81 protein-coding genes (1 of these 81 only partly in view) are annotated in these 87,661 nt (G+C 44.1%); 27 read left to right on the top strand and 54 right to left on the bottom strand.

Annotation, left to right across the window (positions count from 1 at the left end):
- Positions 1–161: 161 nt before the first annotated feature.
- The 18 genes from ACHUFZ_RS01375 to ACHUFZ_RS01290 form a co-directional block, all read right to left on the bottom strand.
- Entirely contained in the window at positions 162–800 is a 639-nt protein-coding gene (locus ACHUFZ_RS01375; RefSeq protein ID WP_394125539.1) for a sugar transferase, read from the bottom strand.
- A gap of 10 nt (positions 801–810) precedes the next feature.
- Positions 811–1,998, bottom strand: a complete 1,188-nt coding sequence (locus ACHUFZ_RS01370; protein WP_394125538.1) for a glycosyltransferase family 2 protein — start codon at positions 1,996–1,998, stop codon at positions 811–813.
- Entirely contained in the window at positions 1,995–3,083 is a 1,089-nt protein-coding gene (locus tag ACHUFZ_RS01365; RefSeq protein WP_394125537.1) for a glycosyltransferase, read from the bottom strand. The genes ACHUFZ_RS01370 and ACHUFZ_RS01365 overlap by 4 nt, the downstream gene beginning before the upstream one ends.
- A 183-nt stretch (positions 3,084–3,266) precedes the next feature.
- A complete protein-coding gene (locus ACHUFZ_RS01360; RefSeq protein WP_394125536.1) occupies positions 3,267–4,703 on the bottom strand; it encodes a GumC family protein in 1,437 nt (478 codons plus the stop codon).
- Complete coding sequence (locus ACHUFZ_RS01355) at positions 4,700–5,815, bottom strand: glycosyltransferase family protein (RefSeq protein WP_394125535.1); 1,116 nt, start codon at positions 5,813–5,815, stop codon at positions 4,700–4,702. The genes ACHUFZ_RS01360 and ACHUFZ_RS01355 overlap by 4 nt, the downstream gene beginning before the upstream one ends.
- Positions 5,808–6,539: an acyltransferase gene (locus ACHUFZ_RS01350; protein WP_394125534.1), complete on the bottom strand. Its 732-nt coding sequence runs from the start codon at positions 6,537–6,539 to the stop codon at positions 5,808–5,810. Before ACHUFZ_RS01350 ends, ACHUFZ_RS01355 begins: the two co-directional genes overlap by 8 nt.
- Before the next feature lie 102 nt (positions 6,540–6,641).
- Positions 6,642–8,012, bottom strand: a complete 1,371-nt coding sequence (locus ACHUFZ_RS01345) for an O-antigen ligase family protein (RefSeq protein ID WP_394125533.1) — start codon at positions 8,010–8,012, stop codon at positions 6,642–6,644.
- Positions 8,009–9,436: a lipopolysaccharide biosynthesis protein gene (locus ACHUFZ_RS01340; protein ID WP_394125532.1), complete on the bottom strand. Its 1,428-nt coding sequence runs from the start codon at positions 9,434–9,436 to the stop codon at positions 8,009–8,011. Before ACHUFZ_RS01340 ends, ACHUFZ_RS01345 begins: the two co-directional genes overlap by 4 nt.
- A gap of 20 nt (positions 9,437–9,456) precedes the next feature.
- Positions 9,457–10,635 (bottom strand): glycosyltransferase family 4 protein, encoded by a 1,179-nt coding sequence (locus ACHUFZ_RS01335; protein WP_394125531.1) that lies wholly within the window; start codon positions 10,633–10,635, stop codon positions 9,457–9,459.
- Entirely contained in the window at positions 10,628–11,833 is a 1,206-nt protein-coding gene (locus tag ACHUFZ_RS01330) for a glycosyltransferase (protein WP_394125530.1), read from the bottom strand. Before ACHUFZ_RS01330 ends, ACHUFZ_RS01335 begins: the two co-directional genes overlap by 8 nt.
- Positions 11,834–11,970: 137 nt before the next feature.
- The gene (locus ACHUFZ_RS01325) at positions 11,971–13,023 is read right to left on the bottom strand and encodes a glycosyltransferase family 4 protein (RefSeq protein WP_394125529.1); all 1,053 of its coding nucleotides are present in this window, start codon (positions 13,021–13,023) and stop codon (positions 11,971–11,973) included.
- On the bottom strand, positions 13,004–14,461 hold the full coding sequence (locus tag ACHUFZ_RS01320; protein ID WP_394125528.1) for a sigma-54-dependent transcriptional regulator: 1,458 nt from the start codon (positions 14,459–14,461) through the stop codon (positions 13,004–13,006). Before ACHUFZ_RS01320 ends, ACHUFZ_RS01325 begins: the two co-directional genes overlap by 20 nt.
- Before the next feature lie 24 nt (positions 14,462–14,485).
- The gene (locus ACHUFZ_RS01315) at positions 14,486–16,795 is read right to left on the bottom strand and encodes a response regulator (protein WP_394125527.1); all 2,310 of its coding nucleotides are present in this window, start codon (positions 16,793–16,795) and stop codon (positions 14,486–14,488) included.
- Between the two features lie 12 nt (positions 16,796–16,807).
- The gene (locus tag ACHUFZ_RS01310) at positions 16,808–17,608 is read right to left on the bottom strand and encodes a phosphate/phosphite/phosphonate ABC transporter substrate-binding protein (protein WP_394125526.1); all 801 of its coding nucleotides are present in this window, start codon (positions 17,606–17,608) and stop codon (positions 16,808–16,810) included.
- A 9-nt stretch (positions 17,609–17,617) separates the two neighbouring features.
- Positions 17,618–18,316: a P-loop NTPase family protein gene (locus ACHUFZ_RS01305; protein ID WP_394125525.1), complete on the bottom strand. Its 699-nt coding sequence runs from the start codon at positions 18,314–18,316 to the stop codon at positions 17,618–17,620.
- Positions 18,316–20,409 carry an SLBB domain-containing protein gene (locus ACHUFZ_RS01300; protein WP_134834796.1) on the bottom strand — a complete coding sequence of 698 codons (2,094 nt, stop codon included), beginning with the start codon at positions 20,407–20,409 and terminating at the stop codon, positions 18,316–18,318. Before ACHUFZ_RS01300 ends, ACHUFZ_RS01305 begins: the two co-directional genes overlap by 1 nt.
- Positions 20,396–21,235, bottom strand: a complete 840-nt coding sequence (locus ACHUFZ_RS01295) for an OmpA family protein (RefSeq protein ID WP_134834795.1) — start codon at positions 21,233–21,235, stop codon at positions 20,396–20,398. Before ACHUFZ_RS01295 ends, ACHUFZ_RS01300 begins: the two co-directional genes overlap by 14 nt.
- A gap of 46 nt (positions 21,236–21,281) precedes the next feature.
- Positions 21,282–21,602 (bottom strand): STAS domain-containing protein, encoded by a 321-nt coding sequence (locus ACHUFZ_RS01290; RefSeq protein WP_134834794.1) that lies wholly within the window; start codon positions 21,600–21,602, stop codon positions 21,282–21,284.
- A gap of 295 nt (positions 21,603–21,897) precedes the next feature.
- On the opposite strand from ACHUFZ_RS01290, the gene ACHUFZ_RS01285 reads away from it, so the two are divergent.
- The gene (locus tag ACHUFZ_RS01285; protein WP_394125524.1) at positions 21,898–22,752 is read left to right on the top strand and encodes a DNA ligase; all 855 of its coding nucleotides are present in this window, start codon (positions 21,898–21,900) and stop codon (positions 22,750–22,752) included.
- Between the two features lie 38 nt (positions 22,753–22,790).
- Here ACHUFZ_RS01285 and ACHUFZ_RS01280 read toward each other — a convergent pair whose 3' ends face one another.
- Positions 22,791–24,161: an MATE family efflux transporter gene (locus ACHUFZ_RS01280; RefSeq protein ID WP_394125523.1), complete on the bottom strand. Its 1,371-nt coding sequence runs from the start codon at positions 24,159–24,161 to the stop codon at positions 22,791–22,793.
- A gap of 143 nt (positions 24,162–24,304) precedes the next feature.
- On the opposite strand from ACHUFZ_RS01280, the gene ACHUFZ_RS01275 reads away from it, so the two are divergent.
- The gene (locus tag ACHUFZ_RS01275; RefSeq protein ID WP_394125522.1) at positions 24,305–24,919 is read left to right on the top strand and encodes a riboflavin synthase subunit alpha; all 615 of its coding nucleotides are present in this window, start codon (positions 24,305–24,307) and stop codon (positions 24,917–24,919) included.
- A 102-nt stretch (positions 24,920–25,021) separates the two neighbouring features.
- Here the strand turns inward: ACHUFZ_RS01275 and ACHUFZ_RS01270 are convergent, their stop codons facing one another.
- Positions 25,022–25,225 (bottom strand): CPXCG motif-containing cysteine-rich protein, encoded by a 204-nt coding sequence (locus ACHUFZ_RS01270; RefSeq protein WP_394125521.1) that lies wholly within the window; start codon positions 25,223–25,225, stop codon positions 25,022–25,024.
- 238 nt (positions 25,226–25,463) lie between these two features.
- Positions 25,464–26,330 (bottom strand): fructosamine kinase family protein, encoded by an 867-nt coding sequence (locus tag ACHUFZ_RS01265; protein ID WP_394125520.1) that lies wholly within the window; start codon positions 26,328–26,330, stop codon positions 25,464–25,466.
- A 339-nt stretch (positions 26,331–26,669) separates the two neighbouring features.
- Between ACHUFZ_RS01265 and ACHUFZ_RS01260 the strand changes: the two genes are divergently transcribed.
- Complete coding sequence (locus tag ACHUFZ_RS01260; protein ID WP_004414118.1) at positions 26,670–27,014, top strand: DUF3802 family protein; 345 nt, start codon at positions 26,670–26,672, stop codon at positions 27,012–27,014.
- Between the two features lie 13 nt (positions 27,015–27,027).
- Here the strand turns inward: ACHUFZ_RS01260 and ACHUFZ_RS01255 are convergent, their stop codons facing one another.
- On the bottom strand, positions 27,028–27,582 hold the full coding sequence (locus tag ACHUFZ_RS01255) for an NlpC/P60 family protein (RefSeq protein ID WP_394125519.1): 555 nt from the start codon (positions 27,580–27,582) through the stop codon (positions 27,028–27,030).
- Between the two features lie 43 nt (positions 27,583–27,625).
- On the opposite strand from ACHUFZ_RS01255, the gene ACHUFZ_RS01250 reads away from it, so the two are divergent.
- Positions 27,626–29,650 (top strand): methyl-accepting chemotaxis protein, encoded by a 2,025-nt coding sequence (locus ACHUFZ_RS01250; protein ID WP_394125518.1) that lies wholly within the window; start codon positions 27,626–27,628, stop codon positions 29,648–29,650.
- On the opposite strand, the gene ACHUFZ_RS01245 is transcribed toward ACHUFZ_RS01250, so the two are convergent.
- Positions 29,647–30,438 carry a sterol desaturase family protein gene (locus tag ACHUFZ_RS01245; RefSeq protein WP_394125517.1) on the bottom strand — a complete coding sequence of 264 codons (792 nt, stop codon included), beginning with the start codon at positions 30,436–30,438 and terminating at the stop codon, positions 29,647–29,649. The two genes, ACHUFZ_RS01250 and ACHUFZ_RS01245, sit on opposite strands and share 4 nt — an antisense overlap.
- A 71-nt stretch (positions 30,439–30,509) precedes the next feature.
- On the opposite strand from ACHUFZ_RS01245, the gene ACHUFZ_RS01240 reads away from it, so the two are divergent.
- Positions 30,510–31,250, top strand: a complete 741-nt coding sequence (locus tag ACHUFZ_RS01240; RefSeq protein WP_394125516.1) for a tRNA-uridine aminocarboxypropyltransferase — start codon at positions 30,510–30,512, stop codon at positions 31,248–31,250.
- A gap of 141 nt (positions 31,251–31,391) precedes the next feature.
- Positions 31,392–32,300 (top strand): N-acetylglucosamine kinase, encoded by a 909-nt coding sequence (gene nagK / locus ACHUFZ_RS01235; RefSeq protein WP_134834785.1) that lies wholly within the window; start codon positions 31,392–31,394, stop codon positions 32,298–32,300.
- Between the two features lie 58 nt (positions 32,301–32,358).
- Here the strand turns inward: nagK and ACHUFZ_RS01230 are convergent, their stop codons facing one another.
- From ACHUFZ_RS01230 to ACHUFZ_RS01200, 7 genes are all read right to left on the bottom strand, one after another.
- Complete coding sequence (locus tag ACHUFZ_RS01230; protein ID WP_394125515.1) at positions 32,359–34,854, bottom strand: sensor domain-containing phosphodiesterase; 2,496 nt, start codon at positions 34,852–34,854, stop codon at positions 32,359–32,361.
- A 185-nt stretch (positions 34,855–35,039) separates the two neighbouring features.
- Positions 35,040–35,306 (bottom strand): DUF2960 domain-containing protein, encoded by a 267-nt coding sequence (locus ACHUFZ_RS01225; protein WP_053441289.1) that lies wholly within the window; start codon positions 35,304–35,306, stop codon positions 35,040–35,042.
- Positions 35,307–35,363: 57 nt separating this feature from the next.
- Positions 35,364–37,139, bottom strand: coding sequence for a bifunctional molybdopterin-guanine dinucleotide biosynthesis adaptor protein MobB/molybdopterin molybdotransferase MoeA (locus tag ACHUFZ_RS01220; RefSeq protein WP_394125514.1), 1,776 nt, complete (start codon positions 37,137–37,139; stop codon positions 35,364–35,366).
- Complete coding sequence (gene mobA / locus ACHUFZ_RS01215) at positions 37,139–37,723, bottom strand: molybdenum cofactor guanylyltransferase MobA (protein ID WP_134834781.1); 585 nt, start codon at positions 37,721–37,723, stop codon at positions 37,139–37,141. Before mobA ends, ACHUFZ_RS01220 begins: the two co-directional genes overlap by 1 nt.
- Positions 37,701–38,417, bottom strand: coding sequence for an energy-coupling factor ABC transporter ATP-binding protein (locus ACHUFZ_RS01210; protein WP_394125513.1), 717 nt, complete (start codon positions 38,415–38,417; stop codon positions 37,701–37,703). The genes mobA and ACHUFZ_RS01210 overlap by 23 nt, the downstream gene beginning before the upstream one ends.
- 7 nt (positions 38,418–38,424) lie before the next feature.
- Positions 38,425–39,123, bottom strand: a complete 699-nt coding sequence (locus ACHUFZ_RS01205; protein WP_004414099.1) for an ABC transporter permease — start codon at positions 39,121–39,123, stop codon at positions 38,425–38,427.
- A 6-nt stretch (positions 39,124–39,129) separates the two neighbouring features.
- A complete protein-coding gene (locus ACHUFZ_RS01200) occupies positions 39,130–39,948 on the bottom strand; it encodes an ABC transporter substrate-binding protein (protein ID WP_394125512.1) in 819 nt (272 codons plus the stop codon).
- A gap of 259 nt (positions 39,949–40,207) precedes the next feature.
- Between ACHUFZ_RS01200 and ACHUFZ_RS01195 the strand changes: the two genes are divergently transcribed.
- On the top strand, positions 40,208–41,653 hold the full coding sequence (locus ACHUFZ_RS01195) for a sigma-54-dependent transcriptional regulator (protein ID WP_394125511.1): 1,446 nt from the start codon (positions 40,208–40,210) through the stop codon (positions 41,651–41,653).
- Positions 41,643–43,673 carry a sensor histidine kinase gene (locus ACHUFZ_RS01190; protein WP_394125510.1) on the top strand — a complete coding sequence of 677 codons (2,031 nt, stop codon included), beginning with the start codon at positions 41,643–41,645 and terminating at the stop codon, positions 43,671–43,673. The genes ACHUFZ_RS01195 and ACHUFZ_RS01190 overlap by 11 nt, the downstream gene beginning before the upstream one ends.
- A 72-nt stretch (positions 43,674–43,745) precedes the next feature.
- On the opposite strand, the gene ACHUFZ_RS01185 is transcribed toward ACHUFZ_RS01190, so the two are convergent.
- Both ACHUFZ_RS01185 and ACHUFZ_RS01180 read right to left on the bottom strand, forming a co-directional pair.
- A complete protein-coding gene (locus ACHUFZ_RS01185; RefSeq protein ID WP_134834774.1) occupies positions 43,746–44,624 on the bottom strand; it encodes a mechanosensitive ion channel family protein in 879 nt (292 codons plus the stop codon).
- 1 nt (position 44,625) lies between these two features.
- Positions 44,626–46,971 carry an ATP-binding protein gene (locus ACHUFZ_RS01180; protein ID WP_394125509.1) on the bottom strand — a complete coding sequence of 782 codons (2,346 nt, stop codon included), beginning with the start codon at positions 46,969–46,971 and terminating at the stop codon, positions 44,626–44,628.
- A gap of 213 nt (positions 46,972–47,184) precedes the next feature.
- Between ACHUFZ_RS01180 and ACHUFZ_RS01175 the strand changes: the two genes are divergently transcribed.
- Positions 47,185–48,777: an ABC-F family ATPase gene (locus ACHUFZ_RS01175; RefSeq protein WP_394125508.1), complete on the top strand. Its 1,593-nt coding sequence runs from the start codon at positions 47,185–47,187 to the stop codon at positions 48,775–48,777.
- A gap of 67 nt (positions 48,778–48,844) precedes the next feature.
- Here ACHUFZ_RS01175 and ACHUFZ_RS01170 read toward each other — a convergent pair whose 3' ends face one another.
- Both ACHUFZ_RS01170 and fdhD read right to left on the bottom strand, forming a co-directional pair.
- Positions 48,845–50,731, bottom strand: coding sequence for a methyl-accepting chemotaxis protein (locus ACHUFZ_RS01170; RefSeq protein ID WP_394125507.1), 1,887 nt, complete (start codon positions 50,729–50,731; stop codon positions 48,845–48,847).
- A gap of 170 nt (positions 50,732–50,901) precedes the next feature.
- Positions 50,902–51,726, bottom strand: a complete 825-nt coding sequence (gene fdhD, locus ACHUFZ_RS01165) for a formate dehydrogenase accessory sulfurtransferase FdhD (protein ID WP_394125506.1) — start codon at positions 51,724–51,726, stop codon at positions 50,902–50,904.
- Between the two features lie 239 nt (positions 51,727–51,965).
- Between fdhD and ACHUFZ_RS01160 the strand changes: the two genes are divergently transcribed.
- The 11 genes from ACHUFZ_RS01160 (at position 51,966) to cobB (ending at position 63,091) form a co-directional block, all read left to right on the top strand.
- On the top strand, positions 51,966–52,430 hold the full coding sequence (locus ACHUFZ_RS01160) for a DUF3305 domain-containing protein (protein ID WP_134834769.1): 465 nt from the start codon (positions 51,966–51,968) through the stop codon (positions 52,428–52,430).
- The gene (locus ACHUFZ_RS01155) at positions 52,420–52,950 is read left to right on the top strand and encodes a DUF3306 domain-containing protein (protein WP_394125505.1); all 531 of its coding nucleotides are present in this window, start codon (positions 52,420–52,422) and stop codon (positions 52,948–52,950) included. Before ACHUFZ_RS01160 ends, ACHUFZ_RS01155 begins: the two co-directional genes overlap by 11 nt.
- Positions 52,951–53,129: 179 nt before the next feature.
- Positions 53,130–54,791: a 4Fe-4S dicluster domain-containing protein gene (locus ACHUFZ_RS01150; protein ID WP_394125504.1), complete on the top strand. Its 1,662-nt coding sequence runs from the start codon at positions 53,130–53,132 to the stop codon at positions 54,789–54,791.
- Positions 54,792–54,805: 14 nt separating this feature from the next.
- The gene (locus tag ACHUFZ_RS01145) at positions 54,806–55,441 is read left to right on the top strand and encodes a TorD/DmsD family molecular chaperone (RefSeq protein WP_394125503.1); all 636 of its coding nucleotides are present in this window, start codon (positions 54,806–54,808) and stop codon (positions 55,439–55,441) included.
- Positions 55,442–55,488: 47 nt separating this feature from the next.
- Positions 55,489–55,686, top strand: a complete 198-nt coding sequence (locus ACHUFZ_RS01140; RefSeq protein WP_004414078.1) for a twin-arginine translocation signal domain-containing protein — start codon at positions 55,489–55,491, stop codon at positions 55,684–55,686.
- A 10-nt stretch (positions 55,687–55,696) separates the two neighbouring features.
- On the top strand, positions 55,697–58,552 hold the full coding sequence (locus ACHUFZ_RS01135; RefSeq protein WP_394125502.1) for a formate dehydrogenase subunit alpha: 2,856 nt from the start codon (positions 55,697–55,699) through the stop codon (positions 58,550–58,552).
- A gap of 11 nt (positions 58,553–58,563) precedes the next feature.
- Entirely contained in the window at positions 58,564–59,172 is a 609-nt protein-coding gene (fdh3B, locus tag ACHUFZ_RS01130) for a formate dehydrogenase FDH3 subunit beta (RefSeq protein ID WP_004414075.1), read from the top strand.
- A gap of 14 nt (positions 59,173–59,186) precedes the next feature.
- The gene (locus tag ACHUFZ_RS01125) at positions 59,187–60,236 is read left to right on the top strand and encodes a formate dehydrogenase subunit gamma (RefSeq protein WP_394125501.1); all 1,050 of its coding nucleotides are present in this window, start codon (positions 59,187–59,189) and stop codon (positions 60,234–60,236) included.
- On the top strand, positions 60,223–60,639 hold the full coding sequence (locus ACHUFZ_RS01120; protein ID WP_394125500.1) for a hypothetical protein: 417 nt from the start codon (positions 60,223–60,225) through the stop codon (positions 60,637–60,639). The genes ACHUFZ_RS01125 and ACHUFZ_RS01120 overlap by 14 nt, the downstream gene beginning before the upstream one ends.
- Before the next feature lie 326 nt (positions 60,640–60,965).
- Entirely contained in the window at positions 60,966–62,186 is a 1,221-nt protein-coding gene (locus ACHUFZ_RS01115; protein ID WP_394125499.1) for an ammonium transporter, read from the top strand.
- A gap of 167 nt (positions 62,187–62,353) precedes the next feature.
- The gene (gene cobB / locus ACHUFZ_RS01110) at positions 62,354–63,091 is read left to right on the top strand and encodes a Sir2 family NAD+-dependent deacetylase (RefSeq protein ID WP_394125498.1); all 738 of its coding nucleotides are present in this window, start codon (positions 62,354–62,356) and stop codon (positions 63,089–63,091) included.
- A gap of 20 nt (positions 63,092–63,111) precedes the next feature.
- Here cobB and ACHUFZ_RS01105 read toward each other — a convergent pair whose 3' ends face one another.
- The 6 genes from ACHUFZ_RS01105 to potA all read right to left on the bottom strand — a co-directional run bounded on the left by ACHUFZ_RS01105 (position 63,112) and on the right by potA (position 69,080).
- Positions 63,112–63,894, bottom strand: coding sequence for a GGDEF domain-containing protein (locus ACHUFZ_RS01105; protein ID WP_394125497.1), 783 nt, complete (start codon positions 63,892–63,894; stop codon positions 63,112–63,114).
- Between the two features lie 82 nt (positions 63,895–63,976).
- Positions 63,977–65,014, bottom strand: coding sequence for an extracellular solute-binding protein (locus ACHUFZ_RS01100; protein WP_394125496.1), 1,038 nt, complete (start codon positions 65,012–65,014; stop codon positions 63,977–63,979).
- A gap of 173 nt (positions 65,015–65,187) precedes the next feature.
- Positions 65,188–66,222 carry an extracellular solute-binding protein gene (locus ACHUFZ_RS01095; protein ID WP_394125495.1) on the bottom strand — a complete coding sequence of 345 codons (1,035 nt, stop codon included), beginning with the start codon at positions 66,220–66,222 and terminating at the stop codon, positions 65,188–65,190.
- 113 nt (positions 66,223–66,335) lie between these two features.
- Entirely contained in the window at positions 66,336–67,106 is a 771-nt protein-coding gene (gene potC, locus ACHUFZ_RS01090) for a spermidine/putrescine ABC transporter permease PotC (protein ID WP_053441264.1), read from the bottom strand.
- A complete protein-coding gene (gene potB / locus ACHUFZ_RS01085; RefSeq protein ID WP_004416913.1) occupies positions 67,106–67,966 on the bottom strand; it encodes a spermidine/putrescine ABC transporter permease PotB in 861 nt (286 codons plus the stop codon). Before potB ends, potC begins: the two co-directional genes overlap by 1 nt.
- Positions 67,947–69,080 (bottom strand): spermidine/putrescine ABC transporter ATP-binding protein PotA, encoded by a 1,134-nt coding sequence (potA, locus tag ACHUFZ_RS01080; protein ID WP_394125838.1) that lies wholly within the window; start codon positions 69,078–69,080, stop codon positions 67,947–67,949. Before potA ends, potB begins: the two co-directional genes overlap by 20 nt.
- A gap of 380 nt (positions 69,081–69,460) precedes the next feature.
- Between potA and ACHUFZ_RS01075 the strand changes: the two genes are divergently transcribed.
- The 4 genes from ACHUFZ_RS01075 to ttcA all read left to right on the top strand — a co-directional run bounded on the left by ACHUFZ_RS01075 (position 69,461) and on the right by ttcA (position 72,888).
- Complete coding sequence (locus ACHUFZ_RS01075; RefSeq protein WP_394125494.1) at positions 69,461–70,267, top strand: DUF2189 domain-containing protein; 807 nt, start codon at positions 69,461–69,463, stop codon at positions 70,265–70,267.
- Positions 70,260–71,108 carry a glucosaminidase domain-containing protein gene (locus tag ACHUFZ_RS01070; RefSeq protein WP_394125837.1) on the top strand — a complete coding sequence of 283 codons (849 nt, stop codon included), beginning with the start codon at positions 70,260–70,262 and terminating at the stop codon, positions 71,106–71,108. Before ACHUFZ_RS01075 ends, ACHUFZ_RS01070 begins: the two co-directional genes overlap by 8 nt.
- Before the next feature lie 27 nt (positions 71,109–71,135).
- On the top strand, positions 71,136–71,795 hold the full coding sequence (locus ACHUFZ_RS01065) for a DUF2987 domain-containing protein (protein ID WP_394125493.1): 660 nt from the start codon (positions 71,136–71,138) through the stop codon (positions 71,793–71,795).
- 199 nt (positions 71,796–71,994) lie between these two features.
- A complete protein-coding gene (gene ttcA, locus ACHUFZ_RS01060) occupies positions 71,995–72,888 on the top strand; it encodes a tRNA 2-thiocytidine(32) synthetase TtcA (protein WP_004414053.1) in 894 nt (297 codons plus the stop codon).
- 67 nt (positions 72,889–72,955) lie between these two features.
- Here the strand turns inward: ttcA and uspE are convergent, their stop codons facing one another.
- The 10 genes from uspE to ccoN all read right to left on the bottom strand — a co-directional run bounded on the left by uspE (position 72,956) and on the right by ccoN (position 81,912).
- A complete protein-coding gene (gene uspE, locus ACHUFZ_RS01055; RefSeq protein WP_394125492.1) occupies positions 72,956–73,903 on the bottom strand; it encodes a universal stress protein UspE in 948 nt (315 codons plus the stop codon).
- Positions 73,904–74,047: 144 nt separating this feature from the next.
- Positions 74,048–74,797: an FNR family transcription factor gene (locus tag ACHUFZ_RS01050; RefSeq protein ID WP_004414051.1), complete on the bottom strand. Its 750-nt coding sequence runs from the start codon at positions 74,795–74,797 to the stop codon at positions 74,048–74,050.
- Between the two features lie 91 nt (positions 74,798–74,888).
- Positions 74,889–75,560, bottom strand: coding sequence for a sulfite exporter TauE/SafE family protein (locus ACHUFZ_RS01045; protein WP_394125491.1), 672 nt, complete (start codon positions 75,558–75,560; stop codon positions 74,889–74,891).
- Complete coding sequence (gene ccoS / locus ACHUFZ_RS01040; protein WP_394125490.1) at positions 75,557–75,721, bottom strand: cbb3-type cytochrome oxidase assembly protein CcoS; 165 nt, start codon at positions 75,719–75,721, stop codon at positions 75,557–75,559. Before ccoS ends, ACHUFZ_RS01045 begins: the two co-directional genes overlap by 4 nt.
- Positions 75,722–78,094 (bottom strand): heavy metal translocating P-type ATPase, encoded by a 2,373-nt coding sequence (locus ACHUFZ_RS01035; protein WP_394125489.1) that lies wholly within the window; start codon positions 78,092–78,094, stop codon positions 75,722–75,724.
- 9 nt (positions 78,095–78,103) lie between these two features.
- Positions 78,104–78,583, bottom strand: a complete 480-nt coding sequence (locus ACHUFZ_RS01030; protein ID WP_394125488.1) for a FixH family protein — start codon at positions 78,581–78,583, stop codon at positions 78,104–78,106.
- A gap of 105 nt (positions 78,584–78,688) precedes the next feature.
- Positions 78,689–79,666: a cytochrome-c oxidase, cbb3-type subunit III gene (gene ccoP / locus ACHUFZ_RS01025; protein ID WP_134836710.1), complete on the bottom strand. Its 978-nt coding sequence runs from the start codon at positions 79,664–79,666 to the stop codon at positions 78,689–78,691.
- Positions 79,663–79,839: a CcoQ/FixQ family Cbb3-type cytochrome c oxidase assembly chaperone gene (locus ACHUFZ_RS01020; protein WP_004414045.1), complete on the bottom strand. Its 177-nt coding sequence runs from the start codon at positions 79,837–79,839 to the stop codon at positions 79,663–79,665. Before ACHUFZ_RS01020 ends, ccoP begins: the two co-directional genes overlap by 4 nt.
- Before the next feature lie 12 nt (positions 79,840–79,851).
- Positions 79,852–80,472 (bottom strand): cytochrome-c oxidase, cbb3-type subunit II, encoded by a 621-nt coding sequence (ccoO, locus tag ACHUFZ_RS01015; RefSeq protein WP_006878897.1) that lies wholly within the window; start codon positions 80,470–80,472, stop codon positions 79,852–79,854.
- Positions 80,473–80,484: 12 nt separating this feature from the next.
- Entirely contained in the window at positions 80,485–81,912 is a 1,428-nt protein-coding gene (ccoN, locus tag ACHUFZ_RS01010) for a cytochrome-c oxidase, cbb3-type subunit I (protein WP_004414043.1), read from the bottom strand.
- Positions 81,913–82,169: 257 nt separating this feature from the next.
- Between ccoN and ACHUFZ_RS01005 the strand changes: the two genes are divergently transcribed.
- Together ACHUFZ_RS01005 and ACHUFZ_RS01000 are read left to right on the top strand one after the other, a co-directional pair.
- Positions 82,170–82,532: a hypothetical protein gene (locus ACHUFZ_RS01005; protein WP_394125487.1), complete on the top strand. Its 363-nt coding sequence runs from the start codon at positions 82,170–82,172 to the stop codon at positions 82,530–82,532.
- 304 nt (positions 82,533–82,836) lie between these two features.
- Positions 82,837–83,985 carry a hypothetical protein gene (locus ACHUFZ_RS01000; RefSeq protein WP_394125486.1) on the top strand — a complete coding sequence of 383 codons (1,149 nt, stop codon included), beginning with the start codon at positions 82,837–82,839 and terminating at the stop codon, positions 83,983–83,985.
- A 610-nt stretch (positions 83,986–84,595) separates the two neighbouring features.
- Here ACHUFZ_RS01000 and ACHUFZ_RS00995 read toward each other — a convergent pair.
- The 4 genes from ACHUFZ_RS00995 to matP form a co-directional block, all read right to left on the bottom strand.
- Positions 84,596–85,828: an HDOD domain-containing protein gene (locus tag ACHUFZ_RS00995; protein ID WP_394125836.1), complete on the bottom strand. Its 1,233-nt coding sequence runs from the start codon at positions 85,826–85,828 to the stop codon at positions 84,596–84,598.
- A 42-nt stretch (positions 85,829–85,870) separates the two neighbouring features.
- Complete coding sequence (locus ACHUFZ_RS00990) at positions 85,871–86,182, bottom strand: hypothetical protein (RefSeq protein WP_394125485.1); 312 nt, start codon at positions 86,180–86,182, stop codon at positions 85,871–85,873.
- 100 nt (positions 86,183–86,282) lie between these two features.
- Positions 86,283–86,594, bottom strand: a complete 312-nt coding sequence (locus tag ACHUFZ_RS00985) for a DUF3634 family protein (RefSeq protein WP_394125484.1) — start codon at positions 86,592–86,594, stop codon at positions 86,283–86,285.
- Between the two features lie 17 nt (positions 86,595–86,611).
- Positions 86,612–87,058 carry a macrodomain Ter protein MatP gene (matP, locus tag ACHUFZ_RS00980; protein WP_394125483.1) on the bottom strand — a complete coding sequence of 149 codons (447 nt, stop codon included), beginning with the start codon at positions 87,056–87,058 and terminating at the stop codon, positions 86,612–86,614.
- Between the two features lie 169 nt (positions 87,059–87,227).
- Here matP and ACHUFZ_RS00975 point away from each other — a divergent pair, with 169 nt between their 5' ends.
- Positions 87,228–87,661, top strand: the beginning of a protein-coding gene (locus ACHUFZ_RS00975; RefSeq protein ID WP_394125482.1) for an AAA family ATPase. The gene runs 1,213 nt beyond the window's last position; 434 of the gene's 1,647 nt are visible here — the first part of the coding sequence; the start codon lies at positions 87,228–87,230; the stop codon falls past the right edge of the window.

Genomic DNA, 87,661 nt, shown 5'->3' with positions numbered 1-87,661 from the left:
ATTCCTTAAGAACGAGATGGATGTTACCGAGAGTTATTCAATCCTGCAAGGGCATTTTTAATGATTTGAAGCCGTTTGCTTTATAACTAATCGAATTGTTGCTGTTTTATCCGTCTCGATTAAGAAAATGTGCGTTAAATCACGCACATAGTAGGGACTATTTATTGTCCACGTCCGTCAAACATCACAACGATAGTACGAGTAATAATCGACAAGTCCATGCTTAGCCAAGATTTCATAGAACAGAGCGATAGAGCATAACTATGGTCATAACCCACTTTACGGCGTACATCATCGATACATGTATCGTAACCTTGGTTGACTTGAGCAAGTCCGGTAATACCTGGCATCACACCATAAGTACGATCGGCAAAGTAAGGAATCGCATTTTCCAGCTTTTGATAAAAACTTGGGCGCTCAGGACGAGGACCGATTAACGACATATCACCGAGAACGACATTAAACAGTTGGGGGATTTCGTCAAGACGGGTTTTACGTAAGAAGCGCCCAACAGGAGTAATACGCGGATCATTCTCTGTCGCCCAAACCGCGCCGGTTCGTTGCTCTGCATCTTGATACATGGTGCGAAACTTAATTATTTCAAAGAACACCATTTTTTGAGGGGTCGATTTACCCACTCTTAGCTGCTTGTAAAACACAGGACCTGGTGAACTTATCTTGATGGCTAAAGCAATAAAAGGAATGAAAGGTGACAACAGCAATAACCCAAACAGAGCACCGAATAGGTCAAACAGTCGTTTTGCTAGCCAGATAGATATGTGATTTGAAACGTTGCTCATAATTAGCTCCTTATTGATCTACACGAGACCACTTTCCTGATTCAAGTCCGAATAAATAACGTAAGCCACCAATGAAGTTGGCATAGTGACCAGCGACGACGTAAAGGATCACTTTGCAGGTTTTGTGGCAGAAAATGTAAGGTAGGTAGTAGCTCAACAGCGCGACTGAATAGAGCGCAACTTGGGCTACAACCGCTAGAGAAAACAATGGGTGTTCAATTAACCAAACCGACGAGACAAAACAGAGAATCAACAAGTAAGGCGTCAGCAATCGTAGACCTTTACCAGACATAAAGGCGAAGGCAATACCACGATACTTGGGCAAAAACATATCGGCTAATCGAATTGCTTGTTGCATATTGCCTGCGGAGATTCGTAGTCGACGGCGAAAGTCATTTTCTTGGTTGGTGGGTTCTAACTCTAAAGCCACCATGTTTGGTTCATAGATAGCCGAATAGCCTTTTCTGACAATCGTCATGGGGATCATGAAGTCGTCGTTAATTGTATTGGCTTCCATCTCTTCAAACAGATGAGTTCTAAATAAGTAGAAAGCCCCGTGAGCACCCAAAGTTGAGCCCAACGTCGCCTCGTTCATTTTGACTTTACTTTGGTACTGCCAATAACGGTTTTCACCTTCGTTATGGCTATTAAACAGTTGGTAATGGCCGTTGACGACACCCACATGTGGGTTTTGGAAGTGTTTATTCGCAATCCAAAGCGCATCGATAGAAATCAATGCCGAAACGTCACTCAAGGCGATAATGTCACTTGAGATGGTTTTGAGTTGCTGATTGACCAGTGCCACCTTGCCTTGATTTTGGGTAAACGCGCGTATTTCAAAGTGTGTGTCTGCGCAAATCGCTTCTTGAATGGTTTGTTCGGCAATCGTAACGGTATTATCACTACATCCATCGCAAGCAATGATGACTTTGAGTTTATTTCGCGGGTAATCAAGCGAAGCAATATTACGGATCTTGTCTGCGATCCATTGTTCCTCATTGTAAGCCGGAATCAATATCGTAACCGCAAGACAACGGCGGTCGCTGTTCATTGCGCGATAGCCGCGAACTTTGTGTTTTATGGACTTTAACGGGTGATGACGGGAATACCACTTTAAGAAAATAGGGTAGCCGACATGGTGATAGACCACTAAAAGGCTGCATAGCACAAATATGATTGAAAGCGTCAAGTCCATCATGCGGTCTTCTCCTCTGCCAGTGAATGGTATGCCTGTATCATCATCTTGATATCGTTATGCTTTAGGACAAAATTTCTTGGCGATACATCAAATTGCTCATTGATGTTGCATAGAATGCTAGTGGCAAGTGCTAGTGGGTTTTCACTCGGTACAGATGCGCTAGTGATTGGGCATAGGGTTTCTTCTGTTGCGCCAACCTTTGTTGCTACGGTGGGAATGCCACAAGATTGCGCTTCAAGTGTCGACAGTGGGAACCCTTCGCTGCGAGAAGGAAGACAAAATAGATCTAAGCTCTGATAAAAGCGTGGCATGTCATTAACTAGCCCCATGAAGGTGACTCTATCTGATAGCCCAAGTTCACTAACCAAAGCTTCGAGGTTTGCGCGCTCATTCCCATCGCCTGCGATCGCTAAGTGGATATTCTTCGGCAAAGAGCATATTGCGTGGATAAGTACGTCGTGGCCTTTAACTTGCTCCAAACGTCCAGCAGTCCCGACTAATAACGTATCAACAGGAAGAGAAAGTGCTTGTCTCGCTAAGAGTTTAGAGCCGGGTTTGAACGTCGCACAGTCGATACCATTTTTTATTACAGTAACGCTATCAAGGTTAAGCTGCTTTTGTACTTGATCACGCACCAAGGCGGCATCTGCGACTAGTTTTGGCTTGGCGATTCTAATCGCGAGACTTTGTAAAGAACGATGTTTGAGGCTAGAAAGGTGCCATGCATCGTGTTCAGTGTGAATTCTAACTTTAATATTAGCTAAGCGAGCTGCGATGGAACCATACAGAACAGGGCCAATATGATGGGTATGTACAACACTCGGTTTGAATGTCCGAAATAGCTTATACAGTTGATAGAGTGTTTTAACGCTATAGCCATTGGGCTTGTTCAAGAACAGTAATTGATCTTGAAATTGGGCTAAGCGTGGCCAATTATCGATCGATTCTTCCCTTGTTCCATCCAAACTGACGATTAAAACGTTATCTCGATTAGGGGAGTAGCTGAGCATATTTAGCGCCAAAGCCTCAAGTCCACCTGGGGCAAGGTGCTGAACGACGTGGATGGTTGTCGAACCTCTGTTCATAATAACTCCTCGTTACTGTCTTTTAGAGAAATGCTTTTGATGGTGGAAGTAAATCAATCATCATCAAATGTAGGCGTTAATAAGAGAAGAAGCATTATCTGTGCCAATAGTATTGACCTTGTTTATCAATTGGTTATGTCACTTTATCCTGATTTGATATTGGGCGTTTCAATTTGAATTGCGTTATGAATGATAAGGTTTAATTTTTGGAATCTGAGTAAGCAAAGGCGCATTGGTAATCTGTTCTATTTCTTCTTTACGGCGTACAGATGAATCGAATAACTCGATCAAAACGGCAATACCGCAGCCTAAACCGATACCCGCAACAATCCCTGCGATGATAAAGACGACGATTGGCAGGTTGGCTGGGCGACTAGGCGTATAAGGCAAATCGATAATCTTAACGCGTTTGTTTTGCTCGAAGATACCCAATGAACCTGTTAGCTGAGCCATCTCATATCTTTGAATCAGTTCATCGTATAGCTGGCGCTTGACCTCAACGTTACGCGCAAAACGATGCATCACTTTGGCATTATCACCGAAACGATTGGCTTCTTGCTCTAGCTCTTTGATCATGGTTTCTAAGCTTTTGGTCTCTTCAGTGAGAGACTCGTATCGGCCTCTTACTAGCTGCAAACTGTGCAGTTGGGTAACAAGAAGGGGTTGTACATCACCCAGCTCGCGTACTTTTGCGCTGCTGGCGATATCCCATAGCTGTTCACTACTAATAGATGGCTGCTCGGTGTTGATTAAGAGTTTGCGTTCGTTTTCAAGACGGCGTAACTCTCGCTCTTTGCCCTGAACTGCGCTGTGACTGTCAGTATACTTGGCTTTTAGCAGCGTCAATTGGCTTCTTATATCAATGATTTGGTCTTCAATTTTACCGACAACAGGGTTGGTCTTGGAAAGTTGTTGGTCTAGTGAACCTAGACTTCTTTCGACCCCTGCAAGCTCGGCTTTTTTCTCTGCGTAACTTTGTTTAAGCGCTGCGAGTCGGCCTAGGGCTTGGCTTTGCATCTCTGGTGTAACTGACGCATAGCGGTTTTTGAAATCAGCAAGTTCGTTTTCTGCTTGCTCCAAGGCAACGCGTCTTTTCTCTATATGAATAGCCAAGAACTCTGAGGAGTCTTTGATTGACGAACGCTCAGGAGCAAGGAGTTGTTCGATAAAGTGATCACTGACCGACTCTAACATCTCTTTCATCCCAGTAGGTGAGGGAGCGGTGAACGAGATCTTTAAGAAGTCTTTACCCGGTTGGGTGACCGATAAGCTATTGGATAGCACGCTGATGACATAATCTTTCTCGGCCGGTTTCATTTGGTCATTGATTAATTCATGTTCCATGGCGACGGCTGTCAGTACATGTCGACTTTTTAGTAGAGTACTCAAGGCATTAAGACGTTCCTTCAGCATGGTCGAAACGGCAATGTCTTCGAGAAACGGATTCATTTTTGCAGTCTCTTGGATCAACATTGAAGTATGAGAAACATAATTGTTTGGCGCCATTTTACCAATAAAATAGCCAACAAAAGGCAAGATAAGTATCGGTACAACGATAATGTAGCGCTGGCGCCACGCTCCGTTGAGGATGATGACTAATCGTGTTTTAAGCTCATTCATAGTGACTCCAACATTTCATGAACTAGTTGACTTCGTGCATTCCAACTGTTCTTGTCGATATTATTTAAGGTGACAGCGGGGCGGGTTTGTTCTAGCGACTGAAGAGCGCTAGAAAATGCATCGGCGTCAGGAGCGACATCAACATAATCAACATAGGGCGTCAGTGCTGGAAATGGCGTACTTATCACACGGCTTCGCGCTGCCAAGTACTCAAGGAGCTTAAGTGGACTGCATGAAGCAATTTGATCATTGGCAACAAACGGTAGCAGGCTGACATCCCAGTGTTGGCTGTAGCTAGGTAATTCGTGATGCGCTTTTGGACCTAGGTAATGCACATTACTCAATTGAGGAAGTGGATTGTAGTTGAGCTCGATCGGGCCGATAAAAACGAACTCCCAGCTAGGGTTATCAAGGCAAACTTTATGAATCAGTTTATAGTCTAACCAGTTTGATAAACTGCCATAAAACCCGGCGATCTTTTTCGTTGCGCAAGGCAGGTCCTTTGCTCGTGGCACGCGTTGACGAAACAACTCAGTGTCAACGCCATGGGGTACATAACGTGTTTTGTTTTGAGGGAACTTAGCAAGTAATTTAGCGCTGGCGGCGAAAATAAGATCGGCGTTATTGATCAGCTTAAATTCGTGTTTAGCAACGACATGGTGATCAACGCCAGCCAGCGACGAAAAATCATCACCACAATAATAGACGACAGAAGATTCGCCCAGGCTTCCACACAGGTCAGCAGCCGTGGGCAAAGAGCTCCATAGTACGGGCTTATTCAAACCTAACCGCTGTACGATAGGGCGTAACTGAGCGCAGATAAGGGCTTTCGCCACATAGCGAGCAAACGCTGAGTGTGGAGCCGGTATGGTACGCAGATTAACCACGGTTATGTTGCTAGGAGTTTCAAGGCTAGTTCTATAGCCGCTTTTCCCTTTGCCCATTAACTTGAAGAAAACGCGCTTAATGTCGTGCGAAGTGAGTTTGGGCTGGCGTAAGCCGATAGAGTTCACCCAAAGGACTTTTCGCTGTTTCGCTAAGCGCGTCACTAAGTGTTGTGTGCTAGAAGGGAGCCCACCAAAGTCTTCACCGAATACAATCAAATCACGCATGATGACCTCCGGTCTGTTTAAGGTGTTTAACGATTTTTGCAGGGTTTCCTACTGCGACAACGAAAGGAGGGAGACTTTTGGTGACGACACTACCGGTACCAATAACGGTTCCTTGTCCAATCGTTACATTTGGACAAATCGTTACATTGGTCCCTAACCAGACATCATTCTCTAGGGTGATATCACCGACATCACAATCAAGGTCACCTTGCCCTTGAGCACGCAATTCTGAGTCCATTGAGTGGCCAGAGTAGCCGAATAGGAACGCTCTCCCAGCGATTCGAACATTGTCTCCGATGATGACTTTATTCCCGACAGCAATGGTGCTTTGCCAGCCAATGTCAACGTTGCTACCAACAATCAGTTGAGGTTGCTTACTTAGAGGGCGTGCACTAAACGTTGTTTGTCCGGAGATACGGCAATCATCACCTAAGGAGATGTTGAGTGGGCCGGAGACGAGTGGAACACCACCGAATAAGTAGAGTCCACGTCCATAGTGATCAAGCTTGCCTTTAAACGCGGGAGTGTTGATAAAGATACGTGTAGCACCATGGAGGATACTTCTCATGCCGCCATACAATAGGGCAATAAGACGGTTGAGCAATTTGGGCGTAGGTAAATCACATGCTCGAATTGCTTTTAAAGCATGAAAGACGCGACGAAAAGAGGGATTGTCGTGATTTTTGAGCCAGTCTTTAAGGCCGTGAGCTTGCTGTACCAACATAACGTGCTTCCTTTTTATCTATTTGAATAGAAGCTGTATCATGTTGCATGCCAAAATAATAATGCTTAAGGAACAATGGGTTATGATATGGCCGTTTCAGTGTTATTGAGATTTCTCAATTTGAGAATACTTTTGAGTAATACGCGATAGGGAGATACAAAGCGCTGCTAGGATATAGATTGGCCAAGTAAACCCTTGAGTCAGGAAGGTACCAGAAACAATGGTGCCAATAACACCAGCGTAAACTGCAAGTGCAGTAGCGGTCAGGTAAGGAGAGACGGATGGCCCTTGTTTATCTAATACTGCCAGCGTCTCTTTACTGGTTTTGATCAGCGAGACAATAATAGCAATAAATATGATCAAACCAAGAAATCCGGTTTCGGCTAAAACACCAAACCAAGTACTGTGTACCGCGTGATTTAAACCATCCCAATGCGGGCTATAGAAAAAGTAATTCGCATAGAAATTGTTCAAGCCAACTCCTGTTAGTGGGTTATCTAATGCCATCTTAAAGGCGGCTTCCCACGCGTATAGTCGACCCATCGCGGATGCGTCAATCCCTTCTTCCGCAGATCCTCCGGATTGTCGATCAGAGATGCCAGCCATCGCGAAAAGTGCAAACAGTCCAATGGTTGCGATCATGATGAGCAGTGCTTTGGATTTGATTAATCGTAGGCCGAATATGCCAAAAACAGCGATGGAACCGAGCAGGCCACCGCGACTTTGGGTGGCTATAACCGCAGCCATGGCGAGTATAAGGCATATAACGCCGATAAAACGAGAGAAACCAATCCCTTTCGTCACCGCAAAGCTCATCGCAAAGGCGAGTGGAAACATAAGAACCAGCGATAAGTCGTTAGGATCGCCGAGCACCGAACCCAATTGACGTCCGATTGTGACACGGGAGCCTTCAACAATTCCAATCCCATTGATTGAGTTAAATAACGCTACGCAAGCGGTGAGTAGGCCGGCGAGAATGATTAAAGTTGAGATCTTTTTTACCGACTCTTCACTATTAACCAACCAAGCAATCGCCAGCGTCATGATGATTATTTTCCAATAAATATTTTTGAAATAGGTAATCGCAAGACCGGGATTGGAGGATAAAACAGCCCCAATAACCACCAGAAGCCAGAATATGGCTAGCCATGTAAAGCTAGGGTGCCAATAGGTCTCAAGTTTACGACTGATCAAGCTATGCCATAACAATGCTGCTAGCGCCCCCATAGACAGTAGTAGCGGAATTTTAAGTGAATAGAGAGCGGGTAGAGATTCATGAATGCGGAAAAATGAAAAGAGTACAAATAGACTGACGAACCAAAAGGTCTGATTGAGTACAAACAAAGCCCCCAATGGCGCAAAGCATATTGCAATGATTAACAACGGGTTAGGTGCAATCGCCCATACCGCCGCGAGCAGCATGCATACGGCAGTCATTACAATAGTGGCTTTGGTTCTTTCTAGGTCGGTCATTGCGCTTTACCTAAATAGGTTTGCAGCGCACTGTATGCAGACTTAAACGACGCAATATCGATGAGTTTGGCTCTAAGCGCATAAGCAAGCAAAGCTAGAGGTTGCAAGAACAGCATCAGTAATGAAAGCTCAACATGTTGTTGATAGCGACTGGTCACCAAAAATAGTGTCGTGAGAACAATTAAGCCGGCGAGTGCTGGAGCTTGGTATTGAATTGGAGCGAGTGTCTGACTGCGCCAATAAGTCGCTAAAAAACGACATAGCTGGCCAATAATTAACGCAAAGAGAATGACATCTATGCCCGCCCCAATGGTGGCTAGACATATCAGAAAAGCGGTCACCGTTGCGCCGATATTGATCATCAGAAGTTGAGTTGTTTTCTTGCGATACAACACGCCAAAATTAGTAAACTCAACCAGCTCTTTAAAGAGCATCATACAAATGGTTAGGCTTACATATGAGGCGGCGAGTTTGTAGGTGTCAGGTAACGCAACTGAGATAAACACCTGGCTTAACCAAGAAACGACCACGGCGACTACGCAAAGCAACATGATGCCTTGTTGAGTAATTTGCGCTGTGTACTGTGCTCCTAGACGCTCCATGGCTGAGAATCGCTTAGGCATCCACCACATATGAAAAGGCTGAACTAGAATGCCCACACCAATCGCGAATTTTGCTGCAATGGCGTACATACCGAGTGTTTCTAGATCGGTAGTACCTGCGATGATCCAACGTTCTGCACCGCTTAGACCAAAGGCGACAACACCAGAAAGCATTAACGGGGCTGAATAACCAACATATCCTTTGAACTCCGAGTAACGTGGAAGGGCAAATTTGAATCCGAGCTTCTGATGCAGGAATAGGAATTGGCCAAATGTACACAGCACATTGAGTGCAAAGATAGCGGTTACGCTTGGAATAACGTTGAGTGCAATGATCAGTAAACTGACTTGCAGTGATACAGTCGCAATGCATACTTTGAAAAACATTGTCGCTTGATTTTTCAATCTTAACCACGCCAAGCAAATTGCTAGCGGTGCTTCATAACATAACACCAAAGCGATAAGACATATGATGTTGTTGGACATCGATTCTATTTCAACTGCAAACACCCAGTAAGCCAAGAGTACGATGACACTTAAGCAAAAAGAGAGGCAAAGTGTCGCACTGTAAAGTTGGCCTGCTTTCTGTTTTTTTTCTTCATCATCTCGCACCACACCAACAAAGCGGTAGAGGTTTTCATGCATCGCAAGGCCAATGACGAGGCTAAAAAACATGGTGGTGACGCCAATGAGTTCAAGTTGACCAAGCTGCGCCGGTGATAAGTAGTAAGCCATCAAGGGCAGCGTGATTAGAGAGATACCTTTCATTAAGATCACGCTACATGCGTATAGGCTGATGCTTTTAAGTTGTTTTTGACTCATCTGGCTTCTCCTACACTCATCTACTCACAGATATGAATAACTGGTGTGACAGCGTCACTATTTATATGCTGTGCAAGTCTTAAGTAACGGTATTCTGCTTTGTACTGTTCGGCCGTTTGCAATGCGTTGGCCTGGCATCGATTCAACACACTGGCATCATTGGTTGCATAGAGCAGGGCGTTGACCAGAGAGTGAACGTCATCGGGTTGATATTTGATGCAGTCTTGGTCATGCGTGAGTTCGTTATCCCAGAACGCACCATCTTGAGGAATGATCACACACATACCAGCGGCAAGCGCTTCAAGGATTGATAGCCCGAACGGTTCTTTTTGGCTAGTTGAAATGAATATGTTGGATTGAGCTCTGATTGCATCTAAATCGACAGGGTCGTCATACCATTTGATATGGCGAATATTAATTGGCGCTTCAGAAATGGGTAAGCAAGTGTCTTTGGGGCGGATAAAACAAATGTTTGCCGATACGGGCTTAAAGCGGGAGCATTCCTTGAGCGCTTCAACGAAAAGATCCAGTCCTTTCCACTTAAGTAACGACGCCGCCCAAAAGCAGATTGGCAGATCTTGCTGTGCTTGGGTAGGCCAGCGAGCGTGTGGCAGTCCGTTGATAAAAGATTGGTAACTGGAAGAGTTGAGATAAAATTTAGCAAGAACGCGGCTGTCAGACACTCCCGTTGCGTGAGCTAAATAGCATTCAAGCGCCGCCAGTAAGCTTTGCTTTGTCGACGGTAAATAAAACACCGCTTCCGCTTGCGCAAGGCAATATCCAATTGAGCGCGAGCGCCCGACATTTCCGTGAATAAGTTGGGTGACACGGTAAGTGAATAGACGTCGTGCCAAATAGATCGGCATATCAATACCGGGCCCAGAGGCACCAACGACTTGATGGATATGGCCAAATCGTAATAGCGAGAAGAGAAGTTGTATCAGTAGTAAACCCTGATTTAGCCAATAGAGATAACCATGGTGATGCTTCATCAGCCACGCAACATGCCACAACTTGGCGACTCTAACCTCATTATGAGAGCATAGCTCCGTTGCTTGCCAATATGCAGGGTCGACAGTAAGAATGATAAATTCGCAGTTTTTACGGTTACACAGGTTTAACGCGTCACTGGTTGCTATCTTCGACCCTCCTTTAAAAGGGATAGGATCGAATACTAAGGTTTGGCTTCGACTACCCATGCTCACCCCCTAATGCTAAGCGGTTCGCGACAAATGTTTTCAGTGGCGAGAATGTATGTAAGATTGAACGCGCTTGCTCTTGAGGTTGAGATAACAGTTGGCGATACAGCGCTTCAATTCGACGACATGAGTTATCAAGAGAGTGATTAAGAGAAATGTATTGGTGCGCTTGTTTGCCGAGCTTTTGACATAGATTTGGATTAGCGACGGCGATGCGCATCGCATTGGCTAGTGGGGCAATCTTGTAGTTAGGGTAAAGAATACCGGTCTTACCATGACGGATAAATTCAGGGATACCACCTTCGAATGGGGCAACAATTGGAAGCTTGGCAAGGGCCGCTTCTGCGACAACCAGACCAAACGCTTCACTTCTTGCGCCACTGACAAATGCATCACAGCCTTTAAGCCAGCCTAAAACATTGCTTTGCTCACCGACAAAATGAATATTGGCAGCAAGGTGAAGGTAATCCGCTTGTGATTCCAGTTCATTACGTAGTGGGCCATCACCAATTACGACAAGGTGTACATGCGGATACTCTAAGGTAACGTGTCGCAGAGCCGTAAGAATGCGATCAACCCCTTTGCGCTTGATTAACGAGCCGACCGTGGCAAATACAAAGCTATCTTCAGGCAGCAATAGCTTGGTTTTGACGTGTACTTCTGGCTGAGATTCTAGGCTTTTTACATCAATACCATTATGGATAATTGATAGTTTTTCTTCTGGGTAACCATCTTGTAGTAAAGACTTAGCAACATAGCGACTCACAGAAATGATATGCGGAGATAAATGTAAGCCGGTCGTTAGACGTTCACGCGCTGGGTAAGGGCTATGCAGCTGTGTTACTAAAGGGACTTTCTTAGCATGGGCAGCGGCGAGCATCCATTGACAAGGTGCGGCGCTGTTAACATGGATCAGGTCGATCTCTCTGCGTTCAATGATGTCACACGCTTTTTTGAACAGGCGATACCATTCACTAACGTCATATTTAGGCGCTTTCCATCCGAGTAAAAGTGGGAAATCTGAAGTTTCACCAGGAACAAAGTCGCTATCTAATGCGGCTAACAGCGCTTCATTATTAGTCCAAACATATGGACGGTACTGACGATTGTCTAAATAATGAATTAAGTCGAGTAAGCACTTCTCGCTACCACGAATCCAATTATCACCGTAATGTACAAATAAGATTTTCTTAGCCATAACCCGTTCCTTCAATTCAAAATAGTATCGATACTGATGTCGACTACTATTGATAAGGCAAGGGGAGTGCCAATAAATCAATAATGATAAGCTGCTGATTTTATTGGATTAAAATTAATGACTGTAATGTGAAACTGCTATTTCTCAATTTGAAAGTCAGATTGATATCTGGATGGGAAGTAAAGACGGAGCAGTTGTGGGATAACGGCTTCGGCAGAATAAGCCTGTTTGATAGTGTTAATTGCAGAGGTCTGCATCGCCAGTAGCTGCGTATCATCAAAAGCAGTAAATCCGGCTAAAGCGTCATTAAGTTCCGTCATTGAATCGGTGAGAAAGCCATTGTCGTTATTAACGATTAGGTGAGAAAGATTGCCAACATTAAGAGCAAGCACCGGGATGCCACGCCCCATCGCTTCTAATGCGGTCATTGGTAAACCTTCATAGCGAGAACATATGATGAGCAATCCAATGTCGCTCCAAACCGAGCTCATATCAGATTGGTGGCCATGAAAAGTGACATTTGGTGGCGAGACTTTTTTAAGCTGCTCCTCCATTGGCCCACCACCATAAATTTCAAAATTTAGAGCCTTGTTGAGCTGCGCCAAATCTACGATTCGGTCTGGACCTTTCTCTTCACTTAAACGGCCGACAAAGGCGATAGATTTTCCTCTGCTTGGGGTGAGGTTACGGTCGTCGATAAAGTTATTAAACGCGAGTGTTTTGACTGGCAGTTTTGCAGAAATTTTCTCACTAACAGCGATGGAATGACATGAGAGAAAGGCGCTAAATCGGTCTATCAAGTCATATAACCAAACTATACCATTGGGGGTCTCTCCCGCATGATAAGTCGATATTTGGCGAACGCCTGTGGCTACGCGCGCTAGCTTACTGACAATACTGGCTTTGTATCCATGAGCGTGGATCAGTGCTGGGCGCTCAGATTTAATCTGTTTGAGCAAATAGGGGAGGTAATGACGATTCGTTTGATCAAGATATTCAGCTTCAATGCCAGCGTTATGGAGTTTGGCCGCTAGAAGAGATTCTGATTCATACCGGCGAATAAGCCAGACCTTGACTCGCACTTGGTGTTGCTTGAGCCCATTCGCGAGCTCAAGCAAGTGCGTTTCGATGCCACCAAAAGTGAAGCTATCGATAATGAGCCATACCTGATTAGACGGTTTGGTGTTCATCCTCTGCTTCCCAAGCTTGTTTCTTGCGGTATACCGTTGAAGGGCTCAGCTCCAACAAGACTGCCGCGTTCAAGACGTTACCATCACAATAGTCGATAGCTTGTTGGATAGTTTCACGCTCTATTTGCCACATAGGGCGAATAGTCACTGGGCGTTCAGGTGCGTTTGCAAAAGGTTGCTCAGGATTTGGTGCTGCATTGGAGTGAGCGGGTTCTTGTGGCGTAGGCGCTGAGACAACAGGTTGAGTCACTGCAGTTTTTGCTTTTTGGTTTCGGGTAATTTGTTCTGGCAAATGAGATAAGCGTAGGTGCGTGTCATCATTGAGGACCACAATATTACGAATGATATTTTGCAGCTGTCGGACATTGCCTGGCCAGTTGTAACGCTTTAAGGTTGATTCAGCATCACGATGAATGGCAGCGAACTTTTTACCATCTTCTTTTGCGTACATTTTCAAGAAGTGTGTTGCTAATGTGAGAATGTCATTACCGCGATCTCTTAGCGGTGGCATATCAACAGGAACCACATGTACGCGATAATAAAGGTCTTCTCTGAAGCGGCCTTCTTCAACTTCCAATAACGGATCTCGGTTGGTTGCACAGATTATCCGTACATCCACCTTCATTTCCTTTGTTGCGCCCAAGGGAGTGAAAGTGCCAGTTTGCAGGAAACGCAGCAGCTTTTTCTGGATTTCCAATTCCATTTCGCACAACTCATCTAGGAAAAGCGTACCTCCATTGGCCATTGACGCCGCACCTTTGCGATCAGCCGTCGCACCGGTAAATGCGCCTTTTACATGGCCGAAGATTTCGCTTTCCATCAAATCTTTAGGTATCGCGCCGCAATTTATAGCGATGAATGCTTTGTCTTTACGCTTGCTTTCTTGGTGAATAGCTTCCGCGCAGACTTCTTTACCTGTGCCACTTTCGCCAATCACGAATACACTTGCGCTGGTGGGCGCAACGGAATCAATGATCTTATAGACCCCTTGCATCGGTAAGCTTGAGCCGATAAATCCGTGAAAGCGATTTCGGTCAAACTTGTTCTCGATGTCCTCTACAAGGTTAGCAAGTTTCACTTGCTGTAAGTGCAGGGCGATTGACGTTTTGAGGCGATCGGCATTGATCGGTTTCTCTAAGAAGTCTTTCGCACCCTTTTGAACCAAATTGACCGCCAAATCTACAGAGCCATGGGCTGTTGCCACGACCACGGAAGTGGGAACTTGGCGCTCATTGATCCAATCGAGTATTTCTTCCCCGTGCATATCAGGAAGTTTGAGATCTAGAATCACCAGTTGCGGGATATTGCGCTCAATGAAGGCAATAGCTTCCTTGCCTGTTTCAACATGGAAAAGATCGTAGGGTTCATCTTTTACATATTGCTTATACAAAATCGCCAAAGAGGTGGAATCTTCTATTAATAATACTTTTGGTTTCATTCGTGATGTCCTATCTATTAAGCCTTATAACTCTGTTGGCTCACTAAACCCTTGTTGTTTACGCACCTCGAGTGCCTCAAGTGAACTTTTAGCGATATGTTTTAATTCATCTTTTAATTCGAAGGCATCACTTTGTCTATTATCAAGGCATAGGTGCTCAATCTTTCTTGCTAAGTTCGATAAGGTACGATTACCCAGAGCGAGTGCTGAACTGCCTAAGGTGTGTGCTTCAAATTCCAACACATCTTTATCGGAATCATCGATTGCCTGATAGATTTTGCGTAGTCTATCCTGAGACTCCTCGATGTAATGATCGATGAGTACCGGAATAACCTCGGCAGAAGTATCATCAATCATTTGTTTTATTACTTGTTCATCTACGAGTTCCAATTGCGCTGCATCCTCATACTGTGTCTTTACAGGTATAACTTTAGTTTTATATGTAACTTCCTGCTTATTCAATGGCGATGGTTGTAATTCTTGATCTACTTCTTCATCAGGAGCCTTATCTAAGAATAGATTAATTTTATCAACTAGTTGTGAAAGTCTTAGCGGTTTGGAAAGATAATCGTCCATCCCTGATGCTAAAAACTTCTCTTTGTCTCCCGCTAGGGAATGAGCGGTAAGGGCAATAATAGGGATGTTCGCTGTTGTATCATCATCAAGATCACGAATAGCGCGGCAAGCTGTCATGCCGTCCATTTGTGGCATGGAAATATCCATAAATACTAGGTCGTATTGGTATTGCTTAACCATTTCAAGCGCTTCAAGGCCATTTTCGGCAATGTCAATTTGGCTACCAACGCGTTTGAACATTTCGCGGATCACCAGTTGATTGGCTCGATTGTCTTCGGCGACGAGAATTCGGGCATCTTTGTTGATCAATTCTCGTCGAGAGTTAGTTATTGGCGAAGCGATAAGTTCATCGGTGACTTCTAAAGTAATGTCGAAAATGAAGGTACTGCCAATATCAGGCTCACTGACAACACTCACTTCACCATCCATTAAGTTACATAGACGTCGACAGATAGCGAGACCTAAGCCTGAGCCTTCTTTACTTCGAGAGTAGGTTTGATCGACCATAGTAAATTCGTCGAATAAGTAATCAATCGCATTTTGGCTAATGCCAATACCAGTATCTTGTATTTCAAATTTAATCTTGGATTTGTTCTCTTCGCATGTGTTTGCACAGACTTTAATTGTCACACTGCCTTCATGGGTAAATTTGATTGCATTGCCGATTAGGTTGAGCAATACCTGTTTGACTCGATTTTCATCGCCGTTGACCCTGCTCGGCACGCTACCTTCAATGTAGCAATGTAAGATTAGGTTTTGGTTAGTCGCCGCGGGAGAAAAGGAGTCGACAACACTTTCTACACAGTGGCGAAAGTCAAACGGCTTGTGTTCCAAGATTAGAGTGTTGGATTCCATACGAGTGAAGTCGAGGATGTCATTGATAACCGATAATAGGAAATGACCAGATTCGGTGGCCGTGCTAACCAGTTTCTGTTGCTCATTGGTCAGCTTGGTTTCTTCGAGAATATTGAGAATACCCAGAACACCATTCATAGGCGTGCGTATCTCATGGGACATTGAAGCCAAAAAACGGCTTTTTGAATCACAAGCTTGTTCGGCGCCTTCGCGCGCTGCTGTCAACGTTTGGTAATCTTTTTCAAGTTTAGCGGACATGTCATCGAAAGCTTTGGTCACTTCACCCAGTTCATCTTTAGAGTGTTGTTGCAGTTGAAAGCCTGGCCCACTCAGCCCAATGGTATTAACGGCACTGGTTAAGCGTGTTAATCCGCGGGTTAGATAGGTGCCTAACACAAACGAGACGAACGCAACGAGCAGCACTTCAACGGTCGCAATACCAATGATCGCTTTTTGCGCTTGAGCAAGCATGGCGTTAATGGGCCCTGTTTCGAAGCCAATATCAACATACGCATAGGGTAAGCCGCCATTTTCGATCGGTGTTCGTAAATCGAAAATTCCGTCGTCTACACTACCCAAAGAGCTATCACTAGACATAGCACGGGCGAGAAGATCTTTATCGCCAGCACACGCCAACTCTTTTTCGTTACGCAATACGCGAACGTAAGCAACGTCTTCTAGGGTCATGAACTCATTGACGAGATCATCTAGAGTGGCGAGGTCGGTTGAAAGGACAGCGTCTTTTGCTGCATGTGCAAACATGGTCGCACTTGAGTTAGCACGCTGAATTAATTGTTTCTCATTCGAATCGGATAAGAAACTCATAGCACTAAATACTAGTATCATTAATACGGTGATCTCGATAAGCGCTATACCTAATACGGTTTTTGAACGTAAGGTCATGATCAGATCCTTTTAGTCAAGTAAGGTAATATCGAGCGCTCTGACGTCATCCCAGTCACTGTCGTTAGCATCAACGAAGCCTTTAATATTGAGTTTTTTAAGCTGTGTTTTACCTGATGTGTTATTTTCTAAGTTTTGCAATGCCTGACGAATAGCATTGGCTTGAGAAGCCGACAAACGGGGGTGATAAGCAATTGCGTGTGGTGTATATGGCTTGGTAATCCATAAAGGAGTGAGCTGGTCACGCAATTCGTCAGGAATGGATTTAAAGGTTCTCATCACACCACCTCCGGCAGGGTAGAACCCTCTCGCGACAGACAGATAAACCGAATCATGTGATGAAACATAGTCGGGTTCAAAATCAACGCCCGCTTGGTTTAAATCGCTCTGCGTTAAGATAGTGGCAGCGAATGCCGCCGGAGAAGGAAAAGCAAGTTTCTGGCTATCAAGCTGCTGCAGCGACTCTATATTTTTGTCTTTACGTACGACAATAATCCCTTTAATACGCTTATCTTTTGCTTTCGCCATCGCTTTGTAGCCTGGGTTAGCACTAAATACTGTGTAGTGATAAGGGTTCATATAAGCGATGTCATACTCACCATTAGCGAGGCGCTGCTCGAAGGTAGGAATATCTGCAGCGGTACTGAATTCGATCTTTTGCCCAGTTTGCTCTGATAAGTAGTCCATCACAGGACCCCATTGCTCAGCCAAGCGACTCGCCGATTGCTGGGGAACAACACCAAACGTCAAGGTCTCTGCGGCAAAAGAGGTGCATGAAGCAAAAGTAATGAGGAGTAGAGTGAGCTTTTTCATAATGATTACCTATGCAGATTGGGCCAAAAATTCATTGCTAAGTATTTTTTGCGCTAAATAAGCCCGCCATTTTTGTGGTAGGAATTTAAAGCGGTCGATCTCTCTGACAATTTCTTGTCCGAGAGTTGGTTGATCTCTCATGTTGAGTACAGTGCCTAATAGCTCGACTGAGTCACTATCAAGTAATGACATGGCTCTTCTCAGTTGGCTGGAGGATGTTTTACCACCTAAAACCACTAAGGCAGTTTGATCGCAAGCACTAGCAACGACTTGAGCTGGAATGTTGCCGCGATTGACGTGAAGTAGTGGTGAGGTATCGAACACCACGCGATCGAAATGATTGAGCCATTTGTCGACCGTTCTTGTTAAGCAAGATGGATCCTTATACTCAAGTAACGCTGCTTGAGTTGTGGGGATCGTCAGTCCCGTGAACAGCTGATGCGTATCTGAGTGAGAAATAAGCGAACCGATTTGCTGCTCGGAAAGAGTCTGAGAAAAATCGACGCCTTCAAATGCGGGGTGATAAGTATTGAGATCGACGACCAATGTTTTAAGGCCAGCAAACAAGTAACGCTCTGCCAACGCGGTCACGATTGATGTTACGCCGTCACCTGATTGGCAAGCGGTCACGCATAGTGAACGACACCCGCGCATTTCAGCAGCTAGGTAAATCTGTTCGATTTCTGAGTGGGTTGCAGGAATAATCATTACAGCGCTCCTATTAGGACAATCGTGGTGGTGAGGCGAAGAATATCTTCTAAACCCACACGCGCTTTCTCTAGGAAACTTTCACTTCGGTCTGGCACATAGATGGTGTCACCAGCTCTTAAAACGGGCAGTTTGTAAATATTGGCTGTTCTACTGAAATCAACTAGGTCGAATACTCGGGCTTGGCCTTGGCAGCAAGACATGTTGACGATTGATATCTTCTCAAGATATGCACGCTCTGAAGGGCCACCGGCTTCTGCAAGTAGGTCAAGTACCGTCATATTGTCATCAAACACATAACGTCCTGGGCTATTAACCGCACCTAGCACGCGGACAGTGGACTCTTTAGAACGGTCTAACCAGATTTTATCTTTCTCAGGAATATAGATGGTGTCACCCATAGTCACGAGAGGAAGTAAGCTTTCATCACCGGTTTCAAAGTAGAGTGATAGATTGAGCTTGCTGACTTTTGAATAGCTTTTGTCGCGATGAGTGATACGGATGTTGTGGATGTCGGCATCTTTGGTTGGGCCATCTGCTGCAGACAAAATATCTAAAAAGTGCATGTCTTTAGTAAATCGATAACGGCCCGGTGCATTCACTTGGCCAAATACATAAATCGATGCATCTGAACTTTGGCGTACCCATTGCGATTTATTGTCTGATGGATCTTGAGGTAGATCGTGGACGCGAATGATTGAACCCGCGCTTATGTTTGGTAGTTCGCTGCTCTGCGCGCCGCTCAGAATGAATTCATCGAGATTAAAAATGTGGAGCTGATTTCCATGGGTGACCACTTCGATTTTTGATGTGTCTGCTCGAAGTGTTGGGCCGCCAACATGAGCGAGAAGGTCCATAAGATCCATTTCATCAGACCATTCCACACGGCCGGGGCGAACTACTTCACCAATCACACTCACTGCGCGGTTAGGTGCGATTTTTAGCCAAGACTTTTCGTTCATGTCTGTTTTTTCAGGCACGAAGATCGCATCACCGGGGCCAATAGAAGGTGGGTTGCTGCGAGTTAAACCTTCAGTGAACGCAGTTAAATCGAACTTAACTACACGGCCATTTGCTTTGATGACGCGAATTTGGCGTGATTCGGCGTAACGTGTAGGGCCACCGGCGTTAGCGAGTATGTCCATGAATGAAGCATTGTTCTTGCCTTCATAGGCGCCTGGGTGGGCGACTTCACCCATGATGTAAACGACATTAGCACCAGCTTTGATCTCGTCTTCTTGCTTTGGAACAAAAATCGTTGTGCCCGGTGTCAGTGTCGGAAGGAGTGAAACATCGCCGCTATCTAAATAGGCTTTTAGATTAAACAGCTTAGGTGCGTTATTTGAGATTACGCGAATCTGTTCTACCGATGCGTAGCGAGTAACACCACCGGCACGCATAATCACATCAACCAGATCAGTGTTGTCTTTGTAGCTAAATGAGCCGGGTGCGTTTACCTCACCAAAAACTTTAATCGCGGTACGAGCGTCGGCACTATCACCTGCGTTGGCAAGCTTATTGGCGTCGAATTCTTGTTCAATATTACCCACCAATGGCGAAGCAGGGACGAAAATGGTGTCTAATGATTTCAGTGAAGGCAGAAGGGCTTCATTACCTGTATCTAGGAACGATTTGTAGTTAAACGTAACTTTTTCTGAGCCGCGTTTGATAAACAGGTTATTTAGCTGCGCACCAGCACGAAGTCCACCTGCCGCATGAAGGGCCATTTGAATATCGGCACTTTTGGCTAGCGTATATTCACCAGGAGAGTTCACATAACCTTGTACTGAGACAAGGATCTGTTGCTCTGCAATATAGACAGTGGCTGACGAAAGATCGCGATAGACTTTCTCTAGTGCTTCTTTAACTGCGACATCCAGTTGTTGCTCGCTGTAACCCGCAACATAGAGAGCGCCCACTTCAGGTAGGGTAATTCGACCACGCTTATCAACTTGGAAGCCTTTGTTTAACGTTGATTCGCCAGGTAAGTTTACTTGGATTAAGTCACCGATTTGCACGCGTTCTTCATTCGCGTAAGCACAGGTAAGCGTAACGGACAGTAATGCCGCGACGATATAGTTAGTCCATTTCATGGTAGCCTCCTTGCATGTGCATCGCCGTTTTCTCTTCGGTGTCTATGACTTCAATACTCACTCTTCGATTTGTTAAGCGAACACCGTCAGAGTCGCCTTCATACAAAGGCAGTGTGTCACCAACAGACTTGGTTTGGATTCGGCTTGGAGAAAGACCAAATATGGTGAGGTAGCGTTTAACTTGCTGCGCACGGCCCATTGCAAGCTCTTGGTTGTAGCTTACATCGCCAACAGAGTCAGCATGGCCTGTTACGGCTAGATGAAACTGCGGGTGTTCTTTAAGAATGTTCGATGCTTGAGCTAGGTGACCCATGTATTTCGGATTTATTTCGGTTGAGTTGAAAGCGAACTGATTGTCGACATTAAGCAAGTTGTATAACTCGTCGATGGTCGCTAAGCGTCGTTGGAATGAGCGTTCATTCGTTGGCGGTAAACATTTTGATTGTGATGTGACGTAATCTAGCTGAAGCTCTAGCTCATTCAGTCTGTTTCTTTGAATAACGAGGTCATTGGCTGCATCTAACAGTAATCCGCCTTCAAGTTCACGCGCGATACGGTTTTGTTTTTCTAGTGCTTGCACAACGGCTGCGGGAAAACACCAACGTGCGCCTTCACGAATTAACGTATCCAATTGGAGCTTCGCGAGTTGCCAGTCAAAGCGTAGACCGTGCTCTGGCCCTAATGGCTCATCAGGCATCACCGGAGTGAAGGAGGACTGAATATAGTTTTCAGCGATGCCTCCTCGTCCTTCTTCCGGATAGCTACTACACCCAATTAGGCTTAGAGTGGTCGCAGCTAGGGCTATGTAGTGTGTAAATGTATTCATGCCAACGTCCTTTGTTAGTGCTTTAGTTTGCTAAAGCTTTATTGTTTTAATGAGTTTGAGAGTTAACAGGGATTGCTTGGTCAATGCGTAAAAGGTTCATAATCTCAAGCGGTTGGCCTGAAACGTTTTCAATACGCATATTGCGTTGACGCTCTACAAGACGTTTGTACAGATAAACAATGGCGCCAACACCTGACGAATCAAGAAACTGAACTTGGCTGAAATCGATTTCGATATCACGCTGTGCATCGTCTGCGATGATTTCATCAATGTGAGGCTGTGCGAAACGGCTGCCGTCTGCGTCTAGGTTACCGTTGATGATTAATGTGGTAATCGTGTCGTTTGCTTCGATTTTACGTAGTTCCATGATGCTATCTCCGTGTTAGGTTGAAGTAACTAGAGCAGATAGCATGCCAAGGTTTAATGTCTTTAAATTCAAAGAGTTACCTTAGTGGTTGCTGGGATTTTCAAAATGAGAAAGCGTTTTCTCAATTTGACAATCAAAGTTTCTAACTCGATTTATCGCGGCACGGCCGATGTAACTCACAGTTCTATCAACAGATACTGTTCAAGATATGTATCGGATGATTCATCGTCGAGCATTGAACATTGCGTATCATCGGAAGGAAAATAGCCTCATCAAATGTGTACGAGGACAGTAAATGGAATTACGCCTTTCAGCAGTAGCGATAGGGCTACTCGTTTCTACCTTGGCTGATGCAACCACGACTCAGGATACAGAAGCGCTTATTCCTGTGATGCTGGCGACAAGCTACCACAGTGATATCGTGATAGAGGAGTACTGGAAGAGTGAAAAATTGGATGGTATCCGAGCGGTTTGGGATGGCCAGCAATTAAAAACTCGTAATGGACACCCGATTCATGCACCGCGTTGGTTTACCGACCCGCTACCTAAATATGCTTTGGAAGGGGAACTATGGGCAGGCAGAGGAAACTTCTCACTTGTTCAGCAAACGGTTCTCGATCAAACACCGAATGAGGAAGCGTGGAAACAGATCGAGTACATGTTGTTTGATATTCCACACTCCGCTGGAGACTATCAAAAACGGTATTTTGGCCTTGTTCACCTTGTCCACACACTGCAAATCGATCACCTCAAATATGTCGAACATACGCCAATTTCGTCTCAAGCTGAGCTGTTTAGTTATCTAGACAGTGTCGATAGCGCCAAAGGCGAAGGTCTGATGCTGCGTAAAATCACCAGTCGATACCAAGCAGGAAGGAGCAGCGATTTACTCAAATTGAAAAAGCACCAAGATGCAGAAGCGATTGTTGTTGGCTATAAGGTTGGTAATGGTAAGTACAAAGGCATGATGGGCGCATTGTTAGTGCAGCTCGACAGTGGTCTTCAATTCTATATTGGTAGTGGTTTTTCTGATGAATTACGCAGAAACCCACCAGTGATAGGAACCAAGGTGACCTACAGGTATAACGGTTACACAAGCAACGGGGTACCTAAGTTTGCCCGCTATGTTCGCGAACGTGTAGAGCAATGATGACATAAAAAAGGGTCGAATAAATCGACCCTTTTTTGTTATTTAGAAGCCAGCTCCAACTGTTTTTCGTCGCTGAGCTTATGCATCCAGTGTAGGCGTAGACCTAACATGATAGCGGCAGAGGATAGGCCGATAATAAAGCCAAGCCAGAAGCCTTGAGCGCCCATCGGTTCGACAACCCAGTCGGTCATTGCAAGAATATAGCCAATTGGTAGGCCAAGTACCCAGTATGCAATGAATGTTCGGTTAAATATTGCAGCCATATCTTTGTAGCCGCGTAGAGCGCCAGCTGCAACGACCTGAACAGCATCGGTGATTTGATAGATAGCGGCAAACAGTAGTAGGTGCAATGCTAGTTCAATTACAGCGCGGTTGTCAGTATATAGCAGGGCAATTTGTTCTCTGAAAGCAACAGTGGCCAATGCCGTCATTGACGCTAAAACGACCGCAACAATAAGACCAACGTGTGACGCAATGCGTGCGCCTTCAACGTTTTCTTCCCCCAGGCGATGACCGACACGGATACTTGTCGCGGCGCCGATACTCATCGGTAACATAAACACCAGTGACGAGAAGTTAATCGCGACTTGGTGAGCCGCCACAACAAGCGAACCGAGTGGTGCAACAAGTAATGCCACTACGGCAAACAGTGTTACTTCAAAAAACATTGCGGCTGCAACAGGGAAGCCGAGCTTTAACAGTCTGAGTAAAGCGCCAGTATCAGGTTTGTGGAAGGTCTTAAATACTTCTACTTTCGCTAGACGATCAGACGTTAGTACGTACAGCAGTAGCAACGCAAACATGATCCAGTAAACAATCGCGGTTGCGACACCACAACCAACGCCACCTAACGCTGGTGCGCCGAATTTGCCGTAAACGAATATCCAGTTAAGAGGGATATTGATCAGTAAGCCGATAAATCCGATCACCATTGCAGGTTTTGTTAATGACATACCATCAGTCAAACTGCGCAGAGCTTGGAATAATAAGAAAGCAGGAACGGCATAAATCACCGCATGCATATAGCCGATGGTTTTGTCTGCCATCAGTTGTTCAACATCCATCAGTCCCAAGATGAATTTTGTTTGTAGCAAAACTAAAGAGATTGGCACAGAAACGAGTAGTGCCATCGCAATGCCTTGTTGGATCTCGAAAGAGATCTTTTTCTGGCGACCAGAACCATTAAGCTGTGCGACGACTGGAACTAGCGCCATTAGCAAACCAACGCCAAACAAAATAGAAGGCAGCCAAATGCTTGCTGCGATCGAAACTGCGGCCATGTCGGTTGCACTCACGCCACCGGCCATAACCGTATCGACAAAGCCCATGCCTGTTTGCGCGACAGATGCGATCAGTACAGGTGTAGCGAGCTTTATCAAGGTATTTGCTTCAGTTTTATAACGATGCAAAGGAGAACTCCAAACTAGGTAATCGAGAATAAGACTAGGGGAAAAGAGACGGAAAGCCTTACTCTCATCAAAGAGAAAATGATTGTGTGCGATGATAAAGAAATGTCACACTAAGCGCTAATAAAAACTAACGGTAACGGACAATGTTTACTGGAATTGTGCAAGGAATGGCAGAAGTTGTTGCCATTAAGAAGAAAGATAAATTTCAAACCCATACAGTAAAGTTAACAGATGAGATGAATCATGGCTTAGCCATTGGCGCTTCCGTTGCTCATAATGGTTGCTGTTTAACGGTGACCCGCATAGAAGATGATTTAATCGACTTCGATTTAATGCAAGCAACGCTGGCATTGACCAACCTTGGATCTCTAACAGAAGGCGATTCTGTCAATATAGAGAGAGCGGCGAAGTTTGGTGACGAAATTGGCGGTCACTCTATGTCTGGGCATATTAGTTTAGTCGGTGAAGTTGTTGAAGTGATTGATTCACCAAACAACCGCACGATCTGGTTTGAGATTCCAGAAGATAAAATTAAGTATGTGTTAGCGAAAGGCTATATCGGCTTAGATGGTTGTTCTCTCACGATTGGTGAGGTCGAACAAAATCGTTTTTCTGTTCATCTTATCCCTGAAACGCTAGAACGCACTCTTTTCGGTGTGCGTAAAGTCGGCGATAAGATTAATGTTGAGTTTGATCCTCAAACTCAAGCGATAGTTGATACTGTCGAGCGCGTGTTAGCGAATAAAAACCTAGCTTAGTACTCAAAATAAAAATAGGTAGCTGTTTATGGCAGCTACCTATTACTTCGGTGGATAAGAACACGTTAATTGTGCGTAATTGACGGATGTGAAGTTGGCTAACTAGAAAATTTGTTCGTCATCGGCATCAATGAGAAGGTCGATCTGATCCATTTGTTCATTGACTGTCATCGTTAAGTGAATGGCGTGACAACATGCTGGACAATCATCATAGAAATTTTGATTGCCATTGGATGCATCTAACGTGATACCTATAGTGTGTCCGCAATGAGGGCAGGAAACCATTTTTTCAGTGTAATTACGCATAACTCTATTCCTTACATCTTTATACCATCTCTAGAGAAACCAGTTTTTGAGAAACTCCCTGTCGACATAGTAATAATATGCTCAGAAGTTAGTGTTAGACCTGAATTAAGTGCAAAAGTTGATAGAGCTAAAGAAATAAAAATTTGGCCCTTATTAAGGTCACCAAAGAACAGGCTCCAGTTTGACAATTACAAGATTCTAAACATCTAACTCATTGTAAGGTAAGAAATATTTACAATTAATATAATAAAATCTGTTTTATTAGTTTCTGTGATTGATCTAGGTAGTGTCCACCAAACTGATTGTAGTGGTTAAGCAGATGGTAAAGGTTGTAGATGTCTTTACGCTCACTGTAACCTAAATCGAGTGGAGCGACACTTTCATAGCCTTGATAGAATTCAGCTTGGAATCCTTCGAACAGCTCGGTCATGGCAATATCACACTCGCGGTCACCCCAGTAACAGGCAGGGTCGTAGCACAAAGCGCCAAACACTGAGTTGGCGACGTTACCATGCCATAAATCTCCATGGAGTAGGGCAGGTTTAGGCTGGTGGTTGGCTAAGCGGTTTTGCACCAGTTGGGTGAATTCATTAATATCAACAAGATTAATGCCTTTCTCACGCAACAGTTGAAGCTGCCATCCGATACGCTGCTCAGCAAAAAAGCGCGCCCATTTTCGGTCCCACTTATTAGGCTGTAAGGTAGCGCCGATATAGTTATCTTGATCGAGCCCGTACTCTTTTTGCTCTCCCCATTGATGGAGGCGAGCGAGCTGCTGACCAAAGGAAAAACTATTCTTACTGTCATCAAGCGGTTTAGTAGGTAGGTAGTTTAGTACGATGAATGAATGATCTTTCGATGTCCCTGTAAGGACAAGCTCAGGAACAAATACTGTCCGGCTATCGTGCAATAGACGGATATTCTCTGCTTCAATTTCAAATTTAGGTAAGAAGTCACGTCTATTTACCTTAACGAAATAGCGCTGCTCACCATCCGAAATCATATAGCAATCATTAATATCTCCCCCATGGACTTTCGTTTTTTCTTTAATTTCATAAGAAAACAATAAAACCTCAGATAACTGTTTAGAGATGGCTTGCCACATAACATATCCTGCGTCCGGTTCGATATAATTACAGTGTAGAATATGCTGATTGTGAATTCTGATTCATAGTGCAAAAAATTCAACGATTTACCGAATTTGTACAGCGCATTAGTGAAAGTGTGATTTATGTCAGGACATTAACTAGAGTCGTTATTTATTGTTGCCTGACAGGTTCGCCTTGTACTCGTTCTCAATTTACTATTTAAATTGATATGCGGTATATTGAGTCGAGTGAGGAATTTATCAGCAACTGATTCGGTGTGAGTTGTGTATTCTTATTGATATGTCTTACTATTACTAGGATGGAACTCGCCGAGTTCGCAATTTTGGAGATAAACAGTGGTTGTAGAAACCGATGGTTACTTAGCTCTTATCGAGCACTTAGCTTTTAATCTAGACGTATTTGCTTCCGATGACGGAGATACGGGCTCAGAAAGTGTAGAAGATGTTGTAACCGACATGGTCGCAAGTAATATTATGGCCATATTCGAACAAAACCCAGAACTCCATTCGAGTGTTCGCTTCCAGTTACTCAAAGAAGCTGACTCAGTTGTAGAAGATCTTGGAGAAGTATTAGCTGGTGTTTGGACAAAGCCTGCAACTAATGAGCAAATAGGATTTCTTGACGAGTATATCGCGCTGTTAAAAAACTTATTTGATTCTGCGGTAGCTAAGTACGACTAAATTCGCATTTGACCTAGTTTGCTTGTGGTGAATAAGCAACGCGTCGAACGTGCCAATATTTCGAAGCCCAATAAGGGTTATCTAACCTTGAAATAATCACACCTTTTGAGGTTGAGGCATGCATAAATTGTTTATTGCCTAGATAAACGCCCACATGACGGGTTTTGGGGGCCGTTTTGAAAAAGACGAGATCCCCAATCTCTGCATCTTCATATTCTATTTCCTGACCGACTTCTACTTGTGCCAGTGTTGTGCGTGGGATCTTTAGCCCTAGCGCATCTTCATATGCCGTTTGCACGAATGCAGAACAGTCGACACCATTTAGTGTTGTGCCTCCCAAACGGTAAGGGGCACCTTGCCATACCTTATAAACATCTAAGAAAGAGCTTTTGACGTTTGCTTGCTCAATCGTAATAGGCTTCGCTTCTATCTGAGCACTCTCAAAATCTGGGCTGCTTGAACAGCCAACCAAAAGTGAAGTAGCCAGCAGCAATTTACCTGTGAGTACAAAGCGCAGTCTGTCCTTAATGCCTAGTTCTGTGCCATTGAACTGTAACAAACGAGTCATAGTATCCCTTCTATCATGTATTCGTATTAGGACTTTCTTCTGCATGGAAGCGTTGAAAAAAGGTAAGCTGTCGTTAGTGCAAACGATAAGCGCTGTGTTTATAGCCATTACAATAATGGTCATTTTGCTTGCTGTCACCAGTATTAAGGGTATAGATCGGGTTGAACGAGAGTTTTCTCGTTTGTCAGACCAAGCACTACCTTTAGCGATGACAAATGCAGACTTGATGCAAACCATATTGGAGCAATCAAAGCAGCTTAGTTATAGTACTCAAGCGACTACTTATCAGCAGCTCGATGCGTTGGTACCACAAATCGAACGCTTACAAGAGCAAAATATCCAGTCATCTAACCAAGTGTTGCAGTTGTCCGCCCAATTCGGTCAAGCGATCTCCTCAACAGAATTAAAACAGCTTTCTCAGCAAGTGGTTTCATTAAACCAATTAACTAGCTCAGTTATCAATACTCAGCGAGATATTTTGTTGCTTCAGCAGGATATTGACTCAGAACTCGAAGCTTTCCGCTATGGGCTTGGTTCTGCAGGTCCAGAAATGAGCCGTATTAGTGCCTTTTTAGTCGGTGATAATCCTGAATCGGCCGATGCGGCGAATCGATTCATCGCTAATGTCAGTGCAATGGAAAGTGGTTTTGTTCAATTGTTGATGGAGCAAGACCGCGAGCAAGCGATCAAAGAATACAAACAACTTAAGAATCGACTTGCTGGCGTAGAGCTTGCGTATGATGACTTTAAACAGTGGCACCCTGATGTAACCGAGTTCAGTAGCTTGACCTCTGCGTACGAGATGGTTCTTGTGGGTTTTAAGCCGAATGCGATTGTAGACAAAATTCTGCAAAAGCTAAAAATCGCGCACAAGCAAGGAGAGCAGGTCGTTCAAGTGGTGATGGTTGCTGATACGACGGTTGAACAGCTCAACACAATATCTGCAAGCGCAAAGGTGTTGATTGATAATGGCCAAGGGGTTGTAACGACAACGATTGAGCGCATAACAACGACTTTATTCACTAGTAGTGGGGTGATGGTCCTGCTGGTGCTTGTTGCTGGCGTCGTTCTGCGAGTTTGGATTAACCGCAGCTTAAATAACATCTTGTCTTGCGTGACTAATATGACCGAGCACGACCTTACCTCAACTGCGCGGTTGATTGGCCCACGTGAACTGCACGATGTTTCGATAAAGCTAAACAGCTTAGCGACGACGACTCAAGACTCAATTGCCCGCGTTACCAGCAATTGTGAAACGCTGTATCAAGCAGCAGAAGTTAGTCATTGCGCTGCTTCACAATCGAATCGCAGTCTTTCGCTACAAAATGAATCGCTCGCGACCATGGTTAACGCAGTTAATCAGCTAGATACGTCAATTCGTCAAATAGCCCAAGTGACTAACGAGTCATATCAAGATTCTGAGCATGCCTCTCAGCACTCGAACAAGGGAGTCGAGGCAATAGAGCAAAACCAAATAAGGCTAAAAGCATTGGCTGAGTCTCTAAATGCCAATGAAGCGTCAATGTTGCAACTCGATAAACGCGTTAATCAAATCAGTGAAATGGTTGATTTGATCTCTGGTATCGCGGAAAACACCAATTTACTTGCGCTCAACGCCGCGATTGAAGCTGCGCGAGCAGGTGAACAAGGACGAGGATTTGCGGTTGTAGCAGATGAAGTAAGAAAACTTGCTAGTGATACTTCAGCCCAAACGACCAATATAAGAGCAAGGATGGATCAACTAGTTGTCGCCGCTCAAGCTTCAAAGAGTGCGGTTGAAGAATCACGTATAGAAATGACTAATGCCTTAACATCAAGTGAGATGGTTAAAGAAACTTTTGCCCACATTGAATCGTCAGTTGGGCATATTCGTGCCAGAGCCGAGCAGGTGTCTATAGCGACGAAAGAACAACAAAGCGCAACGGCCAACGTAAGCGAAGCGATTACACGAGTTACTAAGCAAGGTGAGCAGACACAAGAGCAGCTAGAGTCTATGGTTGAAAGCTCGCAACAAGTCGCAAGCATTGCCGAGCAACAACAGGCTATGCTACACAAGTACGTGATCTAATCATTGCGAAATGGTTGAGTAAGCATTTTGTCTATCCGCTGTTCCTGACTACGTTGGAATAGCGGTATTCCAATCAATACCTTATCGTGCCCGGCTATAGGCTGAGCGCGATAAGTACCAAACCATCTGTCCCACACTGATAAAAAGAAACCAAAGTTCGAATGCGTTTCTTTGGCGACCACTGAGTGGTGGACTCGGTGCATATCTGGCGTAACAACGACTTTTCTTAATATCCTGTCGAGCTTTAGTGGCAGGTAAGCATTACTGTGGTTGAACATAGCGCTGGCGTTTAGCACGATTTCGAAGATGATGACTGCAAGCGGGGGAACACCTAACACAAGGATCAAACCAATTTTAATCCACATTGACAGTATAATTTCGATGGGATGGAAACGGCTCCCAGTGGTAACATCAATATCTTGATCGGCATGGTGCATACGGTGCAAACGCCACAGCAAGGGAATTCGATGAAATACCCTATGTTGAAGGTAAATAGCGAAATCCATCAGCAAGACAGAAAAGGCGATGACCGCTGCGTAAGGAGCGAACTCGATAGTGTTAAATAGCCCAAGTTGCTGTTGCTGGGCATAAACCGCAGACTCATAAGCGAGGATAGGCATCAGTAGCGTTAAACAGACTGAGTTAAAAGCAACTAATCCAAGGTTATTCATCCATCGATAGAGCTTACTTTGCGTTAGAGTTTTTCTTGGCACAGCCCACTCCCAGACAGCGCATAAGCAGAGCACACCGATAAAAAAGCTTAAACGAATCAATTCTGGGTTCTGCATTCTTACTAATCCTTGCAACTGAAAAATGGGAGGGTACACTTGCTGCCCCTGTTTATTATCTACGATACGCCATGAGAATCCACGCCTTTCATCACTTGTATCAGCAACGCCTAGAGCGTTCAACTAAGCCATTCAACGCACGCGGGAGTAAAGTCTCTCGTTGTCAGTACTGCCAAGTCTCACAAAAAGACTGCCTTTGTCAGTATCAGCCGGACATTGAGAGTGATTTAGCTGTGATGCTGCTGATGTCGGAAAATGAAGTGTTTAAGCCTAGTAATACTGGTCGATTGATTCTCGACACGGTTAAAGAAGGCTACGCATTTCAATGGAGTCGCACGGAACCTAAACAGGCGATGTTGGATCTGTTAGAGAACCCTGACTATCAACCGATCGTTGTCTTCCCTGACGAATATGTTGAAGACAAGAGTAGGTTACTGTTTAGTGAAACAAAGCCGCTAGAGTCAGCGAAAAAGCCGCTACTTATTTTCTTAGATGGCAGCTGGCGTGAAGCAAGACGTATTTTCAAAAAATCGCCTTATTTAGATTCATTACCGGTGCTATCAATCAGCCCGACAGAAGTTTCACAATATATGATGAGACGTTCTGAGAATGTACAGCATCTCGCGACAGCAGAAGTAGCGATCTTAGTGTTTAAAGAACTCGGGCAGTTAAACGCCTCTGAGACTCTATCGAGTTGGTTTAATGTTTTTAGAGAGTCGTACATGAACAGCAAAACGCGTAACAAGCCTGATGAATCTAGACCAGCTCTGAAACAATTCTTAGCGCAGTTCGGAAACGAGAAATCACTCTAATATTTGCGCTTTGGTTGGATAGAGAGTGTTCACTTAACTCTGTCTCACAGTTAAACCGGTTCTAAATCACAGTTTGTAGGCGTAGCAATATGGATAATGGCAAAATTAGTAATTTTATGAATATTGTCTGGGAGAGATGAAATGTACTACGGCTTTGACGTTGGTGGCACTAAGATTGAATTTGGTGCGTTTAACGATAAGTTGGAAAGAGTCGCAACTGAGCGTACTCCAACACCAACCGAAGACTATGAGCAATTAGTGGAAACCATCGCTGGGTTAGTTAATAAATATGACCAAGAGTTTGGCTGCGAAGGTAAAATTGGCTTAGGTCTACCAGGTATGGAAGATGCCGATGATGGTACAGTTCTGACGGTTAATGTTCCGGCAGCAAAAGGCAAGCCGTTACGTGCAGACCTTGAAGCGAAAATTGGTCGCAGTGTTAAAATTGAAAACGATGCGAACTGTTTTGCTCTATCTGAAGCGTGGGATGACGAGCTAAAAGATCAGCCATCCGTTATGGGCCTTATTCTAGGCACTGGTTTTGGCGGTGGTTTGATTTACGATGGTGCGGTTTTCTCGGGTCGTAACCACGTTGCAGGTGAGATTGGCCACACTCGTTTACCTTTGGATGCTTGGTTCCACTTAGGTGAGAACGCGCCTCTACTTGGCTGTGGATGTGGCAAAAAAGGTTGCCTAGATAGCTATCTTTCTGGCCGTGGCTTTGAGCTAATCTACTCGCACTACTTCGGTGAAGAGAAGAAAGCGATTGAGATCATCAACGCGTACAAAGAGGGTGAAGCGCAAGCAGTAGAGCACGTTGAGCGTTTCATGGAGCTGTTGGCGATTTGCTTTGCTAATATCTTTACTGCTAACGACCCACATGTAGTTGCACTTGGCGGTGGCTTATCAAACTTCGAACTTATCTACGAAGAGATGCCAAAGCGTGTACCTAAGTATCTACTGTCAGTGGCTAAATGCCCTAAGATCGTCAAAGCGAAGCACGGTGATTCAGGCGGTGTTCGCGGCGCGGCATTCTTGAATATCAAGTAATTGAAATAAAAAAGAGCTTGTTACGGCAAGCTCTTTTTTTGTGGTTAATCACGAGTGGTTAGCAACTGTGCTCACTGTATTTTTCTAACAACGTCATTGCTTTATCGAAAGGAACGGGTTTACTAATGTAGTAACCTTGGATGTAACGGCACCCCATCGACTCTAGCAGTTCTAACTGCTGTTTAGTTTCAACGCCTTCAGCAATCACATCTAGCCCCAACTGACTCGCCAGCATATTGACTGACTCTACGAGTACGGCGTTGTTCTTATCACTTTCAATATCACGGATAAACGATCGATCAATTTTTAATAGGTCGACAGTATTCTTCATCAAGTTAGAAAATGACGCAAAGCCAGTACCGAAGTCATCCAGCGCTAATTTAAGCCCACGCTTTCTTAAACTCGCCAATAACTCCTGTACTTGGGGCTTATCTTCAAGCGGGATCGATTCAGTGATTTCGATAATGACATCTTGGGTCGTTAAGCCTGATTGGTCTAACTGGTTCAGGATAGAGCAGTTATCGATATTCTCATTGAGTAGCTCTTCAATTGAGCGGTTGACTGATATCGCTATCGACTCAAATCCTAATGCTCTCATCGACAGTATATCCTGACACACATTCTTAAGGATCAAGTTACCTAATTGAGAGATATAGCCGAGCTCTTCTGCAATTGGAATAAATTCAAATGGAGAAATGTTTTGATTGCCTTCGCTCCAGCGTGCGAGGGCTTCAAACTTAACGATGGTTCGAGTTTGTAAGTCATAAATAGGTTGATACTCGACATGCAAGCGCTCTTCATCTAACGCTTGTTTGAGCATGATGCCTAGTTGATGCTTGCGCTCAACGCATTGCTCTAAGTAGTCTGAGTATCTAACTGTACCAGGCGTCAGTTGGGATTTAGCTTCTTCAAGCGCGTAATACGCTTTCGTCAAAGGGTGCGTATCGCTGGTGGACTCAATCGGAATGGAATAGCCCATATTAACGGCCAAACTCATGCTCTTGCCATCAATAGAAAACTCTTCTTCGACCGTTGCACGGATAGTTGAGATAAGCTGATCTATATCGGAAACGTTTGCTAAATTCCACGCGAGAGCAAACTGATCCGCGCCATAGCGACAGATATTCACTTTTTCTTCATTGTAATTGGTGTAAAGAACCTGACCTACATAGCTAAGCACCTTATTACCAAACTCTTCACCGTAGAGGTTATTTATCTCAGAGAAGCGACTAATGTCGACGAATAGCACCACAAGGTCAGGGTGGTCTTCGAGCATCTGAATAAACTTGGTACGTGTCATCAAGCCAGTGAAGTCTTGCTTGTTCCTATACTTGAGTAGCTCGTTTTCAATCGACTTTTTGTAACTTAGGTCATCAAAAATGGCGATGTAATTTTGAATGTCTCCTTTGCGTCCTCTAACCACGTGAATAGAGAGTTGCTCAGGGTAAATAGCGCCTGATTTGGTTTTGTTCCACACTTCACCAGACCAACGATCACTTGATTCTATTGACTGCCACATGGCCTTGTAGAATTTGCGGTCATGAATGTCAGAGCTGAAAGTCGATGGAGGCTGGTTATACATCTCCTTCAGAGTGTAGCCAGTAATTTCTTCAGCTTTCGAGTTCATGTTTAAGATGAGATTGTTAGCGTCGGTCAGAATAACGCCGCTACTGGATAGCTCAATGACACGCTGAGCGATGAGATGATCATTTACAAGTTCAGAGATGTCCGAAATATTTCGAATGTTCCCTTCTATTCGGCTTAATGCACCATTGGGGTGAAAATGCTTGCTGTAGGTGATCTCCAAATCAAGATTAGACTTGGACTCTTCACTGTGAATGATCGTTGTTGTCACTTGGTCATGTACGCAATCGGTAGTCAAAAGCTTGTTGTATTGCTCACATGACTTAAATACGTAGTGATTGAAAAACTCGTAAAACGATAGCGTGGTATCCGGAGCTAAGTTAAACATCACATTTAAGTTGGAAGAGTATTTAAACTTATCTTTCTCTGGGTCCCAACGCCATGAACAAGACTGAGTAATTTGCTCTGAACGTTGTAATTGGCGGAGAAGGGTGTTCTTTTGCCGAGTTAACCGATGCTGAAGGATAGATTTTCCGACCAAAAAACCGACCGTAAGTAGCCAATCTTCATCGAGAGAATCCACCGTGAGGTTATCGTCAAATAGCAGCGCCAGTACGCCAACAATGGTTCCGTCGGTAGATTGCAGCGGTATTCCAACATAACTTTCCGCGTTTAAGTGTTGCAACGCAATATCGTCTGGAAAACGTTGTTGAATTTGAGAAGGGTATGCACACATACCTTTATCATTCAGAACTTGTTCGCAGGGGCTTCCAGCTAAGCTGTAGGAAATGTTTTGCGCCTTTTCACCGTTAACTAAGTAGTGAATGGTATTCGACATTTTAGTTTGTAAATCGTATTCGGCGATCAGGCAGTGAGTTGGTTGGTAACGTGAATAAACTTCTTTAAGGCAGCGGGCGTATAGCTCGTCTTCATTGTGAGCGAAGATAACTTCCTTGATGAGGGCGTCCATCGAAAGCTAGATTCCTATTGATTAATTATTATTAGAAAAGAATATGACTCTTTGTTTATAGGATACCAGTTTGGTATAGGGAGTGCGTTGATCGCGATAACAATAATGAAATGATGAATACAAATGAGTGTTACAGTTTACTAACAAACAAAATGGGCCAGTTGATAATACTGGCCCATGTGATTTTATTTGTTTTTCTTACCGACGCCCAAGTTCTCTTTCTGAGCTAGGGTGATCTTACCGAATCCTAATTTTCTGAAGTGATTGTCGCGATAATTACGCATCGATTTGGTATCCGATATTGCTTCAATCTGCTGCTCCATCTTTAGATATTCTGAAATATCAATACCTTCCGCTTCAGCCACCGCTTCATGAATATTACGGTGTTGTTGGTAAGAAAACGTAAGCGTTTTGTCTTCGTTTTTGTAGGTATAAAGAATTGTACGAGCCATAAGTGATTCCAAGTAAGTAAAACAAAAGGCCAGAAAACTGGCCTTATACTTTGAAGGTTAGATTCTGCCTTGAAGTGGGATGATTGTCACGCTTTCTCCCACCTTAACCGTGTCAACAGCAGGAGAAATTTCAATTAAGCAGTTTGCTTCACTCATAGAGCGAAGAATTCCCGAACCTTGTTTACCTGTCGTTCTTACGGTGAGCTGACCACGTGAGTCAAGTTCATATACACCACGACTGAATTCAGTACGTCCTTGGCGAGAGCGTAGATTCTCTGTCGCAACGGCATTTACTTTCAGTGGTTGCCAATCGACTTCACCTTGCATCTTACGTAATGCTGGCTCAACGAAGTTGATGAAGGAAACCATTACAGCAACAGGGTTACCCGGAAGACCGAAGAACGGCTTATTGTTGATTTGGCCAAAGGCGAGTGGGCGGCCTGGTCGCATGTTAATACGCCAAAAATCGATTTGCCCAAGCTTGTCCAGTGCCAGCTTAATGTAATCCGCATCACCGACTGAAACACCGCCTGAAGTCATCACTACATCAGCATTTTGTGAGGCTTCTTCGAGTGCCTGAATCATCAGATCTTCGTTATCTCCGATAATGCCGTAATCGAGAATCTCACAGCCAAGCGCTTTTAGCATACCTATGATGGTAAAGCGGTTTGAATCATAGATAGAGTTTTCTTTCTGTTCGGTGCCCGGAGCTTGTACTTCATCGCCAGTAGAAAATACCGCGACTTTTAGTGTGCGGAAAACCGTGCACTCACCAAAGCCCAGTGACGCTAACATGCCCATTTCTGGTGACGCGAGACGCTGACCCTGACTGAATACAGCAGCGCCCATTGCTAAGTCTTCACCCGCTTGACGGACATTTTGTCCCACCTTGATATCGGCGTTAAATTTGACAATGTCACCTTGCTGTGATGATTGTTCACGCATGATTACGGTATCAGCGCCAACCGGAGTAGGTGCCCCCGTCATGATTTTTACCGCTTGACCTGCAAGCAGAGGCGCATTGTGTGCGTAACCTGCCATTACTTCGCCCACGACTTGATATTCAGCAAGGCCGATATCTTCACCGCGGATGGCATACCCATCCATAGCAGAGTTGGTGTATTGAGGGACGTTAACTGGGGAGATGACATCATCCGATAACACGCGACATGACGCATCGAACATCGCACATGCTTCGGTACCTTCGACACAGTTTACCATCGAAAGGATCTTTTCCTGACCTTGCGTGACTGATAAAAATGCCGGAGATAAGGTATCGCAGCACGCACCTTCAGGCTTTGTCTCAACAGGGTTTGCTTGACGATTTACGTAATCCACAACGAAGGCACTGATCGCATCCAGATCATTGATGTTCATTTGTGGTAGCTCTGAATCCGTTACTTCGGTATCTGCTGCGATAGCAACAATGTTGTCGTCGCTAGGGTAGAGCCAAGGTTTACCGACGACTTCTCTATGAAGTTCAATTTTTGGAAACGCAATATTTTTACAGCCTTCAACAAGAATAACGTCGAGCTTGTCGGTATCAAATCTTGTTAGCAGGTATTCAAATTCTGATTCCGCTTCTGGCGTTTCTGTCATCAGAGCAAAGCGGTTACGTGATGAGATCAGCATTTGTGAAGCCCCAGCTTTTCTTAAGCGGTAGCTATCTTTGCCTTCTTTATCGACATCAAAATTATGGTGAGCATGCTTTAGCATACCAATGCGCAAACCCGCTTCAGTCAGTTTTGGCAGAAGAGCTTCTAAAAGGGTTGTTTTCCCAGTACCTGAGTACGCGGCAAAACCTAAAATTGGGATAGGTAATTGAAAATTCATTAATTAATCGTACCAAATTGCGCCAACTCTTCTGGCGTGTTTAAGTTAACAAAGCATTGAGGAGAGTCGCTAAAATCGACGTATTTAGTATTGCATTCGTTGTAAAGTAAGATGATCTTACGATCGCCTCGCTCTAAGAATGCCGTCAATCTATCTAGCACGGATTTGTGGTAAAGGGTGAAAACAGGCTGTTGGTGATCGCCGTCATGAGCGACCAAAATCTCGCTCTCATCATTCACTTCACGACAAAAACGTTCAACGATGTCGTTACTGATAAGAGGGCTATCGCATGGAACGAAACCAACCCAGTCGGTTTTAGCATTAACTAGCCCAGCATGTATGCCACCCATAGGGCCAGGGAACTGTTCAAACTGATCACAAAACACTTCACCATACTGTTGGTAGGTATCAAGGTTTCGATTAGCGTTGATTAGGATTTGGGATGTTTGAGATGAGAGGCGTTCAATCACATGCTCAATTAATGGCTTATCGTTTAGTTGAACGAGGCCTTTATCTTGGCCTCCCATTCGGCTTGCTTGCCCACCAGCTAAAATTACCCAGCTAGTTTGCTTTGGAAGAAGCATAAGTTTTATCTAACTCTTTATCTGAAATTACTTGTAGCAGTGGAGACTCTATCAAAGTTGTCTCTTTTATCCACCATTGTTTACGGCATAAATCGGTTAATGCGTTTTGCTGGTGACTCGTAATAACCAGACTAGAGCCACGATCGATGAGATCTTGGGCCATAATCACTAGACGTTCAATCGACTCTTGATCGAGTGAAGCGCTAGGTTCATCCATCAGTAGAATCGAAGGCTTAAGAATCCAGGCACGCGCCATTGCGACTCTTTGCTTCTCACCACCAGACAAAACGGAAATATGTTCATCCGCTAATGTTTCTAAGCCTACCATGCGTAGGGCAGTGATAACTTGAGCTCGCTTATCTTTTACTTCTTCTTTTTGATAGCGAATGCCATAAACAACGTTCTCATAAACCGTGCCGTCAAACAAATAAGGCGATTGATGCAGATAGATAACGTCTTTTCGGCCTGTGCGCGGAAATAGACGATGTAGCCAAGTGTCGTTTGGCGCAACCACATTACCTGTAGTGGGTTTGATTAACCCAGAGAGGATCTTAAGCAGGGTTGTTTTACCGACACCGTTATCGCCTTTTAGATAGATAGCATCATTTGGCCCGATAGAAAGTGTTGGTATATGGAATAGCACGCGTTCTTTGAAACGCATAGAGAGTTGCTGTGCGGTAATTTTTATTGTCATTTAGGGCCTAGCTCCTTAAGTAACCTTTACCGCGCATACTGGTGAGCATGAAGTTCAAGACCAGTGCGAGAGTAAGTAACACAATGCCGAGCGCGACACCTTGTGCAAATGCACCTTTATGGCTCTCCATTGCGATTGCAGTTGGAATGTTACGAGTAATTCCCATGATGTTACCACCCACCATAGTAGAACAGCCGACTTCAGTAACAATACGAGAAAAAGCAGCAATAGCGGCAGCAAGAAGAGGGAAGCGAGTTTCCCAAATCATGGTTGCTACAATGCGCGGAATAGACGCCCCGAGTGTGATGGACGTTTCAACCGCACGGCGATCGCTCGATTGCAATGCGCCATGCATCATTGAAACTAACACGGGGAAGCCTATGAGCATTTGACCTACGATCATTGCCTTTTGCGTAAATAGCATTTGCCAGTCTCCAAGCGGACCTGAACGTGACAGCATCATATACAGGAGAAGGCCGATAACGACCGTTGGGATGGCTTGCAAAGTATTCACCAGTGATAGCAGTAACCATTTGCCTCTGAAGTTGGTGTACGCGAGGACAAACGATAACAAAATCGCTGGAAGTAAAACGATCGAAATTGCAGATAGTGACACGCTAAAGGAGACCGCAACGATCTCCCAAAGCTCAGTATCAAAACTCACTAATAGCGTGAGCGCATCTAAGGTGGTTTGCCATAGGCTCATAGAGGGTTATTTCTCGTTCGCGTTTGCGACAAACAACTGCTTGCCGTGTAACTTGAACTTATTGATCAGATCTTGGCCGCGAGGGTTTACCAACCAATCACTGAACTCTTTTGCACCTTGGTAGTTGATGCTTGGATAACGTTCCGGATTAACAAGGATAACTTGGTATGGGTTAAACAACTGCTTGTCACCTTGGAATAAGATCTCTAGATCAAGCTTGTTGTTGTATGCCAACCATGTACCACGGTCAGTCATGGTGTAGCCTTGCATTTCGTTCGCCATGTTGAGCGTTGGGCCCATACCTTGACCTACGCTGCGGTAGCCACCGAAGTTAGGTTCGATTTTGGTTTGTTCCCAGATGCCTTTTTCTTTCTTATGTGTACCAGAGTCGTCACCACGAGACACAAAAGTCACATTGCTATTTGCGATACTCTCAAATACATGAGCAACGTCTTTCTGAGCAGTAACTTTCGCTGGATCGTCATGTGGTCCAACGATAACAAAGTCGTTGTACATCAGTTTTCTTGGCAGAACGCCGTAGCCATTCTCAACAAAGTTAGCTTCTGCTTTTGGCGCATGTGTCATCACAAGATCCACATCGCCATTTTGTCCCATCTTAAGAGATTTACCTGTACCGGCGGCGATTACATCTACCTTGTAACCAGTATCTTTTTCAAATTCAGGGAGAAGATAGTCTAAAAGGCCTGAGTGGTAGGTACTGGTTGTAGTAGCGAGTCGGACGTGTGTGTTGTCGCCTGCTGCTGAAGCGGAATAACTAACCAAGGCCAAAGACGCTGTCGCTAGAGTAAAAGTGATTGCTTTCATGTTGTTTTTATCCGTTTTTTATTTGATTTCGGCTTTCCATTCTGAAATGTATAAAACCAATACCACCAGTCAGTGTTATAAACTGGCACGCATATAAAGCAATCTTAATGCCAAAACTTTGTGACTATTTTCAAATGTAATTTCAATGACTTAGCATATTAAAATTTGATCTGGGACAAAATGTCTCACATTCGCAGAGTTGTTGCCGAATAAACTTGGTACACTCTGTCCCAATAACCTCATGAATAAGTATAAGACTATGCCTGTGTCACTTGACCCACTTAAAGCATCTCAATACCAAGCTTTCTCTGTTCTTGTTGTAGACGATGAAATCGGTATGCAGACCATTCTAAACAAAGCATTAAGCAAATGGTTCGCGAAAGTAGATTGTGCAGGGAGTATAGAAGAAGCGGAAGCGCTTCGTCTTACCAATCACTATGACCTGATCGTTTTGGATATTAACCTTCCAGGTCGTTCGGGGATTGAGTGGGAAGAAGCGTTCAATGACCAGGATAAGAAAGCCGATGTGATTTTTATGACTGGCTACGCCGATCTTGAAACTGCGATTTCTGCATTAAAGCTGGGCGCATCTGACTTCATTCTAAAGCCGTTCAATCTCGACCAAATGCTGCGAGCGGTACAACGTTGCATGGATAAGCGTCTTGAGCAAAGACATCAGCTTGCGCTTAAGCACGAATTTAAGCGTCACATCAAAACAGAAATTGTCGGTGGGTCAGAAAAAACCAAACAGCTTAAGCAGTTAATTACTCAGTTCGCGCCTTCTAGAGCCTCAGTGTTAGTGGAAGGTGAGTCGGGTACAGGTAAAGAGCTGGTTGCGCGCGGCGTGCATGAAGCCAGTGGAAGAAATGGACCGTTTGTTCCAATCAACTGTGGAGCCATTGCGCCAGAGCTTTTAGAAAGTGAGTTGTTTGGTCACACAGCCGGCGCATTTACCGGCGCAAAGAAAAGTCGCGAAGGTCTGTTCAGAGTCGCGAGTGGTGGCACCTTGTTCCTCGATGAAATTGGTGAAATGCCGTTAAGTATGCAGTCGGCACTATTGCGAGTATTGGAGCAACGGACAATTAGACCTGTCGGTAGCGAGAAAGAAGTCACGGTCGATGTGCGTGTCGTAGCGGCGACCAACCGTAATCTCCAAGAAGAAGTAAACAAAGGCAACTTTAGATCGGATCTTTATTATCGCTTAAACGTGCTGAAGATTGATGTTGCGCCACTTAAAGAGCGTAAGGCCGATCTTATTGAGCTAGTTCCATTCTTTACCAAAATGCTGATTTCAGAGCTTGGCATGCCGGACCCTAAGTGGGCTCATGAAGACATCCATGCAATGAACGACTATGACTGGCCGGGCAATATTCGCGAACTTAAAAACCTGATTGAGCGCTGTATCTTACTCGGTAAGCCGCCGGCTCATTACTGGCGTGAAGTCAACGGTGAGCACCTTAAGCCTTCGATTACCATGACGGTATCGAGTGGTGCTGAGCTGATTGAAATAAACGATGGCGTAACATCATCCGGCTACCCAAATACTTGGGCATTGAAAGAGGTCGAAAGGGCGCACATCGAACAATTAGTCGATTTCCATGATGGCAATAAATCGGCCGCAGCCAGAGACTTAGGCGTTGCACGCAAAACATTAGAGCGCAAGTACAAAGAGTGGGACAGCGAGGGCTCTAGCTATGCCGACTAGTACGACGTTGTGGGGGAAATGGCGATATCGATTCAAGACCATGGTTCGATATCGACTCATGTTTCTAACGTCTGCGCCGATTTTTCTCACCCTGATCGCTTTGATCGGTATTACTGTCTATTGGTCGATTCACTACACCTGGCAAAGTGCATTGTTGGATGTTTCAGAGCGCTTAGGCGTTGCAGAAAACAGCATTGAGTTAATTCAAGAAAAGCAGGCGAACCATGTTAAAGCGTTTGCTGATTCCTATGAATTCATTACCCATGTCAGGAGTAAGAAACCAGACGAAGCAGAATTGCAACAATGGGTTGCCGAGCAGAGACATCGTTATAAGCTCGATTTTCTACGCTTTCACCGCGTCGATACGATCGAAAACAAGTTCCGCTTCTTGGATTTGACGCGTAAAGAGTCGTTTTTCGATGTTCTTACTGCCGAGGAGCTTAAAGAGCTCAGCCAAGATTTAACCATACGCGCTCAAACCCCGATCTTAGATGGCAATCAAGTTGAAGGGCGAGGTTTAGTCAGTCGCACCGTCATCCCTATCTACAATGAAACCAATGATCTGATTGGTTTCTTAGACGGCGGGTTGCTGCTAAATAACAGTACATCGCTGGTCGATACCATTCGTGACTTGATCTATCCATCAAAAGGAGACAGCCTGCGCCCAGTCGGCACACTGACGGTGTTCTTAGATGATCTTCGTGTCAGTACTAACGTTCCGCTTAATAGTGAAGTTAGACAGGGCCGCGCTATTGGTACGCGAGTTTCGCAAGAAGTAAAACAGGCGGTTTTGGTTGAAGGGCAAGAGTGGGTAAATCTAGCATTTGTTTATGATGCTTGGTACATCACCGCGTATAAGCCGCTTCACGACCAGTATGATAACGTTATTGGTATGCTGTATACCGGCTATCTTCTGTGGCCGTTTGTGACCACTTATATGACCAACATCGCTGAGGTGTCGATAACAACGCTTTTTCTATTGTTGATATCGAGTCTGCTAGTGTATCGCGGTTCTCGCGATCTGTTTGTACCGATAGAACACATCCATCGTGTGGTGAAGATGATTCAACTTGGCAAAGAGACGCGAATTGGCCATTTAGGTTTAGATGAAAACCATGAACTGGCGATGCTAGCGAAGCAATTCGATAATATGCTCGACCTGCTTAAACAGCGCAAAAATGAGCTACAGAAAGCAGCTGAGGGCCTTGAATGTAAGGTTCAAGACCGAACCGCGAGCTTAAAAGAGAAAACCGAAGAACTTGAGCTTCATATTCAGTTATTGAACCAGACCAGAGATAAACTGGTTATCAGTGAGAAACTCGCGGCATTAGGTGAATTAACCGCAGGCATTGCCCATGAGATCAATAACCCTACGGCGGTGATCCTTGGTAATGTTGAATTGATTCAGTTCGAGCTAGGAGAGGACTCTAAAAGGGTAACAGAGGAAATTGAAGCGATTCACGCGCAGATCGACCGTATTCGAAATATCACCCGTAGCTTACTCCAATACAGTCGCCAAGGCGGTGTACAAGATGAGATCACTTGGCAGCACGTTAACCCAATTATTGAGGAAAGTGTGACCTTAGTGAAAACCGGTGCGAAGAAGCGGGACATTAGTTTTGAAACCCAGCTTAACGCTCACACCTGTGTCGAGGTCAATCGCCATCAATTGTTGCAGATACTCGTCAACCTACAGATGAATGGTATCCATGCAATGCAAGGTAAAGGTCGATTACTCATTTCAAGCGAAGATTGGATTGAAGACGGTAAGAACCAAGGTGCGATCATCCACGTTCAAGATGAAGGGTGTGGAATCAAAGAAGAAAACCTTAAGCGAATCTTCTCTCCGTTTTATACCACTAAGCGAGAAGGTACTGGGCTTGGACTATCTGTCTCTCAAAGTATCTTAAGTCAATCAGGTGGGGAACTGAAGGCCTCTTCAGAGTGGGGCAAAGGAAGTGTATTTAGCATCTATTTACCGGAGCGCACTGAGAACGAGTTAAAGATAACAAACCTTTAAGCAAGGAATCGAGCAAATAAAAAAGCGGCCAAACATGATAGTTTGGCCGTTGGTTATGAGGTAAGAGTGCGCTTAGTGGGCGAGCACAGCGATCTTCGGTGGGCTAATGTTATGCTTCTTAAACTCTTTCATCACCCTCAGGGTAATGTCGGTCTCAAACAACTTCTCATAGGCTGTATCAACCACATAAGCCTTACACGTTAACTGAATCGCTAGGTAGTTATCAGTAATAGTTTGCTTGACCAATACGGTTACAGGCTTTGGCAAGTGAATATAGCGACTCGATGAGGCTGCTTCTTGGATTAAGTCACGCGCAAGGGTGATGTCTTCATCCATTCCCACGTAAAACGGAATCACCACCTGCATATCAAGTGCGCCATAGTTGCCACTGACGGTAACTTCACTTAAGAACTTGTTGTTTGGAATAGTGATGATGTCGTCGTTAAGTGTCCGCATACGTACTGAACGCAGACCGATAGCAATAATATCTCCGTAGTTACCTTCAAACGTGACGCGGTCACCAACCTGAAACGGTCGATCAACCATTACCGTCATGCCAGCGATGAAGGATGCCGCTAGGTCTTTTAATGCGAAACCGACCGATACAGCCAGCGTACCGCCAATCAGAGCCAATATTTGGTCGTTGATGCGGAAACTCATCATAAACACCAGAATACCGGCACTCATGTAAATGAAGAACTGCATGAATGATTGCAGCTTCTGTAGCAACATTCGGTACTGAGCAAACTGGCTACCGATACTCTCAACCATTGAGTTGATAAACTTGAGCAGTAACCAAGTTGCCGCGATCACCAAGAAAGAGAAGAACACGCCACTCCAACGAATCAAACTGGCGATTTGAGTAATGTTATCGACATTAGCCATCTCTTCCGTTGCTAGCGCGGGAAGGGCGATAAACGATGACAAAATAACGAGTAGAAAACGAATCATATTATTTCACCAGTAAGTGTTGACGGTCGAGTACATTAGTAATGTGGCGGAACCAATGATCAGAGATACGAGCTTTATCTTCTGACCACTCAATATAGCCTCGGCTTTGGAAGTATCTTAACGTACCAGTTATCTCTGCAATGGTGAGCTGAGTACAGTCAGACAATACTTCTGGAGAAGCAATCTCCAACTGAACAATCGAGCGCAAAACAGCAAGCATTGGCTTAGGCATTTTTTCGAGCTCTTGCGATTCAGGCGCTTTAAACAAACGCACGTAAACTTGTTCAGTTTCTTTATCTTTATTTAGAGAGAAACGGAAAAAGCGCAACGCTACGGTAGGGTTCCCATCAGAGTAATGCCAAAGAATACGGTAGAAGCCCTGCTTGGCACGCTCTTCTTCTGTGCACTCTTCTTGGTCCCATTGCTTCGGTACCATTAATCCGTCAAACGAGAGACGATAGTCGTCGGTTTGATTGATGCGCGTGTCGAGCAGTTGGCCAACTTGTTTTTCAGTCCAGCGAGGTAAGAAGCTAACTAAATCGAATAACAGGCGCTCACCGCGTGCGCGATCGACAAAGCGCCAGCTCGCTTTCTCAATACCAAACACTACGCGGTGATTCTTACGTGAACGACGCAGTAAGTTGGCAATACGGATAAGTTCGGCCAACCCACCAACCATCGGCTTAACCAGTCGCTGAGTATTATCAATCGCAATGAGGTAAGTGGTGTCACTTTTACGCAAATGAGCCAAGATTTGAATCTCGGTGGCATCTTCTTCTAGACCAATACTTACCGCAAGGTGAACCAATAATTCTTTATAACCTGCATAAGGACAGCTCAAATAAATTGGCTCAGCATTTTTCACTCGGTTAAGCAAAGAGCGTAGGGCAGTTGTCGTACCGGCGCCACGTTCACCAGAGAGGACACAAACTGCAGGGCTGTCCGTTAGCAGGTATTGAGATAGCTGTTTGATCTCATCAGTGGCGTAATCGATCAATTCACTGTCTGCATTGCCAGGAAGCACATACTTAAATGTCGCATCACCACGAACTCGACTCAACTTTTCTTGGTTACTGTGGCTATTGGTCTGTTTAGCCACTTCAATTCTAAACAGGTATGCCAGTGCTTGACTAAAGAAGCTAAAGCTCGAAAGCGCACCAACAATCTTGTGTTTTAGTACATGGACCGACAACCAAACGATGCTAATCGCAGTGGCGACAATATTGAGTAGGAATGTATCTTTGCGGCTGATTGCCCACTGAACCCATACTGGACGTTCAGGAATATGCGCAACGGTTTCAAACACTTTTGTTCGCCAAAGGCGTAGGACTGAAACAGTAACCAAGACAAACCAAAAGAACAGAGCGCTGTATATCCAATAATAAATAGTGCCTTTACCAAGGGTACGCATTGATATTTGCAAGATCACGCCAGCGACAATAATGCTCCATACGTAACGACGGATGGTTGAAAGGCGTAAAGCAATAACTTCAGGGCTGGTAGTGCGGCTGTGGCGATAAGTCAGCTCTAGAATAAAACTGACTGCAATCGAGCCACCAAGAATCCACCAAGTAAAGATCTCTAGGAATATTAGGTGTTGAAGACTTGGGATACCGGACAGCACGCGCAAGGAAAGCGTGATACCGATTAGCCAAGCAATGGCGCGGTTGGCACTACTAATGTACCAAACGACACGTACCCAGAAAGGAGGCTTATTCGAGTTTTCGACAAACGAAGATTTAAATAGTGCGATCAGGCGGCGGTTATTAGCTAGCCACCAAACCAAGACAAAATAGATGAATAGAACCTTCAGCGCGGCCCAGATAACAGGAACAGGTGAAATTAGAAGGTCATTAATCAAAGATTTAAAGCTACGAATCTGAAAATGGAATAGGTATTCGCCATTTAGCTTAGTTAACTGCAGTTCGCGTTTAAATTGCGTCACACCGTACGGACCAAAGCCCGTTAGTTTTTCGCGTATCGCATTGTCGGTTAGCTCAAGTAGGCGCTGCTTACTTTGGGCCAAACTATTTAATGTCAGATAACTTGATTCCACTTCAAACCAAGTTTTATCGTTGCCGGATTTGCGGTAAGAGGCTAAATGCTGATCAAACGAAACGCGCTGTTTGTCTTGCTCTTGCAAAACCGCGTTTAACAACAGTGAAACCTTACGGTGATCCTTTGACGTCATAAACAGAGGATCTGGAATCTGGTTTACTTCATCTGCTATGTCACTGGCGACAGATTTAGCTTCTGGCACTGGCTGGAAGTCATAATCCCAGCTGGCATAAGAAAAACTAGAGATGAGTAGAGAAAAAATTACACATAAGCGTGTTATGGAACGCATAGAAATCTCTTAAATCTTATGAGGTTAGAGTTAGTTTAGCGACTTTCATACGAAAAGCGAACGATCGCTGGCAAAATATAAGCGCACAGCCTAATAGTCTTACACATAAGAATCGTCAGTGTAGTGTCATGAATCTATCGTAAAACAATGCTTGAAGTTAGGCGCGGTAAACAGTAGTGTGGCGCGGTTTTTCATATTAAATAGGTAACGACATTGATTTCCACTAACAACATCACACAACAATTTGGTGCTAAGCCACTGTTTGAAAACATTTCAGTTAAGTTTGGTGAAGGTAACCGTTACGGCCTGATCGGTGCGAACGGCTGTGGTAAATCTACGTTCATGAAAATTCTAAGCGGTGAGCTAGAGCCGACGGGTGGTAATGTAAGTTACGATCCTAATGAACGTGTCGCTAAGCTAAACCAGGATCAGTTCGCCTACGAAGAGTTCACGGTAATCGACACGGTTATCATGGGTTACAAAGAGCTATGGAAAGTTAAACAAGAGCGTGACCGCATTTACTCTCTACCAGAGATGAGTGAAGAAGAAGGCATGCTAGTGGCTGATCTAGAAGTTCAGTTCGCAGAAATGGACGGTTACATGGCTGATTCTAAAGCAGGAGAACTGCTTCTTGCTGTAGGTATCCCAGAAGAGCAGCACTACGGCCTAATGAGTGAAGTTGCACCTGGTTGGAAACTGCGTGTTCTACTTGCTCAAGTCCTGTTTGCTGACCCGCACATCATGCTTCTTGACGAACCAACCAACAACTTGGATATGGATACTATCCGTTGGTTGGAAGATACGTTAAACCAGCGTAACTGCACCATGATCATCATCTCGCACGACCGTCACTTCTTAAACTCAGTATGTACGCACATGGCTGACCTTGACTATGGTGAGCTGCGCGTTTACCACGGTAACTATGATGAGTACATGACAGCGGCTTCACAAGTTCGTGAGCGTCTATTGTCTGACAATGCTAAGAAGAAAGCACAAATTGCTGAGCTGCAAACGTTCGTGGCGCGTTTCTCTGCAAACGCATCAAAAGCGAAACAGGCGACATCTCGTGCTAAACAGATCGATAAGATTCAGCTTGATGAAGTTAAAGCGTCAAGCCGTCAAAACCCATTCATCCGTTTTGAGCAGTCTAAAGAACTGTTCCGTAACGCACTAGTAGTAGAAAACCTAAGCCAAGGTTTTGAAGGCGATCTATTCAGCAAGTTCGATGCGATTTTCGAAGTGGGTGAGCGCGTGGCAATCATCGGTGAGAACGGCGTGGGTAAAACGACACTACTAAATACACTGTCTGGCGCTCTAGAGCCTCGTACAGGTGAATACAAGTGGTCAGAAAACTCTAACATTGGTTACTATGCTCAAGACCATGCTCATGATTTTGAAGAAGACATGAACCTGATGGATTGGATGGGTCAATGGCGCCAAGAGGGTGATGACGAGCAAGTACTGCGTAGCTTCTTAGGTCGCATGTTGTTCTCTCAAGACGACATCAAGAAGTCTGTAAAAGTACTGTCTGGTGGTGAGCAAGGTCGTATGCTTCTAGGTAAGATTCAGATGCACAAGCCAAACATGCTGCTAATGGACGAACCAACCAACCACATGGACATGGAATCGATCGAATCTTTGAACAACGCACTTGAGCAATACAAAGGCACACTGTTCTTCGTTTCTCACGACCGCGTATTCGTAGACTCTCTAGCAACACGTATTCTAGAAATCAAAGATGGCCAGATTCACGACTTCCGCGGCACATACGCTGAGTTCCTAAAAGCGCGTGGTATCGCAGGTTAATCTACCTGTAATTATTTGATATAAAAAAGAGCCTCCTAGTGAGGCTCTTTTTGTTTTTAAGCTCGATTTAGTATTTAAACTGCGAAACGATATTAGCCAATTTGTGGCTAACCCCTGATACTTGTTCGCTGCACCTTACAGAGCCTGATACGACTTCATACGTGTCTCCAGCAAGGTGCGCGATTTGAGTTATGTTTCTGTCGATCTCAGCAGAAACCATCGATTGCTCTTCAGATGCCGTTGCTATCTGAGTGTTCATATCAAACATTTCACTGATTTGAGCACTGATGCTCTCTATCGCTGTCACGACATTCTCGGTATTGGCATTGGTTCCTTTTGCTTGAGCTAGGCTGTCGGACATCATGGCAACCGCTTCGTTAACACCATTGGTTAACGCAGTCACCGTTGATTCAATTTGGTGCGTTGAGGTATTCGTCATTTGAGAAAGCTGTCTTACCTCATCTGCTACAACAGCAAAGCCGCGGCCACTTTCTCCTGCGCGCGCAGCCTCTATCGCAGCATTGAGAGCGAGTAGGTTGGTTTGCTCTGCGATTCCCTGAATGGTCGAAACGACGTTGTGGATCTCTCGGCTTTGCACTTCAAGACGCTCAATTTGGTTCTGAGAATTCTCTATCGATAGTGATAGCGAGGAAATCTCATCTCTCGTTGAGTGGGTGACACCCAAAGCATTATTCGCTTCGTTTTTCATCCGTTCAGCATTTTGCGCGGCGGATTCGATGTTGGCAGTAATCTCATTACTGGTCATAACTAATTCATTCACAGCGGTTGCAACAGATTCTGACTCAGCTTTTTGCTGCTCGGCATTACTCATACTCTTAGTGGCTGCTTGTTCAGAGCTGCAGGAGCTCTCACTGAGTACATTCATCACTTGAGCAAGGTCTTTGATATGCACATGTAATTGGCTGATGAAACTATCAAAGGAATGTGCAAGCTGCGCTAATTCATCACTGCCTTTGGCATTCATACGCACCGTTAAGTCACCGTCACCGGAGGCAATATCGCGCATTAATACGTTTATTGCTCTAATGCGCTTCAGGATACTTCTACCAATTAAAAACAGCAGTAACGACAACAGAGTCACCATGGTAACGCCGATGATTTGTAGTTGTTGTTTGACACTGTCTGTCGCGCTCGTTACCTCACTAACTATCTCACCTTGTAAAGCGGCGATAGACTCCTCAGTCTTATGGACATTATTACGTAATTTCCCGCGTAATCCTTCATTAGGGGATAAGCCAAGAAGAAGGTTCGCTTGTTTCAGCGCCTCTGCTTGTTGGCGGTAGGTTTGGAAATAATTGCTAATCGTAGGGTGCTCAATCAACTGCAAAGAGAAGTTCACCAGAGCATTTTTAAACGTCTCTTGGTTGTCAGTCGTTGGATCACTTAAGTAGCGATAGTCTGCTTCCATCAATTCAAATAAAGTGACTTTCAATGGCAGGTTTTGTAGCTGGATCGTTTTAGCTTTTAACTCACTGCGCGCAGTTGCCAGTAAAGATACGTAACTGTCACTATTACCTTCAATACGCTTAGTTTGCGCGACAAGGGCATGGAACTGTTGCTGGTATTGCAGCAATGTCTCGGTGATCTGGCTAGTCGACTGAGCAAACTCAAGTTCATGTGAAGCGAGCTGAGCAGATAGGGCATTGAGCCTATTTTCCAACTCATCAAATGTTTGATCGAAACGCTGAGGGTATTTGTCATCTTTGCGAGCTAGAAAATCTTTTTCATGCCGTCTAAGCATTAATAAGTCGATGCCGCTCGATAGGTTCTCTGAAGAGGCTTTTTCTAATGATTGCAGTCTTTGCAGACTGAGGTGTTCATAGTACCCGTAAGCACCAACAAAAAGTAGTAATGCAAGATTAATGAGAACCAGCTTTGCCCTTATTGATAAAGTAAAGCCATGTGTTTTTGTCGTGCTTGGATTTTCATCCATGAACACCTCCCTAGAAGCCAATGTCAACGTTGCTAGTTGATGAGTGTGTCATTTGTATGAATATTATGTGACACATATAAAACTAATAGTATATGAATGAGGTATTGCAAGAAGTTGAATAAAAAACGCACCGATAGCGGTGCGTTAGAATTGAATGATTGGGAGGAGGGTTATTGATTACCCTTAACGTCGAATTCGATTTTTTCGGCACCAGTAAACACTTGAAAGCGTAGACCTTTAGCTCGCGCAATCGTGGTAATACCAAATTTCTCAGCCAGATCTAAACCCATTTGAGTTACCCCAGAACGAGACAGAAGGACTGGAATACCCATTTGCGCTACTTTGATCACCATTTCAGAGGTTAAACGCCCGGTGGTATAGAAAATTTTGTCTTCACCAGTTTGTTGGTTAAGCCACATTTCACCTGCCAGTGTATCAACAGCATTGTGGCGGCCTACATCCTCAACGAACGAGAGCACTTCATTGTCACGGCATACCGCACAGCCATGAACCGCACCGGCCTTTTTATAGGTTTCGTTATAGTGGGTTAATGCTTCAAGTGCAGAGTAGATCTCTGACTGTTTAATTTGGATTTGTGGTACTTGGTAGTTCTCCAGTTGCTTCATCACGTTGCCGTACATAGTGCCTTGACCACAACCGGAAGTGACCGTTTTCTTTTTAAGTGCAGATTCAACTTGTTGAGTGTCTTCTTTAGTAATAACGGCGGCTGAGTGAGTTTCCCAATCGATAATGACAGACTCTAAAGAATCAGGATCTGAAATAAAGCTTTGGTTTTTCAAATAACCTAAAACCAGTGACTCAGGACGGGAGCCTAAAGTCATCAAGGTCACCACTTCTTTCCAGTTAAGCATAACGGTTAAAGGGCGTTCACAAGCGATCTGTTTGGTCAGCTTTTCACCATATTCGTCGAAGACAACCACTTCGAGCGTCTGGAGAGGGTTTTCACTGGTTTTGATTATGTTTGGTTTAACCACGACGTATCCTATTCGATCTATCAGTATTATTTTTGCTACACGTTTCTTGCAAATAACGTTCCTATTACGGGAAAGCTCTAAGTTTAACTATCTCTTGTCACAAAGTTGACGAACATGCACTAAGTTGAAATTAGGTAAAGGCTAAGTGTTTGGGTACAAATATTGCTTTGTGATGTGAACTATTTGCGAGAACTCGATTAGCCGAAACAACTTAATATCAAATTTCAAGCTGGTGAACCATGTCGAAACAAGAAACTGTGAGCCCAAAACTACACAAATCAGAAGAACTTTGGTCCATTGATTGTCAATTAGTCTCTCATGAGATTGCGACAGGGTTATGGACCACAACTCAATGGCAATTAAAGGGCTTTGAACTACAGCCTTCAGAGCTAAATGAATCGGTCGCGTTACTTCAACTGCATAGAGACGAGCGAACCGACTACCGTTTCAACCTCAGTTCTGCTCAGCCTAAGTTATTTTTAGTTTTAGATAATGTAGATAGTGATGAGCAACCAAACATCGTAACGCTGACAGCCTCTCAAAGTGTTGCTGGTCAGTATATGGATGGTGATTACCTAGTGCTTTCCAATGATATGCCTTTGGCTGTTCAAGCTTGGATGGAAGCCTTTATCGGCCGCCACGGAGAGCTATTAGAACAGAGACGTAAAAAGAGAAAAGGTGCGGGGCGCGCAAGTGGCAACTAGTTTTTTAAGCCGTTGGTCGAAAAGAAAGCTTGAAGGTGATGAAGCCGAACAACTAAGTGAGCCTGTTGAAGCAGCGGCGCCTGCCGTTGAAGATGTAGAAAGTATTGAAGACTTTCCAGTTGTAGAGTCAGCAGAGTACACAACAGCGATTGAAAGCACAGATACACTAGAGTCTGAAGGCAGTGTTGCGGCATTACTCGCGTCAGAAGCTGAGTCGGCGGTTAAGAAGGTGGCACTAAGAAAATTGTTTCTCTCGGGCGAGTTTAGCACGGTTGATGGTCTTAATGATTATGATCATGACTATAAAGCCGTTAAGAGCTTATCAACTGAAGTGGCAAGCAAGTTGCGTGACTGGATGAATGCCGACGAAGAAGAGCAAGAAGAACAGGTAATTGAAGAGCCCTTGGCACAGAATGAAGAGGACGCTGTCGCTGAAGTCGAACAGGCACCGATCACTAGCGGTGATGTACATAATGATCAAGATGGCCAAGTGGGACAAAATATACCACACAAAAAATAGGTACATTTTGACTAATCAATCAACTAACGGGGTGGGACAATTTGTCTCACCCCGTTTTTTTGTCGCATAGAACTTTTAAAACACTCACTAAGATACTGATTTTATGAGTATAAAAAGTTGGTACAGCATTTGCTAATACTCGCCTAAGTGAATATTCCGTTTCTAACTGGAACTGAGCAATGCTAAAACAACTATTACAACAATCTGATTCTGTAAATGGTAAAGCCCGTCTTTACGCATTTGAGAATACCGTTGAGCTGACAAATCTAATCCCACCAACAGTAAGCTACGAAAGTGGTGGTAATACGTTGATCGTTGGACCTACTTCAATTATTGAAAGTGCGGCGCATCAATTAGAGCAAATGAAAAGTGTCACGCTACTGTCTACTGATGGGGAGAAGGGCGAACATAGTAATTTGTACTACGCGAGCTCAGTTCAAGTATCTGGTTTTCTAGGTACGTTCACCGTAATCACTGCGAATAATGGGATAGAAAGCAATCTCGCTAAGGTTGCGCTAAATCATGACTGTTTCGATATCGTTTTAGATTTATGTCTAAACAGCTGTATGAATGAAGAAGTGCCTGTCCCTGGTTATTACCCAGTTGGTCGTGGATATCCAAAGCTCGCTGAGGCACTTGAAGAAATCCCTACCTTGATGGGCACGTTTGATAAGCCAAAATTCTTCCGCCTTGATACTGACTTATGTGCACATAGCTCACGCGGAGTGAAAGGCTGTGATCGTTGTGTCGATGCGTGTCCGGCTGGCGCACTATCAAGTGAAGGTAATGCTAAAACAGGGCATAGAATCGAGATCAATCCTTATCTATGTCAAGGCGTTGGTACTTGTGCCACGGCTTGTCCTACTGAAGCGATTCATTACGCACTGCCAAATCCGCAAGATACGCAAAAGTTTATCGAACGCACGCTAGCGAATTATGAAGCAGAAGGCGGCATTAATCCTATCGTGCTTATTTGTAGCTCACGTCATGAGTCTTACAATGTTATGGCCCTTAAAGCGTTGCCTGATAACGTCATTCCCCTTGTGGTAGAAGAACTTCCATCTGTTGGGATCGATTCTTGGTTTGCTGCTTTAGCGAATGGCGCGACGCAAGTGTTATTTGCAGCCAGCCGATTTATGCCTCAAACCATTCAACGAGTCCTTAATAGTGAAGTCGCGGTTGCTCAAGAGCTTCTGACTCAATTGGGTATCACAAAAGAAACCATCGATATTTTATACCTTGAATCGCTACGTGAGGGTGCTCCAACTCTGTGTACAGAGTCGTTTGATTTGGCACTTGGTGATTTAGAGGGCAACAAACGTCAACGTCTGTTTACGTCACTTGATGCGCTTGCTCAATCACGTATTCCCGTCGAAAACATTGTCGAGCTGCCGACCAATGCGCCATACGGCACCATTAGCTGTGAAAGCAAAGACTGTACGTTATGTATGAGTTGTGTGGCGGTATGTCCGACACGTGCACTACATACTGATGGAGCTTCGCCTTCACTTCAGTTTATCGAACAAGACTGTATTCAATGTGGCCTTTGTACTAAGGCTTGTCCGGAACAAGTTCTTAGCATGACACCGCGTATGAATTGGGACAAAGCCAGCCGTCAGCAAGCACAAATCATTCACCAAGAAAAAGCAGCAGAGTGTGTTCGTTGTCATAAGCCATTCGCTCCACAGTCAATGATTGACATGCTGCAAAGTAAGTTACGTGGTCACTCTCATTTCGCTGATGAATCGGCGCTAAATCGCATTGCCATGTGTGAAGACTGCCGAGTGGTGGACATGTTTGAGTCAATGGCTGAAGACCCAACGAAACAACTGAATTACTAAGGCGAACTATATCAATGGACAATCAACAACAAACCATTCGCGCTGACATTTACTTGCTGCTTTCGACATTGTTTCGTCAGCAACCAACCAATGAGTTGATCGCGTTTCTATCAGAACTAGAAACCGAGCAGAGTGAAAGTGCAATGCAGCAAGCTTGGAACCAGCTTAAGCAAGCGGCTATTGAGAGTCAGCCACAAGCACTTGCAGATGAATACCAAGAGCTCTTTATCGGTATTGGTCGCGGAGAAGTTGTGCCATTTGCTTCTTGGCATTTAACCGGTTCGTTAATGGAGAAGCCACTTGCGTCTATCCGTCATGATCTAGCACTACTTGGTTTAGAGCGCGAAGAGCAAGTTAAAGAACCAGAAGATCATTTCTCAGCATTGTGCGAAGTAATGTCGGTTCTAACAGGAGAAGAAGAGGAGCTTCAGCAGGTTTTCTTCAACAAACACCTTGGCACTTGGTTTGAGTCTTTAACTAAGCAAGTTAAGAACGCGAAAAATGCAAACTTCTATCGCGCAGTTGCAGACCTTACTCAAGCGTTTATGGCGTTAGAGCAGGTGCGTTTCAGTGCCAATACTGCAAGCAGCAAAACCAAATTAAAAATTGATGTGAAAAATGTCACTGAGTACGAGCAAGCTCAGAAATAGCATCTCACGTCGATAGCAATACCTACTAAAAGGGTAAGGAAGCAATAATGAAAGATAATAAAGAGTTAAACCAAAGCCGTAGGGACCTTCTCAAAGGCTTGACGACTGCAGCAGTTGCTGGAGCCGTAGTCGCTGGAACAACAAAAGTGGCTAGCGCTTCAGAGTCTGTAGCACCGAAACAAGACGTTAAGAAAACGGGTTACCACGAAACTCAACACATTCGTGACTACTACGAAACGCTATAGGAGCTAACCGATGAAATTAGTCAAACGCTCCGATAACGTGAGCAAAGAACAAAATCAATTAGGTGTATCGCGCCGCGCATTCATGAAAAACAGCTCGCTTGCTGCTGGTGGTGCTGTGGTTGGTGCCAGTCTTTTCGCTCCGGGGATGATCAAAAAAGCGGAAGCTAAATCTATTGATCCAAATGCGAAAACTGAGATCAAACGTACGATCTGTTCTCACTGTTCAGTGGGCTGTGGTATTTATGCAGAGGTACAAAACGGTGTATGGACTGGTCAGGAACCTGCTTTCGACCACCCATTCAATGCTGGTGGCCACTGTGCAAAAGGTGCAGCACTGCGTGAGCACGGTCATGGCGAACGCCGCCTAAAATACCCAATGAAGCTTGAAAACGGCAAGTGGAAGAAACTGTCTTGGGATCAAGCAATCGAAGAGATTGGTAATAAAACGCTAGAGATTCGCAAAGAGTCTGGCCCAGATTCGGTTTACTGGTTGGGTAGTGCGAAGCACAATAACGAACAAGCGTACATGTTCCGCAAAATGGCGTCTCTTTGGGGCACCAATAACGTTGACCACCAAGCGCGTATTTGTCACTCAACCACGGTTGCAGGTGTAGCAAACACTTGGGGCTACGGCGCGATGACTAACTCGTTCAATGACATGCACAACTGTAAGTCAATGCTGTTCATTGGTTCAAACCCTGCAGAAGCGCACCCAGTGGCGATGCAGCACATCCTAATCGCAAAAGAGAAAAACAACTGTAAGATCGTTGTTGCCGATCCTCGCCGTACTCGTACTGCTGCGAAATCTGATCACTATGTATCACTTCGTCCGGGTTCAGACGTTGCTTTCATCTGGGGTATTCTATGGCATGTGTTTGCTAACCAGTGGGAAGACAAAGAGTTCATTCGCCAACGTGTATTCGGCATGGAAGAAATCCGTGAAGAAGTGGCTAAGTGGAACCCTGCAGAAGTTGAACGCGTAACGGGTGTGACTGAAGCCGAAGTGTACCAAACTGCGAAGCTTCTATCTGAAAACCGTCCAGGCTGTGTTGTTTGGTGTATGGGTGGTACTCAGCACACCACAGGTAACAACAACACTCGTGCATACTGTGTGCTTGAGCTAGCGCTGGGTAACATGGGTAAATCAGGCGGTGGCGCTAACATTTTCCGTGGTCACGATAACGTACAAGGCGCAACTGACCTTGGCGTACTGTCTCATACACTTCCTGGTTACTACGGTCTTTCAGACGGTGCGTGGAAGCACTGGTCAAAAGTTTGGGATCTTGACCATGCGTGGGTTCAAAACCGCTTTGATCAAAACGAATACCGCGGTAAGAAACCAATGAACAACATGGGTATCCCTGTTTCTCGTTGGATTGATGGCGTATTAGAAAACAAAGACAACATCGAACAGAACGACAACATTCGCGCTATGTTCTACTGGGGTCACGCGGTTAACTCGCAAACTCGTGGTGTTGAAATGAAGAAGGCGATGCAGAAGCTGGATATGATGGTTATCGTTGACCCATACCCAACGGTTGCAGCGGTAATGAACGATCGTACTGACGGTGTTTACCTTCTACCAGCGACGACTCAGTTCGAAACTTACGGTAGTGTGACAGCGTCAAACCGTTCTATTCAGTGGCGTGACAAAGTTGTCGACCCACTGTTTGAGTCTAAGCCTGACCACGAAATCATGTATCTTCTAACCAAGAAACTTGGCTTCTCTGATCAGCTATTCAAAAACGTAAAAGTTGAGAATAACCAGCCATTAATTGAAGACATTACTCGTGAATTCAACAAGGGTATGTGGACGATTGGTTACACAGGTCAAAGTCCAGAGCGTCTAAAAGCTCACCAACAGAACTGGCATACGTTCCACAAAACGTCTCTAGAAGCGGAAGGTGGCGTTGTGCATGGCGAGACTTACGGTCTACCGTGGCCATGTTGGGGTACGCCTGAGATGAAGCACCCAGGTACGCACATCCTATACGATACATCTAAGCCTGTTGCTCAAGGTGGTGGTAACTTCCGTGCACGCTTTGGTGTTGAGTACGAAGGAACGAACATTCTTGCAGAAGACAGCTACTCGAAAGGTTGTGAGATTGAAGATGGCTACCCAGAATTCAGTGATAAGTTACTGAAGTCTCTAGGTTGGTGGGATGATCTAACCGCTGAAGAAAAAGCAGCTGCCGAAGGCAAAAACTGGAAAACTGACCTTTCTGGTGGTATCCAGCGCGTTGCAATCAAACACGGTTGTATTCCTTTTGGTAATGCGAAAGCGCGTGCTGTTGTGTGGACATTCCCAGACCGCGTACCACTTCACCGAGAGCCGCTTTACACGCCTCGCCGCGATCTGGTTGCTGACTACCCAACATGGGATGACAGTGAGTCTATCTACCGTCTACCAACAATGTACAAGTCAATCCAAGATAAAGATGTATCTGGTGAATACCCAATCATTCTGACCTCTGGTCGTCTGGTCGAATACGAAGGTGGTGGTGAAGAAACCCGTTCTAACCCTTGGCTAGCGGAATTGCAGCAAGAGATGTTTGTTGAAGTGAACCCGAAAGATGCTAACGACCTTGGCTTCAAAGATGGCGACATGGTTTGGGTTGAAGGTGCAGAGAAAGGCCGCATTCACGTTAAAGCGATGGTGACACGCCGTGTTAAACCGGGTCTGGCATTTATTCCATTCCACTTCGGCGGTAAGTTCCAAGGTGAAGATCTACGAGCTAAGTACCCAGAAGGTGCGGACCCATACGTAATTGGTGAGTCTGCCAACATCGCAACGACTTACGGCTATGATCCTGTGACGCAAATGCAGGAAACCAAAGTCACCCTATGTAACATTCGCAAAGCTTAAGGAGTCAACAGATGGCTAGAATGAAATTCCTTTGTGACACTAAGCGCTGCATCGAATGTAACGGCTGTGTCACTGCATGTAAGAACGAAAACGACGATGCGCTAGAGTGGGGCATTCAACGTCGACGTGTGGTAACACTGAACGACGGTGAGCCGGGTGAAAACTCGATTTCTGTTGCTTGTATGCACTGTACGGACGCGCCATGTATGGCCGTTTGTCCTGCTGACTGTTTCGAACACACAGAAGATGGCATCGTACTTCACAATAAAGATCTTTGTATCGGTTGTGGTTACTGTCTGTTTGCTTGTCCGTTTGGCGCTCCTCAGTTCCCTAAACAAGAAGCGTTCGGTGAGCGTGGCAAGATGGACAAATGTACCTTCTGTGCAGGTGGTCCTGAAACCGAACCAGGCTCAGTAGAAGAGCGTCAGAAATACGGTGCGAACCGTATTGCTGAAGGCAAACTACCAATGTGTGCTTCACTATGTTCAACGAAAGCGCTTCTAGCGGGTGATGCGGAGAAAGTCTCTGATATCTTCCGTCAGCGTGTGGTTGAGCGCGGTGCGAAAGGCGCGGGTTGGACAGACGGTAACGATCTGTCTTACGACGCAACGAAAAGCTAAGACTGGAGAGATACATGTTTTCAATGTTTAAACGTGCATCTCTTGTAATGCTGTCTATGATGGCAGCATTACTGTTTGCTTTGTCGTTGCCTGCGCATGCTGAGCAAAAAGAGTCTGAAGTTGCACAACGTGAAATGACCCAATTGGCTGGTGCCGATTTTTGGCGTCAAGTTCGTGATGGTGAAGTAGGCTATACAACATCTCAGTCCCCAGAGCACGGAATGCTGATTAGTACCCCGGGTCAAACCTGGTACATTTTGAAAGAAAAATGGATGTCACCAGCGGGAGCTGTTGCGATATTCGGTAGTATTGCCTTTGTCACCATGATGTATATCGTCATTGGTCCATTAATGCTAAGCGCGCCTAGAACGGGTAAGAAAATTAAGCGTTGGTCTCGACTCGATCGAGCGCTCCACTGGAGCATGGCGTTTACCTTCTTAACACTCGCGTTTAGTGGCTTGATGCTGGTTTATGGTAAGCATTTCCTAAAACCTTACATCCCGTCTGAATTGTGGGGCTTCATCATTATGCTGGCGAAGCAATACCACAACTACATTGGTCCAATCTTCTACGTATTACTACTCTGCGTGCTTGTGAAGTGGTGGCGTAAATCGACCTTTAAGAAGGTTGATATTGCTTGGTTCATGAAACTGGGCGGTATGGTTGGTAAGCACAAGGGGTCGCACCCTTCGGCTGAGTTCTCTAACGCGGGTGAAAAAGCGCTATTTTGGCTGCTGATTGTGGTTGGTACCGTGGTGGCACTGAGCGGCTTAGTGCTAGATTTCCCTATCTTTGGTCAAACACGCCGTGATATGGAGTTTTCAAACCTTGTTCACATGCTTGCAGCTTTGATCCTAATCTGTGGTTTTGTTTTCCATATCTACATTGGTTTGTTTGGTATGGAAGGCGCGCTAGAAGGTATGGTCACCGGTGAAGTCGATGAGACCTGGGCGAAAGAGCACCATGACTTATGGTACGAAGAAGTCATGGCAAAAGAGCGTGAAGAGCAGGGCAATGTAGCGGTTAAAGAAGTAAAAGGAGCGCCAACAAATGAACAAGCCTAACAAAGGTATTTGGGTAGCGTATATTCTTAGCTTTTTTACCCCGTTTACTTGCCTGATCTCAGGTGTAGTTGCGATCATCTACGCGGGATATCGACTAGATAAAGGCGAAGATGGTGAGATCATTGATTCACATTACTATGGTCTGATTCGCTCATTTTTCTTGAACCTAACCTATTTTGTTGTGCTGATTATTACCGTCGCTACATCAAATGGCGTATTAGTTGGCCTAAACGACTATTGGTACAAAAGCCACATCATCGATGAGATCGCTTATTACATTCCATACGTTGGTATGGTGTTTGGCATGGTCGCAATCGTTTTTTGGCTATTGCGAATGATCCAAGGTATGAAAAAGCTACAAGCCAATGAGCCATTCAGCTTCTCTAAAGGGCCTAACCTTTAATAAACGCGGTACTCAAAAGCTAAAGTCTCAAGCCCTGACATTGTCAGGGCTTTTTATTTTGCACCACAAGCAATCGCATTGTTCTGGTGCATGCTCACCAAATCTGTGCGAATTAATATATAGATTGTTTGAATGGTGCCATGGTTACGAATTGACCTTGCATATAAAATACCCATAATTCAATTACTTAGCCGGAATCTATAAAATCATCAGTTACTGGCATACAAATTGCCACATCCGGTCTACTAGCGAGCTCACCACAATGGTGAGCTCGATTATTTGATGCACAGGTAAAGTGCGCAACAACAGAATGGAGACATATACGGATGAGCGTCACAGCCAGTCAGGTTCACGGAGCGGTTCAAACTCTGACTCAAAGTTCAGACACACTATTTCTTTTACTCGGGGCGATTATGGTGTTCCTGATGCATGCGGGTTTTGCTTTCCTTGAAGTAGGGACGGTGCGCCATAAGAATCAAGTCAATGCGTTGGTAAAGATTCTTGCTGACTTTGGTATCTCAGCACTCGCGTATTTCTTTATCGGTTATTGGGTTGCCTATGGAGCGAACTTCTTTGCTGATGCACAAACGCTGTCGCAAGGAAATGGATATGAACTGGTGAAGTTCTTTTTCCTGCTAACCTTTGCGGCAGCTATTCCGGCGATAGTATCCGGAGGCATCGCGGAACGTGCGCGTTTTTACCCTGTATTGATCGCGACGTTCTTTACTGTCGGGCTGGTTTATCCGGTATTTGAAGGGATGATCTGGAACGGTAATTTTGGCTTACAAGCATGGTTTGAGTCCCAGTTCGGTTACGGTTTTCATGACTTTGCGGGATCTGTTGTGGTTCACGGTGTCGGCGGTTGGATTGCTTTAGTTGCCGTTATTTTTCTAGGTATGCGTAAAGGTCGAATTCGCGCGGGTAAACACACCAACTTTGCACCTTCTAACATTCCATTTTTAGCGTTAGGTGCATGGATTCTTTGTGTCGGTTGGTTTGGCTTCAACGTGATGTCAGCACAGACGCTCAATGGGATCAGTGGTTTGGTCGCAATGAACTCTCTAATGGCGATGGTTGGCGGTATAGTCGCAGCGTTAATCGTAGGTAAGAATGACCCAGGCTTTATTCATAACGGTCCTTTAGCGGGATTAGTCGCGATCTGTGCAGGCTCAGATTTAATGCACCCAATTGGCGCTCTGATTACTGGTGCTATTGCTGGAGCCTTGTTTGTCTATCTGTTCACCTACTTACAAAACAGAACCAAGATTGATGATGTGCTTGGCGTGTGGCCATTACATGGCGTTTGTGGCGCGTGGGGCGGCGTTGCTGCGGGTATCTTTGGCCAAACGGCTTTAGGTGGGCTAGGAGGGGTGAGCTTCACTGTTCAGGTGCTAGGAACGGCAACTGGTATTGCGGTGGCTGTTATTGGTGCGTTAATTGTCTACGGTGTTATCGACAAGCTATCAGGACTTCGCCTTTCAGAAGAGGATGAGTTTAATGGTGCTGACCTCGCTATTCATAAAATATCCGCGACCAGTGAAGATTAATCATTTCTCAAATCAAACAATTAAGGCAGCTGTTAAGGCTGCCTTTTGTTTAACCTCACAAAAACTAGGTTAAAAATCGCGAGTTCGACTATGGTCTAACTTCGATTACTAGGGAAGATAAACATACGATGCTAAGCTAACCTCACGAACACTAATAAGGATGTAGTATGAACTTCCCATATCGTAATGTCGTTGTATTGACGGGTGCAGGAATCTCAGCGGAATCGGGGATTCAAACATTTCGAGCTCAGGATGGTCTTTGGGAAAATCACCGAATTGAAGACGTTGCGACACCCGAAGGGTTTGAACGTAACCCTGATCTTGTTCAAGACTTTTATAACCAGCGTAGACTTGGGCTGCAAAATCCATCGATTGAACCCAATGCAGCGCATATCGCGTTAGGTGAGCTTGAAAAACAGTTGGATGGCAGCGTTACCATCATTACGCAAAACATCGACAACCTGCACGAACGTGGTGGGAGTGAAAACGTTATTCATATGCATGGCGAATTGCTAAAAGCGCGTTGTAGCGAATCTAACCAAGTGCTCGAAGAGAAAGGCGAGATTAAGACTGGTGATCTTTGTCATTGCTGTCAAATTCCCTCACAAATGCGTCCTCATGTGGTCTGGTTTGGTGAAATGCCACTGAGAATGGGCGATATCTATTCCTCATTAGAGGAGGCGGATCTTTTCATCTCCATCGGCACATCTGGCGTGGTATACCCAGCAGCGGGTTTTGTGCATGACGCGAAAATGCATGGTGCTCATACGATTGAAATCAATCTAGAGCCGAGTGCGGTTGAGAGTGAATTTGAAGAAAAACGCTATGGGAAAGCGAGTATTGAAGTTCCACGACTAGTCAAAGAGATTCTTGCTTTGCAAGAGGCTGATGTAAAACACGCCTAACACCCCAAAATTTTAAACTCTCAGCTGTCACGCTGGGAGTTTTTCATTTGATACATAGCCTGGTCGGTTTTTTCGAGTGCTTTTCCCAACTCTTTAATGTTGGTAGCTTCTATGCCGTAACTAAAGCTTATGTTTTCCCCGCTTAGCTCCTCTTTCAATTTGTCGACAAACTTCCGCCCCTCAGAGGGTTTAGCTACGATCACAAATTCATCGCCACCAACCCTGAATGCTTGTTCGTGTCGATCAATAATTTGATTAATTGCTTGTGCAAAACGGATTATCATTAAGTCTCCAACGGCGTGCCCCTTAGTATCGTTAACTTTTTTAAGACCATCTAGGTCCAAATAGATTAAGTCGAAGAATTCCATTCTGATTTCTGGCAGTTTTTTGCGATTGTATAGGCCTGTCAATTCATCCGCACAGGCATCGTCATTGATTTGCTTGATTAGTTTAGTGAAACCGAATGCGATTAGGAGGTAGGCTATCTGCAAGGTGCCATCTTCAATCATAGTATCGACGAGATCGTACTTGTCTGAAATAGCGTCAAGGTGGTTAATTTCGGTCAAAACATCATACGCTTGATTAAAGATCAGAAGGAGAAAGCCATACTTGATATAGCGATTGTCTAGGATGGTATTTTGGGAGATGACGAATATAAAAATCAGAACAAAGAGGGTATTACTTTCAAACCACACATCATTACGAGACTCGATGTAATCGCTGTGGGTCAAAAAGGCGATCAGCGTAGAAATGGCAAACAGCAGGCATAATATTATCAGTATTATTTTATACCTTCTTTTCATAGCTCATCCTTAGCTAGGTTTTACATAAAAAGAGAGCGGCATCATGCCGCTCTTTAAGTATATAACTGAAATTTAAATGTGTTTAGTTATTAACTTTTAGCTTTTGGAAGTACTCGTCATAAAGAACGCTTGCTTCACCAACTTCATCTTGCCATGTACCGCTATCCATCACTTCTTGAGGAGGGAAAATGCTCGTGTCATTAGCAAACTCTTCTGGAAGAAGTTTATGAGCTGTAGCAACTGGAGTTGGGTAACCAATCTCTAGGGCAATTTTTGCAGCATTCTCTGGACGAAGAAGGAAGTCGATCATCTTGTGTGCAGCATCAACATTTTTAGCTTCTGCAGGGATCGCTAAGCTATCCATCCAGAATACTGTGCCTTTTTCTGGCCAAATGATGTCAATTGAAGCGCCTTCTTGACGCGCCATGTATGCGCTGCCGTTCCAAAGCATACCTAGTGAAACTTCACCCGCTAGGTATGGGTTAGCAGGGAAGTCAGAGTTAAATACCAATACATTTGGCATTAGTTTTTTAAGCTCTTCGTACGCAGCTTTAATTTCTTCTGGGTTGGTAGTATTTGGTGAGTAACCAAGCTTAGTCAGTGCGATATGGAAAACTTCACGAGAGTCGTCCATCAGCATCAGTTGGCCTTCCCACTTGCTATCCCAGAAGTCATCCCATTTAGTAACAGATGATGCATCTAGCATGTCAGAGTTAATACCGATACCGGTAGCGCCCCAGATGTAAGGGATTGAGTAGTTGTTACTTGGATCAAAAGGTTTGTTTAGGAAATTAGTGTCCAAGTCAGCAAAATGAGACAGTTTGTTCTTATCGATCTTCTGAAGCATGCCTTCTTTACGCATCTTAGAAACGAAATATGTAGACGGTACTACTAAATCGTATCCTGAACCTTGCGTTTTAAGCTTGGCATACATGCTTTCATTTGACTCGTAAGTCGAGTAAATGACCTTAATACCTGTCTCTTTTGTAAAGTCTTCAAGAACTTCACTTGGAATGTATTCAGACCAGTTGTAGAAATAAAGTTCTTGGTCAGCAGCCATTGCTGGCGAAGCGATTAAAGTCGCTGCACAAAGTGCGCTTGCGTAGAATTTACTTTTCATTCTTTTTCCGTTTTATTTTGTCTTATAGGCGGCGATCTTCACAGATATCTGCGCTGATAAAACCATCGTATCAAACTTACTTATCTTCATGACAAGTTTAGCAGGGCGTAAGTATATCAGCGAAAACGAAAATAGGCAGCCGAGGCTGCCTATTTTTACAAAACCGCTGGTTATTACTGACCAGCTTTAAGCTTCAAGAAGTACTCTTCATACTTAACAGTCATATCACCGACAGCATCTTGCCACTCTACGCGGTCAAGGTCTTCTTGTGATGGGAACAGAGGAGCGACATCTTTAAACTTAGCGTTAGAGGCTTCAACTGCTGTTAAGTAACCCGTATCACGAGAGATTTGCTCAGCGATTTCAGGGCGTAGAAGGAAGTCGATCATCTTGTGTGCCGCTTCTACGTTTTTCGCACCTGAAGAAATTGCAAAGTTATCAACCCAGCCGATACCGCCTTCTTTAGGGAATACCAGTTTAAGGTTCATACCTTCGTTTTGCGCTGCTGCTGCACTACCATTCCAAAGCATACCAACGCCAACTTCGCCTGACATGTATGGCGCACCAGGGTTGTCAGAGTTGAAGACTAGAACGTTTGGCATCAGCTTCTGCAGTTCTGCATACGCTTCATCAATCTGTTTAGGATCTTTGGAGTTACCTGAGTAGCCAAGCTTACGCAGAGCAATGTGGAACACTTCACGAGTGTCATCCATCATCATCAACTGACCTTCAAGCTCAGGGTTCCATAGATCCGCCCAGCTAGTGAAGTCATTTGGATCGTACATGTCTGCATTCACTGCAAGACCTGTAATCGCAACAACGTGTGGAATAGAGTAGTCGTTGTTTGGATCGTAAGGTTTGTCTAAGTAGTTCTTATCTAGATTAGAGAAGTTACTTAGCTTTGACTTGTCGATCTTTTGTAGCATACCTTCGTCGCGCATCTTAGCTACGAAGTAAGTAGAAGGTACCACTAAGTCATAACCTTGGTTATGGGTTTTTAGCTTTGCGTACAAGGTTTCGTTTGACTCGTAAGTCGAGTAGATAACCTTGATACCAGTTTCTTCAGTAAATTGTTCTAGGATATTACTGTTGATGTAAGGACCCCAGTTCATAAATACGAGTTCTTTGTTTTCGTCCGCTGCAACTGAACCTGAGAACAGGGAAAGCGCACATGCACTACCAGCTAATAGAGTAGCCCATTTTTTCATTTACGTTAGCTCCAAACCAAACGTTGCCACATCGTAAGTTGATGTTTTTAAGGCAGTAGATAGAAAAACAGAATGGCAAAATGCCATTCTGTTTCGTTAAAGTGAAAGCGATTCTACTTCACTTTCTCCCTTGCTAGCAACTGAGAAGTTACCACAAGGATTAAAGAAACAATCAGCATGACTGTTGCTAAGGCATTCACTTCTGGTGAAATGCCCACTTTCACCATCGAATAAATCTTCAATGGTAGAATTTCGTATGTTGGGCCTGTCACAAATGAACTGATAATTACGTCATCTAAGGACAGGGTAAAGCTCAATAGCCAACCCGCCGCAACCGCAGGTTTAGCAAGTGGCAGAATAATCTGTTTTAAGATAACCCATTCACTTGCGCCAAGATCTTTTGCTGCTTCCAGCATCTTGACATCAAAGCCATTTAATCGGCTGTATACGGTCACAACAACGAACGGTAGGCAGAAGGTAATGTGCGCAATCAATAAGGTTAAGAAACCAAGTTGAGCTCCCATTACTAAGAATAGTGCCAGTAACGAGATTGCCATTACGATGTCTGGTGACATCATCACAACGAAAAGCATCCCATTGACGATTCCTTTACCTTTAAAAGAGTAACGGAATAGGGCAACCGCCGTTAAACTACCAATGATGGTTGCTGCTGTTGCAGAGAATACGGCTACATTCAACGAGTGCCATGCGGCTTGCATCAAGCTGTCGTTATTCACTAAGGTTTCGTACCACTTTGTGGTGAAGCCTCCCCATTTCATACCAAATTTGTTGGCATTGAATGAGTTGACGATTAATACAATGATTGGCAAATACAGGAATGCATACACCAATGTCATAAAGCTAAATCTAACTGTACGTCCCATCAGTCTAGCTCCACTTTCTTATTCAATAGCTTACCCGCTCTGTAGTAGGCATATAGCATCACAGCCATTGCAATGGTTAGGGCAATACTGGTTGCCGCACCAAATGGCCAGTCACGTGCATTGAGAACTTGGCTCTTAATCACGTTACCAATCAATAGGTTCTTCGCACCGCCTAAAAGATCTGAAATGTAGAACATTCCAAGAGCAGGCAGTAGAACAAGTAAACAGCCGCCGATAATGCCAGGCATCGTCAGAGGTAAAGTCACCTTAGTGAAGATCTGGAACTTGTTCGCGCCTAAGTCTTTCGCTGCTTCTACATAGGTATCGTCAAGTTTCTCGATAGCTGAGTAGAGCGGAAGAATCATGAACGGTAGCAAGATATACACTAAACCAATCATTACTGCTGTTTCTGTGTACATCAGTCTCATTGGCTTATCGATGATCTCCATCGCCATCAGAGACTTGTTCAAGATGCCTTGTGTACCAAGAACAATCTTCAGACCGTAAGTACGAATTAGTGAGTTAGTCCAAAATGGCACAATCACTAAGAACAACATAATTGGACGCCATTTCTCTGGCATCTTCGCGACAATGTACGCGAACGGGTAACCAATCACTAAACACAGCAGTGTCGCAACAATTGCCATGTAGAACGAGTGGAGTAGTACCTTTGCGTAAAGCGGATCCATCAAGCGTAGATAGTTATCTAGCGTGAAGGTCATCTCAATTAAGTTTGCTTCATCACGAGTCAGGAAGCTGGTACCAATAATCATTAGGTTTGGCACCAAAACGAAAAGCGTTAGCCAACCTACTATAAGCGTGATGATCGCGTTTTGAAGATTAAGCTTCTTGCTTATCATTTAACACCACCTCCCAGCTCTCTACCCAAGTGATAGCAACCTTTTGTCCAAGAGAGTGGTCAACGTCAGGATCATCTTCGTTGAAGAACTCGCTTACCATTACACGCATACCAGACTCAAGTTCGATCACAGAGTCTAAAGTCATACCTTTATAAGTACGCTCAGTAACGTGGCCAACAATGCCTTTTTGCTCAGACTCTTTGATCTCTTCGATACGTAAGTCTTCTGGGCGAAGTAGTACTTGTAGTTTGTCGCCAGCGTCTGTGTCTTTATCGTAGTAAACAACTGACTCAACACCTTCGATCTCTGCGCGGATGCGTTTTTCATCGATACGCTCAATCATAGTTGCGTTGAACACGTTGATTTCGCCGATAAAGCGAGCAACAAATAGGTTCTTCGGCTCTTCGTAAATTTCACGAGGAGAGCCATCTTGCTCAATCACACCATCACGCATAACAATAATGCGGTCAGACATCGATAATGCTTCTTCTTGATCGTGTGTTACGAAGATAAATGTAATACCCAGTTGACGCTGAAGCTGCTTAAGCTCGATCTGCATCTGTTTACGCAGTTTATAGTCAAGCGCAGATAGCGACTCATCCAGTAGCAGTACTTTTGGCTTGTTTACCACAGCGCGAGCAATAGCAATACGTTGCTGCTGACCACCAGAAAGCTGATGTGGTTTACGCTGAGCCATTTTCTCTAGACGCACCATACGTAATGCTTCCATAACGCGTGGTTCAATGTCAGCTGATGGTACTTTTTGCATACGTAGACCGAATGCAACGTTCTCGAATACCGTCATATGAGGAAAGAGTGCGTAACTTTGGAATACAGTGTTGACGTGCCTTTGCTCAGCAGGGACTGATGTAACATTCTGATTATCTAGAATGATGTCACCATTATCAGCGGTTTCGAAACCAGCAATCATCCTTAAAACGGTTGTTTTACCGCAGCCAGATGGACCAAGTATCGTAAGAAACTCACCATGGTTAACATCTAGATTAAGATTACCGATGATTTCCTTACCATCAAAACTTTTACTGATACCAGTCAAACGAATAACTGGTTGTTCTGCTTTTTGTTTAGCGTTCAACGTCTGTTTTTCTCCCACCTTGGTCATTTGTAAATCATTTAAGAAAATGACCTGTCGTTACACAAATTAGAGGCGCGCATCATAATCACCAAAAGTGTGAAATCAAAGCATTTTCTTATCTTGAAACAGAAAAAATTTTGCAGGTAAAAGTAAACATTCCTTACCATACTCTCAGTACGCGTATTTAATAGCGTATAAAGAGGATATTTTCCTTAGTGTCTCTCGATATTTAGGCATTGATATGATGCATTTAGTGGTTAATTATCAACCAAATAGTCAAGAAAGCAAGTGACAAGCTGAGATCTGATTTTAGACTTTGCTCGCTTGCAGTATAATGAATGCAATTTTCTATCAACAAGTTAGCTTGGTTGTCGTAAAACTAAGCACTAGGTTCAAGAATGAATAACGACATTGAAAAAGACTTCAATTTAGGCGGTAGCGTAGAACGTGCTCTGTCAGGTGACTACGAACTTAAAGCGGGGGAAGTAATAAAGGAGGCATGGCAACATACCATTAAGAACTTTTTGTCATTCTCCCCGTCAATCATCATCTTAATCGCTTTGCAGTTAGCGATTTTTTATATCGCCTTAAAACTGCAGCTTGGTAACCCGGGAATTATTCTTGATGCTTTTACTAATCCAGAAGCCTTTGACCCAAGTATCTTCAGCGCTATTATGGTTGCAAACTTCAGCTATGAAGTTATCAGTGCGCCAATTTATGCTGGAATCAGTTTGATGGCGATGAGCCATGCTGCAGGACTAACGACTAAACCGCGCCATATCGGTAAGGGCTTGCAATACACTATGCCTGTGATTTTAGCGACTTTGTTTAGTCTATTACTCCAGGGAATTGCCGGAATGATCTTCCCATTCCTTTCTCTATACCTATCTCTAGCATTCAGCAATGCAATTCTGTTGATCTGTGAAAAGCAGATTCCACCGATGCAATCCTTGTTACTGTCTCTACGAGCGGTGAATAAGAAGATTATTGTATTAGCGGGGATCTACTCACTAGTTACTATCATGTTTGTTGTAGGCATGATGTTCTACGGGCTAGGGTTAATCTTCGTTTTACCTTTCTTCTTCCACGTAAAAGGTATTGTTTACCGCAATATGTTTGGCATTAAACTGAAGATTATTGCCTCCGACCGACCAAAAGATGAAGACGATAACGATGACAACGATCCACAAGTGTTCAATGCGTAAAAGTGAGTTCATTGCTATCGCGGCAGCTGGTGTGATTGCCGGCTGTAGTTTTTATGGCTATGAGCAAACCCAGACACGAGTATCTGAAACTCGTGTAGAAGAGCGCAAACAAAACAGACTTTCTGATTCGCAAGTTGCAGGAAAATCTGTTGGCGGCGCGCCAGATTTTTCAGCCATCAAAGATACTAAACAGAAAAAACAAGCTTTCTTTGATTATCTAAGACCTGGTATCGCCCTAGAAAACCAGCGAATTGTCAAAGAGAGAACGCGACTTGAGAAACTAAAAGAGCACTTTGATAACCAATCGATTGAGCAGTCAGATCAAAGCTACGCGATTAAGTTAGGCAAACTATACAAAGTAGAGGTGCCTGCTGATGGCATCACTGATAAGTGGATAGATCTGATGCTTCACCGAGTTGACGTTATACCTAAGGCGCTGGTTTTAGTGCAAGGTGCAAACGAATCAGCATGGGGAACATCTCGTTTCGCGACTCAAGCCAATAACTACTTTGGTCAGTGGTGCTATAGCAAGGGATGTGGTCTCGTACCCCTACAGCGTGGTGAAGGAATGAGCCATGAAGTTGCTAAGTTTAGCTCTGTGCAGCAGTCCATTCACGGCTACTTCATGAATGTGAATCGTAATCGCGCCTATGAAGAGTTGAGAGAAATACGCTATCAACGCCACCTTGCGGGACAAAGTCTAACCGATACCGAAGCTGCCATTGCCTTGAGCAATGGTTTACTCAAATACTCTGAGCGAGGTGAGGCATACGTCAACGATTTGCAGAGTATGATCAGGCACAATGTGCAGTTCTGGGAATCACCCCTAGCAAATCAATAAATAGCTAAACCAAAAAGAAAACTATCAATGAAAAAAGTATCGTTAGCGATTTTGGCAGCAGCGCTAAGCAGTGCTGTTGCGTTACCTATTCAAGCTCAAGAATACATGTTTACTTACTCTAAGCTTTACTCCCATATGAAGCAGAATGCGAAAGAAGGGCATGATGATGTAAAGGTTGGTTTCTTCTTCTTAAATGCAGACACTAAAAAACTGTGTAACATCGAAAAGGCATGGATGGAAAAAGAAGAACATTACGAAGAGTTAACTATTTCTCCTTATAACGAAGTATTAGTACCATTAGATAATAATCTACGTTCAGCCAACCCACTGGTATTCGTTCACACGCCAATGGATACACGTTGTGATTTTTCTATGGTCGTAATGACGAAAGAGCCTATGTCTGGTGAGATCAGCTACGACCAAGTAGAAGTTCTGTTGCCACAGATGCAAATTATTCTTGAGCAACTAGGTGGAATGTTCGCGAGCTACTTTACTCCTGACGTTGAGGGGGTGACGCTAGAGTTTCCAAATAACTTAAACTCTACAATCAAGTTTTCTAATGGCTCAACGAAAAAGATCGTTAATGGTAAAGCGCAAGTTGCACTTTCAGAAATCGGTAAGGGTGGCACAATGACGCTACCCGCTGAGACAGCAAGAGTTTTGCCTTACTTGCCAAAAGCAAACTAGAAACTAAATAAAGGTCGCATATGCGGCCTTTAATTTTATTAGCGTATTGTAAAGTTAACTTGTATCAGTATTCGTCCATTTTTCTGTGCCTATAACGAGACAGGCATTTAATCCTCGCAAAAAAGCTCGTATAATCCACGCCCCAAGAAAACACGTTAGGAAGTCCTACTGTCGATTTTCGGCAATATGAGAGCTCGCAATGAACGAAAAAGATACAAGAAAAGAAACCCTAGAATTCAACAAACTTCAAAAGCGTCTGAGAAGAAACGTTGGAAATGCCATTACTGACTACAACATGATCGAAGAAGGTGATGTGGTTATGGCATGTATTAGTGGTGGCAAAGATTCATTTGCGATGCTGGATATCCTATTGAATCTGCAAAAAGCTGCACCAATCAAGTTTGAAGTTGTGGCTGTTAACTTAGATCAGAAGCAACCAGGCTTCCCTGAGCACATCCTGCCAGATTACTTCGAAACGCTGAACATTCCTTACTACATTGTCGATAAAGACACATACTCAGTGGTTAAAGAGAAAGTGCCAGAAGGGAAGACAACCTGTGGCCTATGTTCTCGTCTACGTCGTGGTACGCTTTACTCATTCGCTGAGAAAATTGGCGCTACAAAACTGGCACTTGGGCACCACTTAGATGACATCGTAGAAACCATGTTCCTAAACATGTTCCACGGTTCACGCTTAAAGGCGATGCCACCAAAGCTACGTTCAGATGATGGTCGGAACGTGGTTATCCGCCCACTAACATACTGTCGCGAGAAAGATCTGATTAAGTATGCTGAGCACAAAGAGTTCCCGATCATCCCATGTAACCTATGTGGCTCACAGGAAAACCTACAGCGTCAATCAATCAAAGCGATGCTAATTGATTGGGATAAGAAGACCCCTGGTCGTGTAGAAGCGATCTTTAAGTCGATTCAAAATGTTAGCCCAAGCCAGCTTGCGGATAAAAATCTATTCGATTTTGAAAACCTTCCACTTGATCGTGAAGGCAGCCGTGAAGAGTATGAGTTTAGCGAAGCGATTGTCTCGTCAACCAATATTGATGAGTCTATGTTTATCGATGTAACTAACATCTAAACAAAGTCTCTAGACACAAAAAAGGAAGATAGTCACTATCTTCCTTTTTTTATTTGTCTACATTACATTAGATGGCGGTTTTTGGGTCGAGTGGGCTAATATAGCCTTCCGGTTTAAGCGCCAATACATCGCAATTAATCTTATCGATAACGTGCTCAGCGGTATTACCAATAAAAACAGCTGATAAGCCAGTACGGCCAGTTGTACCTACAATCACCATCGCCGCGTTGAGCTTCTTAGCTGCATCAGGAATCACATCTTCAGGCAAACCTTGCTCTACGATAGTTTGCTCTTCATCGTAACCGTGTTTTTGGCGCAGTGCCTTCATCGCAGTTAAGTGATGGCCACGTACAGCGTCAGTGTAGGTAGAAGGATCAAACTCAGGCAGTTCAATGGTAATGTTCGCCGGTGTAACGGGGTAGGCGTTGACTAAATAAGGTTTGGCATTTAGACGCTCAGATAAACTGTTGAGCTGCTCAACCATGGAGTCATTGAGACCCAGATGGGTATCATTTTCTGAGCCAACATGCACTGACGCGAGAATACTTGAGTCTTCAGGCCATTCTGCATTTTTGATTAACAAGACAGGACAAGGACATTTACGTAGTAAGTGCCAATCGGTAGGAGTGAAGATAACCGATTCTAAAACGTCATGCTTACGCGTTCCTTTAACCACAATATCGTGACTGCCAGCAAAAACCTCAGCGATAATCGCTTCATAAGGTCTGTTGTGCCAAACGACACGCACTTCAAACTCAACTCCCTCTACAACATAATCTTTAGCGATTTTTTGCATCCATTGCTCGCGTTGGTGAATAACACCGCGACGCATTGCATCTCTTTCATCAATCGACAGCATAGAAGTCATATCGTAAGAGAAGTCGTAAATAGAGAGGAAGAAAGTCACTCGACTAGGAGAACGGCTTTTTGAAGCGAGCTGCATAGCACGAGCCAGCGCAGGCTGCTCATCTTTGTTGATATCTGCAACAACTAGGATTTTATTGTAGATGCTCATATAAAACTCCTTAAAGGCGAGGAGGGGTATATGATTAATGTAGCTTAGTTCGAAGGAGAGTTTTAGAAAAATATTGAGGAATTTGAAAGAATTATGATGTAGCTCATTATCGGAATGAATAGTGAGCTACATCATTGAAAGATATTATGATTCTGTTGAAACGCCAGCGAGTTCCATCAGAGCATCGTGATCTAAGATAGTGATGTATTTACCTTTCACACTTAAGATTTCTGATTTTTGGAAACGACCCAATAGGCGAGAAATTGTTTCAACAGTTAGGCCTAGGTAGTTACCAATATCACCGCGAGTCATAGTTAGACGGAATTCACGAGGGCTGAATCCACGCTGTGAGAAGCGCGTTGAAAGGTTGTAAAGGAATGCTGCTAAACGCTCTTCTGCATTCTTTTTAGAAAGCAGTAGAATCATTTCCTGGTCACCTTTAATCTCGTTACTCATCAAACGCATGATTTGCTGACGTAGCTTAGGCATTTTTCCTGACAAGTCATCAAGGATCTCGTATGGGATTTCACATACCATTGATGTTTCAAGCGCCTGAGCGAAGCTAGGGTGAAGGTCGCCAGTAATAGCGTCAAAACCAACCAGATCACCTGCTAAGTGGAAAGCAGTAATTTGCTCATCACCTTGCTCAGTAATCGTATAGCTCTTGATCGTACCTGAACGAATTGCGTAAAGAGATTTTAGTTCATCTCCCGCTTTGAACAGCTCTTGACCTTTTTGAATTGGCTTTTTGCGTTCAATGATTTGGTCAAGCTGATCGAGCTCTGATTCATTTAACGTAAATGGAATACAAAGTTGGCTAATACTACAATCTTGGCAATGAATCGCACAACCACCAGACTGAATGCGCTTTGTTGCAGGCTTTTCAGAAATCATAACAACCTTTCACTATTTGATATACATCAATATTTTAGCACTCATTACCTACAAAGGGTAGTGAAAAAAGGTAGGGAAAAACAGCAATCTATCAACTTATTGATAATAAAATTATTGCGCCGTAGCCTGTGTATAGGCCATAAGTTAATAAAATTAGAGCGCCGAGGTTACGGAAGATTTGAGATTGTTGCAGCTTATGTAAATATGTAGCGCCAAAGCCCATTAGTAACATTGCTGGTAGTGTGCCTAGACCAAATGCGATCATAATTAGAGCGCCGTTTAATGCGCTACCGGACACGGCTGACCAAGTTAACGTTGAGTAAACCAAGCCACAAGGTAGCCAGCCCCAAATGAAACCAAAAGGAATGGCGTGAATAGGGGATTTTAATGGTAAAAGAGATTTCCCTGCAGGAGAGATAAAACGCCACAGTGTTTGACCGAGCTTCTCAACCGCTAGTAACCCTTGCCACCATCGACCGATATAACAGGCCAACAGCACCATAAACACAGCAGCAGCGAGTCTTAACCAGGTAAGAGCATTGTTGAGCGAGCTAATTTCACTGATTGAGGCGACAGTACCACCGACAATAGCGCCAATAAAGGCGTAGCTGATGAGGCGGCCAGAATTATAAAACAGTGGGATCGTTTTAGATGGTTGAGACTGGCCAATGGTCAGCATAGAGGCAATACCCCCACACATTCCCATACAATGGCCAGCACCAATCAAACCAATTAAGAAAGCTCCAATCCAATCAGGACTCATTTCTGTTGATTCTCTTGCGTTTGATCTTCATCAAGCAAGATATTGTGACCTTGACGCTCTAAGTCCTCAAATTGGTCACTCTTCACTGCCCATAAGAAAATAGCAACAGCGACACACACCAATACGATAGCAATCGGGATAAGGATATAAAGGCTTTCCATTTATCGACCTTTTTCTTTAAGCAGACGAAGAGAGTTAGATATTACAATAATTGAGCTAGCAGACATACCGACCACAGCAAAATATGGCGCAACAAAACCCGCGACTGCCAAAGGAAGTATCAACAGGTTGTAGCCAAGCGACCACGCCAAGTTCTCTTTAATGATTCGACGCGTTTGCAGAGCAAGCTCTCTTGCTTCAAGAATTCTATCGAGTCGGTCACCCAAGAGAACCATATCCGCAGACGCTTTAGCGACGTCCGCACCACCACCCATAGCAACGGAAAGGTGTGCACCGGCAAGTGTTGGCGCATCATTGATCCCATCGCCAATCATCATGGTGATATCGCCTTCATCCGTACCCTTAAGATAAGCTAGCTTGTCTTGCGGTTTCGCTCCCGCCACAACATCCTCAATGCCGATTTGTGAAGCAACGATTTCCGCATTCTCTTTAGTATCACCGGTAAGGAGCGTAACTTTTACACCAGACTGTTGGAACTTTTGAATAAACTCTTTGGTTTCAGAGCGGATAGGATCGCGATAAACAAAGTTAGCGACATGAATATCGTCTACGGACAGATAAACCGTATTGGCTTGTGCGGGTTGGTTGTCGCCCAATACAAAACGTGCGCTACCAATCTTAACTTGCTTTGTACCTAAAGAGCCGACGATACCGGAACCGATAACATTTTCTACGTCTTCGACTTTAACTGTACGATCTAAGTAGGGTTTAAAAGCACGAGCAATAGGGTGGTTTGCATGTGATTCTAGTGAAGCAGCTATCGCTAGAGCCTGTTGCTCGGACAAACCTGCGAACAGTTGGACTTGATCAATTTCGATATCCCCATGAGTCAGTGTACCTGTCTTATCCACAATAAGGTGATTCACCTTACACAGAGTTTCAAATACATGACTTTTTCGTAGAAGAATACCAAGGTTACCCATACGTGACGTAGCACATGTCAGCGCAGTCGGTGTCGCTAATGAAAGGGCACAAGGACAAGTTGCAACCAGCACCGAAAGCATAATCCAAAACGCATCGTCTGGACGACTCGAGTGCCAGAAGAACCAAGTACCAGCGGCAACAATTAGTATTACGGCAACAAAGTAACGAGCAACGACATCTGCGATTTCAGCAATCTTTGGCTTAGAAAGCTGAGCTTCATCTTGTAAGCGAACAATGTTAGAGATCATCGAGTCTGCTTTAGAAGAGGTTACCTCAAGTTCAAACGATTCTTCACCGTTAAGAGTGCCGGCAAACACGTAATCATCGACCTGTTTGACAACGGGTAGAGACTCACCGGTCAACATGGACTCATCAATATGGACTCGGCTTGACAGAATCTTACCGTCAGCAGGAATGTGTTCACCCGGTAAAACGCGAATTTGATCGCCAACTTGTAGCGTCTTAACAGGGACTTGATCACCGTTTAGCTTATTGGCTATAGCAGGAATCAACTTTAACAAGTTACCGCTCGCGGCAGCGGCTTTACGACGCGCACGCATTTCTAAGAAACGGCCGACTAACAGGAAGAAGGCGAACATCGAAATCGATTCAAAGAATACTTCTCCCTGTTCAGTCACTGTCGCTACTAGACTTGCAAAATAAGCGAAGATCATTGCAATAGAGACGGGAACGTCCATACCTAAAGTTCGACTGCGAAGACTGCGCCATGCGTTGATATAAAATGGAAGAGCTGAGTAAAGCATAACTGGGGTAGCGAAAATCAAGCTTACCCAGCGGAAATAGTTTTTGAATTCAGGTTCGAGGTCGCCAAACACCTCAAGGTAAAGTGCGACTGCAAGCATCATAACCTGCATAGTTGCTAGGCCTGCAATACCCAAACGATACAGATATTGCTTCATTTGCTCGTGATAAGCGGCTTCCTGCTTATCGGCTTCAAACGGCGCGGCTTTATAGCCGAGGCGATGAATCGAAGCGAGCAACTCACTTAAACGAGTCTCAGTTTTGTCCCAGGCGAGAAGGGCGCGGTTGGTTGTTGTATTAACACGTATAGACAAAACGCCTTTATTTGCAGCAACTTGTTTTTCAATTAACCATGCGCAGGCGGCACATGAGACACCTTCAAGTGACAATGTCACCTCAGAGCTGTTCTCGCTATTGCGCACAAACTCTGCTTGAACATCATCATTGTCATAATGAATTAGGGCTTGTAGTTGCTCTGGGACGAGATCGGCTTTTTCAGCCGGGGCAGTTCGATATTGATAGTAAGAGACCAAACCACTGTCAACGATAGTCTGAGCTACCGTTTCACAGCCTGGGCAACACATATCTCTAATGTCGCCCAAAATTTCCACTTTGAAATCCGTGTTGGCTGGTACATCTTCACCACAGTGATAACAGGATTTGCACATAGACTTTTCTTAATTAGATAGTTGTACTGCTGACGAAGTTGGGAACTCAACGCGACCTTGGATTAACCATTTTTCGTCATGTGGAGTCAGTTCAATAAACCATGGGCCTTGAAGCTCATTATCAAGCTTAAATCGGTAGGTACCGCGAGCGTCAGACGTAATAAGTCTCGAGAAGTCATGATCAGGGAGAGTGCGGTGGGCAAACATAGCAGTGATCGCGGGATAGTGATCTAGCTGGCCTTTTTCAAATTGAACCACTACGGTGTCGCCTTCAGCACGAACGGTAGCATCAAGACCTAGCTCTTTAGCAACGTTGATTCGGGATATGTCGATATTAATCCCTTTACCTTTTTTATAGTAATCCTCAGTCACAAGATTAACTGAGTGGTTTGTAAGTATCGCGACTCGAACCAAAGTTAATATAGACACCCCGACCGTTAGGGAGAGTATAAACCACGGCCAAAACTGCTTATACCAAGGCTTTTCCATAATAGTTCTCGATAAAAAATTGAAATAAATTAGGGCTTTAACTGTAAAGGAAAGACAGCCCCATTACCATCTATAGAGAGTAAGGGGCTGTTATTGAAATGTAACTTATTGTTCCGAGTTGCTTAGACTCCAAACATAAGCAGAAACAAGCTGAACTTTGTCTTCACCTAGAATATCTTTCCAAGCTGGCATTACGCCCGAACGACCGTTCATTACTGTTTCAGTTACGTCAGCACGTGAACCACCAAATAGCCAGTCTTGGTCAGTTAGGTCAGGTGCACCCACTGCTGGGTTACCTTTACCATCTGTACCGTGACACGCAGCACACACTACGAAACGAGCTTTACCAGCTTCCGCTTCTTTAGCGTTAACAGAACGACCAGATAGGCTTAGCGTGTAGCTTACAACTTCTTTCACGCCTTGCTCACCTAGAGCATCTTTCCACGCTGGCATCTGACCGATACGACCATTCATAACAGTAGTAACGATAGCTTCTGGCTCACCGCCATATAGCCATGCATCATCTGTTAGGTTAGGGAAACCTTTCAGACCACGCGCATCAGAACCGTGACACTGAGAACAGTTCTGTAGGAACAAACGTTGACCAACTTTAACTGCTTCGTTATCCGCTGCAATTTCAGGGATAGGACGAAGTTCAGTTGAGCCATCTACGTACGCAAGTTTCTTGAATGCTTCACCAAAGTAAGTATCTGCATCGTCAAGCTCTTTAGCGTATTGAACCAGCTGCTTGTTTTGTTGCGAAGCCGCGATCGACGCTTTTGATTCTTCAATTGAACGAACCGTTTGGTCAGAACTCTGCCAACCTAGAACGCCCTTGAAGTTACCTAGGCCTGGGTAAAGCGTTAGGTAAATCGCAGCGAAGATAAACGTACCAACAAATAGGTAAGTCCACCATTTCGGTAGTGGGTTGTTAAGCTCACGAATACCATCGTATTCGTGGCCCATGTCTGCACCTTCTTCGACACCCATCTTATCCTTAAGGCACCAATAAAGGATCACAGCACAGCCAACTAACGTACCGACTGTAATGATGATTATCCAAAGACTCCAAAATGTAGTCATTGCTTAGTCACTCCTTGTTCTTTTGAAGGTGCTTGCTCTTCATCAGCAAATACAAGGTTTGCGGCTTCGTCGAAACGAGACTTACGGCTCTTACCATAAGCCCACCAAACAACGCCTATAAAGCTTACGAAAAGCACTATGGTCCAAATACTGTGAATAGTACCGATATCCATAATCACCCCTTATTATTTCATTGCGTGACCAAGAGACTGAAGGTAAGCGATGATGGCATCCATCTCAGTTTTACCTTCTACATCTTTAGACGCGTTTGCAATTTGCTCATCAGTGTATGGAACACCAAACTGATCACGGAAGATAGTTAGCTTCTTCTGAGTGTCCTTACCATCAAGAACGTTCTCTTCAAGCCATGGGAAACCTGGCATGTTTGACTCAGGAACCAACTCACGTGGATCAATTAGGTGAACGCGGTGCCACTCATCAGAGTAACGACCACCAACGCGTGCTAGGTCAGGACCTGTACGCTTAGAACCCCAAAGGAATGGGTGCTCATATACACTTTCACCAGCAACAGAGTAGTGACCGTAACGCTCTGTTTCAGAACGGAATGGACGAATCATCTGGCTGTGACATACGTTACAACCTTCGCGGATGTATACGTCACGGCCTTCCATTTCAAGGGCTGTATAAGGACGTAAGTTCTCTACAGGCTCTGTTGTTTGCTTTTGGAAAATCAGAGGAGTGATCTCTACAAGAGCACCCAAACTGATTGCAAAAACGATAAGAATCGCTAGTAAACCGACATTGCGTTCAACAATTTCGTGGCGATTGTTAGAATTTGAACTCATTCTTAAATCTCCTTATGCCGGTTGTGGGATAGCTTTTAGGCTATCTTTTGGCGCACTTACTGTCTTGTACGTGTTGTATGCCATTAGGAACATACCAGCTAGGAAGATGAAACCACCTAGGAAACGTACAAAGTAGAATGGGTAAGACGCTTGTACAGATTCAACGAAGCTGTAAGTCAATGTACCGTCAGAGTTAACTGCACGCCACATTAGACCCTGCATTACACCAGAGATCCACATAGCAACGATGTACAGAACTGTACCGATAGTTGCTAACCAGAAGTGCGTGTTAACCATGCTTACAGAGTACATACGCTCTTGGCCGAATAGCTTAGGAACAAGGTGGTATACCGAACCGATAGATACCATTGCAACCCAACCTAAAGCGCCAGAGTGTACGTGGCCGATTGTCCAGTCAGTGTAGTGAGACAGTGCGTTAACTGTCTTAATAGACATCATTGGACCTTCGAACGTAGACATACCGTAGAACGATAGAGACACGATTAGGAAACGAAGAATCGGGTCATAACGTAGTTTGTGCCAAGCACCTGATAACGTCATGATACCGTTGATCATACCACCCCAAGAAGGAGCAAATAGTACCAGTGACATCACCATACCTAGTGACTGCGTCCAATCAGGAAGAGCAGTGTAGTGTAGGTGGTGTGGGCCAGCCCAAATGTATAGAGAGATAAGTGCCCAGAAGTGAACGATAGACAAACGGTATGAATAAACAGGACGTTCAGCTTGCTTAGGTACGAAGTAGTACATCATACCTAGGAAACCAGCTGTCAGTAGGAAACCTACCGCGTTGTGTCCGTACCACCACTGAACCATCGCGTCTACTGCACCGGAATAAATCGAGTATGATTTACCCATAGATACAGGAATCGCCATGCTGTTTACGATGTGTAACACAGCAACAGTGATAATAAAGGCACCGAAGAACCAGTTTGCTACGTAGATGTGTGAGGTTCTACGAGTGATCAATGTTCCAAAGAACACAATCGCGTAAGACACCCAGACAACTGCGATGGCGATGTCGATCGGCCATTCTAGCTCAGCGTATTCCTTACCAGAGGTAAAACCTAACGGTAGAGTAATAGCGGCTGCTAAAATAATGGCTTGCCAACCCCAGAAGGTAAAGGCGACAAGAGGGCCACCAAATAAACGTTGCTGACAGGTACGCTGAACAACGTAATAAGACGTTGCGAATAGGGCACTTGTACCGAACGCGAAAATAACCGCATTAGTATGCAGAGGACGTAAGCGACTATACGTCAACCACGGCGTATCAAAGTTTAGCTGTGGCCAAACTAATTGAGCGGCAATCAAAACACCAACAGCCATACCGACAATACCCCAGAGAATGGTCACTAAGGTAAACTGACGAACGACTGTATAGTTGTAGTTTTGTTCAAGCTGCTTTTCTTGGCTCATTTGCATGCTTCCAATTTCTAATTAACTACACTTTACTTCCAACACGACACATGTCGTAATGCCACCCAAACCATAAAGAAAAACAATCTGAAACAATCAGTTAATTATTCTTGCTGATTTTAAGAAAAAGTGGCATTTTCAGCCGCCAACTATACTGCATTTAACAATTCAATGACAGAGTAGTAACCTTACAGTCGGTCTGGTTTTGGCCTTTTATTTAAAAACTTTGAAGTTTGTTACACGGAGAACACCGCAGAATGGCTGCCGAAAAACTTACACGAGGACGTTTTGTTCAAATAATCATCATGTTAACCCTGCTAGTTACAGTGTTTATTTGGCGTACAGTAACATTCACACAACCACAAATTCTCGAGTGTAATTTGAAACCAAACTGTGCATTTAGTGTTAAAAACGAGCGATTCAATGCGCAAAAACTTGAAGATAGGGTTGTGATACAAAAACCATCAAATAACTGGATCATTAAGCCTCAAAATAGCGCGCTAAAAATCATCGAAAATGAGTCAAGTTGGGAAGTTTATCCAGAGCCGGACTCTGAATTCGAAATTTCTTTTTCGGACCTTGAGCAAACTAATCTAGCGGGAGTTAAATTCAGAATCTAAACTAGGTGTTTCGTTACCACGTAACCAATAGTGAATGGCGGATACTAGTCCGCCATCAAACTCGTCAGACCAAATAACTTGGCACGGCTCTAGTTATCATTCGCACATTATCCATAATTCGCTTTAATCCTTCGCAGTGATTGATAAACTTAAGTTTATAAACAGTAAAAGCTCCCATTAAAGAAATAGATAGGTGCATATTTTAAGTTTGGTAATTGAAATCCTGTGGACTACATTTTTAATACCGCCTTATCAAATCCAATCTATCACACGTTATAAACGGACTTCATAGCGAGGGATAATCATGACCACAGTGACTGTATTTTTTAGTGGTACAGGTGCAACTTCTGAAAACCATGTTCATAAAGCCTATGCATCAGGAGAGCTCGTTTCTGTACTCGCAAAGAATGTCGTTGGTCGAGACAATATTGACTATATACAGGTTGATGGAGTAGGTAGCGGCAATTTAAGCGAATGGAAAAAACAAACTAAAGATGACACATATTGGCAAGTCACTGGGCAACTTGCAGGTAGAGGTGTAAATAGCAATATTCAACACGTTATTAACTTACTTGCAGGAAAAAAACCGTCAGGGCTAGCTGACTTCAAAGGTAGAGCCAGTGATATTCTCAGTGCCCAAAAGCCGTTTAACAGAATAAGTTCAGCCTTTTCTAAGTGGCAGTTCGAGCGGGATGAACTCGCTTCAGACCTAAAATCTAGTCTCGATTTCCAGATGCAGATAATTGCAGCAGAGCGTCAAAAGAACCCGATCACTCAACTTAACCTCATCGGCTGGAGCCGAGGAGGTGTAACATGTTTCGAACTCGCTAACGCACTGTTAAAGGTGCCTGCTTTAGCCAACATAAAGGTCAATATTTTCGCTTTAGATCCCGTTCCAGGTGGAATGAATGCTTTCAAAGATTACAAGACATTGGGTTCGAACGTTAAACAGATTGTCTGTGTATTTGCGCAGGACGAGCGTTCATTATTCTTCAAAGCACGTATGCCTAATCTGCACAAGAACACCAAATTCTATACCACACTAATGCCAGGTCGACACGCCACGCTAGTCGGAGCATCAAGAACGAGTGGTGGCGGAAAAGGAGATCACTTATTGCTTGGGCCTGGTTTTGTCACTCGTGATTTAGCAGAGAAAGTACTCTGTAGCTGGGGAACCAGCTTCAAACAGAAATCAACGCTCGGTTTATCCAAAGAACAGATCTTAGAGCTTTACGGAAAAATGGATAAAAACAAAGCCTTGTATAAAAAGATGCATAGTAAGGTATACACAGCGAAAAACCTGATTATAACCACGACATCAAATCGCATTGCTGCACATTCACATTTCCCAGGAATAAAGCAGCAATTTGATAACGCGGTGAATCGCCATCATTTTGATGTACTAAACAATAACGCATTCGCCATCAAAGGAAACTCGGCGGTGTTGGTCTAGTTAAGTCTACTAATAATCAGTATTAGAATCGTAAGATTATAAATACTGATTATTAGGTATTTTATGGTAAATCAATTATGTTGAATCGACATAACCTAGATGTAAGAGGAGGAGCTACAAACAATAGCGGCATACGAATCTAACAAACCCCATTTAACATAAGATACATAATGCGTACTTAATTAATGTTTATTGCTAAGCTGTATCTCTATGATTACCACATTCAAATGAATGGTTTTGGAATATGAAGCTTCAAATATTGTTCCTTTAACTAGTTCCATAATCCGTAGCTGCCCATTAATTAGTTTCGTTACGTGAAATCTCGAGTATTCAGCTTCGATAAGTTGTCTAGATTTTACGTAGCACGCCAATTTTCTATCGACTTTTTAACCGCTTGCTTTGTAAAACTGTTCATCTCATCAGTTATCTTAATGCAGCCTTCGTATCCGATTCGCAGAGTTATGCTCGTGAGTTTTCACTCAGTGGCTATTTTTTTCATTCTGATACTAGAATATTGAGCTGGGCTGTTCACTGATTTTGGGTTTATCTCATTACGGAACATCATATTTATCGAAATGAATTTAGTTATAGTGCTTCAAGTTGAGTCTAGCTAACTACTGAGTTCAACTTTACCTGGGTGCTTTTTACGGATCTGTTGAATTGACTCTGCCGACATTTGTACGTTAGCAAACCAAAACGGCTTATGTTTCTCGACAAACACGTTGCTACGTTCAAGGCCATCATAAATGGCATATGCTTGAGCTTGCGCCAATGCCACGCCGGCTTCACTTCGCTCAAGTATTGGCACTTCATCCAAATCTTCTTGAAGCGCACTTTTCATATGAATGTTAAACGGCGTCCACTCCAAAGAATCTATAAGCTTTTGAGTGATAGTTTTTTCTAAGCTAGTGATTAGCTTGGGAATAATACTCAAATTTGGCGTAACATCCGCACATGCGTAGTATTCTTCACGCATATTGTTTTCGCGATAATAACGCATTTTATCGACCAGTGAGTCTTCGTACATTTGCGTGAAATGGTTAATAACCGCAAAATGACTCGTTGTTCTCAAAACACCAAGTAGAACACCTTGCTCTGGGTTTTTAACATTACCCTGCTCTAGCCTTAGTCTGGTTACATTCGCGGTTAAAATCAGGTATTGCCATAGTTTAGGTGCAATATTTTTTGTCGGTTTATCTTGCCATCTCAATAGTCGCCGAGCCATAAGTATTGGAAACAGCAAGGCTGAGTTTTCGATGCCTAGCGTTCCAATCGCCACTTTCGGATCCTGAAGGTTCCTAGGCGACTTACCAATGCGCTCACAAAACTTGGGGTTGTTGGCCAGTTCAATAACTTCTGATTTTAGTTGCGTGTCATTGGTGGTTAGAACAGACAGTTTTGTATAGTTAAGTGATGGCGAGTAAGCGATACTCATGAAATGGCTAAAATCAGGAAAGCGATTGAAGATTTTATTAATTGGAGAAGACGCCAGTTTCTCAAAAATTTGTTCTTGTGCGTACGCTGCAACATCGTCAACGACAAAGCTATGAATCTTCTGTCTTTCTTCAATTGCTTGCCTACGCTCTTTGACTCTTGAACTCTCACACTCTAGTAGAAGGCGTTGATTATCCGTAATTCTTTCTTTCTCGTGTAGAATTACACTGTCACAAAACTCACCTTGACGACTTAACACACCATCAACGTCAGATTGATCGAGTAAGTATTTTAAACTGACTAGCCATTTTGCGTGACGCTCTCTCGTTAGAAGAGATATTTTGCGTGCAAGGTCGACGGCTTCTTGGTTGTAATTCTTATTGGTAGTAAGCGAACTTTGCATAACCATACTATGTTTGAAAACTTCAGCGCGAATATAGTACGTCATTCACTAATTTTCAATATGTAGACGAATGTATTTCTCTGTAAGGCTGTACTCATACCGATGACCTTTACGGACGATCTGCTTGCTCGCCTTACATAGCTTGTGATCTCCTGTTGATGTGACTCTTTTTATAACAGCGAAATTCTCTTTATGCGCCATTTCTATAAACAAGTCACAATACCCTGAAAGGTTATATTTGGAGAGCTGCTTATCTATTTTAGATTTAATCTTGCTTGCGAGTGGATTGATCTCCGTGTCATCAGCATAAACAACAAAGCTCATCACTATTGAAAAAATTAGTAAGTTTCTAGTCATCATGGTTACCTCTGACGACAAGATAACAAACATGATGACATTCAAATTTTCTAACGTGTAACTTCTAGAAACTTAGAAGAGAAATGTGAAATTAACAAGTTTCTCAGTTTGCCTTTTTATTGCCCTTAGAGCGGAAACCTTGAAACGGAAAAACATTACGGATTCGTTGTTGAACGGATTTGTTGATCTCTTTCGACATCACAAGCTTAGTACCAGAGCGCTGCTGATAAACTTTTAACTCACCATTGAATGGTGTTCTATGCCCTATTTCTAACACGTTATGACGGAAGCTAGGAGGGAAATGCCCTTTTTCACTGACAATCTTGCCGTCAGAAAAGGTGACTTTCAGAATCGGCCTGTCAATGGCGACAAGCCAAAACACGATAACAGCAGCAATCAAAATCACATAAAGCATCTAGGCCTCCCTTTTCGCTAATCAAGCAATTTACTTAGATCTTCTTTCAAGCTATTTACCGCTTTACTTGCCTTCTCGCTTCTCGATGCTTCAGAAAGCAAGTATTCAATCGCGTCAGAGAGCGTACAACCTAACTCATTTGCCCGGTGTGACAGCTTCTCCCATACACGATAATCGAGATCAATTGATTTCTTTTTGGTATGAATCTGTTCAGCATTAAAATGGCGCTTACGCTTTGCGCGAATCGCTTGCTTGAGTTTGTTATCTAGCTCAGGAGCCATGTGGTTCTCGATCCATTCAAGAACTCTGGTTGGTTCGTGCTCGATTTTTCTTAGTTCAGCGACGGCAGTATCAACCTCACTGGTATCGATATGGCAAGTAATAGATTCACCAGCTTTCCATTTATTGATTAAGTAAGTCCATTTCCAACCACATTCAAGATTTTCAAGCTGCTGATATTTCATTTCGAGGCCATTTAATAAACGTTAGAGTGACAGCGTAACTGTAAGTAACATAACTTACAATCCCTATTGTATTCGAAAAGGGATCAAGATCATTAGATAAATTATCTATATATACTACTTCAGTTTTTCTATATACTTTGCGTCCAATTAAAGCACATGATTTGATTCAATGAACCAAGAAAGCTGGCACGCGGTCACTCCTCAATATTCTCGCTATGATGCGAAAATCCAACGATTTTCTGAGCTAAGCCTAGTCAATTTTTTCGATATTCAGCCTCGCCTGAAACAATCTTTAGATACGTTCACAAAACTCGCTGGATACAGCCGCCTACTGGTTATAAATTCTATCGATAATGCCTTCTATAGAAACCTAATCAAAGACGGCTTAACGACTCTTGATTCAGCCCAGCCATGTGTAACAACGGAATCATTAAATATCACGACCCTTCTTGGGTCTTACACATGTAATGAGTTAGGTGACGTTGTAACCAAGGTACCTGGTCTATTTGATAAAGCAAATGGCGGTTACTTAGTTATCCCTGCGACATTACTGCTCGCTAACCCTGCAAGTTGGCAGGTGTTAAGGTCAGTGTTACTAGGACA

It is taken from the genome of Vibrio hepatarius, from assembly GCF_043642085.1.
Classification (GTDB): domain Bacteria; phylum Pseudomonadota; class Gammaproteobacteria; order Enterobacterales; family Vibrionaceae; genus Vibrio; species Vibrio hepatarius_C.
This window is presented reverse-complemented; position numbering and strand designations above follow the sequence as displayed.

Excerpts from the sequence above, each read along its gene's own strand:
- ACHUFZ_RS01375 (WP_394125539.1), bottom strand. The coding sequence starts at position 800 with ATGAGCAACGTTTCAAATCACATATCTATCTGGCTAGCAAAACGACTG.
- ACHUFZ_RS01370 (WP_394125538.1), bottom strand. The coding sequence starts at position 1,998 with ATGATGGACTTGACGCTTTCAATCATATTTGTGCTATGCAGCCTTTTA.
- ACHUFZ_RS01365 (WP_394125537.1), bottom strand. The coding sequence starts at position 3,083 with ATGAACAGAGGTTCGACAACCATCCACGTCGTTCAGCACCTTGCCCCA.
- ACHUFZ_RS01360 (WP_394125536.1), bottom strand. The coding sequence starts at position 4,703 with ATGAATGAGCTTAAAACACGATTAGTCATCATCCTCAACGGAGCGTGG.
- ACHUFZ_RS01355 (WP_394125535.1), bottom strand. The coding sequence starts at position 5,815 with ATGCGTGATTTGATTGTATTCGGTGAAGACTTTGGTGGGCTCCCTTCT.
- ACHUFZ_RS01350 (WP_394125534.1), bottom strand. The coding sequence starts at position 6,539 with ATGTTGGTACAGCAAGCTCACGGCCTTAAAGACTGGCTCAAAAATCAC.
- ACHUFZ_RS01345 (WP_394125533.1), bottom strand. The coding sequence starts at position 8,012 with ATGACCGACCTAGAAAGAACCAAAGCCACTATTGTAATGACTGCCGTA.
- ACHUFZ_RS01340 (WP_394125532.1), bottom strand. The coding sequence starts at position 9,436 with ATGAGTCAAAAACAACTTAAAAGCATCAGCCTATACGCATGTAGCGTG.
- ACHUFZ_RS01335 (WP_394125531.1), bottom strand. The coding sequence starts at position 10,635 with ATGGGTAGTCGAAGCCAAACCTTAGTATTCGATCCTATCCCTTTTAAA.
- ACHUFZ_RS01330 (WP_394125530.1), bottom strand. The coding sequence starts at position 11,833 with ATGGCTAAGAAAATCTTATTTGTACATTACGGTGATAATTGGATTCGT.
- ACHUFZ_RS01325 (WP_394125529.1), bottom strand. The coding sequence starts at position 13,023 with ATGAACACCAAACCGTCTAATCAGGTATGGCTCATTATCGATAGCTTC.
- ACHUFZ_RS01320 (WP_394125528.1), bottom strand. The coding sequence starts at position 14,461 with ATGAAACCAAAAGTATTATTAATAGAAGATTCCACCTCTTTGGCGATT.
- ACHUFZ_RS01315 (WP_394125527.1), bottom strand. The coding sequence starts at position 16,795 with ATGACCTTACGTTCAAAAACCGTATTAGGTATAGCGCTTATCGAGATC.
- ACHUFZ_RS01310 (WP_394125526.1), bottom strand. The coding sequence starts at position 17,608 with ATGAAAAAGCTCACTCTACTCCTCATTACTTTTGCTTCATGCACCTCT.
- ACHUFZ_RS01305 (WP_394125525.1), bottom strand. The coding sequence starts at position 18,316 with ATGATTATTCCTGCAACCCACTCAGAAATCGAACAGATTTACCTAGCT.
- ACHUFZ_RS01300 (WP_134834796.1), bottom strand. The coding sequence starts at position 20,409 with ATGAAATGGACTAACTATATCGTCGCGGCATTACTGTCCGTTACGCTT.
- ACHUFZ_RS01295 (WP_134834795.1), bottom strand. The coding sequence starts at position 21,235 with ATGAATACATTTACACACTACATAGCCCTAGCTGCGACCACTCTAAGC.
- ACHUFZ_RS01290 (WP_134834794.1), bottom strand. The coding sequence starts at position 21,602 with ATGGAACTACGTAAAATCGAAGCAAACGACACGATTACCACATTAATC.
- ACHUFZ_RS01285 (WP_394125524.1), top strand. The coding sequence starts at position 21,898 with ATGGAATTACGCCTTTCAGCAGTAGCGATAGGGCTACTCGTTTCTACC.
- ACHUFZ_RS01275 (WP_394125522.1), top strand. The coding sequence starts at position 24,305 with ATGTTTACTGGAATTGTGCAAGGAATGGCAGAAGTTGTTGCCATTAAG.
- ACHUFZ_RS01270 (WP_394125521.1), bottom strand. The coding sequence starts at position 25,225 with ATGCGTAATTACACTGAAAAAATGGTTTCCTGCCCTCATTGCGGACAC.
- ACHUFZ_RS01265 (WP_394125520.1), bottom strand. The coding sequence starts at position 26,330 with ATGTGGCAAGCCATCTCTAAACAGTTATCTGAGGTTTTATTGTTTTCT.
- ACHUFZ_RS01255 (WP_394125519.1), bottom strand. The coding sequence starts at position 27,582 with ATGACTCGTTTGTTACAGTTCAATGGCACAGAACTAGGCATTAAGGAC.
- ACHUFZ_RS01250 (WP_394125518.1), top strand. The coding sequence starts at position 27,626 with ATGGAAGCGTTGAAAAAAGGTAAGCTGTCGTTAGTGCAAACGATAAGC.
- ACHUFZ_RS01245 (WP_394125517.1), bottom strand. The coding sequence starts at position 30,438 with ATGCAGAACCCAGAATTGATTCGTTTAAGCTTTTTTATCGGTGTGCTC.
- ACHUFZ_RS01240 (WP_394125516.1), top strand. The coding sequence starts at position 30,510 with ATGAGAATCCACGCCTTTCATCACTTGTATCAGCAACGCCTAGAGCGT.
- nagK (WP_134834785.1), top strand. The coding sequence starts at position 31,392 with ATGTACTACGGCTTTGACGTTGGTGGCACTAAGATTGAATTTGGTGCG.
- ACHUFZ_RS01230 (WP_394125515.1), bottom strand. The coding sequence starts at position 34,854 with ATGGACGCCCTCATCAAGGAAGTTATCTTCGCTCACAATGAAGACGAG.
- ACHUFZ_RS01225 (WP_053441289.1), bottom strand. The coding sequence starts at position 35,306 with ATGGCTCGTACAATTCTTTATACCTACAAAAACGAAGACAAAACGCTT.
- ACHUFZ_RS01220 (WP_394125514.1), bottom strand. The coding sequence starts at position 37,139 with ATGAATTTTCAATTACCTATCCCAATTTTAGGTTTTGCCGCGTACTCA.
- mobA (WP_134834781.1), bottom strand. The coding sequence starts at position 37,723 with ATGCTTCTTCCAAAGCAAACTAGCTGGGTAATTTTAGCTGGTGGGCAA.
- ACHUFZ_RS01210 (WP_394125513.1), bottom strand. The coding sequence starts at position 38,417 with ATGACAATAAAAATTACCGCACAGCAACTCTCTATGCGTTTCAAAGAA.
- ACHUFZ_RS01205 (WP_004414099.1), bottom strand. The coding sequence starts at position 39,123 with ATGAGCCTATGGCAAACCACCTTAGATGCGCTCACGCTATTAGTGAGT.
- ACHUFZ_RS01200 (WP_394125512.1), bottom strand. The coding sequence starts at position 39,948 with ATGAAAGCAATCACTTTTACTCTAGCGACAGCGTCTTTGGCCTTGGTT.
- ACHUFZ_RS01195 (WP_394125511.1), top strand. The coding sequence starts at position 40,208 with ATGCCTGTGTCACTTGACCCACTTAAAGCATCTCAATACCAAGCTTTC.
- ACHUFZ_RS01190 (WP_394125510.1), top strand. The coding sequence starts at position 41,643 with ATGCCGACTAGTACGACGTTGTGGGGGAAATGGCGATATCGATTCAAG.
- ACHUFZ_RS01185 (WP_134834774.1), bottom strand. The coding sequence starts at position 44,624 with ATGATTCGTTTTCTACTCGTTATTTTGTCATCGTTTATCGCCCTTCCC.
- ACHUFZ_RS01180 (WP_394125509.1), bottom strand. The coding sequence starts at position 46,971 with ATGCGTTCCATAACACGCTTATGTGTAATTTTTTCTCTACTCATCTCT.
- ACHUFZ_RS01170 (WP_394125507.1), bottom strand. The coding sequence starts at position 50,731 with ATGGATGAAAATCCAAGCACGACAAAAACACATGGCTTTACTTTATCA.
- ACHUFZ_RS01160 (WP_134834769.1), top strand. The coding sequence starts at position 51,966 with ATGTCGAAACAAGAAACTGTGAGCCCAAAACTACACAAATCAGAAGAA.
- ACHUFZ_RS01150 (WP_394125504.1), top strand. The coding sequence starts at position 53,130 with ATGCTAAAACAACTATTACAACAATCTGATTCTGTAAATGGTAAAGCC.
- ACHUFZ_RS01145 (WP_394125503.1), top strand. The coding sequence starts at position 54,806 with ATGGACAATCAACAACAAACCATTCGCGCTGACATTTACTTGCTGCTT.
- ACHUFZ_RS01140 (WP_004414078.1), top strand. The coding sequence starts at position 55,489 with ATGAAAGATAATAAAGAGTTAAACCAAAGCCGTAGGGACCTTCTCAAA.
- ACHUFZ_RS01135 (WP_394125502.1), top strand. The coding sequence starts at position 55,697 with ATGAAATTAGTCAAACGCTCCGATAACGTGAGCAAAGAACAAAATCAA.
- fdh3B (WP_004414075.1), top strand. The coding sequence starts at position 58,564 with ATGGCTAGAATGAAATTCCTTTGTGACACTAAGCGCTGCATCGAATGT.
- ACHUFZ_RS01125 (WP_394125501.1), top strand. The coding sequence starts at position 59,187 with ATGTTTTCAATGTTTAAACGTGCATCTCTTGTAATGCTGTCTATGATG.
- ACHUFZ_RS01120 (WP_394125500.1), top strand. The coding sequence starts at position 60,223 with ATGAACAAGCCTAACAAAGGTATTTGGGTAGCGTATATTCTTAGCTTT.
- ACHUFZ_RS01115 (WP_394125499.1), top strand. The coding sequence starts at position 60,966 with ATGAGCGTCACAGCCAGTCAGGTTCACGGAGCGGTTCAAACTCTGACT.
- cobB (WP_394125498.1), top strand. The coding sequence starts at position 62,354 with ATGAACTTCCCATATCGTAATGTCGTTGTATTGACGGGTGCAGGAATC.
- ACHUFZ_RS01105 (WP_394125497.1), bottom strand. The coding sequence starts at position 63,894 with ATGAAAAGAAGGTATAAAATAATACTGATAATATTATGCCTGCTGTTT.
- ACHUFZ_RS01100 (WP_394125496.1), bottom strand. The coding sequence starts at position 65,014 with ATGAAAAGTAAATTCTACGCAAGCGCACTTTGTGCAGCGACTTTAATC.
- ACHUFZ_RS01095 (WP_394125495.1), bottom strand. The coding sequence starts at position 66,222 with ATGAAAAAATGGGCTACTCTATTAGCTGGTAGTGCATGTGCGCTTTCC.
- potC (WP_053441264.1), bottom strand. The coding sequence starts at position 67,106 with ATGGGACGTACAGTTAGATTTAGCTTTATGACATTGGTGTATGCATTC.
- potB (WP_004416913.1), bottom strand. The coding sequence starts at position 67,966 with ATGATAAGCAAGAAGCTTAATCTTCAAAACGCGATCATCACGCTTATA.
- ACHUFZ_RS01075 (WP_394125494.1), top strand. The coding sequence starts at position 69,461 with ATGAATAACGACATTGAAAAAGACTTCAATTTAGGCGGTAGCGTAGAA.
- ACHUFZ_RS01070 (WP_394125837.1), top strand. The coding sequence starts at position 70,260 with ATGCGTAAAAGTGAGTTCATTGCTATCGCGGCAGCTGGTGTGATTGCC.
- ACHUFZ_RS01065 (WP_394125493.1), top strand. The coding sequence starts at position 71,136 with ATGAAAAAAGTATCGTTAGCGATTTTGGCAGCAGCGCTAAGCAGTGCT.
- ttcA (WP_004414053.1), top strand. The coding sequence starts at position 71,995 with ATGAACGAAAAAGATACAAGAAAAGAAACCCTAGAATTCAACAAACTT.
- uspE (WP_394125492.1), bottom strand. The coding sequence starts at position 73,903 with ATGAGCATCTACAATAAAATCCTAGTTGTTGCAGATATCAACAAAGAT.
- ACHUFZ_RS01050 (WP_004414051.1), bottom strand. The coding sequence starts at position 74,797 with ATGATTTCTGAAAAGCCTGCAACAAAGCGCATTCAGTCTGGTGGTTGT.
- ACHUFZ_RS01045 (WP_394125491.1), bottom strand. The coding sequence starts at position 75,560 with ATGAGTCCTGATTGGATTGGAGCTTTCTTAATTGGTTTGATTGGTGCT.
- ccoS (WP_394125490.1), bottom strand. The coding sequence starts at position 75,721 with ATGGAAAGCCTTTATATCCTTATCCCGATTGCTATCGTATTGGTGTGT.
- ACHUFZ_RS01035 (WP_394125489.1), bottom strand. The coding sequence starts at position 78,094 with ATGTGCAAATCCTGTTATCACTGTGGTGAAGATGTACCAGCCAACACG.
- ACHUFZ_RS01030 (WP_394125488.1), bottom strand. The coding sequence starts at position 78,583 with ATGGAAAAGCCTTGGTATAAGCAGTTTTGGCCGTGGTTTATACTCTCC.
- ccoP (WP_134836710.1), bottom strand. The coding sequence starts at position 79,666 with ATGACTACATTTTGGAGTCTTTGGATAATCATCATTACAGTCGGTACG.
- ACHUFZ_RS01020 (WP_004414045.1), bottom strand. The coding sequence starts at position 79,839 with ATGGATATCGGTACTATTCACAGTATTTGGACCATAGTGCTTTTCGTA.
- ccoO (WP_006878897.1), bottom strand. The coding sequence starts at position 80,472 with ATGAGTTCAAATTCTAACAATCGCCACGAAATTGTTGAACGCAATGTC.
- ccoN (WP_004414043.1), bottom strand. The coding sequence starts at position 81,912 with ATGAGCCAAGAAAAGCAGCTTGAACAAAACTACAACTATACAGTCGTT.
- ACHUFZ_RS01005 (WP_394125487.1), top strand. The coding sequence starts at position 82,170 with ATGGCTGCCGAAAAACTTACACGAGGACGTTTTGTTCAAATAATCATC.
- ACHUFZ_RS01000 (WP_394125486.1), top strand. The coding sequence starts at position 82,837 with ATGACCACAGTGACTGTATTTTTTAGTGGTACAGGTGCAACTTCTGAA.
- ACHUFZ_RS00995 (WP_394125836.1), bottom strand. The coding sequence starts at position 85,828 with ATGGTTATGCAAAGTTCGCTTACTACCAATAAGAATTACAACCAAGAA.
- ACHUFZ_RS00990 (WP_394125485.1), bottom strand. The coding sequence starts at position 86,182 with ATGATGACTAGAAACTTACTAATTTTTTCAATAGTGATGAGCTTTGTT.
- ACHUFZ_RS00985 (WP_394125484.1), bottom strand. The coding sequence starts at position 86,594 with ATGCTTTATGTGATTTTGATTGCTGCTGTTATCGTGTTTTGGCTTGTC.
- matP (WP_394125483.1), bottom strand. The coding sequence starts at position 87,058 with ATGAAATATCAGCAGCTTGAAAATCTTGAATGTGGTTGGAAATGGACT.